This is a genomic window from Staphylococcus sp. MB377, assembly GCF_001922505.1.
In the GTDB taxonomy this organism is placed as follows: Bacteria; Bacillota; Bacilli; order Staphylococcales; family Staphylococcaceae; genus Staphylococcus; species Staphylococcus haemolyticus.
The window spans coordinates 115,343-230,685 of the sequence record NZ_MAON01000022.1; the positions used below are offsets into that span (position 1 = coordinate 115,343).

At 32.0% G+C, this 115,343-nt stretch carries 114 protein-coding genes and 1 pseudogene (2 of these 115 running past the window's edge); 76 read left to right on the top strand and 39 right to left on the bottom strand.

The window, feature by feature from the left end; genetic code table 11:
• The 3 genes from BB045_RS12410 to BB045_RS05725 all read left to right on the top strand — a co-directional run.
• Positions 1–51: the 3' end of a hypothetical protein gene (locus BB045_RS12410; RefSeq protein ID WP_256722963.1), read on the top strand. The gene continues 717 nt to the left of window position 1, outside the view; only the last 51 of its 768 coding nucleotides appear in the window; the start codon falls outside the window, past its left edge; the stop codon is at positions 49–51.
• A 32-nt stretch (positions 52–83) separates the two neighbouring features.
• Entirely contained in the window at positions 84–464 is a 381-nt protein-coding gene (locus tag BB045_RS05720; RefSeq protein ID WP_011274958.1) for a GtrA family protein, read from the top strand.
• Between the two features lie 216 nt (positions 465–680).
• Complete coding sequence (locus tag BB045_RS05725) at positions 681–1,547, top strand: cation diffusion facilitator family transporter (protein WP_016930748.1); 867 nt, start codon at positions 681–683, stop codon at positions 1,545–1,547.
• 627 nt (positions 1,548–2,174) lie between these two features.
• Here the strand turns inward: BB045_RS05725 and BB045_RS05730 are convergent.
• Complete coding sequence (locus BB045_RS05730; protein WP_049426564.1) at positions 2,175–2,753, bottom strand: aggregation-promoting factor C-terminal-like domain-containing protein; 579 nt, start codon at positions 2,751–2,753, stop codon at positions 2,175–2,177.
• A 430-nt stretch (positions 2,754–3,183) separates the two neighbouring features.
• On the opposite strand from BB045_RS05730, the gene BB045_RS05735 reads away from it, so the two are divergent.
• The gene (locus tag BB045_RS05735) at positions 3,184–3,870 is read left to right on the top strand and encodes a 2,3-diphosphoglycerate-dependent phosphoglycerate mutase (protein WP_011274961.1); all 687 of its coding nucleotides are present in this window, start codon (positions 3,184–3,186) and stop codon (positions 3,868–3,870) included.
• A 211-nt stretch (positions 3,871–4,081) separates the two neighbouring features.
• Here BB045_RS05735 and BB045_RS11995 read toward each other — a convergent pair whose 3' ends face one another.
• Positions 4,082–4,195, bottom strand: coding sequence for a putative metal homeostasis protein (locus tag BB045_RS11995; protein WP_107609856.1), 114 nt, complete (start codon positions 4,193–4,195; stop codon positions 4,082–4,084).
• Between the two features lie 167 nt (positions 4,196–4,362).
• On the opposite strand from BB045_RS11995, the gene BB045_RS05740 reads away from it, so the two are divergent.
• From BB045_RS05740 to BB045_RS05755, 4 genes are all read left to right on the top strand, one after another.
• A complete protein-coding gene (locus BB045_RS05740) occupies positions 4,363–5,814 on the top strand; it encodes an MDR family MFS transporter (protein WP_075140585.1) in 1,452 nt (483 codons plus the stop codon).
• Positions 5,815–6,065: 251 nt separating this feature from the next.
• Positions 6,066–6,866: a transporter substrate-binding domain-containing protein gene (locus BB045_RS05745; RefSeq protein WP_037550106.1), complete on the top strand. Its 801-nt coding sequence runs from the start codon at positions 6,066–6,068 to the stop codon at positions 6,864–6,866.
• Positions 6,847–7,566: an amino acid ABC transporter permease gene (locus BB045_RS05750; protein ID WP_037550342.1), complete on the top strand. Its 720-nt coding sequence runs from the start codon at positions 6,847–6,849 to the stop codon at positions 7,564–7,566. The genes BB045_RS05745 and BB045_RS05750 overlap by 20 nt, the downstream gene beginning before the upstream one ends.
• Positions 7,563–8,294 (top strand): amino acid ABC transporter ATP-binding protein, encoded by a 732-nt coding sequence (locus BB045_RS05755; protein ID WP_070581955.1) that lies wholly within the window; start codon positions 7,563–7,565, stop codon positions 8,292–8,294. Before BB045_RS05750 ends, BB045_RS05755 begins: the two co-directional genes overlap by 4 nt.
• 64 nt (positions 8,295–8,358) lie before the next feature.
• On the opposite strand, the gene BB045_RS05760 is transcribed toward BB045_RS05755, so the two are convergent.
• The gene (locus BB045_RS05760; protein WP_037550094.1) at positions 8,359–9,603 is read right to left on the bottom strand and encodes an aminoacyltransferase; all 1,245 of its coding nucleotides are present in this window, start codon (positions 9,601–9,603) and stop codon (positions 8,359–8,361) included.
• 254 nt (positions 9,604–9,857) lie between these two features.
• Between BB045_RS05760 and BB045_RS05765 the strand changes: the two genes are divergently transcribed.
• From BB045_RS05765 to BB045_RS05855, 19 genes are all read left to right on the top strand, one after another.
• Positions 9,858–10,217, top strand: coding sequence for a DUF4467 domain-containing protein (locus tag BB045_RS05765; protein ID WP_053025049.1), 360 nt, complete (start codon positions 9,858–9,860; stop codon positions 10,215–10,217).
• 23 nt (positions 10,218–10,240) lie between these two features.
• Positions 10,241–10,837 carry a DsbA family protein gene (locus BB045_RS05770; protein ID WP_075140586.1) on the top strand — a complete coding sequence of 199 codons (597 nt, stop codon included), beginning with the start codon at positions 10,241–10,243 and terminating at the stop codon, positions 10,835–10,837.
• A 291-nt stretch (positions 10,838–11,128) separates the two neighbouring features.
• Positions 11,129–12,679, top strand: a complete 1,551-nt coding sequence (adcA, locus tag BB045_RS05775; protein ID WP_070442586.1) for a zinc ABC transporter substrate-binding lipoprotein AdcA — start codon at positions 11,129–11,131, stop codon at positions 12,677–12,679.
• Positions 12,680–12,816: 137 nt separating this feature from the next.
• A complete protein-coding gene (locus tag BB045_RS05780; protein WP_053025047.1) occupies positions 12,817–13,332 on the top strand; it encodes a YceI family protein in 516 nt (171 codons plus the stop codon).
• A 151-nt stretch (positions 13,333–13,483) separates the two neighbouring features.
• On the top strand, positions 13,484–13,963 hold the full coding sequence (locus tag BB045_RS05785) for an SRPBCC family protein (protein WP_070442581.1): 480 nt from the start codon (positions 13,484–13,486) through the stop codon (positions 13,961–13,963).
• 59 nt (positions 13,964–14,022) lie between these two features.
• The gene (locus BB045_RS05790) at positions 14,023–14,205 is read left to right on the top strand and encodes a hypothetical protein (protein WP_011274973.1); all 183 of its coding nucleotides are present in this window, start codon (positions 14,023–14,025) and stop codon (positions 14,203–14,205) included.
• Between the two features lie 141 nt (positions 14,206–14,346).
• Positions 14,347–15,168 carry a formate/nitrite transporter family protein gene (locus BB045_RS05795; protein ID WP_075140587.1) on the top strand — a complete coding sequence of 274 codons (822 nt, stop codon included), beginning with the start codon at positions 14,347–14,349 and terminating at the stop codon, positions 15,166–15,168.
• A 192-nt stretch (positions 15,169–15,360) separates the two neighbouring features.
• Positions 15,361–16,077 (top strand): sirohydrochlorin chelatase, encoded by a 717-nt coding sequence (locus BB045_RS05800; RefSeq protein ID WP_053025044.1) that lies wholly within the window; start codon positions 15,361–15,363, stop codon positions 16,075–16,077.
• Between the two features lie 235 nt (positions 16,078–16,312).
• Positions 16,313–18,724, top strand: coding sequence for a nitrite reductase large subunit NirB (gene nirB / locus BB045_RS05805; protein ID WP_053020462.1), 2,412 nt, complete (start codon positions 16,313–16,315; stop codon positions 18,722–18,724).
• 3 nt (positions 18,725–18,727) lie between these two features.
• Positions 18,728–19,042 carry a nitrite reductase small subunit NirD gene (gene nirD, locus BB045_RS05810; protein WP_070442574.1) on the top strand — a complete coding sequence of 105 codons (315 nt, stop codon included), beginning with the start codon at positions 18,728–18,730 and terminating at the stop codon, positions 19,040–19,042.
• Positions 19,033–19,977, top strand: a complete 945-nt coding sequence (gene cobA, locus BB045_RS05815; RefSeq protein WP_075140588.1) for a uroporphyrinogen-III C-methyltransferase — start codon at positions 19,033–19,035, stop codon at positions 19,975–19,977. The genes nirD and cobA overlap by 10 nt, the downstream gene beginning before the upstream one ends.
• A gap of 206 nt (positions 19,978–20,183) precedes the next feature.
• Positions 20,184–23,867 carry a nitrate reductase subunit alpha gene (locus BB045_RS05820; RefSeq protein ID WP_075140589.1) on the top strand — a complete coding sequence of 1,228 codons (3,684 nt, stop codon included), beginning with the start codon at positions 20,184–20,186 and terminating at the stop codon, positions 23,865–23,867.
• Entirely contained in the window at positions 23,857–25,410 is a 1,554-nt protein-coding gene (gene narH / locus BB045_RS05825; protein WP_070442565.1) for a nitrate reductase subunit beta, read from the top strand. Before BB045_RS05820 ends, narH begins: the two co-directional genes overlap by 11 nt.
• A complete protein-coding gene (narJ, locus tag BB045_RS05830) occupies positions 25,403–25,978 on the top strand; it encodes a nitrate reductase molybdenum cofactor assembly chaperone (RefSeq protein WP_053025040.1) in 576 nt (191 codons plus the stop codon). Before narH ends, narJ begins: the two co-directional genes overlap by 8 nt.
• A complete protein-coding gene (gene narI / locus BB045_RS05835) occupies positions 25,971–26,654 on the top strand; it encodes a respiratory nitrate reductase subunit gamma (RefSeq protein WP_011274982.1) in 684 nt (227 codons plus the stop codon). The genes narJ and narI overlap by 8 nt, the downstream gene beginning before the upstream one ends.
• Positions 26,655–26,674: 20 nt before the next feature.
• Positions 26,675–27,124, top strand: coding sequence for a nitrate respiration regulation accessory nitrate sensor NreA (gene nreA, locus BB045_RS05840; protein ID WP_053025039.1), 450 nt, complete (start codon positions 26,675–26,677; stop codon positions 27,122–27,124).
• 9 nt (positions 27,125–27,133) lie between these two features.
• Entirely contained in the window at positions 27,134–28,168 is a 1,035-nt protein-coding gene (gene nreB / locus BB045_RS05845) for a nitrate respiration regulation sensor histidine kinase NreB (protein WP_037535780.1), read from the top strand.
• A gap of 21 nt (positions 28,169–28,189) precedes the next feature.
• A complete protein-coding gene (gene nreC / locus BB045_RS05850) occupies positions 28,190–28,843 on the top strand; it encodes a nitrate respiration regulation response regulator NreC (protein WP_011274985.1) in 654 nt (217 codons plus the stop codon).
• 229 nt (positions 28,844–29,072) lie between these two features.
• Positions 29,073–30,230 carry a nitrate/nitrite transporter gene (locus BB045_RS05855; protein WP_075140590.1) on the top strand — a complete coding sequence of 386 codons (1,158 nt, stop codon included), beginning with the start codon at positions 29,073–29,075 and terminating at the stop codon, positions 30,228–30,230.
• A 79-nt stretch (positions 30,231–30,309) separates the two neighbouring features.
• Here the strand turns inward: BB045_RS05855 and BB045_RS05860 are convergent, their stop codons facing one another.
• Together BB045_RS05860 and BB045_RS05865 are read right to left on the bottom strand one after the other, a co-directional pair.
• Positions 30,310–30,726, bottom strand: coding sequence for an Hsp20/alpha crystallin family protein (locus BB045_RS05860; protein WP_011274987.1), 417 nt, complete (start codon positions 30,724–30,726; stop codon positions 30,310–30,312).
• A 220-nt stretch (positions 30,727–30,946) separates the two neighbouring features.
• Complete coding sequence (locus BB045_RS05865) at positions 30,947–31,390, bottom strand: MarR family winged helix-turn-helix transcriptional regulator (RefSeq protein WP_037550047.1); 444 nt, start codon at positions 31,388–31,390, stop codon at positions 30,947–30,949.
• 280 nt (positions 31,391–31,670) lie between these two features.
• On the opposite strand from BB045_RS05865, the gene BB045_RS05870 reads away from it, so the two are divergent.
• Together BB045_RS05870 and BB045_RS05875 are read left to right on the top strand one after the other, a co-directional pair.
• Positions 31,671–32,030 carry a DUF3139 domain-containing protein gene (locus tag BB045_RS05870; RefSeq protein WP_070442556.1) on the top strand — a complete coding sequence of 120 codons (360 nt, stop codon included), beginning with the start codon at positions 31,671–31,673 and terminating at the stop codon, positions 32,028–32,030.
• Positions 32,031–32,237: 207 nt separating this feature from the next.
• Positions 32,238–33,515, top strand: coding sequence for a cation:dicarboxylate symporter family transporter (locus BB045_RS05875; protein ID WP_053022232.1), 1,278 nt, complete (start codon positions 32,238–32,240; stop codon positions 33,513–33,515).
• Between the two features lie 148 nt (positions 33,516–33,663).
• On the opposite strand, the gene BB045_RS05880 is transcribed toward BB045_RS05875, so the two are convergent.
• The 4 genes from BB045_RS05880 to BB045_RS05895 all read right to left on the bottom strand — a co-directional run bounded on the left by BB045_RS05880 (position 33,664) and on the right by BB045_RS05895 (position 38,186).
• Positions 33,664–34,014, bottom strand: a complete 351-nt coding sequence (locus BB045_RS05880) for a DUF4889 domain-containing protein (RefSeq protein WP_053025034.1) — start codon at positions 34,012–34,014, stop codon at positions 33,664–33,666.
• Positions 34,015–34,217: 203 nt separating this feature from the next.
• On the bottom strand, positions 34,218–34,640 hold the full coding sequence (locus BB045_RS05885) for a pyridoxamine 5'-phosphate oxidase family protein (protein ID WP_037535786.1): 423 nt from the start codon (positions 34,638–34,640) through the stop codon (positions 34,218–34,220).
• Between the two features lie 65 nt (positions 34,641–34,705).
• Positions 34,706–36,811: an AraC family transcriptional regulator Rsp gene (rsp, locus tag BB045_RS05890; RefSeq protein WP_070839539.1), complete on the bottom strand. Its 2,106-nt coding sequence runs from the start codon at positions 36,809–36,811 to the stop codon at positions 34,706–34,708.
• Between the two features lie 1,000 nt (positions 36,812–37,811).
• Positions 37,812–38,186 (bottom strand): YbgA family protein, encoded by a 375-nt coding sequence (locus BB045_RS05895; protein WP_037550035.1) that lies wholly within the window; start codon positions 38,184–38,186, stop codon positions 37,812–37,814.
• 180 nt (positions 38,187–38,366) lie between these two features.
• Between BB045_RS05895 and BB045_RS05900 the strand changes: the two genes are divergently transcribed.
• Positions 38,367–39,809, top strand: a complete 1,443-nt coding sequence (locus tag BB045_RS05900; RefSeq protein WP_053021456.1) for a sucrose-specific PTS transporter subunit IIBC — start codon at positions 38,367–38,369, stop codon at positions 39,807–39,809.
• A 420-nt stretch (positions 39,810–40,229) separates the two neighbouring features.
• On the opposite strand, the gene BB045_RS05905 is transcribed toward BB045_RS05900, so the two are convergent.
• Both BB045_RS05905 and BB045_RS05910 read right to left on the bottom strand, forming a co-directional pair.
• Complete coding sequence (locus BB045_RS05905) at positions 40,230–41,171, bottom strand: magnesium transporter CorA family protein (RefSeq protein ID WP_053021454.1); 942 nt, start codon at positions 41,169–41,171, stop codon at positions 40,230–40,232.
• Between the two features lie 31 nt (positions 41,172–41,202).
• Positions 41,203–41,817 carry a TetR/AcrR family transcriptional regulator gene (locus BB045_RS05910; RefSeq protein WP_070442547.1) on the bottom strand — a complete coding sequence of 205 codons (615 nt, stop codon included), beginning with the start codon at positions 41,815–41,817 and terminating at the stop codon, positions 41,203–41,205.
• 556 nt (positions 41,818–42,373) lie between these two features.
• On the opposite strand from BB045_RS05910, the pseudogene BB045_RS12000 reads away from it, so the two are divergent.
• The 6 genes and pseudogenes from BB045_RS12000 to BB045_RS05940 all read left to right on the top strand — a co-directional run.
• Positions 42,374–43,003: pseudogene (locus BB045_RS12000) on the top strand (MATE family efflux transporter); the annotation flags it as partial.
• 244 nt (positions 43,004–43,247) lie between these two features.
• Positions 43,248–44,495, top strand: a complete 1,248-nt coding sequence (locus tag BB045_RS05920; RefSeq protein ID WP_070581968.1) for a copper resistance CopC/CopD family protein — start codon at positions 43,248–43,250, stop codon at positions 44,493–44,495.
• Positions 44,496–44,508: 13 nt separating this feature from the next.
• Positions 44,509–45,120, top strand: coding sequence for a YcnI family protein (locus tag BB045_RS05925; RefSeq protein WP_070442541.1), 612 nt, complete (start codon positions 44,509–44,511; stop codon positions 45,118–45,120).
• Between the two features lie 204 nt (positions 45,121–45,324).
• On the top strand, positions 45,325–45,741 hold the full coding sequence (locus BB045_RS05930; protein WP_011275005.1) for a DUF2871 domain-containing protein: 417 nt from the start codon (positions 45,325–45,327) through the stop codon (positions 45,739–45,741).
• 196 nt (positions 45,742–45,937) lie between these two features.
• Positions 45,938–46,969, top strand: a complete 1,032-nt coding sequence (locus BB045_RS05935) for an NAD(P)/FAD-dependent oxidoreductase (RefSeq protein ID WP_070442538.1) — start codon at positions 45,938–45,940, stop codon at positions 46,967–46,969.
• Between the two features lie 25 nt (positions 46,970–46,994).
• Complete coding sequence (locus BB045_RS05940; protein WP_037549998.1) at positions 46,995–47,396, top strand: GNAT family N-acetyltransferase; 402 nt, start codon at positions 46,995–46,997, stop codon at positions 47,394–47,396.
• A 106-nt stretch (positions 47,397–47,502) separates the two neighbouring features.
• Here the strand turns inward: BB045_RS05940 and BB045_RS05945 are convergent, their stop codons facing one another.
• On the bottom strand, positions 47,503–48,498 hold the full coding sequence (locus tag BB045_RS05945; RefSeq protein ID WP_053021444.1) for an acrylyl-CoA reductase family protein: 996 nt from the start codon (positions 48,496–48,498) through the stop codon (positions 47,503–47,505).
• A gap of 346 nt (positions 48,499–48,844) precedes the next feature.
• On the opposite strand from BB045_RS05945, the gene efeO reads away from it, so the two are divergent.
• From efeO to BB045_RS05960, 3 genes are read left to right on the top strand one after another with little or no spacing between them, the layout of a single operon-like run.
• The gene (gene efeO, locus BB045_RS05950; RefSeq protein ID WP_070442535.1) at positions 48,845–49,708 is read left to right on the top strand and encodes an iron uptake system protein EfeO; all 864 of its coding nucleotides are present in this window, start codon (positions 48,845–48,847) and stop codon (positions 49,706–49,708) included.
• Entirely contained in the window at positions 49,705–50,931 is a 1,227-nt protein-coding gene (gene efeB, locus BB045_RS05955; protein ID WP_070839551.1) for an iron uptake transporter deferrochelatase/peroxidase subunit, read from the top strand. Before efeO ends, efeB begins: the two co-directional genes overlap by 4 nt.
• A complete protein-coding gene (locus BB045_RS05960) occupies positions 50,912–52,657 on the top strand; it encodes an FTR1 family protein (protein ID WP_070581976.1) in 1,746 nt (581 codons plus the stop codon). Before efeB ends, BB045_RS05960 begins: the two co-directional genes overlap by 20 nt.
• 68 nt (positions 52,658–52,725) lie before the next feature.
• Here BB045_RS05960 and tatC read toward each other — a convergent pair whose 3' ends face one another.
• Together tatC and BB045_RS05970 are read right to left on the bottom strand one after the other, a co-directional pair.
• Entirely contained in the window at positions 52,726–53,472 is a 747-nt protein-coding gene (tatC, locus tag BB045_RS05965; protein WP_053022222.1) for a twin-arginine translocase subunit TatC, read from the bottom strand.
• Complete coding sequence (locus BB045_RS05970) at positions 53,423–53,653, bottom strand: twin-arginine translocase TatA/TatE family subunit (RefSeq protein WP_370444502.1); 231 nt, start codon at positions 53,651–53,653, stop codon at positions 53,423–53,425. Before BB045_RS05970 ends, tatC begins: the two co-directional genes overlap by 50 nt.
• Before the next feature lie 166 nt (positions 53,654–53,819).
• On the opposite strand from BB045_RS05970, the gene BB045_RS05975 reads away from it, so the two are divergent.
• Positions 53,820–54,335: a GNAT family N-acetyltransferase gene (locus tag BB045_RS05975; RefSeq protein ID WP_070442526.1), complete on the top strand. Its 516-nt coding sequence runs from the start codon at positions 53,820–53,822 to the stop codon at positions 54,333–54,335.
• Between the two features lie 179 nt (positions 54,336–54,514).
• On the opposite strand, the gene BB045_RS05980 is transcribed toward BB045_RS05975, so the two are convergent.
• On the bottom strand, positions 54,515–56,203 hold the full coding sequence (locus BB045_RS05980) for a CDP-glycerol glycerophosphotransferase family protein (protein WP_070442643.1): 1,689 nt from the start codon (positions 56,201–56,203) through the stop codon (positions 54,515–54,517).
• Positions 56,204–56,580: 377 nt separating this feature from the next.
• Between BB045_RS05980 and BB045_RS05985 the strand changes: the two genes are divergently transcribed.
• The gene (locus BB045_RS05985; protein WP_053021429.1) at positions 56,581–58,182 is read left to right on the top strand and encodes an L-lactate permease; all 1,602 of its coding nucleotides are present in this window, start codon (positions 56,581–56,583) and stop codon (positions 58,180–58,182) included.
• Positions 58,183–58,311: 129 nt separating this feature from the next.
• On the opposite strand, the gene BB045_RS05990 is transcribed toward BB045_RS05985, so the two are convergent.
• Complete coding sequence (locus tag BB045_RS05990; RefSeq protein WP_053021425.1) at positions 58,312–59,463, bottom strand: glycosyltransferase family 4 protein; 1,152 nt, start codon at positions 59,461–59,463, stop codon at positions 58,312–58,314.
• Positions 59,464–59,775: 312 nt separating this feature from the next.
• On the opposite strand from BB045_RS05990, the gene mqo reads away from it, so the two are divergent.
• Positions 59,776–61,254, top strand: coding sequence for a malate dehydrogenase (quinone) (mqo, locus tag BB045_RS05995; RefSeq protein WP_037535826.1), 1,479 nt, complete (start codon positions 59,776–59,778; stop codon positions 61,252–61,254).
• Between the two features lie 87 nt (positions 61,255–61,341).
• Here mqo and BB045_RS06000 read toward each other — a convergent pair whose 3' ends face one another.
• The 4 genes from BB045_RS06000 to BB045_RS06015 form a co-directional block, all read right to left on the bottom strand.
• Positions 61,342–61,794, bottom strand: coding sequence for a DUF3021 domain-containing protein (locus tag BB045_RS06000; protein WP_053021421.1), 453 nt, complete (start codon positions 61,792–61,794; stop codon positions 61,342–61,344).
• Positions 61,791–62,231 carry a LytTR family DNA-binding domain-containing protein gene (locus BB045_RS06005; protein WP_070581978.1) on the bottom strand — a complete coding sequence of 147 codons (441 nt, stop codon included), beginning with the start codon at positions 62,229–62,231 and terminating at the stop codon, positions 61,791–61,793. Before BB045_RS06005 ends, BB045_RS06000 begins: the two co-directional genes overlap by 4 nt.
• A 123-nt stretch (positions 62,232–62,354) precedes the next feature.
• Positions 62,355–63,725: a sensor histidine kinase gene (locus BB045_RS06010; protein WP_070678694.1), complete on the bottom strand. Its 1,371-nt coding sequence runs from the start codon at positions 63,723–63,725 to the stop codon at positions 62,355–62,357.
• Entirely contained in the window at positions 63,718–64,392 is a 675-nt protein-coding gene (locus BB045_RS06015; RefSeq protein ID WP_070442520.1) for a response regulator transcription factor, read from the bottom strand. Before BB045_RS06015 ends, BB045_RS06010 begins: the two co-directional genes overlap by 8 nt.
• A gap of 135 nt (positions 64,393–64,527) precedes the next feature.
• Between BB045_RS06015 and BB045_RS06020 the strand changes: the two genes are divergently transcribed.
• A complete protein-coding gene (locus BB045_RS06020; RefSeq protein WP_070442517.1) occupies positions 64,528–65,583 on the top strand; it encodes an ABC transporter permease in 1,056 nt (351 codons plus the stop codon).
• Positions 65,583–66,248, top strand: a complete 666-nt coding sequence (locus BB045_RS06025; RefSeq protein WP_053023281.1) for an ABC transporter ATP-binding protein — start codon at positions 65,583–65,585, stop codon at positions 66,246–66,248. Before BB045_RS06020 ends, BB045_RS06025 begins: the two co-directional genes overlap by 1 nt.
• Before the next feature lie 119 nt (positions 66,249–66,367).
• On the opposite strand, the gene BB045_RS06030 is transcribed toward BB045_RS06025, so the two are convergent.
• Positions 66,368–67,324 carry a YdcF family protein gene (locus BB045_RS06030; protein ID WP_070581984.1) on the bottom strand — a complete coding sequence of 319 codons (957 nt, stop codon included), beginning with the start codon at positions 67,322–67,324 and terminating at the stop codon, positions 66,368–66,370.
• Positions 67,325–67,486: 162 nt separating this feature from the next.
• Between BB045_RS06030 and tcaR the strand changes: the two genes are divergently transcribed.
• From tcaR to tcaB, 3 genes are all read left to right on the top strand, one after another.
• On the top strand, positions 67,487–67,945 hold the full coding sequence (gene tcaR, locus BB045_RS06035; protein WP_053023283.1) for a MarR family transcriptional regulator TcaR: 459 nt from the start codon (positions 67,487–67,489) through the stop codon (positions 67,943–67,945).
• A 111-nt stretch (positions 67,946–68,056) separates the two neighbouring features.
• Positions 68,057–69,421 carry a membrane-associated protein TcaA gene (tcaA, locus tag BB045_RS06040; protein ID WP_053025207.1) on the top strand — a complete coding sequence of 455 codons (1,365 nt, stop codon included), beginning with the start codon at positions 68,057–68,059 and terminating at the stop codon, positions 69,419–69,421.
• Between the two features lie 259 nt (positions 69,422–69,680).
• A complete protein-coding gene (tcaB, locus tag BB045_RS06045) occupies positions 69,681–70,889 on the top strand; it encodes a putative multidrug effflux MFS transporter TcaB (protein ID WP_075140591.1) in 1,209 nt (402 codons plus the stop codon).
• Between the two features lie 113 nt (positions 70,890–71,002).
• Here the strand turns inward: tcaB and BB045_RS06050 are convergent, their stop codons facing one another.
• On the bottom strand, positions 71,003–71,554 hold the full coding sequence (locus BB045_RS06050; RefSeq protein WP_070581987.1) for a TetR/AcrR family transcriptional regulator: 552 nt from the start codon (positions 71,552–71,554) through the stop codon (positions 71,003–71,005).
• Between the two features lie 128 nt (positions 71,555–71,682).
• On the opposite strand from BB045_RS06050, the gene BB045_RS06055 reads away from it, so the two are divergent.
• Both BB045_RS06055 and BB045_RS06060 read left to right on the top strand, forming a co-directional pair.
• Entirely contained in the window at positions 71,683–72,330 is a 648-nt protein-coding gene (locus BB045_RS06055; protein WP_053025209.1) for an HlyD family secretion protein, read from the top strand.
• Positions 72,331–72,342: 12 nt separating this feature from the next.
• Positions 72,343–74,397, top strand: a complete 2,055-nt coding sequence (locus BB045_RS06060; RefSeq protein WP_070678689.1) for a DHA2 family efflux MFS transporter permease subunit — start codon at positions 72,343–72,345, stop codon at positions 74,395–74,397.
• 123 nt (positions 74,398–74,520) lie between these two features.
• Here the strand turns inward: BB045_RS06060 and BB045_RS06065 are convergent, their stop codons facing one another.
• Entirely contained in the window at positions 74,521–75,168 is a 648-nt protein-coding gene (locus BB045_RS06065) for a hypothetical protein (RefSeq protein WP_070485072.1), read from the bottom strand.
• Positions 75,169–75,363: 195 nt separating this feature from the next.
• On the opposite strand from BB045_RS06065, the gene BB045_RS06070 reads away from it, so the two are divergent.
• On the top strand, positions 75,364–76,263 hold the full coding sequence (locus BB045_RS06070) for an alpha/beta hydrolase fold domain-containing protein (RefSeq protein ID WP_075140592.1): 900 nt from the start codon (positions 75,364–75,366) through the stop codon (positions 76,261–76,263).
• A 184-nt stretch (positions 76,264–76,447) separates the two neighbouring features.
• On the opposite strand, the gene BB045_RS06075 is transcribed toward BB045_RS06070, so the two are convergent.
• Entirely contained in the window at positions 76,448–76,843 is a 396-nt protein-coding gene (locus BB045_RS06075; RefSeq protein ID WP_053025213.1) for a hypothetical protein, read from the bottom strand.
• A gap of 2 nt (positions 76,844–76,845) precedes the next feature.
• Positions 76,846–77,322, bottom strand: a complete 477-nt coding sequence (locus tag BB045_RS06080; RefSeq protein ID WP_053025214.1) for a thioesterase family protein — start codon at positions 77,320–77,322, stop codon at positions 76,846–76,848.
• Between the two features lie 120 nt (positions 77,323–77,442).
• Between BB045_RS06080 and corA the strand changes: the two genes are divergently transcribed.
• Together corA and fni are read left to right on the top strand one after the other, a co-directional pair.
• Positions 77,443–78,390, top strand: coding sequence for a magnesium/cobalt transporter CorA (gene corA / locus BB045_RS06085; RefSeq protein WP_070581997.1), 948 nt, complete (start codon positions 77,443–77,445; stop codon positions 78,388–78,390).
• Between the two features lie 44 nt (positions 78,391–78,434).
• Positions 78,435–79,484 (top strand): type 2 isopentenyl-diphosphate Delta-isomerase, encoded by a 1,050-nt coding sequence (gene fni / locus BB045_RS06090; RefSeq protein ID WP_037549931.1) that lies wholly within the window; start codon positions 78,435–78,437, stop codon positions 79,482–79,484.
• 108 nt (positions 79,485–79,592) lie between these two features.
• Here fni and gltS read toward each other — a convergent pair whose 3' ends face one another.
• Positions 79,593–80,804 carry a sodium/glutamate symporter gene (gene gltS / locus BB045_RS06095; RefSeq protein WP_075140593.1) on the bottom strand — a complete coding sequence of 404 codons (1,212 nt, stop codon included), beginning with the start codon at positions 80,802–80,804 and terminating at the stop codon, positions 79,593–79,595.
• A 287-nt stretch (positions 80,805–81,091) separates the two neighbouring features.
• A complete protein-coding gene (locus BB045_RS06100; RefSeq protein WP_053021407.1) occupies positions 81,092–81,700 on the bottom strand; it encodes a DNA-3-methyladenine glycosylase in 609 nt (202 codons plus the stop codon).
• A gap of 213 nt (positions 81,701–81,913) precedes the next feature.
• On the opposite strand from BB045_RS06100, the gene BB045_RS06105 reads away from it, so the two are divergent.
• From BB045_RS06105 to BB045_RS06120, 4 genes are all read left to right on the top strand, one after another.
• Positions 81,914–82,111 (top strand): helix-turn-helix transcriptional regulator, encoded by a 198-nt coding sequence (locus BB045_RS06105; protein WP_037535858.1) that lies wholly within the window; start codon positions 81,914–81,916, stop codon positions 82,109–82,111.
• Positions 82,104–82,853, top strand: a complete 750-nt coding sequence (locus BB045_RS06110) for a hypothetical protein (protein WP_053021406.1) — start codon at positions 82,104–82,106, stop codon at positions 82,851–82,853. The genes BB045_RS06105 and BB045_RS06110 overlap by 8 nt, the downstream gene beginning before the upstream one ends.
• Positions 82,854–83,055: 202 nt before the next feature.
• Complete coding sequence (locus BB045_RS06115; RefSeq protein ID WP_011275042.1) at positions 83,056–83,382, top strand: YnfA family protein; 327 nt, start codon at positions 83,056–83,058, stop codon at positions 83,380–83,382.
• Between the two features lie 30 nt (positions 83,383–83,412).
• Positions 83,413–84,423: an aldose epimerase family protein gene (locus BB045_RS06120; RefSeq protein WP_070442487.1), complete on the top strand. Its 1,011-nt coding sequence runs from the start codon at positions 83,413–83,415 to the stop codon at positions 84,421–84,423.
• A 70-nt stretch (positions 84,424–84,493) separates the two neighbouring features.
• Here the strand turns inward: BB045_RS06120 and BB045_RS06125 are convergent, their stop codons facing one another.
• Positions 84,494–85,147: an MOSC domain-containing protein gene (locus BB045_RS06125; RefSeq protein WP_053021404.1), complete on the bottom strand. Its 654-nt coding sequence runs from the start codon at positions 85,145–85,147 to the stop codon at positions 84,494–84,496.
• Between the two features lie 159 nt (positions 85,148–85,306).
• Between BB045_RS06125 and BB045_RS06130 the strand changes: the two genes are divergently transcribed.
• A complete protein-coding gene (locus BB045_RS06130; RefSeq protein ID WP_075140594.1) occupies positions 85,307–86,008 on the top strand; it encodes a ribose 5-phosphate isomerase A in 702 nt (233 codons plus the stop codon).
• Between the two features lie 88 nt (positions 86,009–86,096).
• Here the strand turns inward: BB045_RS06130 and sdpC are convergent, their stop codons facing one another.
• Positions 86,097–87,188: a peptidoglycan release complex CPBP-like subunit SdpC gene (sdpC, locus tag BB045_RS06135; RefSeq protein WP_070442484.1), complete on the bottom strand. Its 1,092-nt coding sequence runs from the start codon at positions 87,186–87,188 to the stop codon at positions 86,097–86,099.
• A gap of 255 nt (positions 87,189–87,443) precedes the next feature.
• Here sdpC and hutG point away from each other — a divergent pair, with 255 nt between their 5' ends.
• The 8 genes from hutG (at position 87,444) to BB045_RS06170 (ending at position 94,626) form a co-directional block, all read left to right on the top strand.
• Complete coding sequence (hutG, locus tag BB045_RS06140; RefSeq protein WP_075140595.1) at positions 87,444–88,379, top strand: formimidoylglutamase; 936 nt, start codon at positions 87,444–87,446, stop codon at positions 88,377–88,379.
• A gap of 195 nt (positions 88,380–88,574) precedes the next feature.
• The gene (locus tag BB045_RS12505) at positions 88,575–88,814 is read left to right on the top strand and encodes a SulP family inorganic anion transporter (protein ID WP_305954668.1); all 240 of its coding nucleotides are present in this window, start codon (positions 88,575–88,577) and stop codon (positions 88,812–88,814) included.
• A 56-nt stretch (positions 88,815–88,870) separates the two neighbouring features.
• On the top strand, positions 88,871–89,725 hold the full coding sequence (locus tag BB045_RS06145) for a SulP family inorganic anion transporter (RefSeq protein WP_305954622.1): 855 nt from the start codon (positions 88,871–88,873) through the stop codon (positions 89,723–89,725).
• Positions 89,722–90,858: an amidohydrolase gene (locus tag BB045_RS06150; RefSeq protein WP_075140596.1), complete on the top strand. Its 1,137-nt coding sequence runs from the start codon at positions 89,722–89,724 to the stop codon at positions 90,856–90,858. The genes BB045_RS06145 and BB045_RS06150 overlap by 4 nt, the downstream gene beginning before the upstream one ends.
• Before the next feature lie 119 nt (positions 90,859–90,977).
• Positions 90,978–91,859, top strand: a complete 882-nt coding sequence (locus tag BB045_RS06155) for an SDR family oxidoreductase (RefSeq protein WP_075140597.1) — start codon at positions 90,978–90,980, stop codon at positions 91,857–91,859.
• A 77-nt stretch (positions 91,860–91,936) separates the two neighbouring features.
• The gene (locus tag BB045_RS06160) at positions 91,937–92,548 is read left to right on the top strand and encodes a flavin reductase family protein (protein ID WP_053021398.1); all 612 of its coding nucleotides are present in this window, start codon (positions 91,937–91,939) and stop codon (positions 92,546–92,548) included.
• 119 nt (positions 92,549–92,667) lie between these two features.
• On the top strand, positions 92,668–93,963 hold the full coding sequence (locus BB045_RS06165) for a Na+/H+ antiporter NhaC family protein (RefSeq protein ID WP_053021397.1): 1,296 nt from the start codon (positions 92,668–92,670) through the stop codon (positions 93,961–93,963).
• Positions 93,964–94,107: 144 nt separating this feature from the next.
• A complete protein-coding gene (locus BB045_RS06170; RefSeq protein ID WP_053021518.1) occupies positions 94,108–94,626 on the top strand; it encodes an SRPBCC family protein in 519 nt (172 codons plus the stop codon).
• Between the two features lie 189 nt (positions 94,627–94,815).
• Here BB045_RS06170 and BB045_RS06175 read toward each other — a convergent pair whose 3' ends face one another.
• Positions 94,816–95,577, bottom strand: coding sequence for a MurR/RpiR family transcriptional regulator (locus tag BB045_RS06175; protein WP_070442478.1), 762 nt, complete (start codon positions 95,575–95,577; stop codon positions 94,816–94,818).
• A 189-nt stretch (positions 95,578–95,766) separates the two neighbouring features.
• On the opposite strand from BB045_RS06175, the gene BB045_RS06180 reads away from it, so the two are divergent.
• Positions 95,767–97,368: an alpha-glucoside-specific PTS transporter subunit IIBC gene (locus tag BB045_RS06180; RefSeq protein ID WP_053025227.1), complete on the top strand. Its 1,602-nt coding sequence runs from the start codon at positions 95,767–95,769 to the stop codon at positions 97,366–97,368.
• 458 nt (positions 97,369–97,826) lie between these two features.
• On the opposite strand, the gene BB045_RS06190 is transcribed toward BB045_RS06180, so the two are convergent.
• On the bottom strand, positions 97,827–98,357 hold the full coding sequence (locus BB045_RS06190) for a hypothetical protein (protein ID WP_037549894.1): 531 nt from the start codon (positions 98,355–98,357) through the stop codon (positions 97,827–97,829).
• 312 nt (positions 98,358–98,669) lie between these two features.
• On the opposite strand from BB045_RS06190, the gene BB045_RS06195 reads away from it, so the two are divergent.
• Positions 98,670–99,314 carry an HAD family hydrolase gene (locus tag BB045_RS06195; protein WP_053025228.1) on the top strand — a complete coding sequence of 215 codons (645 nt, stop codon included), beginning with the start codon at positions 98,670–98,672 and terminating at the stop codon, positions 99,312–99,314.
• Between the two features lie 4 nt (positions 99,315–99,318).
• On the top strand, positions 99,319–99,510 hold the full coding sequence (locus tag BB045_RS06200; RefSeq protein ID WP_037549892.1) for a membrane protein: 192 nt from the start codon (positions 99,319–99,321) through the stop codon (positions 99,508–99,510).
• A gap of 103 nt (positions 99,511–99,613) precedes the next feature.
• Here the strand turns inward: BB045_RS06200 and BB045_RS06205 are convergent, their stop codons facing one another.
• Positions 99,614–99,805, bottom strand: coding sequence for a hypothetical protein (locus BB045_RS06205; protein ID WP_011275061.1), 192 nt, complete (start codon positions 99,803–99,805; stop codon positions 99,614–99,616).
• Positions 99,805–100,155, bottom strand: coding sequence for a hypothetical protein (locus BB045_RS06210; RefSeq protein WP_053022200.1), 351 nt, complete (start codon positions 100,153–100,155; stop codon positions 99,805–99,807). The genes BB045_RS06205 and BB045_RS06210 overlap by 1 nt, the downstream gene beginning before the upstream one ends.
• Positions 100,156–100,577: 422 nt before the next feature.
• On the opposite strand from BB045_RS06210, the gene BB045_RS06215 reads away from it, so the two are divergent.
• A complete protein-coding gene (locus BB045_RS06215) occupies positions 100,578–101,966 on the top strand; it encodes an amino acid permease (protein ID WP_037549890.1) in 1,389 nt (462 codons plus the stop codon).
• A 234-nt stretch (positions 101,967–102,200) separates the two neighbouring features.
• Here BB045_RS06215 and BB045_RS06220 read toward each other — a convergent pair whose 3' ends face one another.
• The 6 genes from BB045_RS06220 to BB045_RS06245 all read right to left on the bottom strand — a co-directional run bounded on the left by BB045_RS06220 (position 102,201) and on the right by BB045_RS06245 (position 107,790).
• On the bottom strand, positions 102,201–103,073 hold the full coding sequence (locus BB045_RS06220) for a MurR/RpiR family transcriptional regulator (protein ID WP_037535899.1): 873 nt from the start codon (positions 103,071–103,073) through the stop codon (positions 102,201–102,203).
• Positions 103,074–104,507: a PTS transporter subunit EIIC gene (locus tag BB045_RS06225; RefSeq protein WP_070442475.1), complete on the bottom strand. Its 1,434-nt coding sequence runs from the start codon at positions 104,505–104,507 to the stop codon at positions 103,074–103,076.
• 12 nt (positions 104,508–104,519) lie between these two features.
• Positions 104,520–105,407: an N-acetylmuramic acid 6-phosphate etherase gene (murQ, locus tag BB045_RS06230; RefSeq protein WP_070442472.1), complete on the bottom strand. Its 888-nt coding sequence runs from the start codon at positions 105,405–105,407 to the stop codon at positions 104,520–104,522.
• Positions 105,407–106,459, bottom strand: coding sequence for a MupG family TIM beta-alpha barrel fold protein (locus BB045_RS06235; protein ID WP_075140598.1), 1,053 nt, complete (start codon positions 106,457–106,459; stop codon positions 105,407–105,409). Before BB045_RS06235 ends, murQ begins: the two co-directional genes overlap by 1 nt.
• A 212-nt stretch (positions 106,460–106,671) precedes the next feature.
• Positions 106,672–107,022 carry a hypothetical protein gene (locus BB045_RS06240; protein WP_037558633.1) on the bottom strand — a complete coding sequence of 117 codons (351 nt, stop codon included), beginning with the start codon at positions 107,020–107,022 and terminating at the stop codon, positions 106,672–106,674.
• A gap of 69 nt (positions 107,023–107,091) precedes the next feature.
• Positions 107,092–107,790 (bottom strand): helix-turn-helix transcriptional regulator, encoded by a 699-nt coding sequence (locus BB045_RS06245; protein ID WP_174165711.1) that lies wholly within the window; start codon positions 107,788–107,790, stop codon positions 107,092–107,094.
• 387 nt (positions 107,791–108,177) lie between these two features.
• Between BB045_RS06245 and BB045_RS06250 the strand changes: the two genes are divergently transcribed.
• From BB045_RS06250 to BB045_RS06280, 7 genes are all read left to right on the top strand, one after another.
• Positions 108,178–108,969: an inositol monophosphatase family protein gene (locus BB045_RS06250; protein WP_370591711.1), complete on the top strand. Its 792-nt coding sequence runs from the start codon at positions 108,178–108,180 to the stop codon at positions 108,967–108,969.
• A 110-nt stretch (positions 108,970–109,079) separates the two neighbouring features.
• Complete coding sequence (locus tag BB045_RS06255) at positions 109,080–110,027, top strand: LCP family glycopolymer transferase (RefSeq protein ID WP_037558626.1); 948 nt, start codon at positions 109,080–109,082, stop codon at positions 110,025–110,027.
• A gap of 327 nt (positions 110,028–110,354) precedes the next feature.
• Positions 110,355–113,309: a formate dehydrogenase subunit alpha gene (gene fdhF, locus BB045_RS06260; protein WP_070678560.1), complete on the top strand. Its 2,955-nt coding sequence runs from the start codon at positions 110,355–110,357 to the stop codon at positions 113,307–113,309.
• Positions 113,309–113,782: a helical membrane plugin domain-containing protein gene (locus BB045_RS06265; protein ID WP_037535920.1), complete on the top strand. Its 474-nt coding sequence runs from the start codon at positions 113,309–113,311 to the stop codon at positions 113,780–113,782. Before fdhF ends, BB045_RS06265 begins: the two co-directional genes overlap by 1 nt.
• A 280-nt stretch (positions 113,783–114,062) precedes the next feature.
• Positions 114,063–114,281, top strand: a complete 219-nt coding sequence (locus BB045_RS06270) for a hypothetical protein (protein WP_037549895.1) — start codon at positions 114,063–114,065, stop codon at positions 114,279–114,281.
• A gap of 25 nt (positions 114,282–114,306) precedes the next feature.
• On the top strand, positions 114,307–115,086 hold the full coding sequence (locus BB045_RS06275; RefSeq protein WP_070582015.1) for an N-acetylglucosaminidase: 780 nt from the start codon (positions 114,307–114,309) through the stop codon (positions 115,084–115,086).
• Positions 115,087–115,182: 96 nt separating this feature from the next.
• Positions 115,183–115,343, top strand: partial view of an FAD-dependent monooxygenase gene (locus BB045_RS06280; RefSeq protein WP_070582016.1) — the 5' portion only. 964 nt of this gene lie beyond the right edge of the window; 161 of the gene's 1,125 nt are visible here — the first part of the coding sequence; its start codon is at positions 115,183–115,185; its stop codon lies off the right edge, out of view.

Consider the following 115,343-nt stretch of genomic DNA (forward strand, 5'->3'; position numbering starts at 1 on the left):
CATCATATTTCAGAAAAATATTCGTTTAAACTACTGCCGTTTGAAAATTAAAAAAGAAAAAATGACGACAAAGGAGAAAGACGATGAAATTGAATCAAACCCACTTTGAGATTATTAAATTTATAATTGTGGGGGGGATTAATACCCTTAATTATTATATTGTGTATTTATTATTATTAAAATTATTTCACGTGAATTATATGATTAGTCATATTGCTGGTTTCTTAGTAAGTTTTGTTATTTCTTATTATTTAAATTGTTATTTCGTTTATAAAGTAAGACCAACGCTTAAGAAATTTTTAAGCTTTCCATTAACTCAAGTTATAAATATGGGTATGCAAACATTATTATTATATGTCTTTGTTAAGTGGTTTCAATTTCCATCTGAAATCGCACCATTTGCAGGTTTAATTATTACTATTCCAATTACATTTATTGTTTCAAAGTGGATTTTAAAGGATTAAATGACGTGCAACTTTAGGTGATTTATTTTTATAATACGAAACTTCAAATGACTTTAAAGAGTGACAATTTTATAGCTTTAGCTAAAGTGAAATTTAGGTTTTGCTAAAAATTTAATTAGATTAATTATACGGATTTTATAGAAATCAAAAAACGTTGTCATTCATATTTTGATAGTACATACTATTGATATTAAAGCATTTAAGGTGGTTAACAAAATGTCTCAAAGTGAAAATCTTAAATTGGCACAAAGAGGCGCTTATTTAAGTTTAGTAGTATACATTATTTTATCTGTTTCTAAATATATTACTGGATTTGTTTTTGATTCAGCAGCTGTTAGAGCAGATGCCTTGAATAATATGACAGATATTATTGTATCTATAGCTGTTATTGTTGGGTTGAAAATTTCAATAAAACCAGCAGATAAAAATCATCCTTATGGTCATTTGAAATCTGAAAATATTTCAACGTTGTTGGTTTCATTTATTATCATGTTCGTGGGTATTCAAGTTGTGATTGAAAATGCACCTAGAATATTTACAAATGAGCACAATACACCAAATGTAGTCACAATATTTGTAAGTTTAATAAGTGGGTTAATTATGATAGTTGTGTTTGCAATAAATCAGAGATTAGCTCAGAAAACGATGAGTAGTTCGTTAAAGTCCGCTGCAAAAGATAACTTATCAGATGGATTAGTTAGTATGGGTACGGCAATTGGTCTGGTATTTACTCAATTTGGTTTACCTATTGTCGATGTTATTTTAGCAACGATTCTAGGATTTTTAATTGTTTATACCGGATTTGGTATTTTTAGAGAGTCAATTTTTGCTCTTAGCGATGGATTCAATGAACAGGATCTTGAAGAATATCGTAATGTTGTATTGGAAGTGGATGATGTCAAAGATGTGAACAATCTTAAGGGACGCTACCATGGAAGTAGTATATTTTTAGATGTTACGATTGTTGTTGATGCACATTTGTCTCTTCAACAAGCACATGATATTTGTGATCGAGTGGAAAATCACTTGCATAGTAAAGGTATATCATCAGTATATGTACATCCAGAACCGGATACTTTGTAAAAGTAAGATGAATAGATTCTGAACAAAAGCATTGTTAATCTTAATGATTTTTTTCTGAAAATAGTGATTACGAATAAAGAAGCCAGTAAATGAGTCTTAAAAACTTCATTTACTAGCTTCTTTATTTATAATACTTCGTATTATTGGCTCAATTGCCTAGGGGACTGGGTTGGGTTGTAAAGAAATTCTTAGATGAATTTTTACTCATTATAGTTGCGACACTTTCTTGCAGGAAAGGCTCGTGCCTGTATTCCTCTAAAGGCGTTCGTTAGATAGATGATTACTCACATAAGCTGCTTCGCGTTCCTGGGATGCCGTCTCAGCCTGTAGTCTTCGACTGGCACTGCTACCCTAGGAGTCTTCGCAACTATGTTTTGTATTCTATCTTAAAACGCCTTATACAAGTGCAACAGCACTTGTGTTCAATAATTAAAACGCCAAGAGTCGCGCCAAAATACTTTGAATTCATATGGAATTCTACATTAAAATAAAAAAGACAATTCCTATATTATTTCAATAGAAATTGTCTGTTATACTTATCCAGAAAATTTATGTCCCGGACGCTTTTCGAGTTATTTAAACATAAATTCTAAGCGTTCTGCCTCAGAACTTAAGCTCTGTTAAATTTTACCACCAACCGTTAGATTCACGGAAACTAATTGCAGCTTCAATTGAACCATAACGTTCTTTAGCATATGAAATCATGCCTTTTGTTTGCGTTTCGACAGAGCCATAGCCCCAAGATTGATTTGTCTGTCCTAAACCATGATATTGTCCATTAGACGCATTAGGATCTCCACCTGATTCAGGTAAGACAATTTTCTCCCATAACTCTTCTGTTCCACCAGCTGCGATAAATTGTTTGTATACTGAAGATGTACTTTCACTTGATGAGCTTTCATTAGATGAATTGTCATCACTTGAAGTGTTACTAGATGAGCTATTATCGGCCGTAGATTCGGAGTTACTTGATGATGTATTAGTAGTAACATTAGTTGTATTAGCTTGTGTAGTTGCAGCTGATGTTACATTAGAATGTTGACTCTGATGAGATGGTTGATTGTGTTGTAATTGTGTATGTTGATTATATTGACAAGATTGATTTTGTTGACCATGTGTCATTTCACTTGCATGTGCTTGACCGGGTTCTAATCCTGCGGCACCTAAAGATACCATTGTCATTAATGCAAAAATTGATTTCTTCATAATAAATAATCTCCTTTAGAAATTGGTTTTTTGTAAGCAATCTAAAATTGCTATTAAATTAAGTAAAGTCATAATTACTTATCTTTTAATATCCTTTTAGATTATGCATCCCAATACGTCTTGCTGTTGATTACGGTAGAATCATTATAACACCTCATTTAATGACATAGGTTACTACAATATCAAAAGATAGTATCAAAAATGAACTGAAGATAACGAACATGACAAACTAACGTCATTTATGCCAAAAATGGCGTGAATTTAAGATATTATGAAATTTAACGAAATAGTTTTATAATAAATGTAATAGAAAAAGAGTAGGTTACTTGTTGCAAAGCATAGGGAAGTAAGTTTAGAGTTAGTGATTGGTTTTAAGTCATTTTAAACAAAATCATTCAATTAAAACTAACGTATAGGAAGGTGTTTTGATATGCCAAAATTAATATTATGTCGTCACGGTCAAAGTGAATGGAATGCTAAAAATTTATTTACAGGATGGGAAGATGTTCAACTATCTGAACAAGGACGAAATGAAGCAATTACTTCAGGACGTAAATTAAAAGAAAATGGTATTGAAATTGATGTGGCGTTTACTTCATTGTTAACGAGAGCATTAGAGACAACTCAATTTTTATTAGCTGAATCAGATCAAGAGTGGATTCCAGTGCATAAAAGTTGGCGTTTAAATGAGCGTCATTATGGTAAATTACAAGGTCTTAATAAAGATGAAGCGCGAAAAGAATTTGGTGAAGAACAAGTGCATCAATGGCGACGTTCATATGACGTTAAGCCACCAGCACAAACTGAAGAACAACGTGAATCATATTTAAAAGATCGTCGTTATAGACATTTAGATCATCGTATGATGCCTTATTCTGAAAGTTTAAAAACAACGTTAGAACGTGTGGTACCTATATGGACAGATAAGATTTCTCAACATCTATTAGATGGAGAAACAGTTCTAGTAGCTGCACACGGTAATTCAATCCGTGCATTAATTAAATATTTAGATAATGTATCTGATGAAGATATCATTGGTTATGAAATTAAAACTGGTGCACCACTTATTTACGAATTAGATGACAATTTAAATGTAATTGATCATTATTATTTATAATTATTAAATTAAAGTAGTGGGAGCGGGGCAGAAATTAAAATAAATTCGTGGTCCCATCCCGACAAGGATGAGTAAGTTTGAAAAAAACTTGATTTAAGCGCATTTTCAAATCAATCAACTACTGCCAATATGGTAAAAGAAGGCTGAGACATTTTATTTAGTCACAGCCTTTTTTCTTTGTAGGAGTTATTTATGGAAGAAATAGATAACATTAAGCTGATTTACGATTACGTTTGTATTGTTTAATTATTTTTAATGCACGTTTGCGAGTTTTGATATTAGGACTATTCAAATTTCGACGTGCTGTTTGTAAATCTTGTTTCATATTTGATTCCTCCTTTTTAAAAAGGATAAAGGAAAGTAAGCTAAAAGTAAATAGTAATTATTACGATTTACAAAATAACACAAAAAATTTATATGAAATTTAAAATTATATATGTATAATAGTCAAATGTATCTATTGAAAGCTTAGGTAGATAGGAGGGGAATAATATGTCACATAAACAAAAATTAGCAATGATATTTACGATGTTGTTAGGTGGCTTTTTCGGGTTGTTAAATGAAACGCTACTCACTACAGCGTTGCCGAGAATAATGAAAGATTTTAACATTGAATATTCACAAGTACAATGGCTAACAACTGCATTCTTACTAACTAATGGTGTAGTCATTCCATTATCTGCATTCATTATACAGCGATACTCAACAAGACAAATGTTCCTAACTGGAATTCTGATATTCTTTATCGGGACGATGTTAGGCGGTTTTAGTCCAAACTTCACAATCCTTTTAATCGCGCGTATTATTCAAGCATTAGGCTCAGGTATTATGATGCCACTGATGATGACAACAATTCTAGATGTCTTTAAACCACATGAACGTGGTAAATATATGGGAATGTTTGGATTGGTCATAGGTCTTGCACCAGCAATTGGTCCTACATTATCGGGTTATTTAGTTGAATATTTTGACTGGAGATCACTTTTCCATGTCGTAGCACCGATTTCAGCAATAACATTTCTTATAGCTTTAAAAATTATTAAAAACGTTGGAACAACAGTTAAAACTCCTATTGACCTCATTTCTATAATATTATCTATATTAGGATTTGGTGGATTATTATACGGTGTTAGTTCTATTTCAAGTGATGGATGGGATGATCCACTAGTATTAATAACGATAATAGGCGGTATACTATTAGTCGGAATATTTATTTGGCGTCAAGAGAGACTTGAAACGCCATTACTAAGTTTCAAAGTATTTAAGAATAAAGAGTTTGCAGTTGGTTTAGCGATTATGGCTGCAACAATGATTTCGATGATTGGTTCTGAAACAGTATTGCCTATGTTTGTACAAAATCTTTTAGGAAGAACGCCTATCGATTCAGGACTCATCTTACTACCTGGAGCAATTGTTATGGCTATCATGTCTGTGATTTCAGGTTGGTTATACGAAACATTTGGTGCTAAAGTGTTAGCAATAATTGGTATGTCTATTGTTCTTATAACTACTTCTTACTTTGTAGTCATGGATGAACATACATCTACGATAATGTTGGCAACTGTTTATGCTATTCGTATGATTGGAATTGCAATGGGCTTGATGCCAATAATGACGCATACAATGAATCAGCTAACACCAGAACTTAATGCTCATGGCTCATCCATGACAAATACCATTCAGCAAATTGCTGGTTCAATTGGAACAGCAGGTTTAATAACAATATTAAGTACAGCAAGTAAGAATTTCCAACCGACGATGAGTGATTATCAAGGTATGGATAAAAAAGAAATGGCAGGACAAATACAAATTGATGCCATGCTTCATGGTTATCATTCAGGATTTTTATTTGCCGTTATTATTACAGTCATCAGTTTATTGCTTACATTTTTAATTAAAAGTAAGAAAAAGGTTAAGGCAGAAGCTAAATTACAAAATAATTAAATGAACTTTATATAGTTAAAATAAGAGATCAAGACGAACGTTGAAAATGTTTAAGCATTTTTTCATAGAAGGGATACCATAGAGGGCTCCTTTAACAAAAACGTTCTATGTCTAGGTCTCTTTTTTATTTTATTAATATCCAAACATTCTGAACACTTAGGCAAATGTAAAATAATGTTGACTATTCCCACCCATGAGATTAGAATTAATTTATTCTGACTAATCTAATAGGAATATGGAGGACAAGGTAGATGAAAAGACTTTTATTTGTTGCTTTAGCACTTATCTTTGTGTTAGCTGCTTGTGGTAATGGAGGATCATCTGATAAAAATAGTGATTCTAAATCAAGTAGTAGTAACAGCGATAGTAAAACACTGAAAGTGGGTACTGAAGGTACATATGCACCATTCACGTTCCACAATAAACAAGACAAATTAACTGGTTACGATATTGATGTAATCAAAGCAGTTGCAAAAGAAAAAGGTTATAAACTTAAATTTAATGAAACATCATGGGATTCAATGTTTGCTGGTTTAGATGCGAAACGTTTTGACGTTATTGCTAACCAAGTTGGTGTAAACAAAGATAGAGAGAAAAAATATAAATTCTCTACACCTTACACTTATTCAAGCGCAGTTTTAGTAGTACGTGAAAATGAAAAGAACATTAAATCATTTAATGACGTCAAAGGTAAAAAAATGGCTCAAACATTCACGTCTAACTATGGTCAATTAGCTAAAGATAAAGGTTCAGATATTACTAAAGTTGATGGCTTTAACCAAGCGATGGACTTATTATTATCTAATCGTGTTGATGGTACATTCAACGATAGCTTATCTTACTTAGATTATAAAAAACAAAAACCAAACGCTAAAATTAAAGCAATCAAAGGAAATGCAGAGCAAAGTAAATCAGCATTCACATTTAACAAAGATGTTGATGATAAAGTTGTATCTGATTTCAACGATGGACTTAAAACATTAAAAGAAAATGGTAAATTAGCGGAAATTGGTAAGAAATGGTTCGGTGAAAATGTTTCTGAGCCTAAATAGTCAACAACAACATGCATTAGATGCGGCAGGGCAAGCATTTGGACCAATGTTGGAAGGTTTATTAAAATATTCTATTCCAATAACAATAGTTACATTTATCTTAGGTTTGATTATTGCTTTATTTACAGCGTTAATGCGTATTTCAACGAGTAAAGTTTTAAAAGGTATCGCAAGAGTATACGTTTCAATTATTCGTGGTACACCGATGATCGTACAGTTATTCATAATCTTTTATGGTATTCCTGAATTAGGACGCTTAGTAACTGGTAATGCTGATGAACAATGGACATTATCATCAGTTGTTTCAGCTATCATCGGTTTGTCACTTAATGTTGGTGCGTATGCATCAGAAATTATCCGTGGTGGTATTATTTCTATACCTAAAGGTCAAACAGAAGCGGCTTATTCTATAGGAATGAACTATAGACAAACGATTCAAAGAATTATTTTACCTCAAGCGATCCGTGTTTCAATACCAGCTTTAGGAAATACATTCTTAAGTTTAATTAAAGATACATCATTACTTGGCTTTATCTTAGTTGCAGAAATGTTCCGTAAAGCTCAAGAGGTAGCGTCTACAACATATGAATATTTCACAATTTATATTCTTGTAGCGGTTATGTATTGGGTAATTTGCTTCATTATCTCAGTTATCCAAAGCTTCTATGAATCATATATTGAAAGAGGGTATAACTCATGATTGAATTAAGTGGTATCCATAAATCATTCAATGATAAAGAAGTCATTAAAGGCATTGATTTAAACGTAGAAAAAGGGGAAGTCATAACACTTATTGGACGATCTGGTTCAGGTAAAACGACATTACTACGTATGATTAATGCTTTAGAAATTCCGACTGAAGGTAATGTTAGTGTTAATGGTGAAAGTTACACCGCTAATAATAAAAAGTCTCAAATGAGCGTACGCAAGCAATCGGGTATGGTATTTCAAAGTTATAATCTATTTCCTCATAAATCTGCATTAGAAAATGTAATGGAAGGATTAGTAACTGTAAAGAAAATGAGTAAAGCAGATGCGAAAGAAAGAGCAATGGGATTACTCGAAAAAGTTGGTTTAACAAGTGTTAAAGATCAACGTCCACATACACTTTCGGGTGGTCAACAACAACGTGTAGCAATTGCTAGAGCACTAGCTATGAATCCGCAAGTAATGTTGTTTGATGAACCTACTTCTGCATTAGATCCAGAATTAGTTAATGACGTATTAAGAGTAATTAAAGAATTAGCTGATGAAGGTATGACAATGGTGATTGTAACGCATGAAATGCGATTTGCACGCCAAGTCTCAAATAAAATCGTCTTTATACACGAAGGACGTATTGGTGAACAAGGTACACCAGACGAAATATTCGAACATCCTAAGACAGAAGAATTACGTCGTTTCTTAAATGTAATTAATGAAGATTAATAATGAAAAACACTTTTCTAAAGTTCATAAAGTTGAACTTAGAAAAGTGTTTTTTGCTTTATAGTTATTTACGTTCTAATAGTTGTTTAACTTTGTATGCAAGTGGGTGTATCGGTTTAATGAAATCTCCAATGTATTCGTAAACATTAGCATTGAAGCCTTTTTTAAATTGTTGCACACCATAATCTTCAGCATCTTCACTAAAGTCACCTGTAATACCGTAGAAATTATAACGATCTACATTATGTTCTTTTGCGAATTTAATCATATCCCATTGTAAACGATATGCGCCCATATACGCATTATATCTAGGATTTGAACCACTGGATAAATAATAAACTTCATGTTCATTATATAAGTATAAAGCCGCAGCTAGATTAAGTGTTTCGCCTTCTTCAGCAATTTTATCTTTCGTTTCATTTAATTTGCGTTCATTACTATCAACTTGTTGTTGTATTTGTGTGCGTTTATTTTTATTTTTCTTAGAGTTAGGGTTTTCCTCTAATACAGCATCGACTTCGGATAATTGTACTGTTAATGAATCGTGTTTTTGTTGGAGAGTAGATAAGTAATCCTTTAAATCAATATAGGCAAGTTTAAGCATTGCATGGTCTTTATACGTTTTTTGCATTTCATAAAAGTATGGTTTGTCTCTAAATTTGAAACCATGTTTTTCTTCGGCCATTTGGAATAATTCAAAGAACGTATCCGTTTCATCCATAGGTAGCGTTCTTACTTTTACGCCCATTTCATACGTTTTTTTAATGTTACGACGTGTTTGATAGTCCATTTCTTTTAATAATTGATCTTCTGACTTGTCTTTTAAATCTAAGACAGATAACCAACGTATTTGACTCATTGTGCTATAACCTACTGTCCATCCTTGATGTTTGTAACCTAAATCTTCCAACGTTTTGATGACTGCTCGGTTATCGTAACTTTCTAAAATTTCTCCATCAGCATTACGTAGGTTCTCCAAAATATAAGGATCAACTAATACATATAAGCAATTATGTTTTTTTAAATAACTTGTTAGTGATTTAAAGAAAAAGTGAACCAATTCAATATTACTGTAGTCCATGACAGGTCCACGATGTGTATAAAAGTATTTGAACACTTTTAAAGCACGTGCCTCAGTCATTAAAGTTGCAGCGATGACATTGTCGCTGTCATCTTTGACACCTACAACATGCACATCACCTTTTAATTCATTTCTGTTTTCAAAGTGAATTCGAGATTGTGTGTAATGAGAGAAATGACTGGATGTAAATTTCTCAAATTCCTCCGGTGATAAAGTTACGAATTTCATATTCATCTACTCCTCTGCGTTTTTAAGAATTATCCTTTATTTTAACAAATAACTACAACTATTACACAAGATAAGTTATTAAATCACACCGTACTTTAGTTGTGGGTTAAAATATATATTTAATTTATAATAATAAATATTTTTAGAAAACTAAATTTTTATGAACTAGCGCATATTTTAAAACCATTGTATGATAGTATTTGCAAAAGAAGTATTATGATAGATAGAGAGAACTGGGCAATAGGAGTGAATATATGAAACGTATATTAGTTATGTTAAGTGTCGGTATATTATTGCTAGCAGCGTGTGGTAACGATAAATATGTCGATAAAATAGATAAAGCTGTAAAAATCCAAGATCAAAAGCAAGAACAAATGTCTAAGAATGATACAGGAGATATGGTTAAACACTTTGATAAAAAAGATGCGAATATTTATGTTTATGAAGATGGAAAGTATGTTGTCTTAGCGTATAAACCTTTAAGTAATAATGAAGAAGTTCATTACTACACTTATCAATTTGATGGTAAAAAAGCGAAACGCATTGATAACTTTGATACAAAACAATATATCGAATCACATGATGCTGATTATAAGGAAGAAAATATGAATTAATATGTTATTACAAAGGAGCATCTATGAAAAAGAGAATTTTGTTAATAAGTATGATGATGGGTTTAATAATCATCATAAGTGCTTGTTCTAATGACAACAAGGAAAAGCAGCCACCTAAAACTGAGAATGGCAAAATTTTAATCGTTGAGTATGGAGACTTTAAATGTCCATACTGTAAAAAAGTGGAAAAGAATGTAATGCCAACAATTAAAAAAGACTATATTGATACGAATAAAGTAGAGTATCAATTTATTAATGCTGGATTTCTTGGTAAAGATTCAATCGTCGGCTCTAGAGCCGGAAACGCAGTGCAAAAAGTTGCACCTAATGAATACTTAACTTTTCAACGTAACGTATTCGCGAATCAAAAAGACGAGGATAAAAAGTGGTTAACAGAACAATTTCTTGATAAAGAAATTGATAAGTTAGATATTACGACGCAACAAAAATCTGACATTAAAAAGCAGTATAAGACTAAGAACAGTGAAGCTTGGAAAAAAGCAGAAAAACAAAAGGAACTAACAGAAGATAATAATATTGATACTGTTCCAACTGTTTTTATAAATGGAAAAAAAGTGAAAGATCCTTATAAAGTCGAAGAATGGAAGAAATACTTATAGTCACGATGTCATAGTGAGTAACGCTGACATTCATTTTGTGTTATATTGTAACCACTAAAGAGAAGTGGAATAAATTTAATAATGTTGATTCAAATAAGAATTGTAGTGTACTTCACTATGATTCTTCTTTTTTTAAAAATTTAGAAAGGTAGTAACTTAATCAATGATAGATATTTTTAATAAAAGATGATTTTTATTAAATTGAAAATAAAAAAATAAAAAACTATTGTAATTTTATACAAATAAAGTTATGCTTTTAAATCGTAAGTATTACTATTTAGGAGGTATAAAATGAAACGCTTTTTAAGTCTTACTGTTTTGATAACTATTATTGTATTTATATTAGTCGCTTGTGGAAAGGAAGATCGTTCTAATAAAGATTCTAAAGGTGATAACAAAATGAATGTGTCTACAACTGTATATCCTTTGCAATCCTTTATAGAGGAAATAGGTGGTAACCATGTCAATGTATCGTCTATTTATCCTGCTGGCACAGACCTACATGATTATGAACCAACTCAGAAAGACATGTTAAAGGTTAATCAATCTGATTTATTTGTATATACAGGTGATGATTTAGATCCAGTCGCTAAGAAAGTTGCAGCCACAATTAAAAATGATAAAAAGAAAGTTTCATTACAAGATAAACTAGATCAATCAACACTACTAACAGACCAACACGAACACGGTGATGAAGAACACGAGGATTCACATGGACACGAACACCATCATCATGGTGGGTATGATCCACATGTATGGTTAGATCCTGAGAAAAATAAGGTGTTTGCTAAAGAAATTAAAGATCAGCTAGTAACTAAAGATCCAGAACATAAAGATGAATACGAGAAAAATTTTAAAAAATTAGAAAAAGAGTTAAATGATATTGATAATAAAATGAACAACATTACTAAAGATAAACAAGGTAATGCTGTATTTATTTCTCATGAATCTCTAGGTTATCTCGCAGATCGCTATGGCTTTGTTCAAAAGGGAATTCAAAATATGAATGCTGAAGATCCTTCTCAAAAAAAACTTACAAACTTAGTAAAAGAGATTAATGAGAAAAATGTTAAATACATATTGTATGAGGATAATGTTGCGAATAAAGTAACTGAAACAATCAGAAAAGAAACAAATGCAAAACCGTTAAAATTCTATAATATGGAGTCACTTAATAAAGAACAATCTAAAGATGCATCGATAAATTATCAAACATTGATGAACAAAAATATTGAAGTATTAGATAAAGCATTGAGTTCCAATATAAAAGTACAAGACGAAAAAGCTGAACATAAATATGATAAAGCTATTTCAGATGGTTATTTCAAAGATGAACAAGTTAAAGATCGTGCATTATCAGATTATGAAGGTAAATGGCAATCAGTGTATCCCTATTTAAAAAATGGTGATTTAGATGATGTAATGAAACATAAATCTGAAGAAGATAGCACTATGACAGAAAAAGAGTATAAAAAATACTATGAGAAAGGTTACAAAACTGACGTTTCTAACATAAATATTAAAGGTGACAACATTACTTTTGAAAAAAATGGGAATAAGGTTACTGGAACGTATGAATATGTTGGTAAAAAAATCCTAGATTATAAGAAAGGTAATCGTGGAGTTAGATTTATTTTTAAATTGAAGCACTCTGACAAGCAAACATTACCTAAGTACGTTCAGTTTAGTGATCATAATATCGCACCTAAGAAAGCAGAACACTTCCACATTTTTATGGGTAACAACAATGAAACATTACTTGAAGAAATGGATCATTGGCCAACGTATTATCCTGCCTCATTAGATAAGGACGATATTAAAGAAGAGATGTTAGCACATTAATAAATTTAAAATTTGAGTCTTTTTACTTGTATTTCCATATAAGTTTCTTTATTATATTAAGTATAATAATTATACAAACTATAGTGCTGATTTTCAGTTACGTAGTTTCATAATTTAAATAATGGAGGTATGTACACATGGCTAATTTAAATTTAGATCCAGCACATTCAGGAGTTAACTTTTCTATTCAACATTTAGTTGTATCAAATGTTAAAGGACGTTTTAACGAATTTGACGCTAACATTTCAGGTGATTTCAATGATTTAAGTTCATTGCAAGGTACTTTTACTGTTCAAGCAAATTCAATTGATACTAAAGTAGCAGATCGTGATAATCATCTTAAAAGCGCAGATTTCTTAGACGCTGAAAACTACCCAGAAATTAAATTTGAAATTACTAAAGTAGATGATAAATCAGTTACTGGTAACTTAACTATGAAAGATCAAACACATGAAGAAACTTTTGATTTAGATTATAAAGGTACTAGTTTAAATCCATTAAACGGTAAAAACACTGCTGGTTTAGTAATTACTGGTAGCCTTAACCGTGAAAAATATGGCATTACGTTTAACCAACAACTTGAAACTGGTGGTTTCTTATTAGGAAAAGACTTAAATGTTGAATTTGATTTAGAATTTCCACTTGAAGACTAATCACTAGTTATACTACTTAATAAAAATACTCATATGGCTCCCTACAAAGTAGATATTAATGAATGTAAACTTTGAAGGGAGCTTTTTTGTAATTAAAATCAATAACTGGTAAATTCAGAGAGCATTTAACAAATAGATAGGGGGGATTTAAATGTCAATTCAACTAAAAGATAATAAAATTATATTTAATAGAACGTTTGAGGCGCCAATAAATGAAGTTTTCGAGGCATACACTACGGAGACGTTATTCGAACAATGGTTTCATCCTCAAGGAGGTAAAACAAAAGTTTTTCGTTTTAACCCAGTAGTCGGTGGTGATGCCTTCTTTGCGATAGAAATGCCAGAACAAACAAGTTACACATTGACTGAATATAAAAAGGTGGATAAACCTAATCATATTGAATACTTAGATTTCTTTGCTACATCTCAAGGTGAGAAAGATACATCATTACCTGGGATGCAAATTTTGATTGATTTCACTTCAGAATCAGCGCAAAGCACGCTTGTAACGTCAACTTCAATCTTTCCAACAAAAGATGCGGCGCAACAAGCACTTGATATGGGTGTAGAAGCGGGAATGAATTCTACATTGGATCAACTAGAATCACTCTTGGAACAAAAAAAGTCATAGGTATGTCAAAAAATTCAACTATATTTAAGTTATAATGTAGTTGAAATGAGGTTGATGATATGAAAGAAAGATATTTAAAAGTACTAGCTTTATTTTCAGTTAGTACATTAATACCAACAGTACTACTCAATTCAAAGGCAATTGATAATAGTGCAATTAAATATGTTTTAAGAACAGCGCTAGGCTATGGCATTTTTGCTACAGGTTTACGCTATTTATCAAGACTTAAAGCACATAAATAGTGAATTACTAAGTGAGGTAGAATCGTGTCTACATGATACGATTTTACCTCACTTTTTTACCTAAAAAATTTAAGCTATTCATGTTTTTTTATAAAATATATAATTGAAACATAACCTTAAAGGATGCAGGGGGGCATACATATGTTGAAGAACAATAAAACGGTTGAGGACACCCATGCAACGCGTGATATTGTAGAAGCTGCTGTTGGGCAGGTACAGACGAAAGAAATTATGTCTACAAAAACGCCTGGTAGATATGCATTGAAAACAATCATGTCAGGTTTTTTATTAGCAATCGTAACGGTATTTATGTTGGCAATTAAAACACAATTTGCAGCCACTAATGAAGGTTTAGTTAATTTGCTAGGTGCGATTGCATTTAGTTTAGCTTTAGTATTAATTGTGTTGACGAACTCAGAATTACTAACTAGTAATTTCATGTATTTAACGGTCGGCTGGTATTATAGAGCCATTACTATTAATAAGATGTTGTTCATTTTCTTATTCTGTTTTATAGGGAATATTATTGGCGGATTCATATTATTCTTCTTAATGAAAGGGACGCATATTATGACGCCAGAAATGATTGACAGCTTAAGTAAGACAGTACATATGAAAACGGTAGAATCAACTTGGTTAAATATTTTAGTTAAAGCGATCTTCTGTAATTTCTTTATTAATATTGGTATATACGTGTCTATGTTATTTAAAGAAGGACTGGCAAGAGCATTCTTTATTGCCGTAGGTGTTGTTGTGTTTGTATTCATGGGTTATGAACATGTTGTCTTCAATGCTGGTTTATACGCAGGTATGGTGTTCTATAATTTAGATGCACTATCATGGTTAGGTGTTATTAAAAATATTGTGTTTGCTTTAATTGGTAACTATATCGGTGGTGGTATATTTATTGGTTTAGTATATGCGTATTTAAATGGTTCACGTGATAGTATAAAAGCTAAGTAATCAATAATAGGGTTGTGTTATCACTAAGTTAAATGAGTAAATAGCACAACCTTTTTTATTGAATTAATTCAACCACATTATTGAAAAAAGTTGACTAAATTATGATTAAAACATATCATTTTAATCAACATTAAAGCATTTTATGACCAAATTTTAAAAGCACTAAAGTCTTATATAAAGGGGATGAAGCGATTGGTTGCGAATATATTAGTGGCACACGGCATGAGAAAAGGTGATCAAAATAAAGCATTGGGAGAATTCTTAGATCGTTTATTAAGTGATGAAACGTATGAATATGAATTAGCGTTTATTGAAAGTGAAGAAAAGAGTATTGAAAATACGATTGGTCGTTTAATAAAGCAAGGTGAAACTCAATTTAAAGTTGTACCTCTTTTGATCTTTTCGGCAATGCATTATATCGTCGATGTTCCTGAAATTTTATCAAATATCAAAAAAGATCATCCTGAAATAAGTTACGAAATTAGTGAACCGCTTGGTACGCATGACTATATGGTAGATTTAGTTGAAAAACGTATTCAAGATGTTGAAATTTCTACCTCCTCTAATTATGCGATTGTATTAATCGCACATGGTAGTTTCTCATATACGAAAGCACATGATGAGTTAAAGGAATTTAGTGAAAAAATGAATCAACCTGTACCTATCTTTTGTCGTACGCTATATGGTGACATTACTTTTAGAAATGACTTGGATCAACTTTCGAATGAGTATGATGAACTTATTGTAGTGCCAATGTTTTTATATGATGGGCGACTAGTAAACAAAGTAAAACGACTCATTTCAGAAATGGATATACAGGGTACGCTTCATATTACACCATCTATTAATTTCGATAATATATTGAAGGAAATTATTAGTGAACGTTTAAAGCAATTAACATTTAATTAGGATTTATAAGCTGAGGCACTATGTTGTCTCAGTTTTTTATTGTAATTGGACAAGTTATTAAACGTATTAGGGAATTCCCCGATTTTTAATTAATTTGTGAAAATCATCACATTTGAAGTAGGATCTGTTATAGAATAGCAGTGAAGAAACAAATGTTGAATATCAAACATTTTAAAAAACAAAAAATTGCAAATGGAAAATAAGTAAATTTAAAGTGATAAAAGGGGCATATTTTATGACTAAACAAAAATTAGTGATGATTGGAAACGGTATGGCGGGATTAAGAACGATAGAAGAAATTCTAGAGCGTTCAGATTCACAATTTGACATTACAATTATTGGGAAAGAACCTTATCCAAACTATAACAGAATAATGTTATCAAATATATTACAGAAGAAAATGACTGTAGAAGAAACAATAATGAATCCATATGAATGGTATGAAGAAAATAACATTCAGCTCATCGTCAACGACCCGGTAGAGACGGTTGATCGTTCAGCACAAACAGTAACAACATCAAAAGGTGTTGAAGTGAACTATGATATTTGTATATTTGCAACAGGCTCTAGTGCTTTCGTATTACCGATACCTGGATCAGATTTACCAAGTGTTATAGGTTGGAGAACAATAGAAGATACTGAACGCATGATTGAAATCGCTAAAACGAAAAAGAAAGCTGTCGTTATTGGTGGCGGATTATTAGGACTTGAATGTGCACGTGGTTTAATGGATCAAGGTATGGAAGTAACTGTATTACACTTAGCAGAATGGCTTATGGAAATGCAGTTAGACCGTAAAGCTGGCGGCATGCTTAAAGCGGATTTAGAACGTCAAGGTATGAATATCGAGTTACAAGCGAACTCTAAAGAAATTATTGGTAAAGATGATGTAGAAGCGATTAAATTGGCGGATGGAAGAATAATCGAAACAGATTTAGTGGTCATGGCAGTCGGTATCCGTCCATTTACTCAAGTAGCACGTGATGCAGGTCTAGAAGTAAATAGAGGTATCGTTGTTAATGATTATTTACAAACATCAGACCCTAATATTTATGCTGTTGGCGAATGTTCAGAGCATGACGGCAAAGTATATGGTTTAGTCGCACCGCTCTATGAACAAGGTAAAGTGTTAGCTGACTACCTAACTGGAAAAGAAACAGAAGGGTACAAAGGTTCTACAACTTTCACTTCATTAAAAGTGTCTGGTTGTGATTTATATAGTGCGGGACAAATTGTTGAAAATGAAAATGTCCATGGTATTGAAATTTTCAACAGTGTCGATAATATTTATAAAAAAGTCTATTTGAGTGATGGTCAAGTTGTCGGAGCAGTATTATATGGTGATACAGATGATGGCTCAAGATTCTATAATATGATGAAAAAACATGAATCTTTAGAAGACTATACATTAGTATCATTATTGTACAAAGGTGGAGAAGAAGCGGTAACTTCTATCGCTGATATGCCAGACGATGAAACTATTTGTGGCTGTAACGGTGTAGATAAAGGTACGATTGTTAATGCGATTACGACTAAAGGATTAACATCAGTGGAAGAAGTAACGAAAGCAACTAAAGCGGGTAATTCATGTGGTAAATGTAAAGGACAAATTGGCGAGTTATTACAATGCACATTAGGTGATGACTTTGTAGCAGCGAAACCTACCGGAATTTGTGCTTGTACTGATTTAACACGTGATCAAATTGTTACGCAAATAAGAGCTAAAGGTCTAAAAACATCTAAAGAAGTACGTCACGTACTAGACTTTAAAGATAAAAATGGCTGTCCAAAATGTCGTCCAGCAATAAACTACTATTTAAACATGGTATACCCACATGACCATCAAGATGAAAAAGAATCACGCTTCGCAAACGAACGTTATCATGCAAATATTCAAAATGATGGTACATTCTCTGTTATTCCACAAATGCGTGGAGGCGTAACAGATGCTGACCAATTAATAAGATTAGGTGAAGTTGCAAAAAAATACAATGTTCCATTAGTTAAAGTAACAGGTTCTCAACGTGTAGGTTTATATGGATTGAAGAAAGAAGAATTACCTAAAGTATGGGAAGATTTAGGTATGCGTTCAGCTTCAGCATATGGTAAGAAAACACGTTCAGTTAAAAGTTGTGTAGGTAAAGAATTCTGTCGATTCGGTACTCAATACACTACACGCTTAGGTATTCGTTTAGAAAAAACATTCGAATACATTGACACACCACATAAATTCAAAATGGGTGTGTCTGGTTGCCCACGTAGTTGCGTTGAATCAGGAGTTAAAGATTTCGGTGTTATCTCAGTAGAAAACGGTTATCAAATTTACATCGGTGGTAACGGAGGTACAGATGTTACAGTTGGTAAATTATTAACTACCGTTGAAACTGAAGATGAAGTTATTCAATTATGTGGTGCGTTAATGCAGTATTATCGTGAAACTGGCATATATGCAGAAAGAACTGCACCATGGTTAAATCGTTTAGGCTTTGAAAATGTTAAAGAAGTACTACTGGATCCTGAACGTCAAAAAGAATTATTCGATAGAATTATGGATGCTAAAAAAGCGATTGATGGACATGGCGAACCTTGGGAAGCAATCGTTGAAGATAAAGAAGCTCGAAAAATCTTTGAAGTTGAGAGGGTGTAACATATGAAATCTATGGAAAAAGTAAAAGTAACTACAATAGAAGAATTAACACCATTGATTGGGAAAAAAGTGATTGTTGATGGTAAGGAAATTGGCATTTTTTTAACTGAAAGTGGAGACATTCATGCGATTAATAACATTTGTCCTCACAAACAAGGGCCATTATCAGAAGGAACAGTAAGTGGCGACTACGTTTATTGTCCTCTACATGATCAAAAGGTTGATTTGAGAAGTGGTGAGGTACAAGAACCTGATACTGGATGTGTTGAAACATATCCAGTTGAAGTCATCGATGGAGACGTTTATGTATGTCTGTAGATGAAAAATCAAAGGTTTACTTGATAGGTGCTGGACCTGGTAATCCTAATCTTTTAACGAAAAAAGCAGAACGATGTATTAAGAAAGCTGAAGTTATTCTATATGATCGTTTAGTAAACCCACTCATACTTCAATATGCACCCGCTGGTGCGGAATTCATTGATGTAGGTAAAAAGCCTTACGCTAAACACATACAACAAGACGAAATTAATTTAAAAATCGTTGAAGCGGCTAAAAAGTATCAAACAGTCATTCGTCTCAAAGGTGGCGATCCAGCAATATTCGGTCGTGTTACTGAAGAAGTCAATACTTTAAAAGACTATGGAATCGAATATGAAATTGTTCCTGGTGTAACTTCGGCAAGTGCCGCTGTTGCAACAATGGATTTAGGATTAACAATGAGATCAGTAGCACCTAGTGTGACCTTTTCAACAGGTCATTTCAAAGATTCAATCAATCAAGAAACAGATATACGTAATTTGATTAATGGTGGGACATTAGCCATCTATATGGGGATAAAGCGATTGGGCCGTATCATTGAGCAAATCACAGCTTATACTTCAGAAAACTATTCGATAGCAATTGTATTTAATGCTACGTGTTATAACCAAAGCGTCATCATTGGTAAATTAAGCACCATTGAGCATCAATTACAACAACATGAACTTGAAGGTGAACCAGGAATTTGTATTTTAGGTGCTATTGTTGACCATATTGATAAAGATAAAGTGTTGAAACAAGAGCATGAAAGAAATTTAGATGATTTATTATATGTTATAAAAGGTTCGAAAGAAGATGCTTTATTAAAAGCTGAAGAATTATCTGAAACAGGATATCGTTGTTTAGTGCAAGTTGATGAAAGTTACCATCCATCACAACAACAATTATATACACAAATAATCAATAACAATAAAATTAAATATATTAATTTATAAGTCATCCTTGCAGGAGTGGTATAACGAATTCTTAGAACGTTATGTACCACTACCTGCTTTTTTGTTTTTTAGGGATTCCCCCATGCGAATTAGGACATTCCCTAATACCTAATGAATGTGAAAAATTGTACAATCATTATAAATTCAAAAGTAAAACGGCAAATCGGAATAAGTTAATACCTTTAACGGTAGGAGGATTCATATAGATGGGAAAATTTGGATTAAACTTTTTCAAACCAACTGAGACATTTAATGGTAATTGGTCAGTTCTTGAGAGCAAAAGTAGAGAATGGGAAAAAATGTACCGTGAAAGATGGAGTCACGATAAGGTAGTTAGAACAACACATGGTGTTAACTGTACAGGGTCATGTTCATGGAAAGTATTTGTTAAAAACGGCGTAATCACTTGGGAAAATCAACAAATCGATTATCCAAGTTGTGGGCCTGATATGCCAGAATTTGAACCTCGTGGATGTCCGCGTGGTGCGTCATTCTCTTGGTATGAATATAGTCCGCTTCGTGTGAAATATCCATACATTAGAGGGAAATTATTAGATTTATGGAATACAGCGTTAGAAGAAAATAATGGAAATCGTATTGCAGCGTGGGCATCTATTGTTGAAGACGAAGAGAAAGCAAAAGCGTATAAACAAGCACGTGGTAAAGGTGGACATGTTCGAGCTAACTGGAAAGATGTAACAGATATTATTGCTGCACAAATTCTTTATACAATTAAAAAGGATGGTCCAGATAGAATCGCAGGATTTACACCAATTCCTGCCATGTCAATGATAAGTTATGCTGCAGGGGCAAGATTTATCAACTTACTCGGTGGAGAAATGTTAAGTTTTTATGATTGGTATGCTGATTTACCGCCTGCGTCACCACAAATTTGGGGTGAACAAACTGACGTACCTGAATCAAGTGATTGGTACAATGCTTCATATATTATTATGTGGGGTTCAAACGTACCACTTACACGTACACCTGATGCTCACTTTATGACTGAAGTGAGATATAAAGGAACTAAAGTTGTTTCAGTAGCACCTGACTATGCAGAAAATGTTAAATTCGCGGATAACTGGTTAGCGCCTAATCCAGGTACTGATGCAGCGGTAGCACAAGCAATGACACATGTTATTTTACAGGAATACTATCAAGATAATCCTAGTGAAATGTTCATTAACTATTCAAAACAATATTCAGATATGCCTTTCGTGATTATGTTAGACGAAGATGACAATGGCTATAAAGCAGGACGATTCTTACGTGCAAGTGATTTAGGTATGGAAAGTGAAAATAGCGAATGGAAACCAGTCATTCACGATATGAATAGTCTTCAGTTTGTAGTACCTAATGGCACAATGGGTCAACGCTGGGAAGAAGGCAAGAAGTGGAACTTAAAATTAGAAAATGAAGATGGTTCTAAGATTGATCCAGCGATGTCAATGGCAGACGACACTTACGAACTAAAAACAATTCAATTCCCTTACTTTGATAGTCAAGGTGACGGTATTTTTGAAAGACCAATAGCAGCTAGAAAAGTAACATTAGCTGATGGAAAAGAAGTGTATGTAGCGACAGTATATGACTTAATGACAAGTCAATATGGCATTAAACGATTTAATCATGAATTAGAAGCAACTTCATACAATGATGCTGAATCAAAATATACACCTGCATGGCAACAACGAGTAACTGGTATTAAACCAGAATTAGTAACACAAGTAGCTAGAGAATTTGCGCAAAATGCCATCGATACAAAAGGACGCTCAATGATAATCATGGGTGCTGGTATTAACCACTGGTTCAATTCAGATACGATTTATCGAGCGATTTTAAATCTTGTTCTTTTATGTGGCTGTCAAGGTGTTAACGGTGGTGGATGGGCTCACTATGTTGGACAAGAAAAATGTAGACCAATAGAAGGTTGGAATACGGTAGCCTTTGCCAAAGACTGGCAAGGACCACCACGTCTGCAAAATGGTACAAGTTGGTTCTATTTTGCGACTGATCAATGGAAATATGAGGAATCTAATGTTGATAAATTAAAATCTCCATTAGCTAATAATATTAAACATCAACACCCAGCTGACTATAACGTCACAGCTGCTAGATTAGGTTGGTTGCCGTCATACCCTCAATTCAATAAGAATAGTTTGTTATTCGGAGAAGAGGCAAAAGATGCCGGCGATGACTCTAATGAAGCGATATTAAATAGAGCAATCGAATCAGTTAAAAATAGAGAAACTCAATTTGCGATAGAAGATCCTGATTTAAGAAAGAACCACCCGAAAACATTATTCGTATGGCGTTCAAATTTAATTTCAAGTTCTGCCAAAGGACAAGAGTACTTTATGAAACATTTATTAGGTACACGTTCAGGACTAATGGCTGAACCTAACGAAGAAGACAAACCAGAAGAAATTCAATGGCGTGAAGATACAGAAGGTAAATTAGACTTATTAGTGTCACTAGATTTCAGAATGACTGCGACACCATTGTACTCAGATATCGTATTACCAGCTGCAACATGGTATGAAAAACACGATCTGTCATCAACAGATATGCATCCATTCATTCATCCATTTAATCCAGCGATCGATCCGTTATGGGAATCACGTTCAGACTGGGATATTTATAAAACATTAAGTAAAGCTGTTTCAGAAATGGCGAAAGATTACTTGCCAGGAACATTTAAAGATGTTGTAACGACACCACTTGGCCATGATTCTAAACAGGAATTAGGTTCAGAATACGGTATTGTTAAAGATTGGTCTAAAGGAGAAGTTGAAGCCATTCCAGGTAAAACAATGCCAAACTTCGCAGTTGTAGATAGAGATTACACTAAAATTTACGATAAATATGTGACTTTAGGTCCATTACTTGAAAAAGGAAAAGTTGGTGCACATGGCGTAAGCTTCAGCGTGAAAGATGAATATGAAGAACTTAAAAGTATGATAGGTACTTGGAACGATGAGAACCCTGAATCAGTCAGAAATAATCGTCCACGTATCGATACTGCTAGAAAAGTAGCAGATGCAATCTTAAATGTATCATCAGCTACTAACGGCAAATTATCACAAAAATCATACGAAGATTTAGAAAATCAAACAGGTATGGAATTAAAAGACATTTCAAAAGAACGTGCATCTGAAAAGATTTCATTTTTAAACATTACTTCACAACCACGCGAAGTGATACCGACAGCTGTGTTCCCTGGTTCAAACAAAAATAGACGTAGATATTCTCCATTCACAACTAATGTAGAACGACTCGTACCATTTAGAACATTAACAGGTAGACAAAGTTATTACATCGATCACGAAGTATTCCAACAATTCGGCGAAAGTTTACCAGTATACAAACCAACATTACCACCAATGGTATTTGGTACTAGAGATAAACAAGTTAAAGGTGGACAAGATGCATTAGTATTACGTTATTTAACACCTCATGGTAAATGGAATATACACTCAACATATCAAGATAATGAACGTATGTTGACATTATTTAGAGGTGGTCCAGTCGTTTGGTTATCTAATGAGGATGCTGATGAGCATGGCATCAATGACAACGATTGGTTAGAAGTTTATAACAGAAATGGTGTTGTAACTGCAAGAGCAGTCACATCACACCGTATGCCAAGAGGAACAATGTTTATGTATCATGCACAAGATAAACACATTGAAACACCAGGATCAGAAATTACAGATACTCGTGGCGGTTCACATAATGCACCAACAAGAATTCATTTGAAACCTACCCAACTTGTAGGTGGTTACGCACAAATTAGTTATCACTTTAACTATTATGGACCAATAGGAAATCAACGAGACGTATATGTAGCAGTGAGAAAGATGAAGGAGGTAAATTGGCTTGAAGATTAAAGCGCAAATTGCAATGGTGTTAAATTTAGATAAATGCATAGGTTGCCACACTTGCAGCGTAACATGTAAGAACACTTGGACTAACCGTCCAGGTGCAGAATACATGTGGTTCAACAACGTAGAAACTAAACCAGGTGTAGGATATCCTAAACGATGGGAAGACCAAGAACATTATAAAGGTGGATGGGTCTTAAATAAAAAAGGAAAATTAGAACTTAAATCTGGTAGTCGTTGGACAAAAATGGCGTTAGGTAAAATCTTTTACAACCCAGATATGCCTCTTATTAAAGATTATTATGAACCATGGACATACAATTACGAACATTTAACTACTGCTAAAGAAGGTAAGCATTCTCCTGTTGCTAAAGCGCACTCACTTATCTCAGGTGAGAAACTTAATCTTGAGTGGGGGCCTAACTGGGAAGATGACTTAGCCGGTGCACATATTACTGGTCCAGAAGATCCAAATATTCAAAAAATTGAAGAAGACATTAAATTCCAATTTGATGAAACATTTATGATGTATTTACCTCGTCTATGTGAACATTGTTTAAATCCTAGTTGTGTAGCTTCATGTCCATCTGGTGCAATGTATAAACGTGATGAAGATGGTATTGTTTTAGTTGACCAAGATGCATGTCGTGGTTGGCGCTACTGTATGACTGGTTGCCCTTATAAAAAAGTTTACTTCAACTGGAAAACAAACAAAGCTGAGAAATGTACATTCTGTTTCCCAAGAATTGAAGCTGGATTACCAACTGTTTGTTCTGAAACATGTACAGGTAGAATGAGATATTTAGGTGTATTATTATATGATGCCGATAGAGTTCATGAAGCAGCTTCAGCTGAAAATGAAAAAGATTTATATGAAAAGCAATTAGATATTTTCTTAAATCCATTTGATGAAGAAGTGATTGAACAAGCTGAAAAAGATGGCATTAGCTATGAATGGATTGAAGCAGCTCAAAATTCACCAGTGTATAAACTGGCAATTGAATATAAATTAGCATTTCCTTTACATCCAGAATTTAGAACAATGCCTATGGTTTGGTACTGCCCACCATTAAGTCCTATCATGAGTTATTTTGAAGGTAAAAATGCAGGACAAAACCCAGATATGATTTTCCCAGCTATTGAAGAAATGCGTTTACCAATAGAATACTTAGCTAATTTATTTACTGCCGGTGATGTTCAACCTGTTAAGGAATCTTTACAAAAAATGGCTATGATGAGAAGTTACATGCGCTCACAAGTTACAGGTAAAGAGTTTGATACTTCTAAATTAGAAAGACTTGGATTATCAGAAATTCAAACTAAAGATATGTATCGTTTATTAGGGTTAGCAAAATATGAAGATCGCTTTGTTGTACCAACATCTCATAAAGAAACATATTTAGATACGTATCATGCGCAAGGTAGCCAAGGGTATGGTGGCGAATACTTTGGAGACAATTGTGAAGGCTGTGGTGTTCCAGTAGGTTCAGAAAAAACAGGACAAGAAATTTATAATGAGAATTTCTATGGAGGGATTTTCCGTGATTAATTTACAACAATTTCATAATTATCAAGAAAGTTTTGGTTATATCGCTCAGCAGCTTAATTTTCCGGAGAAATTAACGTTTCATCCAAAAACATTTGAAGAAACGATTGAGCCCTCTCATCCTGGTTATGATGATTTAGTAAAATACAGAGAGATTATGCATCAATTCACATTGTCAGAAATTAAAGCAATATATACAGATACCTTTGATTTTAATAAGAAATCACCGCTTTATATGACTTACAACAAATTTGACACTCAAAAAGAAAGAGGCCAAATGTTGGCTAAACTTAAAGTGTTATATGAAATGTTTGGGTTGAAAATGGTAGATAACGAGTTATCAGATTATCTACCATTGATGCTCCAATTCTTACACGTAGCATCATGGCAAAATGATTCACGAGCAGAAGGTAATATTGAACTAGTTATTATGATTATTGAAGACGGTACGTATGAAATGGCAAATCATTTAGCTCAAGATAACAATCCTTATGCTTATGTGATACGTGCTTTAAGAAATACATTAAAAGCTTGTCTAGAAATTCCAAATGAGGTGACATCTCATGCTTAATCAATTTTTATGGATTATATTTCCATATTTGTGTGTAGCCATTTTCATTGTTGGACACATCGCTCGTTATAAATATGATCAATTCTCATGGACTGCTAAATCGAGTGAATTTTTAGAGAAAAAACAATTAAAATGGGGTAGCTTATTATTCCATTTGGGCATCATCCCGGTGTTTTTTGGTCACGTCGTAGGTCTCGCTATACCAGCTAAATGGATTGATGGATTAGGTGTAAGCGAAGAAATGTATCATTTTGGTGCTGTATACATCGGTAGTATCTTTGGTATAATGACGTTTATTGGTATGTTACTATTAACAGCACGACGAATTACTATTAAAAATGTTAGAAAGCTAAGTTCAGCTTCTGATATATTTGTAAATTTCTTATTAATATTAATTATTTTCATGGGTTGTTATTCAACATTAGTTACGAATGCGATGGTAAGTGATTTTGATTATCGTCAAACGATATCTATATGGTTTAGACACTTATTTACATTTTCACCAGATGCGAGTCTGATGACGAGTGTTCCTTTATCTTTTAAAATTCACATCTTACTTGGGTTTACAATTTTAGCTTGTTGGCCATTCACTCGCTTAGTGCATGTTTGGAGTGTACCGCTATCGTATACTAATCGTAGATATATTGTTTATCGTAAACATAAAACACGTTCATGAGTATGAGAGGAGATTCAAATGTGATTACGAATCCAGTATTTGAAAAACAGGATTTCCAACAACAATTGAATAATCTAAGGGTCAGTGAAGGGTATGATTTTGCAGGGGTTGCACTTTATGAGCATCATATGACTTCAGCACCGATTAAATGGCATTATGTCTCAGGTAACTTGAATGATCGCTATAAAATGATTATCTTGCGTAAAGGGCGAGGTCTAGCCGGTATGGTTATGAAGACTGGAAAACGCATGATCATTGCCGACGTAGTAGCAAGTTTATCACCAGAAGATAAGATTAAATATCCAATCTTAATTGCCGAAAATCTAACTGCAATGGTAGCTATCCCATTGTGTTACAAAAATCAGGTGTATGGTGTATTACTCTTAGGTCAGAGAGATGGCAAGCCTCTTCCTGATTATGAAACTTTGGATATTAGTGGCAAGCTTTGGACATTTTCAGAAGAAATGTAGGTGTTTAAAATGTTGGATGTTGATAATCTTGATTTAGAGAACTTACTAAAAAAATATTACGAAAAGACGAATGAAAAAATCGTATTTGTAAATAATGATGGTAAGGTTATCGCGATGAATGACGCAGCACAAGAGATAATTTCAAAGGATAATAATTATAGTGCGATGACCAATGCGATATGTAATCGCTGTGAAGGTTACTCTAACGAATTTGCATTACAAAGTTGCATTAACTGTTATCTTGATACGACAAAGCCTAATGATATGAACTTCCAAGTATTCATGAAGACGGTAGATAATAAAATTCAACCATTTACTGCTTCGTATCAATGTATTGATGATGAGGCACAAATCTACGCTTTTACATTACAAGATATATCTCCACAAATAGAGCGACAAGAAAAGATGTATCAACGTCAGATGTTACGTAAAACTATTGCTGCACAAGAAAATGAAAGAAAACGTATATCTAGAGAATTACATGACAGTGTTGTTCAAGAGATGTTAAATGTAGATGTTGAATTGAGATTATTGAAATATCAACAAGATATGGCTCAACTCATAGAAAAATCTGAACACATCGAAATGTTAATGTCTAATTTAATTAATGATATTCGCAATCTATCAGTAGAATTAAGACCTTCATCACTTGATGATTTAGGATTAGAAGCGGCTTTTAAATCCTATTTCAAACAATTAGAGCATAATTATGGATTAAACGTTGTCTATCAATCTAATATTCAAAATATACGTTTCGATAGTGAAATTGAAACGGTTGTTTATCGCGTTGTTCAAGAAGCGATATTTAATGCATTAAAGTATGCAGGTGTTTATGAAGTGGAAGTGACGATTCAACAAACGGAAGCAGGCCTTATCGCTGAAATTATTGATCGAGGTAAAGGCTTTGATCCTAATTTAAAACCGCAAGGCACGGGATTAGGACTATATGGTATGAATGAAAGGGCAGAACTTGTTAAAGGTACAGTGAATATTGAAACACATATTGGTAAAGGTACAATTATTACATTGGATGTGCCAGTCTAAAATATGTTAGGGGAATATAAAGTGAAAATTGTAATTGCAGACGATCATGCAGTCGTTAGAACAGGATTTTCAATGATATTAAACTTTCAAGAGGATATGGAAGTGGTTGCAACTGCTGCTGATGGGGGAGAAGCTTATCAAAAGGTGATGGAGCATAAGCCAGACGTCTTAATTATGGATTTAAGTATGCCACCTGGTGAATCAGGCTTAATTGCAACTAGTAAAATATCAGAAAGTTTTCCAGAAACTAAAATATTAATACTTACGATGTATGATGATGAAGAATATCTATTCCACGTTCTTCGTAATGGTGCTAAAGGATATATATTAAAGAATGCACCTGATGAACAATTATTACTAGCCGTGCGAACAGTTTATAAAGGCGAAACATATGTAGATATGAAATTAACAACGTCATTAGTGAATGAATTTGTAAATCATAAACATTCTGATGATGTATCTACTAACGATCCATTTAAGATATTGTCTAAGCGTGAACTAGAAATACTACCTTTAATTGCAAAGGGGTATGGTAATAAAGATATTGCTGAAAAGTTATTCGTGTCGGTCAAAACGGTCGAAGCGCATAAAACACATATAATGACTAAACTCGATTTAAAATCTAAACCTGAGTTAGTTGAATATGCATTAAAAAAGAAATTATTAGATTTTTAAATGATGAAAATGATACTGAGACAATTCAGCAATGTCTCAGTTTTTTTGTGCATTTAACAATGAAAATATAGGGGGATTCCCAGGCAGTATAAGGGAATATCCTTATGTTCATTTTTTCACAATTACACTAAAATTTAATTGTAATCAGTAATGTGATTGTATTATAAATTTTTGACCTCTTTTATATAACAATTACTGATATAGAAAATTAAATGATGAAGGTGAAAAAATGTATAAGACAAAAGGTGGCTTTCAACTTACATTACAAACGTTAAGTCTTGTAGTAGGTTTCATGGCATGGAGTATTATTTCTCCGTTAATGCCATATATCTCTCAAGATATTAAAGTTAATCCTGGGCAGTTGTCAATTATACTGGCAATTCCAGTAATATTAGGTTCGATTTTACGTGTACCATTCGGTTATTTAACGAATGTTATTGGTGCGAAATGGGTATTCTTTTGTAGTTTTGTCGTTTTATTATTTCCTATCTTCTTTTTAGGACAAGCACAAAAGCCAGGAATGCTAATGTTATCAGGATTCTTTTTAGGTGTTGGAGGTGCGATATTCTCTGTAGGTGTTACATCGATACCTAAATATTTTTCAAAAGATAAAGTAGGGCTTGCGAATGGAATTTATGGTATGGGTAACATTGGTACGGCAGTATCATCATTCTTAGCACCACCAATTGCAGGTATTATAGGTTGGCAAACAACAGTAAGAAGTTACTTAATTATTATTGCTATTTTTGCAATTTTAATGTTTATTTTTGGCGATAAAAATGAACCGAAAGTGAAAGTTCCTTTAGCATCTCAGTTTAAAAAATTATCATCGAATTATAAGCTATATTACTTAAGTCTTTGGTATTTTATTACGTTTGGTGCATTTGTAGCATTTGGATTATTCTTACCTAACTACTTAGTAAATAACTTTGGAATTGATAAAGTCGATGCAGGTATTCGTTCAGGTGTATTCATTGCTTTAGCAACTTTCTTAAGACCAATTGGCGGTATACTTGGAGACAAATTTAATGCTGTGAAAGTACTAATGATCGATTTTATTATTATGATTATAGGTGCTGTTATTTTAGGAATTTCAAGTCATATTGCTTTATTTACTATCGGTTGTTTAACTATCAGTATCTGTGCTGGTTTAGGTAATGGTTTAATATTTAAACTTGTACCATCTTACTTCGCAAAAGAATCTGGTGCAGCTAATGGTATTGTTTCTATGATGGGTGGTTTAGGAGGATTCTTCCCACCTTTAGTAATTACTTATGTAACAGGATTAACAGGTTCAAGTCATTTAGCATTTATTCTTTTAGCAATATTTGGTACCTTAGCATTTATTACTATGGGACACTTATATAAAAAAGAATATGCAAAATAATTTTATACATTAAAAAAGAGCAATACAAAGCTAAAGAAAGTTTTGTATTGCTCTTTAACATTTTATTTTGTATATCTATTTATTCTACTGTAATTGTTGTTGATTGATCTTGTGCACTAACTTCTTTAGGTAAAATAACAACTAGAATCCCGTCTTCGTAGCTTGCTTTAATTTGTGACTTATCAATATCGTTAAATTCAAAATGTCTAACTAATTCACCACTTGCACGTTCACTTAATTGAACGCTACCTGTTTGTTCAGATACATGCTTTTGAACTTTAATTGTTAATGCCGCATGTTCAAATTTAAGTTCAATTTCAGACTTATTGACACCAGGTAGTTCAGCTTCTAATACGTATTGATTAGTTTGATTATAAATATTTGTCGGGAAACTTTTTGATGAAAATTGATTAAAAACTTGTTCACCTAAATCACGAAATACATCTTTTGGATTATTCTTGAAAATGGATTGTTCAAAAAACTCTCTATTATTCATACTAATGTCTCTCCTTTATTTAAGCGTGCATACCAAAATTGTAAAATGATACTTTTCAAGTACATTATAGTAATAGAGAGGATTAACGTAAAGCGAAAGGAATTATAAAAGAATAAGGCGCAGATAAAGTGCGGAATAGTAAATCCATGGCAAAAGTCTCAATATGTATAAAGCCTAGTAATTGTGAAATAAAGTATTTCGCTTTTGCCAGGATTAAATATTAGTGAGTAGTATAATCGAAGTTATTTGAAATAACATGTTTTAAGCTGTTAACAAGATTATCTTTTTCGTCTTGTGAAATATCAAAGTCCTCAAAAACTTGGTCAGAGATAGCTTCCAATGTAGGTTTAATATTAATACCGCTTTCAGTCAGTGTGATTTGAAGGTTTCTTTCATCTTCTTTTTCACGCATACGTTGTACGTAGCCTTTTTTCTCTAATTTCTTTAAGAGAGGTGTTAGTGTTCCAGAATCTAAAAATACGCGACGACCAAGTGATTTAATATTTATCTTTTCTTCATTTTCGATGGCCATGATGACCATAAAGCTTGTATATGTTAAATCATGCTTTTTTAAATAGTAAGTATATTTTTTTATGACTTCTTTAGAAGTAACATATAATAAAAAACATAATTGATTACTTAAATAACTATCTTTAATATACATACAATTCCCCCCTTAACTTATTTAAAGATATTATGAACTAAAAGTAATGTCAATGCTGTTGCCATAGTATTTCATGGACTTTTATAGGGTTTTGAACTATATTTGAAAGTACGTCTACATGTTTAATGTAAGTGTCGATTTATTTTGAATTAGAGATAAATTGTTAGGACATTTTGTTACAGAAATACTGAAATACTTTAAAATTTTCTAACTATCATTCATAATAATTTAGATAGTAACTAGAGATGATGAGACTAGGTTGTGTACAAAGGAGTTCAAAATGAGTAAAAAACAAAAATGGATTAGAGTTTGTATTATTTTGGCGATTTCATTAGTAGTGGCAATTGCTTTCTTTTTTGCTATGAAAACGTATCAAGGTCATAGAAATATTAAAATGGTAGATAGTTATATAGAGCAAAAACATTTAAGTGATGATATTAAATCTGAAAAAACACAATATAGTGCAAAAAAAGGGGTTTATTACAAAGAAGTCGTTTTTAAAGATGAACCTCATATGACGTATGTCATTCAACCTATAGGAACACGCAAAGGTATCTTTGCTGAAGGCTTTGATACTGAAACTAAAAAAAGTATTAAAGATGCAAAACATAATTATTTTAACCAAAATTTCAAACCTTAATTTCGCATTAAATGAGGATTAATATTTTACAAGTCATGAAAAATAAGGAGAATAGAATTCGTAATGATTTCTGTTCTCCTTTTTATAGTATTTTTAATTATTTTAGCTTGATTGAATAGTATATATATAGTTAGCTTTAAAAATATTATATCTCATTTCATAATTATCTGATATAATTAAACGATGTCAGATGAAGGGGGTTTCAACATGGCTCTGTTCAAGAGGAAAATTAGTTTACCGATGCAGGTTATCATCGCATTGGTGCTAGGTGTAGTTGTAGGTTTATTATTATTTGGACAAGATAACGTAGCAAATTATATAAAACCGTTCGGTGATGTTTTCTTAAATTTAATTAAAATGATCATCATACCAATTGTATTCTGTGCATTAGCATTATCTATATCTAACTTAGGGGACTCAAAGAAGATAGGTAGCTATGGATGGAAAGCAATTCTTTACTTTGAAATTATAACAACAATCGCCATTGGTTTAGGACTAATCATTGGTAACTTATTCAAACCAGGTGCTGGTTTAGATCCAGATAAATTACCAAAAGGCGATATTTCTAAATATCAATCATCTGCATCCGCAGCAGAACAATCTACATATGGCAATCACTTTATTGATACCATTGTAAATATTGTACCAACAAACATATTTGAAGCATTAACTAAAGGCGAATTATTACCAATCATCTTCTTCGCAGTATTCTTCGGTTTAGGATTGGCTGCAATAGGAGAAAAAGCAGATCCTGTGAAAGGCTTTTTAAATGGAACGCTTGAAGCAGTATTCTGGATGATTAATAAAATTTTAAAATTAGCACCAATAGGTGTATTTGCATTTATTTGTACAACAGTAATGACTTTTGGAGCATCTGCTTTAATTCCATTATTAAAATTAGTATTAGTAGTAGTGTTCGCGATGGTGTTCTTCATTATCGTTGTTCTAGGAATTGTAGCAAGAATCTGTGGTATTAGTATCTTCTCAATCATTAAAATTTTGAAAGATGAGTTATTACTAGCATTCTCTACTTCAAGTTCAGAAGCAGTATTACCAGTAATGATGAATAAAATGGAAAAATTCGGAGCGCCAAGAGATGTCACATCCTTTGTTATTCCAATAGGTTACTCATTCAACCTTGATGGATCAGCGCTATACCAATCAATTGCAGCATTATTTGTTGCACAAATGTATGGCATTCATTTATCTATATCGGAACAAATTATCTTAATGGTGACATTAATGGTTGCCTCTAAAGGTATGGCTGGAGTACCAGGCGTTTCAATCGTAGTATTATTAACAACATTAGGAGCTATGGGCTTACCAGCACAAGGACTTGCGTTAATTATCGGTGTAGACCGTTTATTAGATATGGTTCGTACATGTGTTAACGTAATAGGTAATGCACTATCAGCTGTTGTTATCTCTAAATGGGAAAAGGTTTATGACAAAGAACAAGGTAAAAAATACTTAGAATCAATTTAAAAAAGAAATCTGACATTTTTAGTATCGAGCGCATAGGCTCGATACTTTTTTATTGCTTAAAATTATAAAGATTAGTGTATAAATACTTTATGATATTTAAAAAACTGCCAACGAAGATTTCTCTTCATTGACAGTGATTTATTGTAATTTACATACCTTTCATATCATGCATTTCATGAATTTTCATCATTAAACCATGTGGTACGTCATCGTGATCTACTTTAGATACTCTTGAAAATTTATCTGATCCTTTTTCTTTGACTAAAAAAACGAAGTCGCCTTTCTTAACATTAGCATTGCTAGAAGGCAATTCAACATTTTTTTCAATTTTTTCAGTCTGTTCATTTACCATCTTATCAATTGTATGGTCGTTTTTCATATAGCCATAATACGTTTCTTTTTGACCACCTGTCATCATCATGACAACAAGAACGATGCATACAATTAACATGATAGCAATAAGTGCAATACCGATGCCTAAACCCTTTTTATTCTTCATTTTATAGACTCCTTTAAAAAGTTCTATCTCTTTTATACATAAAATACTATTAAATTGCAATAAAATAATAATCTGTATTAAATTGAATTATAATTTAATGACATAAACTACATCAAAGGTGTTAACCAATTAATCAAAAAAAGAGAGTTCAGAACTTGATTAACTCAGTCCTAAACCCTTTATTATAAACAGTTATTTAAATTCTATACAGTAATCGTTACAGGTGTATCGATGTCATCATCATTCATTAACTTGATGGTTTTAGGTACGACTTTGAGCACACATAGATTTGGATCTTCTTTTGAATTAAAGAATGTTTTATCTTGCGTTTCCCATAGCCAGTCAATTACTTTTTGATCTTCAACAATTTCTATATTTGCTTCAATTTCAACAAAGCTATTATTTGTTGTTTCATTGTAACCTAATAAAATATATGCATGAGGATTATTTTTAATTTCTTCAACTTTAGTGCTCTCATTACTTGTCTTCGTATATAAAGTTAATTCATCATTATAAAATACCATATAACGACTATTTGGTTGATTATTATATGCTGTTGATAAGACGCCGACTTTTGAAGTATCTAAGACTTTTTCAATTGATTGAATCACTTGTTGTTTATCCAAAGTTATCATCTCCTTACACTAATTTTAGCCTAAATAATGTTTTTTAAACTTACATCAAAGGTATACTAAGAAGGTTTAATACAAATATATTTCACTTCATCATGTTTTAGCGTTATTTGAAATGCGGCATAATCATTTTCTTGAATCAATAGTTCAGTCTTTGGATGATTACATCTATCTAATTGTTGAATGATATCTTTTTCAATGTAAACATCACGCTTATATTGTGGAATTAAATGTTGTATTGAGCCATGTTCATTATTTAATGTATTTACAATAAATAGGGTGTTTTCTTTAAAGTCATTTTCAAAGATATAGTGTTGTTGGCTATCAGATAAATAACGGTCATTGATTTTATTGAAAAGTATCACATGATAATTCCCATCTTTATAACACATTAAATAATTATTTGATATTTGAAATGACTCATTACTAAATGTAGAAACAAATCGATATAAATGCATGATAGGTAATAAACTACCATGATTATTAAAGAGTGAGATATACATTGGATCTGTTTCTATTAATTTATAGCACACGCCACCACCGTGTCTCATTAACTGATATAGATGACATACGAGATCTGACAATTGAAGTGATTGTGTACCATTATTAGTGTATTTGAAACATTTTAATGATAGGTTGCTATAAATAAACTGAGTTGAAGGTATATTAGATCCCTCTATAAAACGCAAATAATTTTCAAAGTGCGTCGATGAGTGAGTAAAGCCACGTTGTATATCAATAAGCACATTCTTGGTATCAATATTTTCAATATCAACAAAGTAAAAATCAAAGTTCATACGATGCATAATATCATATGTTTCTTGTAATGAACCCAGTTGTTTTAACAAACCATCAACCATTAAACTAAATTTGATAGCACGGTTTTTATTCTTGAGTTTAAGGTGTGCAAGGTGGATATCATGAATGGACATTGTTTCAGTATCAAATACAAGCATAAATTTCACTAATTTTTTATTCCATTTATAATCTCTATTATTTTGTAAGAATATCATGATTAGTTGGTATATCATTTTAAATTCTTGATTATTTTTAATAGTGACAGCTAATCTAATATTTTTTTCAAATAATTTCTCAAAGCAACGATTTAATAAATTTAAATTTGTGTGACGACCTACCATGTCACTCACATCATTAATTAAAATTGCTGGTCTAGGTAAATAGGATAAATCAATATCAAAATAATCATTAAACACAAATTGAAATAATTCATTTATGTTTTGAAAATCTATAAAAGCCGTTGAAAATTGCGTCTGATCTTTAGGATCGTAATTAGCAATATGAATTTGTGTGGTTTCCGTGGTCAAATGATTCGTAAACTCAAATTGTGAAATTAAATTTAAAAAAGATTGACTAACTGAACTTCTTATTAAAATAGAGGGCAGAGGTTCTAATTGATTTAGCATCGTACGAAATTGCTTAGGGCTCGCTTCCAAATGTTTTTTAAATTGATTAGTAAAATTGGTGTGACTACTAAAACCTGATAATTCGGAAATCGTTGTTATAGAGTGATTCGTTGTCATTAGTAATTGTACAGAGTGATTAACTTTTAGACTGGTATAATAATCTTTAAAATTTACATTTAATATGCGAGCAAACAAATTAGAACAATATGATTCTGAAATAAGTGCATGTTGTGCAATATCTAACAAAGATAGATTAGATGTAATGTTATTGTTAATAAACATGACAATATTAGACAGTAACTGATTATCAATAGACATAGTCGGTACATATAATGTTGTGTTTCTAACTACGGCTTCTTTATATAACGTTCTTATAATTTTAGATACTGTTTCACTATCTTGTTCTTCATTATTTGCAAAGTTAGAAAGACATTGCAAAATTTGAGATTTAATAAAATGATTCGACTGCAATAAATAACGGTCAAAGAAACAATTAAAGAAATCATTATCTTCTATATAGAAGTAAGCTATTGGAATTTTTAACTCAATTAAATCTTTAGCATGATTGATATTAAATAAATCACCTTGATTGACTATAGTAATATGGTTTTGAATATCATTCTTTTCACCATTAATAGTAATCGTTAATTCATTTGTTAAAGAGAAATATATAATAATATAATTTATATTACGCGATGGGGCAGTTGTTAAATGTTCATGTAATAGAATAGAATTACTCATGTATGTTGTTCTCCTAGCTTTTATATTTATTGGCTAAATATTACTGTTCAATTGAATTGTGAATAATAAAAGCTATTATAAAATAAAAGTAAGAAAAAATTAATAACTAAAAATAAAAAAAATTTTGCGATTATTTTGTGAAAGCGATAAAAATTTTCTCAAAGAAGCAACTTAAATGAAAAATTGAAAATATAGTGTGACTGATTTGGAAAATTTTAATAGCGTGGTACAACTTAATTTGATGCATAATAAATATAGATTTCGAAACAGAATTGATTAAACATCATTTTCATTAATTTAATTGATGATTCGAAATCTTACATTCATTAGTTCTGTATCAACATCATGAAAAAGCAACATAAAATATTTCCACAATAAGAAAAGCTATAATTAAATCATTGAGTTCAAATTCTGCCAACATATTAAAGTTAATGATACAAGTATCAACAACATATTAAAATGATTAAATTCTATATCAATGTTTAGACAAGACAACAAGAATTTTCCATCTTACACAAGTAAAGTAAATTATTTTGTGCGTGATATAGAAATTCAACTCATCTTCATCATGAATTAAACAACTAGAGAGTGAGAATTAATAAATTAAATAATAGTCAGACACCACACCTAAGATTTGCCATTCAACTTAGAATAAGAATATGTATGCGTATTATTAACAGTGGTATTAGCAGTAGCAAGCTAATGTATATTACTAAGGAACCTAACTCCCCCAATTACTAAATCACTGATGTATAAGTAACAGTTTTAATATCTACCATCCTTTAATATACTGATTTTATTATAGGGGTAACATCAAGAATAATATTTTACAGAAAAACAGAATTAATTTTAAAAAAGTTGGGACAACGCATACGTTGTCTCAACTTTTTTTAAAATTTAGCGAATAACAGTAGCATTTTTATTATTATAAGTACTTAATTCAAACATAGTAGGTGCTACTTATTTCCGTGCCAATAAAATTTTCATACTTTAAGTATTCTCATTGGAAATTAAGCAGGGTACTTTTTTGAAGGTAATATACTTCATATTTGTCGGCTAAGTATTTTATAAAAATCAGCAATTCTTTACTTTGAACTTTATCTTGTTTGAAATCAGTTTTTAATTGAGCTGATTTGTTTTTTTCAATTTCATTAGCTTTGTGTTTAAAGTATCCCCACATATGATCGTATGCATTGATTATTGAACCATTGGATGGAGTCGTTTGGAATGCTTCATTGATAGCGAGTTGAACTTCATTTAAAGTTGGAGATTGCTTAAGTAATTCACGAATATAATTATAATGCTGTTGACTATGGTACAAGACATTATACTTTTCTTCTCTCCATAACTTTTCAATATAGCCACGTTCTTTCATCAAATACCGCCTCGCTCACTTATTTTATAAGTTTTAATATGTTTTTCCCAGAAACTTAGATTACAAATCTAAAATATGAATAATTGGTGAAGATAAAAAAGGTTATTGCGTTATTTTTTGGAACCGGTTACAATAAAATTAATGAATAGAACCGGTTCCATTCAATAGGAGGGAAATTTAATGAACTATAAAAAGTCGGCTGAAGAAATTCTTGAAGCTATAGGTGGGGAAGATAATTTAGATGCGATGGCCCATTGCGCCACAAGATTGAGACTCGTACTTAATGATGAAAGTAAAGTAGATGAGGACACTTTATCGAAGATGGATGTTGTTAAAGGTACATTTTCAACTGGCGGTCAATATCAAATCATTATTGGTTCAGGTACAGTCAATAAAGTATTTAATGAACTTGAAAAAATAACAGGGAAAGAGGCTTCTACAACAGCGGATGTTAAAGATAAATCTGCTCGAAACATGAATCCATTACAACGATTCGTTAAAATGCTATCAGATATATTTGTTCCTATTATTCCAGCCATTGTTGCTGGTGGGTTATTAATGGGAATTAATAATATTCTAACTGCACCAGATCTCTTTTATGATAATAAGTCTTTAATAGATGTTCATAGTCAGTTTGCTGGATTAGCAGATATGATTAACATCTTTGCAAATGCACCATTTACGTTATTACCAATATTAATTGGATTTAGTGCTGCGAAACGATTTGGAGGTAATCCATTCTTAGGTGCAGCTTTAGGAATGATTTTAGTACATCCATCATTAATGAGCGCATACGATTTTCCTAAGGCTGTAGAAGCGGGTAAAGCAATTCCACATTGGGACTTATTTGGTTTACATATTAATCAAGTGGGTTATCAAGGACAGGTGTTACCAATGTTGGTGGCAGCATATATTTTAGCAACTATTGAAAAGTGGTTACGTAAGGTTATACCAACTGTATTAGATAATTTATTAACACCATTATTATCTATTTTAGTTACGGCATTTCTAACATTTTTATTTGTAGGACCATTAACAAGACAGCTTGGTTATTGGTTATCAGACGGATTAACATGGTTATATGAATTTGGTGGTGCAATTGGTGGGTTTATCTTCGGTTTATTCTATGCGCCAATTGTTATAACAGGTATGCACCATAGCTTTATCGCTGTTGAAACAACATTAATCGCTGATCAAGCAAAAACGGGAGGTTCATTTATCTTCCCAATTGCAACAATGTCTAACGTAGCACAAGGTGGTGCAGCATTAGCAGCATTTATCATTATTAAAAATAACAAAAAATTAAAAGGTGTTGCATCTGCAGCTGGTGTATCAGCGCTATTAGGTATTACAGAACCAGCAATGTTTGGTGTAAATCTTAAATTAAGATATCCATTTATAGGTGCAATCATTGGATCGGCTATTGGATCAGCTTATATCTCATTCTTTAAAGTTAAAGCCATCGCTTTAGGTACAGCTGGCCTACCAGGCTTTATTTCTATTAATCCAGTACATGCTGGGTGGTTGCATTACTTTATTGGCATGCTCATTGCTTTTATTGTCTCTGTAGCTATTACTTTAGTCTTATCTCGACGCAAAGCTTATCAAGCAGCAGCTGAATAAACAAAAATAAGGGGTGGAACAGAAATAATATTTTCCAAAATTCATTTCGTTTTATCCCCAGCTTGCTTAGCTTGTAGAATTTCTTAATGAAATTCTCTTTGCTGGGGCCCCGAACCCCAACTTGCTTAGCTTGTAGAATTTCTTTAGGAAATTCTCTTTGCTGGGGCCCCGAACCCCAGTTTGCTTAGCTTGTAGAATTTCTTAATGAAATTCTCTTTGCTGGGGCCCCGAACCCCAACTTGCTTAGCTTGTAGAATTTCTTTAGGAAATTCTCTTTGTTGGGGGTCCCGCCCCTCGGCAAGGTTGACTAAAATAAAAAAGTTTGTTAAAAGTGCATTTTTAAATCAGTCAACGACTGCCAATATATATTTTTAGCCTGAGTCATTGATTATGCCCCAGGCTTTTTTGTATCTATTATAATTATAATTTTTGTTTTCTCCATAAGAAGATACTTACTATAGTCACGAGAATGAGTGAAATTCCTACGATGAAGAGCCATGATGAATAACTTTTCTCATCGAGTGGAAGCGGAACGTTCATACCGAAGAAACTAAACACAAGTGTTGGTAATGTGAGTAATACTGTAAATAATGTAAGTGTCTTCATAATATTATTCATTTCATTAGATAACAATGAGGAATACGAAGTCGTAATACTCTCTAAAATGCCAGTATATAATTCTGTCGTTTCAATCGCTTGGTTATTTTCAATCACTAAATCTTCTAATAAATCTTCATCTTCTTCAAAGCGTTTTATGGCAGGTAAACGGAATAATTTTTTAATAATTGTATCATTCCCTTTTAAAGCAGCTAGAAAGTATACCAAACTTTTTTCAACTTCCATTAATTTGTATAGTTGTTTATTGGTAATATTATTTTTTAGTTCACGTTCAATGCGGATTCGTGATTTATTTAAAAGTCTTAAATTTCTGTTGTAGTGGTTTGAAATAGTTAATAAAATATCTAGCGCAAAGCGACTATGAAAATTTAAATTAACATCATCTTGTCGTGCATAATTCTCTAAGAATTCATTTTCAGCATCACAGATTGTCAAAATAAGTCCTTTTCCGATAACAATTCCTAATGGGATTGTAACGAAAGATAAGACGCGACGGTGCGTAGAACTTACAATAGGTAAGTCGATAATGATAAGGGAATAGCCTGTATCGTCATCATATTCAATACGTGCGCTTTCATCAGCATCTAATGGATCTCGAATAAAATCCTCGGGCAAATTATATGTTTCAATTAATTGTTCAATTTCTTCTCTTTCAGGTTCTACAACATTAATCCATGATGCAGAGTGATCTAGAGTTGTTTCAACGATGTCATTGTTAGTTGAATGTTTATATGCAGTTAGCATGGTTAATGATTCCTTTCATATTCATTTAGTCTCAGTTGGATTGGGTACGTTCATAATGATTTTGAATCATAATACGTAATTGACCGTTATAAATAATATTAAAAATATACTTTGTTAAATCATTTACAGAAATACGACTATCGTCTTGTACCCAATATTTGATGATTGAAATAGTAGCACCTGAAACATAACTATGAAAATACATTTCAGGTATACCATCTATCTCATGGTCAATACTAATATATTTTTGCATATTTTCTTTCATTAAGGAATGAATTTTTTCTTCAAGTCTACTTTTACGTTCTAATTGAAGAATCGTATGGTAAAAGTCCATATTATCGGAGATATGTTGTAATACTTTGGTCAAAATATTATTAATAAAATCATCAGCTGTATTTTCTGGTGTACTAGTGTCGAGTTGATTAAATTGAGTTGATGGCCAAATTTGTGAAATGCATTCATCTTCCATATCAGTTAATAACATGTATTTATCTTCATAATGTAAATAAAATGTACCACGATTAATATCTGCTTGATTTGAAATATCTTGAACAGTGATTTTGTCGAGGTCTTTCTTTTTTAAAAGGTCTGTAAATGCACGTTTAATAGCTGATTTTGTCTTTCTTATTCTCCTGTCTTCCTTCATTAAATATCGACCTCCTAATAGTAAATAGACAAAAATTTACAATCTGTTCAATAATGTAAGGTATTTGAATAATTGATTATTGTTTATTTTTGACTATCTCATTATAATTTACAAGGTATTAAATATTCAACACATTGTTCAATAAATTTTAGGAGGTTAGATTTCATGAATATTTTTAAAAGCAAACTATTATGGCTTGCACCTATTGCAGCGATATTATTATTAGTTATATTCTCTTTGGCTTTTTATCCAGCGTTTAATCCAAAACCAAAAAAATACCAATAGCCGTTGTAAACAATGATAAAGGTGTAGACATTCAAGGTAATAAAGTAAATATCGGGAAAAAATTGAAGATAAATTAATGGATAGTGATTCTGATACTGTTAAGTGGGTTAAAGTTGATAAAGAATCAGATATTAAAAAAGGTCTTAAAGATGAAAAATACTATGGGGTAGCTATTTTTAACAAAGACTTTTCAAAAAATGCAATGAGTAAAACGCAAAAAGTAGTAATGGATAGTAAAAAAGCAGAAATGAAGGAAAAAGTTGAATCTGGTGAAATTCCAGCCTTCTTGATGGTAGTTCTAATGGGAGTAACTGGTTTAGTCGTTAATTTATTCTTAGCAACATATGGTAACTATGCGATAGCAAGTTACGGCATCTCATTTAGACTTGTTCAATTCCCAGAACTAATCATAATGGGACTTTCAGAAGGTGTTGTACCTCTAATTGCATATAATTTCGTATCTAATAAAACAAAAATGAAAGATACCATTAAAGTGGTCATCGTGTCTATTGCTGTTATATTTACAGTTTGCATGACTGTCGTTCTTGTAGCCGGACATTCAATTGTTCAATTATTTAGTACTGATCCTCAAATTGTTATTCTAGCTACATTTATTTTAAAAGTGACTATGACATCATTACTTCTAAATGGCATTGGATTTTTATTTACTGGCATGCTGCAAGCTACTGGACAGGGTCGTGGGGCTATAATAATGGCAATCGCACAAGGAATAGTTATTATTCCAGTTTTATTTGTCTTAAATAGCTTATTTGTCTTAAGTGGTGTCATTTGGTCATTATTAATAGCTGAAACAGTATGTGAATTTTTAGCTATGTTTATTGTGTATTCATTAAGAAATCGATTAACAGTTGATAAAGCAACTTTAATTGAAGCGGAATAACATAGGATAGTGGCTTTAGCCCGAAAAACTACTGGCTAAATGAATTGAAACCGTCAATAGTACTAACAATAAGTTATTTATAATCTATAATTTTATAAATTGGGTAAGCGAGGGGATGAAATGATATCGATTTCAGTCTCGCTTTTATTTTTGGATAAAAAGTGGCAAATTAGAATAATTATTGTTAAATAGCACGCATTATTTTATCATAAGTAAATGAGCAAAATTTTATGGGAGGACGTCAATGGTGAATTTACAGCGAAGTTCTAAAGTAGCTTTGGCATTGATAATGATGTTTTTATTATTGTTAATTCCGATACTTCATAATGTCGCATCTGCGCATGCAACTTTGGAAAAAACTACACCACCACAAAATGGGGTTATATCGAAAGCGCCTGATACGATAGAGTTAACATTTAATGAACCCGTTAACGCTGAATACTCAGGCATCACAATATATAATGATAAAGGTAATAAAGTAGGGGATATAGATCCTACAACAACCGGACATTCTAAGACACTTACATTTCCTACTGATAAAGTTCAACAAGGGACACAGAAATTAGAATGGCATACAGTATCTGCTGACGGTCATGAGATTAGTGATCGTTTTGAGTTCTCAGTAGGTAAGAAGACAGCTAACGGAGTTGATACATCTCCAGCATTTTACGAAACACCTAATTTCTGGTTTGGATTATTCAGATACATAGCTGAAGGTGCAACGATTATTCTTGTAGGTCTATATTGGTTAAATGGTATTGCACGACGTAATAACCTATCTACATTCGATGTATTTCCTAGACATGTTGCAGTGTCTTTAATAATGATGATGGCATACTTGATGTCACTTGTACTTTATTTGATGACATTGTCTTCGGATGTATTAGATGCAATATTATCCCTTGAGCCTAGTGCAATAACACAATTCCCTTACATATTAAGTGCCATTGCTTTAATTGTTTTAAGTGGTTTATTCGTCTTAAGAAACATGGAGAAATCATGGTACTGGATTGTATCTATTGCAATGATTCTAGCTATAAGTATGTCAGGACATGCATGGTCACAAAGCGTACCATTATGGTCTATCATACTAAGAACACTACATTTAATAGGTATTAGTTTATGGTTAGGTGCATTAAGCTATTTATTGATTTCAGTATTTACACGTAAAAAAGATGCCGTAGATTTATTGCGAGAAATATTATTTAAAGTTAATGCTGCTGCGGTAGCAATAATCATTATTTCAGGTGTATTAATGTCTATTGATCAAACGAAGATTTTGTCAATTTGGACAAATATGCAAACTTGGACGGTATTCTTATTATTTAAAGTTTTTGGTACTTTAATAATGATGTTATTGGGATTATTGCAAACAACACGTGCACTCAATAAACGTAATAGAGTAAATAAATCTTCATTAATTATAGAAGTTTTAATTGGTATATTACTTATTTTAGTCGGAGTAATTATGAGCCAAATCAGTATTCCATAGAAGGAGAAAAAAGATGATAAAAAAATTATTAGCTACAAGTTTCATACTCTTTTTTACATTAGGTTTCTTTAAAGTAGCAGATGCGCATGTTACTTTAAACCCAAAAGCAGTTGACCCAGAATCTTATGAAAAAGTAGATGTTAGAGTTCCTGTAGAACAAAAAGATCATACTGAAAAAGTAGAATTAGAAGTTCCAAAAGAAGTTCAAGTTGTTAATATACAACCAGTAGAGGGCTATAAGTATAAATTAGATAAAGATAAAAAAGGTAACATTACTAAAATTATTTGGACTGCTAAAGGTAAAGGTATTGGGCCAGATGAATTTATGGATTTTCCAATTGTTGTAGCCAGCCCTAAAGATGAAGGCAAGTATGCATTTAAAGCAATTCAAACCTATGATAACGATGATAAAGTTAAATGGACTGGAAAAGAAAATAGTGAACACCCAGCGCCTACGTTAGAAGTTAAAAAGAATGCTAATGCAGTAGATGTAAAAGATGAAAAATCAAAAGATACTGCTAGTGAACAAACTTCTTCAAGCGGTTCAATTGCTTTATGGATCGTGTCAATCATCGCAATTATATTATCATTAGTCGCATTATTTAAACATTCAAGAAATAAATAATATTACGAGTGAGGCTAGGACCAAGTCTCTTTGTAAATAGGCATAACTTATTTAACTGAGTTGAATTGTATATTAAGTTTGACTCAGTTAAAGTACCTCACTCTCATAATTCTATTTATTAACAAGTGACTCAATATTACAAATATTGTCACTGTAAAGTTGATGATAATAAATTATAATAATAATGTGAGGGAGGCATTGTTTATGCGACGATTACTATATGCATTTTTGGTCTATATGATCTTGGGACTTTTCAGCGGATTCTATTATAGAGAATTGACAAAAGCACATCATTTTACGGGTGATACACAATTATCTATTGTACATACGCATACACTTATTTTAGGTATGTTTATGTTTTTAATACTGATACCATTAGAAAAAGTATTTAAATTAAGTAGTTACTATTTATTTAACTGGTTCTTCATCGTTTATAACATTAGTGTTATAGCAACCATTGGTATGATGGTAACGAAAGGAACGTTCCAAGTATTAGGAAAAAGTTTTTCTCCAGAAGCATTTGCTGGATTTGCAGGTATTGGTCATACAGGAATGCTAGCAGGATTATTATTGTTATTTTTCTTAATTCGACAAGCAGCACTCAAAGAACCAAGAGATTAATTGATTTGAAGTGAGACTTTTCATTTTTAATAGCACAATCGTGTTATTGATGAAAAGTCTTTTTTTAGCTAATAAAAGTAGAATTGCAATTAAAATATGATTTTCTTCAATAATATATGCACATATAGTATAATTAAGGCAAAACAATGATAATAATTATCATTCGAAACGGGACATAATCTTGGGAGGATTTACAATGCAAGATGTAACTATTATTGGTGGTGGACCTGCTGGATTATTTGCGAGTTTCTATGCTGGTTTACGAGGAATGTCTGTGCGAATCATTGACGTACAAGATAAATTAGGTGGAAAGATGCAAATCTATCCAGAAAAGATTATTTGGGATATTGGTGGTGTAGCGCCTAAACCTTGCAATGAAATCATTAAAGATATGATTAACCAAGGCTTACATTTTAACCCTAAAGTTAATTTGAACGAACGTGTAACAGATATACGCAAAATAGAAGAAAGACACTTTGAAGTAGAAACAGATAGCGGAAAAATTTATGACTCAAAAGCTGTAATATTTGCTGTCGGCGGAGGGATTATTAATCCTAAGCCTCTTCAAATTAAAGATGCAGAGCGTTATCGTTTAACAAATTTACATTATGTTGTGCAATCTTTCTCAAAATTTAAGGGAAAAGATATTCTAATTTCTGGTGGGGGTAACACTGCTTTAGATTGGGCAAGAGATTTAGCTAATATTGCAAATTCGATTACACTTGTTTATAGAAAATCAGACATTAAAGGCTATGAAGCAATGATAAGTGTACTTAAAGCGTTAAATGTGAACCTGTTGCCTAAAACACAAATTAAAGAGTTAATAGGTGACAATAAATGTAAATGTATTAAAGAAGTAAAACTTGAAAATATTGAGACTGGAGAAGTTACGACACAAGCGTTTGATGATGTTATTGTTAGTCATGGTTTTGATCATGAGAATCCACTACTTAAAGACTGTACATCTAAACTTGATTTATACGATGAATATCGTGTTAAAGGCTTTGGCAACACGTCAACAAATATTCCTGGCATCTTTGCTTGTGGGGATATCGTACATCATGATGCTAAAGTACACCTCATTGCTAGCGCGTTTAGTGATGCTGGAAATGCAGCAAACTTAGCTAAAACTTACATTGACCCTGATGCATACAAAGAAGGATATGTTTCAAGTCACAATGATGTATTCAAAGAATCAAATAAAAAAGTTATTAATCAATATTTATGAGATTATATTAAGGGGATAGAAAATAATGATTAGATATTCTAATGAGCCACCAGAGGCTCAAGCGTATTGTGACTTAAGAGTTAAAGCAGGAATGAGCCCTAAATCAGAAACTGCAGCTCGAAACGGTTTACCAAATGGCTGTTTCAATATTACGATTTATGAAAATCAACAATTGATTGGAATGGGCAGAGTTATAGGTGATGGTGGAACGACATTTCAAATTGTAGATATAGCCGTTGATCCAGATTATCAAGGACAAGGCTATGGTAGGCTTATTTTGAAAAAAATAATGGCATATATTAATTCCGTAGCTGAAAAGGGAACTTATGTTAGTTTGATAGCAGACTATCCAGCTGACAAACTATACGAAAAATTTGGATTCAAGACTACTGAGCCAAAATCAGGTGGCATGTATATCGTGTTTTAATTAAAAAAACCACTAGGACAAATCGAAATCATAGAAAAACATGTTTTTATATTGTTTCATTCTATGATATTGAGACTGGATTGTCCTAGTGTTTTTTTTGATTTAACTATGCATCAAAATCAATAATAATACGACCGAAATTATCGTGGTTTAAAACAGTTGAGATCGCATCTGGTAATTCTGAAAATGAAATGACTTTTTTAATATCATGAAGTTTGTCAGATTTTAAGTCAGTTGCTAAACGTCTCCAAACACGTTCACGTAATTTCATTGGTGTGAATACAGAATCTATACCAACTAGACTTACGCCTCTTAAAATAAATGGATAGACAGTTGTATCAAAAGAAACACCACCTGTTAAGCCAATTAGTGCGACACCACCATTATTATCTATACGATTAGTGACAAAAGGTGTTCCATTTCCTCCAATAGGGTCAATGGCAGCTTGCCAAGTTCTTGAACCTAATGGCTTTTCATCATTATCTGTAATACGATCAATAATTTCATTCGCCCCTAAAGCTTCTAGTTTGTCACCCGCATGTTTGTTTCCTGTACTAGCAACTACTTTATATCCTAAATTAGAAAGCATAAGCACTGCCAATGCGCCTACACCACCAGATGCGCCACGTACAAGTACTTTGCCGCCCTCCAGTGTCATGAAACCAGCTTTTTCCAATTTTTCAATAGCTAAACCGGCAGTATATCCTGCTGTACCATAAATCATAGCTTCTTCTAAAGTCATATTATCAGGCAATTTAACTACCCAATCGGAATTTACACGTGCGTATTCACTAAATCCTCCATAATGACTTACACCCATATCATAGCTTGTTACAATGACTTCTTCACCTTCATTAATTGTTGGATCTTCTGATTCAACAACGGTACCAGCTAAATCTATACCAGGAACCATAGGATAAGATTTAAGGATTTGATTATTATCCGTTGTAGCTAATGCGTCTTTATAATTAATACCTGAATAATGAACTTTGATTAAGACTTCACCTTCAGGTAAATCATCAGTTGTTAACTGAGTAAAGTCACTATTAACGCTTCCATCGTTGTTTTTATCCACTAAAAAAGCTTTAAATTGATTACTCATATTATGTGACTCCTTTATATATTGTATTAGTGCTTATTTTATACCCTTAATAAACCAATTGTATGCTTTAAAGCCTTATAAATATAAGGTAAATTAAAAGTCTCTTGGCTTCAAAAAATAAAAAAATTTTTATTTAAAAATGTATTTGAATTGTTATTGACACTTTATTGGGCTAAACCTATAATAAATTTGATAATGATTATCAATTGAAAAAATAAAAGTGTTTATATGAATATAAAAGACGACATAACAACGATATTAAGTTGGTGTTAAATATGATGTATACATAATTACACGATTCATCTTCAAATGATAATCTTCTAAACTATATTGAGGTGAATACATAATGAAAAAATTACCAACTATTTTATTAGCATCTTCTTTATTTTTAGCGGCTTGTGGCAACAATAGTCATAGTGACGATAATAGTAATAAAGATAAGCAATCGCAGAGTAGTAAAGGGGATAACAAAGTAGCTTTACAAAAAGCAACTAAAGAATATGAGAAGTATACAGATGGTCAACTTGATAAATTTTTGGATGGAACTGAAAAATTTGTTGCAGCTATAAAAGCAGATGATATGGATAAAGCGAAAGAATTATATCCTAAAGTACGTATGTATTATGAAAGATCAGAACCTGTTGCGGAAGCTTTTGGTGATTTAGATCCTAAGATTGATGCTCGTTTAGCAGATATGAAAGAAGAGAAAAAAGAAGATCAATGGACAGGTTATCATAAGATTGAGAAATCACTTTATCAAGATAATAAAATAGATGAAACAACTAAAAAAGATGCTGATCAATTATTAAAAGATGCTAAAGAATTAGATGCGAAAGCAGATACTTTAGATATTACTCCTAAATTAATGTTACAAGGATCAGTTGATTTATTAAATGAAGTTTCAACTTCAAAAATTACAGGTGAAGAAGAGATTTACTCACATACAGACTTATACGATTTTAAAGCTAATATCGAAGGTGCACAAAAAATCTACGAATTGTTTAAACCTGAGTTAAATAAAAAAGATAAAAAATTAAGTGCTGATATTCAAAAGAACTTTGATAAAGTTAACCAACTATTAGACAAGTATAAAGACGGTGACGGCTTCAAAGATTATAGTGCAGTTACTAAAGAAGATAGAAAAGCTCTATCAGATGCTGTAAATTCACTTGGTGAACCACTAAGTAAAATGGCTGTGGTTACAGAATGAGTAAAGTAGATCATAATCAAAGTGACCAAGTATCTCGTCGCTCTTTTCTAAAAATGTTAGGAATAGGTGGCGCTGGTGTGGTTATCGGTGCTAGTGGCGCAGGCAGTATTTTTTCATTTAAATCGATGTTCGATACACCTGAGAATGAAGATAAAGATGCATTTGAATTTTATGGACGTGTACAAGCAGGTATTACAACACCGACACAAAAAAATTGTAACTTCGTTGCATTAGAGTTAAAGACTAAAGATAAACAAGCGATTAAAGACATGTTTAAGAAGTGGACGCAAATGTCAGTCAATATGACTGATGGTGCACCTGCTGAAAAAGATAGTCAAAATGTATTATTACCCCCTGTTGATACTGGAGAATCAATTGGATTAGGTGCTAGTAAATTAACATTGACATACGGTATTAGTAAATCATTTTTGAAAAAGATTGGTATGTCATCAAAAATCCCATCTGGATTTAAAGATTTACCACATTTTCCTAATGACCAATTAGATGATGAATACAGTGATGGAGATATCATGATTCAAGCGTGTTCAAATGATCCACAAGTAACATTCCATGCGATTCACAACTTAATTCGATCATTTAGAGATGTTGTTAAAATGAAATGGTCACAAAATGGTTTTGTCTCTGGCAAACTAGAAGAAACGCCTAGAAATTTAATGGCATTTAAAGATGGTACAGTTAATCCTCGCAAAAATAACGAGCTTAAAAAGTATGTCTTCATTGACGACGGTTGGGCTAAAAATGGAACGTATTGCATTATTCGACGCATTCAAATTCATATAGAAACATGGGACCGTACATCATTAGAAGAGCAAGAAGCTACTTTCGGACGTAAACGAGCATCCGGAGCACCATTAACCGGTAAAAAAGAATTCGACAATATAGATTTAGACGCTAAAGATAGTAGTGGTCAATATGTTATCGATCCAAATGCGCATGCGCGTCTAGCACGTGAAGTGAAAACATCAATCAAACGACGTGCATATAATTATAATGATGGAACAAATGCCAAAACGGGGGCGTTGGAAACAGGATTAATGTTTATTTGTTTCCAAAAATCAACTCAACAATTTATCGATATTCAAAACAATTTAGGACACAGTGATAAGTTAAATGAATATATTACGCATCGAGGTTCTGCATCCTTCCTTGTGTTACCAGGTGTAAAAAAGGGAGGCTATATCGGTGAAACCTTATTTAACTAAATTAGTCGTTGCGCTAGTCCTTATTCTCACGGTTATTAGAATTGTCTCAGCACATCAAGTAAATGCTGCAGATGATAGCAAAATAAGTGATGTGTATGTAGCGATAACTGATGCAAAATCAACTATAGAAGATAAAGATAAAAGTAATAAAGAAAAACAAAGTGCACTTGCTGATATTAAAGAAAAAGTAAAATCTTTAAACATTAAAGATAACAAAGAAGGTAAAGACGTAAAGTCAAAACTTGAAGCGGTAGATAAAGCCTCTTCAATGAATGCTAAAGCTGATAAATTATCACAATTAACTAAATCATTAATCGCTTATGAAGATGCAGTTTCTACCAAAGATATCAGTGGTGAAATTAAAACATTGAAGCAACAAGTTGCTGCAAAAGATGATCCTATTAAAAAAGCAATCAAAAGTAAAAATGAGTCAGAGCTACAATCTATTAACAATAGTTTAAATCAAATTTGGACGACTCATGAAACAGCCATAAGAAATTATGATGAAGGTAAATATGGACAAATTGAAGTGAACTTAATGCAACTACGTGTTGCTATCCAAAAAGAACCTTTAGATACTAAGAAAGTTGACAATGCCTGGACAACCTTCAAATCAAGTATTGATACGGTCGATCAAAAACAATCCAGCTCGGATAATGATAAATATAAAGTAACGCAACTAAATGATGAGTTAAATAAAGCGATTAAAGGGATAGAAGATAATAATTTAGATCAAACTGATGCGGCATTATCTAAATTTGTTCAAATTTGGCCATATGTTGAAGGGAAAATTCAAACAAAAAACGGTTCATTATATACTACAATTGAAGATAAAATACCGTATTATCAAAGTATTCTAGACCAGAGTAACAAAGATCGCGTTAAAGACGGATTAAAAGACATTAACAATGATATCAAAGACACTGTTGGTCAAGACGGTTATACATTTGTAGATGTTATGATTATCTTTTTACGTGAAGGTTTAGAGGTATTGTTGGTCATTATGACATTAACTACAATGACACGTAATGTTAAAGATAATAAAGGTACAGCTAGTGTTATCGGTGGTTCAATATTAGGCTTAATACTAAGTATTACGTTAGCAGTTGTATTCATACAAACGCTAGGCAATAATGGATTACTACGAGAGGGAATGGAAGCAACACTAGGAATAATTGCAGTGGTTCTAATGTATATCGTTGGTATTTGGATGCATAGACGATCAAGTGCAAAACGTTGGAATGATATGATTCAAAATATGTATCAAAACGCTATTAGTAACGGTAATCTAGTATTGTTAGGTACAATTGGATTGATTTCTGTTTTACGTGAAGGTGTAGAAGTGATTATTTTCTACATGGGTATGATAGGCAGTATTACAACAATGGACTTCGTCATTGGTATTGCTTTAGCGATTGTAATTTTAATTATCTTCGCATTATTATTTAGATTTATAGTGAAACTTATTCCAATTTATTACATCTTTAGAGTACTTTCAATTTTAATTTTTATTATGGCATTCAAAATGCTTGGTGTAAGTGTTCAAAAACTACAATTGTTAGGCACACTTCCACAACATGGTATTGAAGGTTTACCTACAATTGGTTTTATAGGATTTTATCCTAATATTGAGTCAATAGTAGCTCAATTAATATATATAGTGTTCATTGTGTTCTTCATTTTAAAAAATCGCCAAAACAAACAAAAGAATACTAATCCAAACTAATTATCATGAATAGTAAAATAAAACCTCGAGACTTGTGAGGATAAAAAGTACTCGAGGTTTATTAGTTATTATGATCGTTGTGAAATTCTTGCGATAAACATACTGAATTCAAATAAAATAATCAAAGGCAATGTTAATAATAAATTCAAAGTAATATCTGGTGGGGCAATAATACTCGCCACTACAAAACAACCAAAATAAATATACTTACGATAGTGTTTTAGTTCATTAACATTGATTAAGTCAAATTTAGCTAGACCCATAAATAATGTTGGGAGTTGAAAAAGAACACCAAAAATTAGCAACCATCGTATTAACTCATGCAAATAGGCTTTAAAACCAATAACAGGCTCAATACTTAAAACTTCAGATAATGTTAAAGAGAAATTTATAATTAATGGAAATCCTATAAAAAACGCAAATGCTACTCCAATTATAAATAACAGTGCACACCATAAGCTATATTTAATAATAAATCCCCGTTCATTAACATGGAGGCCAGGTGCAATAAAAGCCCATAATTGGTAAAACATAATAGGTATAATTAAACACAACGCTACAAAGAAGATAATCATAATGTAAATCTGAATCATTTCAGTAAATGAAAATGCATGTAGTGTTACATGTGCACGTTTAATATAGTGTATAAATGGTTTCATCCACCAATGTGATGATACATATACGATTATCGTTGCAACAATAAAAGCGATGAACACTTTGACGAGACGCGATCGTAGTTCATCAAAGTGTCCTAGAAGTGTATTACTATTTAATGTGTTCTCGTTGTTGTTTTGACTCTTTACTGGGAGTATCATGACTTTCATCTGTATCTATATTTTCTGCTGCAGATTTAAATTCTTTCAAAGTACTACCAATTGCTCGACCAAATTGTGGTAATTTTTTAGGTCCAAAAATAATTAATGCAATTATGCTAATAACGACTAAACTTGTCGGTCCTGTAATTCCTAATACAAACATATTGATAACCTCACTCATTATTGTTAATAATATCATCTATACTTTATACTTATTGATAAATATTATCAATAGAAATTTGCTCTGTTCATAAATAAAACGAATTTAATGCATAGAGGCATGTAAATAGGGAATAAGTTACAAAATAAAAAATGGATAATGAGCGGTATTTTAGGAGGTAGGAATGATGAGTGAATATATAACAATGATTGAAAATATGGATGTGAGTGATTTACGACAAATTTCTGAGACAACGTTTTATGACACGTTTGAAGGAGAATATTCAGATGATGATTTTAATCAATTTTTCAAAGAAACCTATAATGAAAAAGTGTTGTTAAATGAATTAAATAATCCTAATTCATTTCATTATTTTTACAAGGTGAATGATCAAATTGCAGGGTATTTAAAACTTAATGTCGGTAATGCTCAAACTGAGCCTAAAGGTGAAGATTATTTGGAGATTCAAAGAATTTATTTCTACAAGACTTATCAAGGTGGAGGAAGAGGACAAAAGTTTATTCAATTGGCTCTTGATAAAGCGAAAGAACTAAATAAAAATAAAGTTTGGTTAGGTGTATGGGAACATAATCAACAAGCATTATCATTCTATAGGAAACACGGCTTTGAAGTCACTGGACAGCATGAATTTATAACAGGTGAAGTAGTCGATATAGATTTAATAATGGAAAGAGAAGTTTAGCTATAGAACGAATAAAGCTTGGTCTAATAAAATAGGGGAGTTGGGGTTCGGGGCCCCATCCCTTGGTAAGGTTGACTAGAATTAAAAAAGCTTGTTACAAGTGCGCTTTTAATTTAGTCAACTACTGCCAATATATATGTAGCCTGAGGCATTGAATTATGTCCCAGGCTATATATTGTTCATTTATTATTGATAATATCTCGCATAAGTTGAGTTAGTCTTTTTAGTGAGGTGTTATTACGGTTCACGAGTTGATGATTTGAAATATCAGTTAATGTATGATGGATTAAGTTATTGTGTAATAAATCTTCATCTGTATACCAAACTTTAGATAAACTTTCCATAACATCATCATAAACACCACGCTCTTGCTGATATGATGAATGATTTGGTGTATAGAGACATATTTTTTTGCCAATAGTTAAAGCATCAAAGATAATTGAAGAATAATCAGTAATTACGACATCAGATATTAATAATAAATCTTGGGTTTCAATATGATTTGGTGCTTCAATTGCACCTTCTGGAAGTGTCATGTCATCCTCTATGTGACCTTTAAAAATGACGTGATATTCTTCTAATAATTCTGGTGAAATCGACATCAATTCAGTTGAATCTTTTGTCGCATGCCATGTTGGTGCATACAATAAAATTGGCTTTGTTCGATCAACATTTAATGCATCTTTAATTTTCTTCTGATGATTTTTATCATTCTGATAATGTAGTAAATAGCTAATTCTTGGATAACCATAAGGTATCATTTGAGTATGTTGAGTAGGGAAGGCTGTTTCAAATAATCCCTCAGCTGATTCAGAATCTGTTAAAAGATAATCTTGTTTGAGCCATTTATTATACTTTCGTGCTTTGTAATTATAAATATTTTTATTTTGATCTGGTTCTTTACTATCTAAGAATAATTTTTTAATTGGGGTTCCATGCCACAATTGAATAACAGTACCATTTGGTTTGAATTCATCAGGAATATAACTTTCAATGACTACAATTTTTGCTGTTTCAATAAGTTCTTTATTATTCTCAGCATCAGTAGGTAAAAAGTATGGTCCACGTCTATCGTTAGTAATGAAATAAGCTTCCGTGGTAGGATTTCTCTTCACAAAATAATTAAATAAATACTTAGAATTGCCTCTATAACCATAATCAAAACCTAAAAAAACAACATGGTTTTTTACTTTTGAAGAATCTTTATCATATACATAGCTTAGATTACGATGTTTTTTTAATGCATGATTTTGCATTTTGTTATATAGCCATTTTGGTAATTTAAACTTAGTTGTAACAAGCCAACTATCCACAAATCGCATTTCTTCTTCTTTACCAGGATATTTGAATTTACTGTAAGGTATAGAGTGACCATGAATGTATGCCAATTTGTTCAAATCAAAATGATTTATTTTTTTAATATCAAAAGTATCTAATGATGCCCAGAAAGCATGGCTAGTTCGACATTCATTGATGAAATTAAAAACGACGTGATTGTCTATATCAATTTCGTCTTTTAAAACAGAAATGACGGCTAAATCCATAATAGATTTAATGTTATACTTAGATAAATGTAATAAAGCACGTTCAATATTGAAAATAATATTAGGATAGTGGTTAATATTTTTCATCCATGATAAAAATGTTAATGTATCTTCACCAAAATAACGACAGTCATTTAAATATAAACCATTTAAAGTATAATCTACTGCTATTGAATTATGTGTTAAGTCTATAGCTTCCAACATATCATGATTGATTTTAATATCATTTGAATAAGGAATGAAATGTGAAAAACCAGCTGATTTGGCTTTGTTTAATTGTAATGCAAGATGGCGCATGTTAGAAATATTTATTTGTTTAATCATCATACATTGTCCTTTAACTCTTAAATTTCTTAAATATATTTTACCATGTGACTAAAAAAAATTCATATTTACAAAAATTACATCATTATATAATTGAAATGTTTGGAAATTTTCGTTGAAAAATAGTGGGATTTTATTTTGTTGAAAATTTAACAAAAATTTTATAAAAAGTACTATATAGTATTGTCATTTAAGTAGAAAGATGGTATATTTTTATTGTGAAAAAGTTCACAAGATATAAATTTGTGAAATCTAGCATTATTAACTTGTCGACAAACTAATAAACAATATAACAATTAGAAGTATAGTCAAACTTCAATTGTCAATATCGCTAGAGTGATCATTAATACAAACTAAAGGAAAGAAGAGTCAGAATTATGTTAGTTCAAACATTTAATCCATTTGATAATTTGGTATTATCTAGTTTAATAGCCGCAGTACCTATTATTCTATTCTTATTATGCTTAACCGTTTTTAAAATGAAAGGTATCTATGCAGCTATCACAACGTTAGTTGTTACATTACTTATTGCTATCCCGTTCTTCAAATTACCACTTGGCATTGCAACAGGTGGTGTTGTAGAAGGATTCTATCAAGGTATTATTCCGATTGGTTATATTGTCATGATGGCAGTATTACTTTATAAAATCACTCAAGAATCTGGTCAATTTAATACGATTCAAGACAGTATTACAAGTATTTCACAAGACCAACGTATACAATTATTACTCATTGGTTTCTCATTTAATGCATTTTTAGAAGGTGCAGCTGGTTTTGGTGTACCGATTGCAATTTGTGCGTTATTACTTGCTCAATTAGGTTTTAGACCTTTACAAGCTGCAATGTTATGTTTAGTAGCAAATGCTGCTTCAGGTGCTTTTGGTGCTATAGGAATTCCAGTAGGTGTTGTAGATACACTACACTTACCAGGTGCCGTTCACGCAATGGGTGTATCTCAAACATCTACATTAACATTAGCAATTATTAACTTCTTTATACCATTTTTACTTATCTTTATCATTGATGGTTTAAAAGGTGTAAAAGAAACATTACCTGCTATCTTAGTTGTATCTGTTACGTATACAGTATTACAAGGTTTACTAACAGTATTTAACGGACCTGAATTAGCTGATATTATCCCACCATTAGTAACTATGGGAGCTTTAGCTTTATTCTCTAGAAAATTCCAACCAAAACATATTTTCAGAGTACAAAAAGATGTGGAACCTGAACCGGTGAAACATCACAATGCAAAAGAAATTATCTATGCATGGAGTCCATTTGTTATATTAACAGTTGTAGTTATGATTTGGAGCGCACCATTCTTTAAGAACTTATTCTTACCAAATGGTAAATTATCTTCATTAGTGCTTAACTTTAATTTACCAGGTACTTTCAGTGAAGTCGCTCATAAACCAATTATGTTAAGTTTCAATTTTATTGGTCAAACTGGTACTGCGATTTTAATTACAATTATTATTACAATATTAATGGCTAAGAAAGTAAGTTTCGGAGATGCAGGACGTTTATTCGGTGTAACTTTTAAAGAACTATGGTTACCAGTTTTAACAATTTGTTTCATCTTAGCAATCTCAAAAATCACTACATATGGTGGTTTAAGTGCAGCAATGGGTCAAGGTATTGCTAAAGCTGGAAACGTGTTCCCAGTGTTATCACCAATCTTAGGTTGGATAGGCGTATTTATGACAGGATCAGTTGTTAATAACAACTCATTATTCGCACCAATTCAAGCTTCAGTTGCACAACAAATTGGAACAAGTGGTTCATTACTAGTAGCTTCAAATACAGTGGGTGGTGTAGCAGCGAAATTAATTTCACCTCAATCAATAGCAATTGCGACTGCTGCTGTTAAAGAAGTAGGTAAAGAATCAGAATTACTTAAAATGACATTACGTTACAGTGTTGGATTACTAATCTTCATCTGTATTTGGACATTTATCTTATCTCTAATTCTGTAATTAATATACAATATTATTCTAAGACATAATTATTTCAAAAATTGCCCGTAAATGAATTGTAAAAATTCGTTTACGGGCTTTTTCAATATTCATAGCAGTCCCCATAAATAAACATAATTATAAGTAGAATTAAACGTTATTAATTGCGGTCATAAATTTTTCATAAACCGTGTTAGGCGTATATTGTTTCAAAGTAACATGTCCTTCATTGATCATCTGACTAGCTTCATCGACGTGATTCATAGCGATGTCTATATATTTTGCTAATGAACCTGCATCACCATAATTGGCTAAATAGCCATTGGAATTATGATTAATAATGCTAGCAGGTCCAAGTATATTTTTAAAGCTGATAACAATATTATCTTGAGCCATAGCTTCTAATAAAACCATACCAAAGCCTTCATTTCTCGACGGAACCACAGTAATTTTACTGTTAGATAATTTGGTATTAAGTTGTTGAGTTGCAGGATAGATAGTAATTAAATCATTTAATTGATGCTGATCAATCAATTGTTGCAAATGTCCACGCTCTTGACCATCACCGTATATTTCTACTTTAAAATTCAATCGCTTAAGGTCATTTTGAATACGGCGAACACTTTCTATTAAAATATCAAACCCTTTTTCAAATTCTAATCTACCCGCACTAATAATGATATTTTCTTTCTTAGTAGCATATTTTACTGGATTGATGATATTTGGAATTGTATAAACAGGTGTGTCGATTTGTTGCTCGTAATTCAATTGATCTTGTTGAGTTAGCGTTGTGACTAAATCTATGTTGCGATAGGCAGTGAGTATATCTTGTTGATAATTTTCCGGATGAGCATGTAGGTTCATATGTTCCATTCCCACAGTTATGACATCGTTTGAATGATACTTTGAAATTAAAATATTAAAGCTCGCTCTAGTACCTACGAGTACATCTGTATCTACTTTTTTAATTGCTTTAATCATTTTATGTTCTACATATTTGGAAAATTGATTTAACCCGGGTTCAAACTGATTTATTTCTTTTGGTTTCAATAGTGAAGTATATTTATTTAAACGATTCATCATTATTGCTTTAGTGTTCTGAGGTTTTAAACGGTAGTCTACTAATGTCTTTATTTTTATTTTGTCATTTATTTCAAAGTAAGGCTCGTCTTGAGCTCGAAACACAGAAATAATTTCTATGTGATGTCCTTTGTCGGCAAGTGTATTAGCTAATTCAGAAACTGCTTTAACTGTTCCACCTAATGCATAAATATTATGCATGAAAAATGTGAATGATTTCATAGTTACACCTCAAATAATTCATAATAGAAAATTATAGCATTTCTGAGATGTGTCTAATAGTAATAGCCAATGCTAACTAAGATATTAGGTGTCTATCCTTTATTCTAGATAAAAGATGAAAACTTTATGTTAACACTTTTTTCATAGAACGATTATGTATATAATTAAACTAGTTATTAAAAAAGTCGATTTACGTTCTGCGTAAAGTTAATATTAAAAATTTTAATAAATAAAGAAAGCGTTTTAATTTATTAAGCCAAGATCAATTTCCTATCGACTAAAGATGTGAAAAAAAAGGGGGACTGTATTGTTATGAGTTCAGAACATAGCAAAACAGATGTCATCTTAATAGGTGGCGGTATAATGAGCGCAACACTCGGTACGTTATTAAAAGAATTATCTCCAGACAAAGAAATTAAAATATTTGAAAAATTAGAACAATCTGGTGAAGAAAGTTCAAATGTTTGGAATAATGCTGGCACAGGTCATTCTGCACTTTGTGAATTGAATTATACTAAAGAAGGAAAAGAAGGCTCTGTTGATATTACAAAAGCAATTAAAATCAATGAACAATTCCAAGTATCTAAGCAATTTTGGGCACATTTAGTAAGAACTGGACAATTAGAAAATCCATCTAACTTCATTCAATCAGTGCCACATATGAGTTTCGTAAAAGGTATCTTCAATGTAAAATTCCTTAAAAACAGAGTAGCAGCATTAAAAGAAAATATACTATTTGAAAAAATGGATATTACTGAAGATCGTGAAAAAATTAAAGAATGGGTACCTTTAATGGTTGAAGGAAGAACATCACATGTTCCAATTGCATTATCTCGTGATGAAAGTGGGACAGATGTAAACTTTGGTGCATTAACAAAAAAACTCATCTCTAATTTAAAAGAAAGAAATGTAGAAGTCTCTTATAAACAAGAAGTTGAAAATATTGAGAAACTGGATAATGGAAACTGGAAAGTGACTGTTAAAGATCTTAATTCTGGACAAAGTCATACGTATGAATCAGAATTTGTATTTATTGGGGCCGGCGGTGCAAGTTTACCGTTACTCCAAAAAACAGGTATCAAGCAATCAAAACATATCGGTGGTTTCCCAGTAAGTGGTCTGTTCTTACGTTGTACTAATAAAGACGTTATCGAAAAACATCATGCTAAAGTTTACGGTAAGGCAAGTGTAGGTGCACCACCAATGTCGGTACCTCATTTAGATACACGGTTTGTAAATGGGGAACGTGCTTTATTATTCGGTCCATTTGCAGGCTTTTCACCTAAATTCTTAAAAACAGGTTCAAATTTAGACTTAATACGTTCAGTTAAACCTAATAATTTATTAACAATGCTATCAGCAGGTGTTAAAGAAATAGATTTAACTAAATATCTCGTATCACAACTTATGTTAAAACATGAAGATCGTATGAATGATTTACGTGTATTTGTGCCTAATGCAAAAGACGAAGATTGGGAAGTTATTGTTGCAGGTCAACGTGTACAAGTGATTAAAGATACTGAAGATAGTAAAGGTAACTTACAGTTTGGTACTGAGGTAATTACATCTGATGATGGTTCTCTTGCAGCATTATTGGGTGCTTCACCTGGTGCATCAACTGCAGTAGATATTATGTTAGATTTATTACAACGTTGTTATGGTAATGAATTTAAAAATTGGATTCCAAAAATTAAAGAAATGGTACCTTCTTTCGGACTTAAATTAACAGAGCATGAGGACGTCTATCGCGCTGTTAATAAAGAAATTCAAAAATATTTAAATGTAAAATAAGTATCATTTCAATATAAAATAACATTAAGCTCCTTATAAAGTTTGCACTTTAAGTGTTTACTTTATAAGGAGCTTTTCCATTAGTAATTATTTTTTATTTAATTGGTTATTGATTTCAGAAACATATTTTCTACTTTTTAAAAACTCTATAATCCAAATAGTGATGTAGATAATGATGAAATAGAATGTAAAAATAAATATATTTGAAACACTTATCGAAAACCATCCGGATAAAATACCAATTGGTAATAATCCAATATAACTCAATATAAAATGCATTAATGTGCTACGTGTGATACTCCAATCTGTGTGCGTAAAGAAAAAGTTTGCTAAGTAAAATAATGCACCAATTAAAAGCCACAAACAAATGGCGATGAGCATTACTAATGGTTCAGACAAGTGTGAATAATATAACTTACCTAGTGTTGTAACTGGTGAAATTGGATAATATTCACCTCCAGCATTGATATAACTAAAAATGATAGAAAGTGCTAAACCTATCACTAAAGAAATACTAACAAATTGATATAATTTTCTCATAATGAAAGTCTCTCCTTTATGGATTTTAAATATCTTCTAGAGGAGTAGGTATAATCAATATGTTGCAAATAAATTCTAATCAAACCATTAGGTTCTAATTGCAATTTTTTAATCTTATTAATATTTACAATTTCAGATTTAGAAATTCGAATAAATGAAGTAGGAAGTTTTTCTTCAAGTTCATATAATCGTTCTTTCAATTTAAATTGTTCGCCGTCTCTAATTGCAATGACTTGATTTTTATGTGTACGAAAACTAGTGATGGTTTGAATTTCTATAATATGGATCATGTCATCTTGTTTGCCATAGAGTTGCTTTAAACTATTCAAATCTTCAATATTTGTAATAACTTGTTGTACTTCATCATCAAATTCAGGTGCGTGAATCGTGATATACTTCTCATCTTCTTCGGGTGATATATGTAACCGTAGTTTCATTTGACTAATGCCTCCTCAACGTCATTTAACCACAAATGTATAGAAAATTTTTAGAACAATATTAAATGGTAGATATATTGAAGTAAGTGGTTAGCTTTGTAAAATAATATCTAACTAAATTGATTAGTTAGTTTCAGGCAATGTCACTGTAAACGTCGTTCCGTCACGTTCATTACTAGTTACTGATATTTGTCCACGATGTAAATGAATGATAGATTGAGTAATTGCTAATCCTAATCCATTGCTATTATCCTCAGCATTACGTTTATAAAAACGATCGAATAGATGAGGTTGCACTGATTCTGGAATGGTATGCCCTTCATTTTTAACGGTAAAATAAATAATTCCTTCGTTAATAAATAATTTCACATCAATCATGCTATTGGGATTAGAATACTTAATTGCATTTTGAATGAGATTAGAACATGCTTGATGTAATAAACGATTATTTCCTCGGAAATGAATCGTATCTATATCAGACATCAACATTAATTGTTTGTTATCTATCCCATATTGTTCATGACGAATGATGTCAGTTATTAATTCTTTAAAGTGAACATTATCTTCAAATTTTAGATGAGTAGCGTTATCTAGTTCGGATAATAATAATAATTCTTTTGTCAAATTACTTAAATGCGTAACCTCTTCATGAATTTCATGAATAATCTGATCACGCTCTCCTTGATTTACATTGCTTTGTAACGTACTAAGTAGACGATGAATGTGTGTTAATGGCGTCTTGATTTCATGTGAAACATTTTGAACAAAGTGTTGTCGCATATCATCTACTTGTTTTAAAGATTGTCGCATCGCTTCAAATCGATATTGTAACGTACCAATTTCGTCATGACGACTTTGATAGATTGGTGAATTAAAATCACCATGCATTAAACGTTCAGTTGCTTGCTTCAATATTTTTATAGGTTTAATAATTGAATATGTAGATGCAATAACGAGCGTGATAGATATACTTAATAAGCATATTAAAAGAACAGCAAGAAAAGTGCGAAACTCACTAAATGTTTCACCTATATCAGGACGCATGAATACGGCAAGCTTTTGATTATTTTGATTAAAAGGGATACCCACAGTATTATCCGTTTCATTATCAAAAAAGCCAGTTATAAATAGTTCGAAAGGTTTATTTTTAATACCATGGTAGGCTTTACCTTTTAGTACTTGGTTAATAGCTGAATCTGAAATAGTGTCTTTTCGGAATGGTTCACCAAAAAATGTTTTATGATGTGAGTGATCTACAATCATAATTTGATAGTTCATATCTCCTAAATGTTTAAAATATGATTGAGTGTCAGATTGATTTGAAGATGTATGAAATGCTCTTGCCTCTTCTAAAGTACGCATAATTTTTGCGTCATTATGTGCTTTTAAATTGAAATGATAGTACACGTTTGCAAAAAGAAAACTGACTAAAGCACTAAAAAGAATGACTGTAATCGTGTAAATCGCAATACGTGTATAAAGCGTCTTAAACATGTGTAATCACCCTGTATCCTTGTCCACGAACTGTTTGTATCTCAATTGTGGCTTTTAATTGATTTAATCGATGACGTAATCGCTTAATGTGAACGTCTATAGTTCTTTCATCTCCCTCATAATCGAATCCCCAAATTCGCTCAATTAGTGTGTCTCTTGTGAAAATATGTTTTGGTTTACCACACAATAAAAATAATAATTGAAACTCTTTTGTAGGCAAATTGACATTTTTAGAGTCGACAGATAATTCCATATACTCTTGAATTAAAGTAACATTTCCTAACTTTATAATGTCTTGAGAATTAATTTGGTAACGTCTTAACACAGCTTGTATTCTAAATAACAATTCTTTTACTTCAAAAGGCTTGGTAACGTAATCGTCTGTCCCACTTACAAATGCACGTTCTTTATCACTCAGAGCATCTCTTGCCGTCAACATTATGACAGGTAAATCATAATCATTTTTAAGCAATTGACATAATTCAAATCCATCCATGCCAGTCATCATAATATCAACAACTGCAATGTCGACTTTATTATTTGCAAGGTATGCGATGGCACTTTCACCACTTGCGTGAGTGACGGTTTGAATTTGAGCTGCTTCGAGATGTTGAGATACATAATGTAATATCTTATAGTCGTCATCTACTATTAAACACTTCACCATCAGTTTTACTCCTTTATTATTCATAAAATGATTATATGAATAACTATATCAGAAAACAATTCTTCTTAAAGTTCATATTCAGTTCACAATGTGTCATTAAACTATGTATTGAAATAGCAGTGGGAGGTACTAAATATGAATTTAGCATGGAAAGAAATAAAATTTTACAGATTTCGTTATACATTAATCATGTTAATTATATTTCTATTAGGAAGCATGGTGTTATTTATTAGTGGATTAGCTCAAGGCTTAGCACGAGAAAATATATCATATTTAAATAATATGCCAGCTGAACATTATATAGTCGAAGATAATAAGGAACCGAAGTTAGAAAGTTCCCAGTTGAACCAATCACAACAAAACAAAATAGAGAATATCATTCATGAAAATGCAACTCAAATGGGGACGCAAACACTTAAAATAAACCAACAAGATCAAGATGTCATCACGCTAAATACGCCTAAACATCTTACGCCAAAACTTGTAAGTGGTAATTTTCCAAAAAAACAGAATGAAATAGCTATTAGTGAGAAACTGACTGGAAATGACTTGAAAGTTGGAGATACTGTAACTTTTAAAGGACATAATCAAGACTATAAAATTAGCGGCATAATGAATGAGTCAATGTACGCACATAGTTCAATGATATTAATGAATAAAGAAGCGTTTAAGTCATTAAATAAACAAGTATCAACATTTTATCCGGTTGATAAAATCAACAAAGATGAAAAACAATCACTTAAACAAATTAAAGGCATCAAGGTTGTAAATGAAAAGACATTAACTGATAACATTGCTAGTTATCAAGCAGAACAAATGCCACTTAATTTAATGATTATTAGTCTATTCGTGATTACAGCAATCGTTTTAAGTGCGTTCTTCTATGTAATGACGATTCAAAAAATACCTCAAATAGGCATTCTTAAAGCCATAGGTATTAAAACGAAACATTTATTAACTGCACTTTTACTACAAATTATTTTAACGACAATGTTAGGTGTTATTTTAGCATTTTCTCTCATACTTATATTAAATGCCTTTATGCCTGTAACTATGCCATTTTATTTAAGTTATAGTCAGGTGTTATTAATGATAGTCGTATTTCTAATTGTAGGGTTAATCGGTGCATTATTATCCTTTATAAAAGTTCTAAAAGTAGATCCTATAGAAGCAATTGGAGGTATGGAATAATGGCATTACAACTCAAACACATTACTAAGACATTTGGCAATGGAGATGCACAAACAGAAGTATTAAAGAATATTAATTTTAATGTGAATCAAGGTGAATTCATCATACTAAGTGGCGCATCTGGATCAGGTAAATCTACACTTCTTAATATTTTAGGTGGATTACTAAGTCCGTCGAGTGGAGATGTTTTGTATAATGGTGAGCATTTATTGTCAAATGAAGTAGATAAAACAAGTCTAAGACTAAATGATATAGGTTTTATTTTTCAATCATCTCATTTAGTTCCTTATCTAACAGTTAGAGAACAATTAATGATTGTAGCTAAAGAAGCGGGTATAAAGCGTAAAGAGGCTAAAGATAAAGCACAAAGACTATTAAATGAGATAGGTCTGAGTCATCGTTTAGATGTTTATCCTCATTTGTTATCCGGAGGAGAGAAACAACGCGTCGCTATAATGAGAGCTTTTATGAATGAACCTAAAATCATATTAGCAGATGAGCCAACTGCCAGTTTAGATGCAGATAGAGCGACATCTGTTGTGCAAATGATTAAAGCACATGTTCAAACTAAAAATATGATTGGTATTATGATTACGCATGATAAAAGATTATTTGAATATGCGGATAGAGTGATTGAAATTGAAGATGGTAAAATCGAGTTATAAAAAATAAGCTTAGAAAGTTTAATTAGTTGTGTCATTTAAATCACACAATAATCAAACTTCTCTCAGCTATAATCATTTTGCGGGAGTGGAACAAAACATACTGTTCCACTCCCGATTTTTTAAAATAGAATGAAAAGAGAAGCAAAAAATAAAACTGCAAAGTAAATGGTCAATAGTAATTTATATTGATACATTAGTGCTAAGAAATCTCTCACTAATGCGACATCAAAAAAATGATAAGGAGTGTGACTTCCTATACCATCAACTTTCATTCGGTTCGTATGCGCCAATTTCATTCCTCGTAAGATATGAAATTGGCTCGTAACACAAAGTATATTGGGGCTATTTGAGTATAGATTGTGTATGCCTTTTTTTGAATAATAGAAGTTTTCAAACGTATTTGTAGATTGAGATTCCATAATAATACTAGATTGGCGAACCCCATGTTGTATTAAATAACGCTGCATCGCTAATGCTTCAGATATGGGTTCATCTGGCCCCTGACCACCACTAACAATTATTTTACATTTGTCAGTTTGATGTTGATATACACTAAGTGCACGATTTAATCTTTCGGCTAACATTGGTGTAACTTTTTCTGTGAAAATTCCAGCTCCTAATACCATAATTAAGTCGTACTGCTTATGAGTTGAGATACGACCTAAAGCTGATGACCAAGACATGTAAAGCAATAATGCATAACAAGTACTTATCGCAATCATAGTTAGCCACAAGAAAACACCATTAATTATAGGAATAGGCATAGTGCTAAGATATGCAAGAATCGATGTAAAGAGTACTCCTAGTATGAGAAGTTTCGTCATTTTATTTATAAAAGTTTGACCTTTTTGTAAGGAGAAAAGATGGTTGTGCTTCACTAGTAAACCACCCATAGTAATCATCATGATTATTATTAGTGTAGTAGGGAGTGTCATTGTTAATAGATTCAAAACAGTAATTAACATACATAATATAATAGTTGTAATAAACATTCTTAAATTCAGAAGCCATTTCACGTTGAATAATACACCTAGTACAATCAATAACACAACGAGAGCTAAGATAATTGCAATCATAAGGAATACCTCTAATTTCTTTATATATATAAATGTAATCGAACAACTTACCAATTAGCAACTATTAATAAAGTAATGAGGTTTTCAAGAGAATTGTTTATTGATATTATTTAACAGAGTATGTAAAACGCTATTGATTACTATTTAACAAGGAGTAAAGTAATGAGCATAATTTCAAGAAACCACATCGAATTTATGAAGCAATTCATTGATGATACTAATACTTTAACTGCAAAGTTATTAAAAGATCAGCAAAGCAAGTATGGTATTTCAATGGAGCAATCCAATGTTCTAAGATTGCTAAGCCATCATCAAGTATTATCAATTACTGAAATAATTGAAAAACAAGGTGTTAATAAAGCAGCAGTAAGTCGACGTATCAAGAAACTAATCGATAGTGGCTTCGTAGCATTACAAAAGCCAAATAACAATATTGATCAACGACTAAAATATGTTGCTCTAACGGAAAAAGGTAGAAAATATACTGAAGAAAACAATAAAATAGTTAGCGATATGGTTAGTGATATGGTAGCTGATTTATCAAGTAAAGATATTGAGAAAGCTTTAAGTGTATTATATATAATAGATGAGAGAGTAAAAAAATTTAATTCAAAAGTTTAAATTAGTATGAAGGTCTAGAATGATTATTATATAATAGAAATCATATTCTTAATTTGAAATTAAAATATCAATCGATAAATATATTCTAGTAGAGGGGAAGTTGGTGACTAAATGAGTACATGTCCGAAATGTGGACAGAAAATTGATAGTAACTTAAACAAATGTCCTAATTGTGGAAATAAATTAGACAATAAAGACAATCAAATAAACTCCCCTCAAATCAACACATCTAATATTAGGATAAGAAAGTTTATTCCTTGGGCTATCGTTGCGTTTATCATTGTTTTACTAATTATTGTGTTTGTATTGGTTAGAAATTACAATTCACCTAATGCGCAAACAAAGATTTTAGTTAATGCAATTGATAATAATGATTCACAAAAAGTAGCGACGCTATTAAGCTCTAAAAATTCTCATATAGATTCTGATGAGGCAAGTGTATATATAGACTATATTAGAAGTGAAGTTGGAATGAAGAAGTTTGCGCGCGATATTAAATCTACAGTAGAAACACTCAATAAAAGTGATTCAAAAGAGGCAATTAATTTAAAAACGCGTGCAGGTAATAACTACTTACGTGTAAGTAAAAATGGTACACGATTATTAATATTCGATAATATGAGTTACACTGCTCCTACAAAGAAGGCAATTGTGAAACCTAAATTGGATACGAAATATGAATTTAAAGATGGTGGAAAAAAGAAAACAGTTATTGCTGATGCGAATAAGACGACTTCACTAGGTACTTATATCCCAGGTATATATTCTGTTGATGCTAAAAAAGAAACAGAATATGGTGAGTTTAGTGGTCAACTTAAATTTGACTTTAGATATGGAAAGAGTAACACAGTTGAAGTAAATGAAAATTTCAACGAAGCGTTATTAACAGTCAAATTAAAAGGAAAAAGTGATTTAGACAAAGGCTCATTAAAAGTTGAAATAAATGATAAACAAATGAAATATAGCAGTTCTAGAGAATATGGACCTTATCCTCAAACGAAAGATGTTACAGTTTCTGCACTAGGTAAGGCAAAAGGGAAAACATTCCATGCAGAGACAAAAACAATCAAAGCAAGAGATTTAGGTAATATTAATAGTGCTACATTAGAGTTTGATGATGAAGAGATTAGTGATTATATCGAGGAAAAAGAAGCGGAAGAAAATAGTTTGAAAACAAAGCTAAGTAATTTCTTTAGTAATTATTCTTTCACTTTGAATTCAGCTATTTCACAAAGTGATTTCAATTTAGTGAGTACATTTTTAAAAGATAAATCGAGTATCTATAAGTCTATAAAAAACAATTTAAACCAATCAGTTGCTTTTATTAATCCACAAGTTGTAAGTGCTAGTCAAAAAGGCAACACGATTAATACTAAAGTGCAACATTTAAATAGCAATGGGCAGTATGAAACCACTAATTATGAATTAAGAGAAGATAGTGATACGGGTAATATTCAATTAGTTGATTCAAAATAAATGAATGAGTAGCGATCGAAATTGTATCTTTAACATTCATTTTAAATAAGTATTTGTAGACTGAACTGAGAAGGTGATTAAATCAAGCTTTTCTCAGTTCTAGTCATTTATAAGAGAATGAACGAAACACAAACTTAAAATTTCAGTAAGTGGTTTAAAAATTCGAAAGCTAGAGTAATATTGAAGCATGTTTTATTCCAACTTATTAAATTTTAATCAATACATAAAAATATGAAACCTAAAAAGGTGGGATAATATAATGGATATAGAGCAAAAGCAAAAGAAAAATTCACCGTTATTTATTATTATATTGGGTGCTTTAACTGCTATAGGTGCTTTATCTATAGATATGTTTTTGCCAGGGCTACCAGAATTAAAAAATGATTTTAATACGACTACTGCTAATGCACAACTAACTTTATCTTTATTTATGATAGGTTTAGGGTTAGGTAATCTGATTGTAGGTCCAATATCCGATAGTATTGGGCGAAAGAAACCACTAGTTATATCAATGATTATATTTGCTTTAGCAAGTTTAGGTATTGTCTTCGTTGAAAATATTTGGATTATGGTATTTCTTAGATTTATTCAAGGGTTTACTGGAGGCGCTGGAGCTGTTATATCAAGAGCGATTGCTAGTGACATGTATCGTGGAAATGAACTGACTAAATTTTTAGCACTGCTCATGCTAGTTAATGGAGTAGCACCTGTGATTGCGCCAGCTTTAGGGGGCTTAATTTTGAGTTTTGCTGTTTGGCGAATGGTTTTTGTCATTTTAACGCTATTTGGTGTATTAATGGTGTTAGGTTCATTGTTTAAAGTTCCTGAATCTTTATCGGTAGAAAATCGTGATAGCAGTGGAGTGAATGTGATTTTTAGTAACTTTAAAAGTCTACTCACAACACCACGATTTGTCTTACCAATGCTCATTCAAGGCGTTACATTCATCATGTTATTTAGTTACATTTCTGCATCACCATTTTTAGTTCAAAAAATATATGGTGTTTCGCCATTACACTTTAGTTGGATGTTTGCAGGAGTGGGAATCACACTTATTATTGCGAGTCAGATTGCTGGAAAATTAGTAGACTATTTTCACCCACAAGTGCTACTACGTGCATTTACAATTATCCAAATCTTTGGCGTTGTGATTGTGTCATTAACATTAATAAATCATTGGCATTTTGCGTTATTAGTTATAGGTTTTATCGTTTTAGTGGTGCCAGTTACAGGCGTCGCGACATTAGGATTTTCAATTGCAATGGAAGAACGTACAACCGGAAGCGGAAGCGCATCAAGTTTATTGGGATTATTACAATCTTTATTAGGCGGCCTTGTGACACCACTTGTTAATCTAAAAGGTGAATATAACAGTATGCCTTATATCATTATTATTAGTCTCACAGCAATTTTACTTATCATTTTACAATTATTAAATATTAAAGTATTTAAACATGACAAATTATAAAAGAAATTAAATTAATTACTATGCTACGATGAAACAATTAAATACAGTATCAAAGTGAAGAAGCCATTAATCGAGTTAACTCAATTAATGGCTTCTTCATTGGCTAAATACAACTATCTTTGAACTTTTAAAGTATTAGCTAGTAATGCACTTGCTACTTCATCCGGGCGTTCTTGACACCCTAATCTTAACCAATTTAAAATGACACCTATTTGACCACTCATTGTATAAGTTATAAAAAAAGGCACGTTTTGAATGGTTGTATTATTTTCTCCTAAAATTCTCGTGTAATACTGTTTCGTAATATCAATATATTCCATAACTAATTCTTTATTTGGATGGGAAATAAAAATAGCGTGGTAAAACGCTTTTTTTCTATAGATATATTTTAGAATAATATGGAAGAATTTATAAACTTTTTCAGGATTTTTTTTAATATTATCAAAATTAAAAGAGAATGTGTTGAGTAAGTGTTCGTATTTATTCAAATGATAATTTTGGATTTTTGATAGCAAGTCAAATTTATCTTGAAAGTGATCATAGAAAGTTGACCGATTGACATTAATATTTGCACAAATCATCTTTATAGATATATTTTCGAAGGGATAAATTTCTAATAAATCAATTAAACTTTTTATAATTTTATATTTAGCGTTTTGCTTCATCTTGTCACCTGATTTATCTTGTACTTCATTTAGCCGACAATTTACTAATAATTGTTGGTGTTAATTTTATTTATATGTCTTTATAATATTAAAAGTGATTTTGAAAAGCAAATAGGAGGAAATGTTCAATGAAGAAAATGGTGTTAATTAATATCATCACAATCGTTGTTCTAGTTGTAGTTGGTATTGTAGGTTTCTACTTATATCATAATGCTACAAGCTTTGTAACAACTGATAATGCCAAAGTTGATGGAGAACAAATTCAAATCTCTAGCCCAACTTCAGGTCAAATTAAATCTCTTGATGTAAAACAAGGGGACAAAGTTAAAAAAGGTGACAAAGTAGCAGAAGTGAGTGGTCAAAGCCAAAGCGGTGAGTCACAAACAATGGATATCAAAATGCCAAAAAACGGAACTATCGTTAAAACAAGTGGTATGGAAGGTTCAGTTGCACAAGCAGGTTCACCAATTGCTTATGCTTACAATTTAGATGATTTATATATTACAGCAAATATTGACGAAAAAGATGTTAGCAGTGTAGAAAAAGGCGACAAAGTTGACGTAACAATCGACGGTGAAGATTCTGACGTTGACGGTAAAGTTGAAGAAGTAGGCCAAGCAACTGCAGCTAGCTTCTCATTAATGCCATCATCTAACACTGACGGTAACTACACTAAAGTATCTCAAGTAGTACCAGTTAAAATTTCTTTAGATTCTGCACCATCTAAAAATGTTGTTCCTGGAATGAACGCTGAAGTAAAAATTCATAAAGACTAAGGAGGTCATAGAATGACAACGACCTTCATTGTTGGATATATTGTTTTAGCGGTCATTTTAGTTGGTTTAGTTAACGTTCTTGTGTTGAAATCACGTAAGAAACGTAAGAACCAAGCTAAGGGACAACACATAAATGAAGAATCTAAAAGTCAAAGTAATCCATCTAAATTTAAAATCAGTGACTTAGACCGAGATAAAGCGTCGAATCGCACGCAAGATTCTCAAAGAGACGATGATAAACAGCGTCACACGAACTCTGAAGATAGACACATTGAAAATGATAAACGAAAAAATCATTTCGAGAATGAACAAGATCAGCAAGATCATGCATCAGAGCAAATACATCCTGAGCAAAAGCAAGCATCACATTCCTTACATTATGCTGATGATGCTACTGAGGATGACAAAAAAGATGATGATGTAAACAATCAACATCTACCTAAGGATTCAATTTATGAACCGATTAATCCTGATTCTCAAGAAGGACGTGTAAACGAACGTATTAAGAAACAAAAAGAAGATTTTGTTTTTGGAAAAGGGATTACAAGAAATAAAATTTTAGCAGCAATGTTGTTTGGTATGTTTATAGCCATCTTAAACCAAACGTTATTAAACGTTGCATTGCCTAAGATTAATACAGAATTCAATATTTCTGCGTCAACTGGACAATGGTTGATGACAGGATTCATGTTAGTAAATGGTATTTTAATTCCAATAAGTGCATTCTTATTTAATAAATACTCTTATCGTAAGTTGTTTATTATTGCACTTTTATTATTCACTATTGGTTCACTAGTCTGTGCACTTTCTAATAACTTCCCTATGATGATGGGTGGACGTGTACTACAAGCCATTGGTGCTGGTGTGTTAATGCCATTAGGTTCTAACGTAATCGTTACAATCTTCCCACCAGAAAAACGTGGCGTTGCAATGGGAACAATGGGTATAGCAATGATATTGGCGCCAGCTATTGGACCAACTTTATCAGGTTACATCGTTCAAAATTATCATTGGAACGTTATGTTCTATGGTATGTTCTTCCTAGGAATTGCTGCAATGATATTCGGTTATTTCTGGTTCAGATTATATCAAAGAACAACAAATCCAAGAGCCGACTATCAAGGTATCGTCTACAGTACGATTGGATTTGGTGCACTATTATACGGATTCAGTGAAGCCGGTAATAAAGGTTGGGGTTCAGCTGAAATCGTAACGATGTTCATAATTGGTGCGATATTCATTGCTGCATTCGTCATTCGTGAATTAAAAATGAGAGCGCCAATGTTAAATCTTGAAGTGTTGAAATCATCAACATTTACACTAACAACTATCATTAACATGGTTGTTATGATGAGTTTATTCGGTGGTATGATTTTATTACCAATCTACTTACAAAATTTACGTGGCTTCTCAGCACTTGATTCAGGACTGTTATTACTTCCTGGTTCATTAGTTATGGGTATATTAGGACCAATTACTGGTAAGCTACTTGATACAATTGGTTTAAAACCTTTAGCATTGTTTGGTATAGCTGTAATGGCTTACGGAACATGGGAACTTACTAAATTAAATATGGATACATCATATCTTCATATAATGAGTATTTATGTGATTCGATCATTCGGTATGGCATTTGTAATGATGCCACTTATGACAGCGGCCATTAACGCACTGCCACCAAGACTTATTTCTCATGGTAATGCATTCCTAAACACGATGAGACAATTAGCTGGTTCAATTGGTACTGCGATTCTTGTTACTGTTATGACGACGCAAACAACAAATCATGTTGGTGCGTTTACAGATGAATTAGATAAAACAAATCCTGTGATCCAAGACCACGTCCGTCAAATGGCGGCACAATATGGTGGTCAATCTGAAGCAGTACAAGCTATCTTAAAATACGTAAATCAGCTTGCATATATCGAAGGCATTAACGATGCATTCTGGATTGCGACTGGATTAGCAGTCTTAGCATTTATTTTAAGTTTATTCTTAAAAGGTAAAAAAGGCGCTGATGCAGAACATGAAAGAATGATGAATGCAGAAAGTAATAAATTTAAATAAAATGATGTTGGGGGACATTATTTTTAAAGTATCGGTACACTTCTTTAAGTGTGATCGATACTTTTTTTATTAGAAAAAAGCCATTGTGACTAAATGATTACGTCTACAATGGCAAAAAATATATTACTTGATTTTAGGATGGTTCATTTTTCGATTTCTGAAAAAGAAACTAACAATTAATAAAGCTAGACTACATACTAATAAAATAAGCGCATTATGAATAGCATCCGCTTCACTAATAATTTGATTAGCAGAAACATTTAACGAGAAACTTTGTAGTTTATCAGCAATTCGTTGACCAATTACTTGTATTGCATATCCGAAATACAGTGACATGATCAATAATATTGAAATCACAATAAAATTTAAAATCTTTAATAAAGTTCGATTGAAGATAATAGTCAAAATAGTGATAACTAAACTTACAATTGTTAAAATGAAAAATATATTAAAAACAAATACGAGACGATTGGCCACATCTTCAAGATTAGCTAATTGGCTTAAATTAATATTAAGTGTACCTATTTGTGTAACCGTATACTGAAAATCTTTAATCTGACCGTAACTAATGGGTTGATTAGCAAATGCTAAATTAAAGATAGGTTGTTTGTACATACTATAACCCGTAATAGCTACTAATATGAAAATTATGATTTGGATAATTAAACTCACCCAAGATCTTCTTTTTCGGTTGTTACGATTAGAACGAAGATAGTTGTGATTATCAATAGGAGATTTATTATCATATTGTGTTGTTTTTCTTTCTGACACTTTTCTAACTCCTTTTCTATAATTCATTTGTTTTCTAAGATTGACTAATTTATACTGAATTTAATATGCAATTAACAATATTATATTAAATATTTAATCATGATTTTTTTGAACATAGTTTTCATTATATCGCTTTTTGTGCTAAATGTAATGACGTTTAAGTAATTTATTATTAATTAAGGTAGGTAGAATTTTATGAGATCACATATGGTTAATCGAATCATCAATCGATACTTACTGCACAATCGTTCAATAATGTTTGATAATGATTCAGATTTCGATAAGTTCATGGATAAAAGAAAAGATATTAATCAAGCGAAGCATAAGCAACCTTCAAGTTTAAATGTTAAATCTAATTTAGATAAGTTGTCACACGATGATATGCAAGTATTTAGATTTAATTTTCGTCATGAAACAAAAAAGAAAATTCTCTATATTCATGGTGGTTATAATACGTTGCAACCCTCACCATTTCATTGGAGGTTTATGGATAAACTTGCACTTAGTACGCTTTATGAAGTTGTGTTGCCAATTTATCCTAAAGCACCAGAACACCACTTTCAAGACACATTTAAAGCAATCGATGGGATATATCAATCTTTATTAGAAGAAGTGGATGCCAAGCATATCGTTATTATGGGGGATGGTACTGGGGGCGCATTAGCACTAAGTTACGTTCAACAACTTGTGGCTAATAATCAACCATTACCTAATAAAGTTTATCTACTTTCACCAATGTTGGATGCAACATTGACTAATCCTGAAATAACTAAGGATTTAAGCAATAAAGACCGTTTCGTCAATAGGGATGGTTTACAACGTATATTCAATATATGGACGCAAGGAGAAGCACTAGCTAATCCATTAATATCACCAATTTATGGACAACTACACGATTTACCACCTATCGTTTTATTCGGTGGTGGCAGAGAAATTTATCATCCAGATATGAAGCGTTTTGTATATAATTTGGAGGATAAGGGACAACCAGTTCAATTCTTTGAGTATCCGAAAATGTTCCACGATTTCCCTTTATTCCCTATACGTGAGTCACACAAAGTAATTAAACAAATTACTAAGACGATTGATGCTTAATTAACATCAAACAAAACATAGTTTGATATAAAAAAGTACTCTAAGTCTACTTAGCAGATATGACGTAGGTAATTGAACTGAGAAGGGCATTTAATTGTTCCTTCTCAGTTCTTTTTGTTGAAGATGAGTTCTCGTCTTCTGTCACTTCAAATCATGAAATATGAATAACTTCATTGTTCAAAATTTAAATTAAATTTTGAACTTTAGTTATAACCGTTTGTTGACCTAAGTTATGATAATAATTGTCTATGCCTTGTGCCAAATCTATTTGAGATACATCTTGTTGATTTAACAAATTCACTAAATTAGATGATAAGTTCGCAAATTGACTTGCATAGTCATTTAATAAATGTTTCAAAATTTCCTCATTTTCCTCTGATGCAACGATATTTTGTAATGCTTCAATAGCTTGTTTCTGTCCTTGATAATAACTAATATTAAATGCTCTTTTAAGCAATTCCTGACTGGGACCATTCATAAATAATTGTTTAGTAATATTGAGTTCTATTAAGTCTACTTTAAGCTCATCATTTAAATCATATAATAATTCTAAAAGTTGATTGCGGAATTGTGATACCATTTTTAGTTCTCCTTTTTAGGTATTCCTATTTGATGACCTAATTGTTTAGGCCATTCAATAGTACCTTGTTGACTATAATAATTAGCAATGTTTTGATGATAATCACTTGGAAAAGGAGCAGACTTATGTTTGTTACTGTCAATTCCCATCATGATAACTTCGTTAGTTGCAGCTAGTTCATCTTCATCTGTATAAAGCATTAAAAAGAAATGTACACGTTTATAATCATAATCATAAATATAAACTTCGATTCGGTAAGCTGAATTGAGTGATAACTCTGCTAGGTACGTCGTATGTTCTTCTAAAGTGAACATTGTGTATTGAAGTACCTCACGTTCCTTTAAAGAAAGTCCATGCGTGTAGTTAAATTCATTTACAGCTTCACTAAACACTTTATTATATTCTGAGTCATGCATGTGGTTGTTATAATCAATTTGATTTGTTTCTACCACTTTATTAATAATTACAGGATTACTCATTACTAAAGACCTCGCTCATATATTGATAGTTCTATTTTACTAAATAAAAATAACACATACACATGATTTAATTCATGGTAGAATGAAAGACGTATGGTTATGTAGGAGGTAAAGGTAACAATGACTATGACAATTCGATATCAAACTAAAAATCAATCGCTCACTCAAGTTGATAGTGTGAAGGAGATTCCTGAAACAGCAACAATTGTATGGTTTGATTTTGAAAATGCAACACAAGCAGAGAATGATTATTTAATAAGTCAATTTGAATTTAACTATTTAGAGTTAGAAGACGCCATTACAGGTGTGCCACGTGTAAAATATAAATCCTATGAATCATATCAATATTTAGTATTTCACAGTATGTACAAAGATGATTTTTCTCCAATTTCTTTAAATGTATTTTTAAGTGAGAAAGTACTTGTTACATATCACCACAAACATTTTGAATCGTTAAATGAAGTGGCTAAAATGAATGCACAACATCATGATTCAGACTTGGATTGTGCAGATATAGTGATACATATTTTAGATATGATGGTTGATAAATATTTTGAATTCGTATATACAATTGAGGATAAAACATATAACTTTGAAGATGCACATGTAGATGATACTCAAAGTAAAAAAATAATGGATAATGTTTTTCAAATTAAATCTGATTTAATCAAAATTAAAAGGGTATTATTCCCTATGCAAGAATTAGTTAATACAATTAAAACTGAAGGTAAATTGATTGTAGATAGTAAGCATTCGATGTATATTCAACATATCGATGACCATCTTATAAAGCAAAATAATATCATAAGAACATCACAGGAGATGGCTAATGAAATAAGAGAGAACTTCGAATCTTATTCATCATTTCGAATGAATAGTATCATGCAAGTATTAACATTGGTTTCAGTCATTTTCTCACCTTTGACATTTATTGCAGGTGTCTATGGCATGAATTTCGAATATATGCCAGAACTTAAATGGCAATATAGCTATCCAATTTGTATGATCGTCATGTTAATTATAGCTATTGCATTGATTATCTTTTTCAAAAGAAAAAAATGGTTCTAATATATTATGAAACTTTATTAATTTAAGCAAAGGTAGGTACAAAGATGAGTGACTTTCAAAGAGAACAGAGGAAAAATGAACATGTTGAAATAGCAATGGCTCAAAGTGATGCACCTCAATCAGACTTTGATCGAGTGAGATTCGTGCATCATTCAATCCCTAGCATAAATGTAGATGAAGTAGACTTAACAAGTCAAATAACAGATTTTGATATGACATACCCTATTTATATCAATGCGATGACAGGCGGCAGTGAATGGACAAAACAAATTAATGAGAAACTTGCAGTTGTCGCTAGAGAAACTGGATTAGCAATGGCTGTAGGCTCTACACATGCCGCTTTGAGAAATCCTAAAATGGCGGAATCATTCAGTATTGCACGTCAAACCAATCCAGAAGGTATAATTTTTAGTAATGTTGGTGCCGATGTTCCTGTAGATAAAGCCGTAGAAGCGGTTAGTTTATTAGATGCACAGGCTTTACAAATTCATGTGAATGCACCACAAGAACTTGTGATGCCTGAAGGAAATCGTGAATTCTCGACTTGGTTAGATAATGTAGCAGCTATTGTTCAACGTGTTGATGTTCCAGTTATTATTAAAGAAGTTGGCTTCGGCATGAGCAAAGAACTATATAAAGATTTAATTGATGTTGGTGTTACATACGTTGATGTAAGTGGTAAAGGTGGAACAAACTTTGTCACAATTGAAAATGAGCGTCGTTCAAATAAAGATATGGACTATCTTGCAAATTGGGGACAGTCAACTGTAGAGTCATTGCTTGAAAGTTCAGCTTATCAAGATTCACTTAATGTCTTTGCTAGTGGTGGTGTACGTACGCCTCTAGATGTTGTTAAGAGTCTAGCATTAGGGGCTAAAGCTGTAGGTATGTCTCGACCATTCTTAAATCAAGTTGAAAATGGGGGCATCACGACAACGATTGAGTATGTTGAGTCATTTATTGAACATACGAAATCAATTATGACAATGTTAAATGCAAGAGATATTAGTGAATTAAAACAAAGTAAGTTCGTTTTCGATCATAAGTTAATGTCATGGATTGAACAACGCGGTTTAGACATTCATAGAGGGTAATATTGAATAGGTCATTCAACCATAATTCGCATTAATAAATTATACAAAGAAAGCAAGTTGAGAGTTTGGACTCCCAACTTGCTTTTTTATAATGCATAATATAAAACTTTAGTTTCCAAAAATATTAATAAAGCCCATAACGATAGGTACACCTGCTAAGTCAATTAAGAAAGCTCCAACTATAGGAACGACAAGATATGATTTTGGTGAACTACCATATTTTTTAGTAATTACATCTAAATTTGCCATCGCATTTGGTGTAGCCCCTAAACCATGACCTATAAATCCACCAGCCATAACAGCAGCATCATAGTCTTTACCAAGCACTCTAAATAGTATAAAGAATGCAAATAGTGATATAAATAAGACTTGAACTAAAACGATAGCGATAAGAGGTAATGCAAGTGAATATACTTGAGTAAGTTGAATACTCATCAGTGCTAGTGATAAGAATAAGCCTAGAGCTACATCACCAATTTGATCAATCAGTTTTAAATCGATGAGTTGTATGTTCGCATATTCCGATACATTTCGAATTGCAACTGCTACAAACATTGAGCCTACATACATAGGTAAACTTTGACCAGTTAAATTAGAAAATTGATCACCTATCCATGTACCTAATGACATGCACAGTGCAATAATTGTTAATTGTAGAAAAAATACTTGTGTAGGTTGATATTTACGATGCAGCACTTCATTAGATTCTACTTTACTATAATCTTTAAACGAATCATCGCTGTTTTCAGGTTTTAGGTTATAGCGTTTAATGAGTGCCTTTACTAATGGTCCACCAATTAATCCACCAAATACTAAGCCTAAAGTTGCTGCTGCAAGTGCAGCAGTAATAGCTGAATCAATATTAAAACTTTCTTCAAGCGTTTTACCATAAGCCGCTGCATTCCCATGTCCACCTTCCATTGACATTGAACCAGCTGTTAAACCTAACAATGGTTTAATATGTAATACTTTAGCTAATGAGATCCCAATGAAATTTTGACATATTGCCAGAAATGCACAGCATACAAAGTAAAGTATTAAAACTTTCCCACCAATTTTAAATAATTTAAAAGATGCACCTAATCCAATAGTAGTGAAGAATACCATCATGAAGAAATCTTGAATAAAGCTAGCATCTAATTTAATTTGAATAATATTTAAGGTATCTAAGACTGCAACTAGAATTGCAAATAGTAATCCTCCTATAACGGGAGGTGGTATACAAATTCTTTGTAAAAATGAAACGTGATTGACGATGAATTCACCTAGTAAAAATAAAAGACAGGCAAGACATAGTGTTGTGATCGCATCTATTTCCATTTATATAGCCCCCTTTATAAACGAGTTAAAAAATTTTAAATAGCACTTCTTGTAAGCGCTATAAATCCCCATGTATAACATTATACATATAAGAAATATAGATTTCTAGGATAGGTATTATGGTTTTTATATAATACGAAATTTTAATAAGTTTATAAAAAGATAAAAAACTAATTGGAATATTAATTTGTAATATCTATGAAAATAGATTTGTTGATATTAAACAATTTAGAAATAGTCATAAAGGCCCATTCTAAGGATTAAAATTTCTAGAATGTCTTTTTTCTTTATTTCCAAGTTTCATCTGGGTTTAGGCAGTCTGATTTACGTATATGTGAAACAAATGGATTACCTTTAACTGTGTATCGTAGCGGTTTATTAGTCCAGTCGCCTTTATTCGGTATTCCAATTCTAGCACTTTCAACAATATCCCTAGGGTATTTACGGTGTTTAGTATCAATGGATAAGCGACAATCATTTAATGTGGCACCATCAATTGCTCTAGGTATATTAAACGCTTTTGTCCATTTTCCGGGTCCATTTGTTAATTCATATCCTGACTTATTACGATTATGTTTCATCATTTCTATGCCATCTAAAGGTTCAATAGCTCGAATCAGTACTCCTTCAGGGACACCTTCGTTTTGAGTTACGAAATTCACTAATAGATGTGTGTGCATCACATGTCCGTAAATGGTGCCGCCTCTTTTATAAAGTGAAGTCACTTTAGGCGTTTGCTTACCTCCAAATCCATGAGCTGCTCGATCTGTAAAACCTAAATAAGCTTCTGTTTCAACAATATAGCCACTATACGTTTGAAATTCGTCTTCATACATGACTTTGACACCTAATAACGCTTTAGCGGTTTCAGTCGTTGGTCTTGATACAAAATCCACATGAACACCTTCTTCCTCTTGAAAATTTAATAACTGATAATTAAAGCTGAAGCTTAGACTGGTATAACACAATTAAAATATACTATGATTGCAATTATAATTGAAATTAACCAAGAATTTAAAGACTTAAATATAAGTGTCATATATATTTGACGATATTGGCATTATATCGTTATGATGAATAATATGGGATGTTGAAAGAAGTGTGGAGATATGAATAAAGTCAAAGTTTATCGTGGTGCAAAGAAGATTTCGCAATTAGAACTTGCACGATCAGTTGGAGTATCACGTCAAACCATTAACATGATAGAGAATGATAAGTATAATCCGTCATTAAAATTATGTATTAATATAGCTAAGACGCTAGGTGTTACTTTGAATGATTTATTCTGGGAGGTAGAGAATGACTAAAAATGATGAAGCTTTGCAAGTAGAAAAAATTACATTGCAAGCTAAACTTGGCATTTTAAGTTTAAATTTCTTATGTGCTATCATTGCTTTTGCAATGTTTAACGACTTGCAACGGCAATTTCTTTCACCATTTTTTATCGGTAGTTTATTACTTTTAATTGTTATTGTTTGTAAATTAACAATTCATTCAGAAACAGTTGATGATATTCATATTTATGTACATGACTTTAGCGATAAATCAAAACTAAATCGTCATTCTAAATTAAAAAGAATTGTTTATCTTATTCTGTGGATAGTTTATTTGGTTCTCATCGCTAACATAGTAACACCGAACATTAATCATACAAGTAACTATGAATGGGTGTTTGAACCGAGTTGGCTTATTTTAGGAGTAGGTGTAGTTGTTGCATTATGTATGTTTGATGATAAGCGAATTAAATATACAGAAATGGATACACCTACCATAGAGAATTGTGGTGCGTCACCTAAAGGTGTAATAAATTTAATCCCAAATTATAGATATGCAGATGAACAACAGAAATTAGTCATATTAAAAGTACATGCGACTAATTTTATTTGGATAACAATCGGATTAACTATTATGTGTATCATTGATATATTCATCGAATTAATCATGCAACAAATGCCATTGGTTGCTTTTATTACAACCATATTCATTGTCGTTGAATTATTGATTCTCAAACTTAAAAACAAACAAATTCGCAGCACACTTCATGAATAAAAGTGTTACGCAAACGCTGTCTATTAAAAATTTTAATAGATAGCGTTTTCATTTTTTAATTTATATAAAATCTATGGAATATTAATAAAAAAAGTGTAACAATATGTATGTGAAAAAGTCAGTGCTTAAAATTTAAATAGATAAAGGTATCATTGCATTGATACAATGAGGATAACTTTATTACAAGTTGGAGGTCATTTCAATGCTCTATTCAATCTTTATCTTTTTATTAGCAGGTCTCTGTGAAATTGGTGGTGGCTATCTAATTTGGTTGTGGTTAAGGGAAGGACAATCAAGTTGGTTGGGATTTATAGGTGGCGTTATATTAATGATGTATGGTGTCATTGCAACGTTCCAGTCGTTTCCAACTTTCGGTCGTGTTTATGCTGCTTATGGTGGCGTGTTTATTGTAATGAGTTTAATTTGGGCATATATTGTCGATAAACAAGCACCTGATAAGTACGATTTAATTGGAGCATGCATCTGTATTATTGGTGTATGCGTTATGATATTACCGAGCAGAACCTGATTAAGCGTGTTTAAGAGGGAGACGTAAGTAATGATAGTTGAAGTAGAAAAGCAAAGACATGGTATTGACTTAATTAAAATTGACAACGATGAAACCAATATTGTGTTCACAAATTTCGGTGCACGCATCGTATCATGGAAGTACCATGATAACAACGTTGTATTAGGAAATAGAGTTGAAGCGGATGAGTTTTATCCATCAAATCCGTATCATTTTGGTGCTACTATCGGTCGTTATGCTGGACGTATTGGAAATGCCAAATTTCATTTGAACGATGAGGAATATCAATTAGAAGCTAATAATAATGTACATCACCTTCATGGTGGTAGTAATGGTTTAGATAAAAGACTTTTTAATTACGACATTCAAGATAATATCACGAATATTAAGGTTACTTTTACAGTTCAACTAAAGTCAATGGAAGATGGGTATCCAGGGGATATGACTATTAAAGTGATACATACTTATGACGTCGAACACCGTTGGACAGTAGAATATGAAGCACAGACAAATCAAGATACATTATTTAATCCAACTAATCATGTTTATTTTAATTTGAATAGAGACAATAATGTTATATATAATCATAAAATTAAGAGTGAGCAATTAAATATGTATCCAATTGATCGAAACAACCTTATTGAGAATACTAATTCAATTGATTTGTTAGCTATCTTTAAAACAAATAGTATATCTTTTAGTGATATTTTTAATTCTGATAATGAACTACTTAAAGAGCAAATTGGTTCTAGAAATGGATTAGATCACCCTTTTGATGTTGGAAATCAACAATTCTTCATTGAAAATGATGAGTTTCAATTAGATGTTACATCATCTATGCCGAACGTTGTCATTTATACATTTAATGATACGAAAGATTGGGATAGTGATTTTAATATTTATAAAGCACACTCAGGTATATCTCTAGAAACACAATTTTTACCTAATGATATTAATTTGTATGGTAATAAAGCAAACTCTATTTTAAAACCTAACGAGCATTTTTATTCTAAAACAACTTATCATATATCAGAAAAATAAAATTAAAAAAGCATCAAAGCGGGTACATCGTCATTATGATTTACCCGCTTTATCCTATGCTAAATAGAATTTATTTCATTGCATTATCATATAACTTTTGTAATTTAGCTAAACGCATTTCAGATAAATATGGATTTTGTAGCGCATACTTCAGTCGAGATAAATTTTTACGATCATTATAGTAAATATCATTAAGCTCTTGTACAGAAAGTCGAGTTGCTTCATCTGCCAACTGAATTAATTCTAAATCATCATCTTGAGCTACATATCCTTCTTGTAACACTCGAAAATAGAAACCTGTTTTTCCACTAGTAGACATTCTTTTAACTAAGTCTTTTATACCGTACTTTGTTTGAATTTTCCAACAAGGTTCTCTTATTTCAGATACCTCTAAAATTGCTTCACCTAAACGATATTGATTTCCAAAGAACACGTCTGATTCATCTAAATTTTCCAAAGTTAAATTTTCACCAAACATTGCGTAATCAGGAAGCGTATTTAAATCATTTCTATACATTTGATAATGAGATTTGCTAAAACAGCATACTGCTTTATGTGGACCACCATGGTCTTTATATGCCTGTTCATCTTCAACAAATCCAGTTCTTGATAACCACATTGTTTCAGAAATAGGAGATTTATTCAAAGCAGACAACATTTCTCTCTTTTGACCGTAATCTAATTGTTTAATTTGTCCTACTGAAATTGCACATACTGAAATCATATTTATGCCCCCTTAGTTAAGGTGTTAAGAAAAATTATATTATATTAATAATTAAAACATAAGACAAATGATAAAATAATTTCCAATATTGAACTAGGTATTTGTATGATCGTCATGTAAAATAATGAGTGAGTATATTTGAAAAGGGGTCACAGTTAAATGAAAGATTCTAAAGAACTTAAAATCATGACAGTAGATGATGCTGTAGCTCAAATTGAAGATGATATGGTGCTAGGAATTGGAACGGGTAGTACCATTGAATTGCTTATTCCAAAGCTCGCTGAAAGAATTCACAAAGAACAATTAAATATTACTGGCGTGTGTACTTCTAATAAAAGTGCATTTATTGCAAAAAAACTAGATATTAATGTTGTTGATATCAATGATGTTGGTCATGTTGATTTAGCAATTGATGGTGCTGATGAAGTGGATGCTAATCTCAATTTAATTAAAGGCGGTGGTGGAGCGCTATTTCGCGAAAAAGTAATAGATGAAATGGCTCATCGTTTTGTAGTTTTAGTAGATGAAAGCAAGCTCGTAAATTACTTAGGTGAAAGTTTCAAACTGCCAGTAGAGGTAGATAAGTTCAATTGGTTCCATATCGCTAAAAAAATTGAAGCTTATGATGATGTTATTACCGAACGTCGAATGAGTGATGATGTTCCATTTATAACGGATAATGGCAATTACATTTTAGATTGTCAGTTAAATAAACAGATTGCCCCATATCAATTTCATGAGTATTTAATTCATCTAACAGGTGTCATAGAAACTGGATATTTTTTAAATATAACTGATCAAGTTATAGTAGGTACACAAAATGGCGTTAAATTCATAAAAAAATCTAACTTAAATAAATAAAAATAAGCCAGAAAATGAACTTAGAAAAATTCATTTTCTGGCTATTTGTATGTGCACTTAGCCTTCAAAAGAAGGCGTAATATAAGCTTTACTTCTCAGTTTTATGACTAGATGTATCACTCATTTGATCTATTTCATCCTTAGCATCATCAACTACAGATGAACGTCTATCTTCTTTATAAGATGTGTTGTCTTTAAGTTTTTCATTTGAAGAATCAGTTTGATTCTCAGACTGTGATTTATGTTCAACATGATCTTCATTAAGTTGACTCTCAGTGAAGCTGTCTTTTTTATCGTTAAGTTCATGATCTTCAGACTTTGTTTTATTTGAAGTAGATGTATCGTCATCATTCATATGGTCTAAATAATTATTAGGTTCAACATCATCAAGTGAACGATTAGTTGTTTTATAAACAATAAATCTAATAATTAAACTTAAAATGATAAAGACAATGCCCACTAACGTCGTACTTAATGCGATAACTTTCATTGAGAATAGGTCGCCAGTTTCTTCACTAAATAAAAATACTTGTGCAAATGACATTGTTGCATGGAATACGAGAGCGATATATATCGTACGTCCTTTAGTTGCACGTATGAGTTCACCAATAATAATTGAGAACATGAAAGTATAAAGGAAATGGTATCCCGCATATTCCATTCCATATGTCGTATTAGCAGCCCATATAGAATAAATTAAACCGACAATGATTGAAGCGAAAAATGTATTAACTTTATTTTCTACAATATTTTGTAAATAAGAACGGAATCCAAACTCCGCAAAAAATGCCATTAAAATATGACCAATAATAATTGTAGGAACTGATACAGATAAATCAGTTGCTTGTAATAAAATAAAACTATCGGCAAATGTGTTAAAACTAAACATGCCAATCATGAAAATAACTAGCGGTAAAATCAATGCTAGTAATATACGTTCAATGACTCTAATATCAACTGAAAATTTTAATCCAGCTAATTGAGTACGTTTATCTTTAAATGCAATAATACAAACAATTGCTGCGATAAACGGTGCAAGATCAGTAATATCAAATACAAAACGTTTAATACCTACTGATGCTTGAAAATCTCGTAGGATTAATGATAGCGCCATCGTGACAACGAAGAATACGAAGATAGTTAACGCCCATTGAAATCCTGATATACGATTCGTCTTCATTTATGTAACCTCCATTAGGGTAACCGTAAAAACTTTTTCTTTAATATTATACATATTACAAGGCCATAAATAAATTGTCCATTTTAAATATCATTAAAATGTAATAGTCTTGAATTATTTTTATATGATTGAAAACAATTTTTAATGTCTTAAATTAATTTGAAAAGGGTAATCATAAATATAAACAAATGGTAATGATAAATCTCGTTATGATGTAAGATAATGCTATAGAGTAAATAAATAGGGGGCAATATAATGTATACACAGGGTAATCCAAAACTATGGACTGGTCGTTTGGATAGTGAAACAGATCCTAAACAGTTTAGACATTTTCAAACAGTAAAGTTCGCTAATTTGGAAAATATGGAAAACGTAAGTGATAAGACAGGTGTTGGTCTCTTAGGATATGCCGTTGATAAAGGTGTTGAAAATAATAAAGGTAGAATCGGATCAAGAAAGGGACCAGATATCATAAAACATGAATTCGCGAAACTTCCAGATTTAAGTGAGTGCGAAATGTTGATTGATTACGGTAATGTTGAACATACAAGTAATCATCTTAGAGAAACGCAACAAGAGATGGCACAATTGTCTGCTAAAGTTATTAAGCAACATAAACAGGCTTTTTTAATTGGAGGTGGTCATGATATTACATATGCACAATATTTGGCTACTAGAGAAGTCTATTCAGATGCTTCAATTGGAATTATCAATATTGATGCTCATTTTGACACACGTCCTGATGAGCCACCTACATCCGGCACTATGTTCCGAGAAATTTTAGATAATGATGAAAATGTCGATTATCTAGTTTTAGGCTTGGCTCAAGGTGGTAATACACGTGCGTTATATGATTATGCAAAAGATAATAATATTATTTATGTGTATGCGGACGAACTTTTACATCAAGTGTCACCGACCATTAAAGATAAAATAGAAAGATTTATTCATGACCATGATACGATTATGTTTACCATATGTATGGATGTTATTGATAGTGCGTTTGCGCCTGGTGTAAGTTCACCTAGTGTATTAGGATTATATCCTCATTCCGTATTTGAAATAAGTAAGCGTGTAATATTAAGCGATAAGGTATCATCAATTAGTATTGCAGAAACTAACCCAGACTATGATGTTGATAATCGTACGTCAAAGTTAGCGGCGAATTTAATTCACCATTTCCTAGTTTAAAAAGTAGAATTAAATTGTCGTATATGACTCTGAAATTAGAAGATAACGATAACCTTTAAAATTAAATTCAAACATGAATGAGTAGAACGTTGAATTCGCGTTGAATTCTGTTCTACTTTTTTAATTACTTTTAATTGATAGAAAAGTTTGACAATTATGTTACGATATAAATAATTAGGGAGGTAATGGATGGTGATGAAGCGGTTAAGTTATAAGCAGCAATGGCTTGGAGATATTTCGCAAAATATAATGGCAGGTATCTTAATGGGTTTAGCACTACTCCCTGTAGCTATAGCCTTCTCGTTTATTGTTCATATCAGTACTACGATAGGGTTAATGAGTTGTGGATTAATGATGTTATTCATTAGCTTTCTTGGAGAACGAATAAGTATGGTGTCTGGACCAAGTAGTGGTATTTCGATAGTAGGTGCGTAGGTGCACCACTAGTAGAACAATACAATATTCATTACTTAATTATAGCCACGTTTATAATGGGCATCATTCTAATTATTTTTGACATGTGTCACATAGATAAGATCCTTAATCATATTCCAGATACTGTTGTTATTGGATTTATGAATGTATTGGGCATTCTATTACTTACAACGCAAATAAAATATATTTTTGGTATAACTACTGCGACTTATTTATCTTCAACATTTATTCGATTTATGCCAGCTCCGCTTATAGCTATAAGCGTCGTGACTTTAGCAAGTTATTTTCTTAAACCGAATGTTCAATTAGTCCACGATTTAGCAGAAATTCGACTTACCTTTCCTAAAATTTCTGTTTATACAGAACTTTTAAACATACATGCATTAAGTATTATTACTTTATATGCATTAACCATGTCTATTATTTGCGTAGTACAAACAAATCTTACAAATGAAATGATGGATGTAATTACACAAAGTCACTCCAATAAAGACCGAGAAGTTATTGGTCAAGGGTTAGCTAATTTGTTTGTCGGGTTATTAGGTGGATATGGTTTAAGCGCCTTAGTAGGTCAATCAAAATTTAATTTTAAAATGGGTGCTACTACGCGATTAGCCACATTCGTTACAGGATTATTTCTTCTCTCATGCGTCGTTATTTTAGGTACGATTGTAGGTTTTATTCCTATGGCAGTATTGGCTTCGGTATTAATTACAATATCAATGAATACATTTGATAGACGTATGTTTAAACATTTAAAAGAAGCACCTATAAAGCATAGTATCGTAATGTTCATAACGATTATTTTAATATTAATGTCACACAATTTAGTTATAGGTGTCGTTATAGGCACACTTATTTATTATGTCGTTCACTTTATTTTTACAAAGAAAGGAAGACCATCGCTATGACAACTTACAATGATTTTGTTAAATGGAGACGAACATTTCACAAATTTCCTGAAGTATCTCAGAAAGAATATGAAACAACTAAGCGATTAAAACGTATATTACAAACTTATGATATAAAAATAATAGATTATCCTTTAGAAACAGGGCTTATAGCTGAAATAGGACATGGTGAACCTTGTATTGCTGTTCGTACAGACATAGATGCTTTACCAATTACAGAGCAAGTTGAACATGAATTCACCTCAACAAATGAAGGTGTGATGCATGCGTGTGGTCATGATATTCATATGGCAAGTATTCTAGCTATTGCTACAAATTTAAAAGAACAAGAAGATAAACTTAAAGGTCGCGTGAAATTTATATTTCAACCTGCAGAAGAAACGGGATATGGTGCCAAAGCGATTGCAGAGACAGATGTATTAGACGATGTTAAAGCGATATTAGGTTTCCATAATTATCCAACTTTAAATATTGGAGAATTTGCAATTAAATCTGGACCAATTACTTCGGCAGTAGACCGTTTTGAATTTAAAATTCACGGTAAAGGTGCACATGCTGCTAAGCCAGAACAAGGTAATGATCCAGTCATGGTACTTGGTCAATTAATAACAAGTTTACAAACGATTGTAAGTCGAAATATATCAGCTTTTGATAGTGCTGTAGTAACTATTGGAGAAGTATCGTCTGGGAATACATGGAATGTGATTGCTGACCAAGCATATGTCCAAGGTACAGTGCGATCATTTAAGCAAGAGGTTCAAAATTATATAGAACAACGATTTAAAGAAATTGCTAAAGGATTAGAGACATTGTTCAATGTCGATATAGAAGTTATATATACTAAGCTGCCAGGAACAGTTTTTAATGATGAATACTTAACTGACCAAGCTAAGAAAGCTGCTCAAAAAGTAGGTTATCAAATCATAGAATTAGAGACACCCTATACTATTGGCGAAGATTTTTCTGGTTTACTAGCTAACCATCCAGGGGTATTTGCGTTTATTGGTTCTAATAGTAAATACGATTTACATCATCCAAAGTTTGATCCAGATGAGCGTATACTTGAGAAAGTTCCTGAGTACTTTATAACGTTGATTTATCAATTGCTTGACGACACAGCATTTAATGAATAATCAATGTTTCATTTAAGAGTTTGATTTGTGTAGCTATATTACAATTTTTGAAATGTGATTTAAAAAGCATGATGAACGGGTAAACAGACACTAAACATGTTTTAGGAGATGAGTAAATAATGGGTGCACAAGATCCAAGAACAAAATTTAAAACATCTGATTATGAAAAACAAGAACAAGAACTACCTGGACTTCAACCTGAACTAACACCACAACCTGACTGTGGTGAAACATCGTATGAAGGTCATAACCGATTGTTAGATTATAAAATGCTTGTAACAGGGGGAGACTCAGCAATAGGACGTGCAGCAGCGATTGCATATGCCAAAGAAGGGGCAGACGTTGCAATTAACTATCTTCCAAGTGAAGAACAAGATGCTCAAGAAGTTAAAGCTGTCATTGAAAAAGCAGGACGTAAAGCTATATTAATACCTGGAGATATTCGTGATGAACAATTTAACTATGATTTAGTTGAACAAGCGTATAAAGAATTAGGTGGTTTAGACAATGTGACATTAGTAGCAGGCCATCAACAGTATCACGATAAATTAGAAGAGTTCGATACACAATCTTTTAAAGAAACGTTTGAAACAAACGTATATCCAGTATTCTGGACAGTTCAAAAAGCATTGGATTATTTACAACCTGGTGCGTCAATCACTACAACATCATCCGTTCAAGGTTATAATCCAAATCCATTGATTCATGATTATGCAGCATCAAAAGCAGCGATTATTTCATTAACAAAAAGTTTCTCTGAGCAATTAGGGGAGCAGGGTATTCGCGTTAATTGTGTAGCACCTGGTCCATTTTGGTCTCCACTTCAAATAACAGGTGGTCAACCACAATCAGCGATTCCTCAATTTGGTCAAGATACGCCATTAGGTAGAGCCGGTCAACCTGTAGAGCTTTCAGGCACATATGTATTACTTGCTTCAGAGGATTCAAGTTATACGACTGGTCAAGTTTTTGGCGTCACAGGTGGCATCCAAATCAATTAAATATCTCAAAGTATAAATCCAACGCAAGGGTTTCAATAAAGACTCTTGCGTTTTTGTATTGAAAGGAGTGGATTACAGTGAAACACATTGATCCTAATCAACTATCAGATATCCAAAATTATAAACTATTAAGTGGTTCAATCATACCAAGGCCAATAGCATTTGTTACATCTTCTGATATCGAAGGACATGTAAATGCTGCGCCATTTAGTTTTTTTAATATAGTTAATAATGCGCCACCTATGATTGCTATTTCGGCACAGAGAGCAGGAGGAAAGCGTAAAGATACGGCAATTAATATAGAAAACGTCCAATCATTTGTTGTGCATGTTACAGATGAAGATAATGTTGAGGAAATTAATAAGACCGCTGCATCTATCAATCCTAAAGATAATGAACTTGATTTAACAGAACTCAATACCATCTCATCTGATGTGATTGATATTCCAGCTATAAAAGAAGCTAAAATTAGATTTGAATGTCAACTTGAACAAATGATTTTATTAGGCTCTGAAGATGATGGTGCTGATTTAATTATTGGAAAAATTGTTAAGTACCACATACAAGATGATGTGTATTTTGGTGATAGTAAAATTGATGCGAAACAATTAAAACCAGTAGCCCGTTTAGCAGGTAATGATTACGCTAAATTAGGTGAGCAATTTACAATTGAGCGTCCAACTAATTGATGATTAAGACATTATCTATAGCTTTAATATGTAATTTTCATAAAACTTTATTGACGTTATGACAGTAATCTTGTAACTTTAATAATAAAATTATTTTTAAAAAGGAAAGTAGGTTTAGTATGGAGGAACAAAGAAAGGGCAATGCATGGGCGTTACTTCCATTAGTATTATTTATTGCATTGTTTTTAGGTGTAGGGACCATTACAGGTGATTTCACTAATATGCCTTTAAATGTAGCTATCATGATTACTGTTATTGTTGCTTTAATAATGAATAGGAAAGAAACATTTGCTAACAAAGTTGAAGTGTTTACAAAAGGAGCAGGTCATTCCAATATCATTTTAATGGTATTTATATTTATATTGGCTGGTGCTTTCTCAACTACCACTGAAAAAATGGGTGGTGTTGAATCAACAGTAAATTTAGGTTTATCATTGATACCTCAAAATTTAATCATCGTTGGATTATTTGTAATTTGTATGTTTGTGTCAATTTCAATGGGTACCTCTGTAGGTACAGTTGCTGCATTAGCACCTGTTGGATTTGGATTTGCACAGGCAACTGATATTCCAGCAGCGTTAGCAATGGGTACTGTTGTAGGTGGTGCTATGTTTGGCGATAATTTATCGATGATTTCAGATACTACCATAGCTGCTGTTCGAACTCAAAAAACAAGAATGAAAGATAAATTTAAAGTGAATTTTTGGATTGTACTACCTGGAGCAATATTAACAATTATTGTCTTATTCTTCCTTACTAACGGTATCTCAATAGATCACTCTAAAAGCTATGACTATAATTTAATTAAGGTAATCCCTTATGTACTAGTATTAGTATTAGCACTCGTAGGGGTAAATGTAATCATTGTGTTAATCGGTGGTACGTTATTATCTGGTACTATTGGCTTATTTGATGGTTCTTTTGGTTGGAAAGGATTACTAAATGCAGTATCACAGGGTATTATAGGTATGGAAGATATTGCAATCATAGCAGTGTTAATTGGTGGTTTAGTTGGAATTATTCAGCATAATGGTGGAATTGAATGGTTATTAAATTTTGTTCGTTCTAAAGTTACAACTAAACGTGGTGCTGAATTTGGTATTGCTGGTTTAGTGAGCGCAGCTGACATTGCAACAGCTAATAATACAATTTCAATTATTATGTCAGGTCCATTAGCAAAAAATATTGCAGATGAATATGGTGTTGATCCACGTAAATCTGCAAGTTTATTAGATATATTTGCAGGGTGCTTTCAAGGCTTTTTACCTTATAGCCCACAAGTGATAGCTGCAGCTGGCGTTGCAAGTATATCACCATTTAGTGTAATGCCTTACTGCATTTATTCATTTTTATTAGGGATATGCGGTATTATAGCTATTATATTAAGATACCCTCGTGTTAAAGCTAAATCTTAAAGTAAAGACAAATAACAATAATAGACTTATAATTAGCATGTTTAATAAGAAAAATTAAAATAATAAAACATTTTAATAGTTCAAAGTTTGGAACTGTATTGAAATGCGTTAAAATAGATATAAGAGTGAAAGTAGGTGAAACAAGTGGCAAAGTATAATGTTGAGAATGAACATGTTGAAATTCATATCGAACGTTTATTAAAATACTCACCAGAATTAGTATATCAAGCTTGGACGGATGCTGACTTATTAAAACAGTGGTTTATGACATCTCAACGTACGAATAAGTCAATTGATGTAGATATGACTGAAGGTGGCTCATATCGCATAGTTGATTCACGTAATGGACGACAAAATATTATTCAAGGTACGTATCAAGAACTCGTTGACAATGAGTATATAAAAATGACAATTGGTATGCCTGAATTAAGTAATCAAGAGGATGTCATTGAAGTTGAATTTGAAGAGCGTGAAAACGGTGGCACACAAATGTTTTTCTTTTATCAGTCATTAGTTGAACGTGAACGACGCTTAACAACATTAGAATATAAACAAAAGAAAAAGGAATATCACGATTCTACTGTTCACGGTTTAGAATTGATGTTTGATAAAATGCATCAAATACTTGAACAATATGTAGAAGACAATAATCTATTAAAATAAAAACTTAGGACTTTGCGTGAATTCACGTAGCAGTCTAAACTGAGAAAATTTGATATCAATATTACCAAATATCTAGTCATTCTTACTAGGGTGGATACCCCAACAAGGACAGTTTACAAAGACAATCTCCTTGTTGGGGTTTTGATGTGTTAATAATTAATCAGTACCGCTATTTAGTTGTGATAAAGATTAACTGAGTTCACCTTTCTCTTTACGTTCATTATATTTTCTGATTAATGTTTCAAAGAAGATATGATAACTAATAAAACTTGAATAGTCTGTATCATCGTATAAATAGAAAGTATTACTTGATACATAAACATTATAGCTCGCTTTTTGGGCTAATGAATTATCTTTCATTGTTGTAACTGAAATAAAATATTTTTGGCGTAATTGAAGTAGATTTGTAACGTCTGTGAGTTGGTGACTCTCACCAGATAGAGAAATAATAAAGAATAAATCTTCATCAATAGAACGATTCAGTACCATTTTCAACTCATGAACGTCATGTAACACGATAATATTTTTATGCATCGTTAATAATATTCGCTGAGCTTCGTCCGCAACATTTTTCTGTGCACGACCAGTACCATATAAGTAGACGGTAGACGCCTGGTTAAGTTTATCGGTAATCAAATTATAATCAATACGAGCTAAATAGCTAAATGTTGTCTCTATTTCTTGTTTAAAAGCATCCATTGAATCTTTAGGTAGTTGACTTAAATGTTCACTTTCAAATTTTAAATAGGATTTAAAGTCACTATAACCATCAAATCCTAACTTTCGTGTAAATCTATGAATGGTAGCGTTAGATGCATGAGTGTATTGTGAAAGTTCGTGTATCTTCAAAGTTTTACATTGATTTACGTGCGTGTTTACAAAGTGTGCAATTTGTAGGTCATTATCATTTAACTTGTCAAAATTGGCATTTACTTTTTCATCTAGTAGCACAAAGACACCTCTTATTCTTCCTGAAAATATTTTCATGTATAGAAAACATAAACTGATTATACAAAATTATTTCAAAATCGGTCAATGTCATTGTATAAGTGTAAGCGTTTACTATAATAGATATTAAGAAAACGCTTTTATATGTACGATATATTTAAGTACTACATAGAAAGATTTGGGGGTTAAATTATGAACGCTATTAAACGTTTTGGGAGTGCAATGATTGTTCCTGTATTAATGTTTGCATTCTTTGGGATAGTATTAGGTTTTGCAACATTATTTAAAAATCCTACCATCATGGGTGGATTAGCAAATGATCATACATTTTGGTTTAAATTTTGGTCTGTAATTGAATCAGGTGGTTGGGTTATCTTCAATCATATGGAAATCGTATTTGTGGTTGGATTGCCTTTATCTCTAGCTAAGAAGGCCCCTGGTCATGCGGCTTTAGCTGCATTAATGGGCTATTTAATGTTTAATACCTTTATCAACGCTATTTTAACGCAATGGCCACATACATTTGGTGCTAATTTAGAAAAAGGTGTAGAAAATGTAACTGGATTAAAAGCGATTGCTGGTATTGAAACTTTAGATACTAATATTTTAGGTGGTATCATTATTTCTGCCATTGTGACATGGATACATAATCGTTTCTATAGTAAAAAATTACCAGAGATGTTAGGTGTATTCCAAGGTCTAACATTTGTTGTAACCATTTCATTCTTCGTTATGTTGCCAATAGCTGCAATTACTTGTGTTGTTTGGCCAACAATACAAAATGGTATTGAATCAATGCAACATTTCATTATCGCATCAGGCTACATCGGTGTTTGGTTGTATCATTTCTTAGAACGTGTGTTAATACCGACTGGTTTACATCACTTCATCTATGCACCAATTGAAGTAGGTCCGGTTGTTGCAAAAGACGGACTTAAAGCAGAGTGGTTTAGACATTTAAATGAATTTGCTGAAAGCAGTAAACCGTTAAAAGAACAATTCCATTACGGTTTCATGTTACAAGGTAACGGTAAAGTGTTTGGTGCTATCGGTATCGCATTAGCAATGTATTCTACAACACCTAAAGCCAATCGTAAAAAAGTTGCTGCGTTATTAGTACCAGCTACATTAACTGCGGTAGTTGTTGGTATTACTGAACCTTTAGAATTTACATTCTTATTTATCGCACCTTACTTATTTGTTATACATGCATTATTAGCAGCGACAATGGATACAATTATGTATGGTTTCGGTGTTGTTGGTAACATGGGCGGTGGATTACTTGATTTCATCGCGACGAACTGGATTCCTTTAGGACAAAATCATTGGCTAACTTATGTAGCTCAAGTTGTTATAGGATTGATATTCTCAGGTATCTATTTCGTTGTATTCAGATACTTAATCTTGAAATTTGATATTCCATTACCAGGACGTCGAGCTGAAGAAGAAGTTAAATTATTCTCTAAAAAAGATTATAAAGAGAAAAAAAGCGATGGAAGTACTGACAATTCTGGATTCCAACCTAGCAATGAATATGAAGCGAAAGCACATTATTATTTAGAAGGTTTAGGCGGAAAAGAAAATATTAAAGACGTTACTAATTGTACAACACGTTTACGTTTAACAGTTAATGATGAAACAAAAGTTGAAGATAGTGGATATTTCACTCATGAACAAATGTCGCACGGATTAGTTAAAAGCGGTAAAAATGTACAAGTCGTTGTTGGAATGACTGTACCCCAAGTACGTGAAGCATTTGAACATTTAGTTTATGATGATAATGATAAAAAATAATTAATCAATATAGCCAGTAAGTGAATTAGTATTTATTCACCTACTGGCTTTTTCATATACAATGCTTAATATACTTAGTAATTTGTCCAACTTAGCTTTATACTGATCACAAAACCAGAAACTTTTGTTGAGTGTGATATTGCTTGAACAGAATTAAAAAACAAAGAGGCTGGGACAAAATAAAATGTCTCAGCCTACTTTATCATTTTGTCAGTAGCTGACTGATTTGAAAATTCGCTTGAATCAAGCTTTTTTCAAACCTAGTCATCCTTGCCTGGTAGGCGGGGCCCCAGCAAAGAGAATTTCCTAAAGAAATTCTACAAGCTAAGCAAGCTGGGGATACAACGAAATAAATTTTGAGAAAATATTATTTCTGTCCTATTCCCTCTGTTCTGTAAACTAGTGTAAATTAACTATATAACTTAAAATATTTTTTAATAAAAATCTCACGAATTTTACTAAGATATATTTGCTTTATGCATCGCACGTGTTTTATAAGATGCTGAAAGAATATCAATATTTCTACATGCAATAGTTTGTAGTAATTTACTAAACGTTTCAGGTGCACAACATACGCTTGCACAGTTGTTATTTAAAGTATATTTAATTTCATAATTATTTGAGAAATAAGTCATAATATCAATGACTTTATCTTTTATGAATGCATCTTGGAGGCCATCAATTGCTAAGTCGAAACGTTTAGAAGCTTGATATGTTTGTTCAGTATCTAATAGCGTATTTAATCGTTTAGGAGATAAAATCTGATAAATTGAAAATTGGTAAAAACTTAAAAAACTAATGAAATATGGAAGTTGTTGCTTCGGTAAGCTAACTTCTAAAACTGGTATATCGTCGTGTTTGATTATTGAATATTGAAATGAATCGCAAAATTTAACGTCTTTACAGACTTTGATTAAATGTTTTCGAATTGATCTAGATTTTAAACCTACAATGTTGATAATGTAAGTTTCAAATTTGTCTAACAACATGCAATGACCTCCTATATTTATTTAACGTATGTAAAAAGCATTTAGCTTTAAAGTTCTCTAATAAAGCACACCGTTCTTTTATACACACTGATTGTATCACTCTTTTTTGATATTATCACTAGGACTTTTGAATGAACTTCGGTTTAATTATTTTTGTAATATAAACGTAACGATAATTAACATGAAATAAATATGAAAATGTTGATTGTTTATTAGTTAAAATGTGTTTGGTAATTTCATTAGTGAAGTGTGAAAATCAAATATTCATATGATAAAATTAGCAGTGATTGTAGTTATTAAAGGAGCAAACTTATGTATAAAGCTGTAGTATTTGATTTCGACGGTACAATTATAGATACAGAAAAACACCTATACGACATTATTAACAAACATCTTGCCTTTCATGGTGTGAAGCCTGTTTCCCTGGAGTTTTATCGAAGCCATATAGGAGGACACGCTCAAGGGTTACATGACTATATTGAGCAACAGATTGGTTTAGAAAAGAAACAAAAAATATATGATGAGCATTATGATACGAGCCATGAACTCGACATTATTGATACAGTTTCTTCATTAATGAAATATTTGAAACAACGACACATACCTATGGCGATTGCAACAAGTAGTTATAGAGAAGAAATTATGCCTACAATAAATGCGTTGGGTATCAATGAGTATGTCGATGTTATTGTTGGTAGAGAAGATGTTGGAGCGGTTAAACCTGATCCAGAACTTTATCTAACAGCTGTTCAACGTTTAAATTATTCACCAGCCCATTGCTTAGCCATAGAGGATTCAGCTAATGGAGCAACAGGTGCTATGAATGCTGGATTGGATGTAATAATTAATACTAACGAGATGACAGAAGAACAAGATTTTTCGACTATAAATTTTGTAGGTAAAGATTTAAGCTTTGAGGAAATTAAAAATCATTTCTTTGAGCTAAAGAAGGAGTAAACATATGTCGTGGCAAGTTATCCTATTCTTTTTAGCAGGTCCTATTATAATCGGCATAGGAAATTTAGTATTAGGTCCAATATTTAGTAAAAATATACCATTTAAAGTTCAAATGCGTTCTTTCTTAGTTGGAACAATGATTTATTTACTTTTAGCTACAATCGGTTACTACTTATTATTACAAGGAAGAATATAGATTACGCAATATAGTTAAAAAAAGAGATAGAAATGGGTAGAAACATCATTTAAAGTTCCTACCCATTTCCATCTCTTTTTTAATGCCTGAAAATCATATGAGTTTAGTTAATAAATAATTTTAGTATGATTGTAACAACTAATAATACGATGAGGATTAAATCAATACCTACCATAATTGTAAAACGGGTTGATTTCTGTCCTTGCGATTTAGCTTGTTGCATCGCTTTGTAATTTGGCACTAAACTAAGAATAAGTAAGACAATTATTAATATAATTCCTATTGTGACAGACATTAATTTGTACCTCCATTTCGTTTGTCAATCCATTCCCAAATAAAACCGGCTGCTAGGCCAATGATAAGCCCTGCAATAATTCCAATTTCAAGTGTAAAAAAGATTCCACCTATAATTAAGCAAACAATTAAAGAGATGGGTAACGTAATGCCAAATTTAAGTTTGCGTTCATCTGAATTGAAAATTGTAAATATAGCTAAATATAATAAGAAAAATGTTAGAGTTGCGATAATCGTTCTTATTATTAGTGGATTAACTGTATCATGCTTGGCACTGAAATAATTTAATAGGAAGAAGACAATGCCAAATATTATAGAAATTTTAACGCTCTTTTTTAATAATGACTGCATTCATTAATTCTCCTTTTACCTAACAGTAAAAATCTATCAAAAGTATATCACACTCTAAATCGATTTTTTACGAAATATTAAGCAATACATTTCTATCGAACTGATTATATGCAATAGTATAAAATGATTTCTATTTGCAAAAGTGAAATGTTTCAATAAAAAACATTGTAAAAAGTAACTCGTTTTTATTAATGAAAACGTTGTAAAATCAATGTTTTTTAAAATTTGAAAAGAGTAATTATAACAGTAATGGAAGCGATTTCAAAAAATTGTAAGATTTATGTTTTAATTTTGTCAAATTATAGTATAATGACTTCATTAAGGTAAAGAAACTTTTAAGGGAAAAGAAGGAAAGCAAAAGAGGGTTTTCTGAAAGACAAAAGTATTCGAACCTTAGATTTAATAGAGATGGGGTTATTTTAATGGATAACAATGAATTACATAGGGGGCTAAGTGCACGTCAGATTAGAATGATCGCACTTGGCGGTACTATCGGTGTTGGTTTATTTATGGGAGCAACTAGTACAATTAAATGGACTGGTCCATCAGTTATTTTTGCGTACTTAATTGCAGGTATCTTTTTATTCTTAATCATGAGAGCAATGGGAGAAATGATTTATTTAAATCCAACTACTGGATCTTTCGCAACATTTGCAAGTGATTACATTCACCCTGCTGCAGGTTATATGACAGCATGGAGTAATATATTCCAATGGATTGTAGTAGGTATGAGTGAAGTTATTGCAGTCGGTGAATATATGAACTATTGGTTCCCGAACTTACCTCAATGGATTCCTGGTGTGGTTGCAGTACTATTATTACTAGCAGCTAACTTGACTTCAGTAAAAGCATTCGGTGAATTTGAATTCTGGTTTGCAATGATTAAGGTTGTAACGATTGTATTAATGATCATTGCAGGTTTTGGTTTAATATTCTTCGGTATTGGTAATGGTGGCCATGCGATTGGTATCTCTAATTTATGGTCTCATGGTGGATTTATGCCAAATGGATTTGTAGGTTTCTTCTTTGCATTATCAATTGTTATTGGTTCTTACCAAGGTGTAGAATTAATTGGTATTACTGCTGGTGAAACTAAAGATCCACAGAAAAATATCAAAAGTGCGGTAAATGGTGTTATCTGGCGTATTTTGATTTTCTACATTGGAGCGATTTTCGTAATTGTTTCTATCTATCCTTGGAACCAATTAGGTGAAATAGGAAGCCCATTCGTAGCTACATTTGCAAAAATTGGTATCACATTTGCAGCAGGATTAATTAACTTCGTTGTATTAACAGCAGCATTATCTGGATGTAACTCAGGTATCTTTAGTGCAAGTCGTATGATTTTTACATTAGCACAAAAAGGTCAAATGCCTAAAATCTTTACAAGAGTAATGAAAAATGGTGTACCATTCTACCCAGTATTAGCCATTGCTTTAGGTATCTTAGTTGGTGCATTATTAAACGTTATTCTTCCTTTATTCATTAAGGGTGCAGATAGTATTTTCGTATATGTTTATAGTGCATCTATTTTACCGGGTATGATTCCTTGGTTTATGATTTTAATTAGTCATATTCGATTCAGAAAATTACATCCTGAAAAAGTTGAAGGACATCCATTTAAGATGCCTGGCGGTACATTTGCAAGTGCAATTACGATTTTATTCTTATTAGTCGTATTAGTAGGAATGTTATTTAACAAAGAAACAGTTATTTCTGTAGTGATTGGTATTATCTTCTTAGCTGCGGTAACTGTATACTACTTCGTTCGCGGACATCATAAAAATGATGGATTCCGAAAAGTTAAATAGAATACTAAATAAATCATATTATAAATCATCAACACATTATTCAAACTAAACTAAGGCACAAAGTACTTTGATTCATGTTTAAAAGAGGTTGAGACAATAACGTTGTCTCTACCTCTTTTTGTGATAGTTATTACTTAATAACAGATTAACTGTGAATAACTTAGGTTAAAAGAAGAATAATAAACCTTGTTCATATTCATTACCTTCTATATGTCTTGATTTTTAATAGGAATCTTAATGTTTAAATTCTACATTAGATAGGTATTTTCGATAATTATCAAGAGCCATTTTAGATTGTGTGATGAAGTCTAATGACGATTCATAGTTCAGTGCGATATAACGATAGAAAAGAACATCAATGGTAAACATTTGAGCAAATAAAGAAGTTGTCGCACCCATACGTAATTCATTTTCGTCTGAATGTCCATATGTCAGAACAATGTCAGAATGCTGAGCTACGTGATTATGCTCTGAACTTGAAATTGTAATAATTGGGATATTATAATCCGACACAACTTTCACCATTGCACGAAGTTCACTTTGATCGCCATTATTAGTTATAAATACAACGCAATCTTCTTTATCATGCGTAGACAACATGGTTGTGAATAAATGAGTTTCTTGAACGAGTTGGACATTGAGCCCAATTCGAGATAATTTTTGATATAAATCTGTCGCACAGACATATGACGCACCATAACCAAAGATAAAGATGTTATTTGCACGTTTAAAATGTTGGCATATGTTATCAATCGTTGTGTTATCTGCAAACGTAGAACTTTTTTGAAGTGCTTCTTCTGCACGATGATAAAGTTTCTTTTTTAAAGTATCTACCGATTCATTGTTAAGCAATTCTATCTTATAAGGTGTTTGTTGTTTTGGAAATAACATCGCAAGTTGTGATCTAACTTCATGAAAACTTTGATTGATCAATTTTTGGCTATATCGATTTAACGTTGAAACACTCATTTCAAGTTCTTTAGCAATCTCTTGATTCGACATGCTAATAACTTTATGTGGTGAGTTTAATATAAATCGTGATAATTTCTTTTCATTTTTAGAAAATGAAGCATAATTTTCGTCGATTAAATATAAAATGTTTGTCATCTAATCACCTAGTTTGTTTAAGTTTCTCATTTCTTTAGTCGTACCGAAGAAGTATGTGAAAATAAAGCCAGCTAGGTACGCAGATAATAATCCTATGATGTAACCTAAATATTTTTGATGGGCAATTAACGGTAATAATGAAATGCCACTAGGTCCGATAGCAGTGGCACCTATATGACCAATGCCACCTATAACTGCACCACCGATGCCACCACCAATACATGCTGTGATGAATGGACGACCTAACGGTAAGGTAACACCGTAAATAAGCGGTTCTCCAATTCCTAAGAATCCGACTGGTAACGCACCTTTAATTGCATTTCTTAAAGTAGTATTGTTTTTACATCTTACCCAAAGTGCTAATGCAGCCCCAACTTGGCCAGCACCAGCCATAGCAGCAATAGGTAACAAATATGTTGCACCTGACTGATTTATTAATTCAATGTGTATTGGGGTAAAAATATGATGCAATCCTAACATAACCAGTGGTAAGAAAAATGCACCTATAATAAATCCGCTAAATATGCCACCTACACCAATAACCCAATTCACTACGCCTACTAATCCATCAGAAATAAATCCAGCTATAGGCATAAAGAAGAATATGGTTAGTAATCCTATGATAAGTAATGAAATTGTTGGTGTCACTATAATATCTATAGCATTGGGAACTATTTTATGTATTTTTTTCTCAATTATACTTAATAACCATACCGCTAAGATCACTCCTATAATGCCACCTTGTCCAGCTATTAAGGGTTCACCAGTAAATACATTTTTAATTGGATTATCTTCAGTAATACCTGTTAATAAAGTCGTACCCCCAATAACACCACCTAAACCTGGTGTTGCACCGAATACTTTTGCTGCATTAAAACCAGTGAAAATAGCTAAATAGGCTAACATGCCATCTTTGATGACATTTAATACGGCCACAAGTTGTTTTACCCAATCAGCTGAAATGGTACCAGCAGTTATAAAGTTATTCAATACAGCTGCAATACCACCAATAAGTCCTGCTCCTATAAATGCGGGTATGAGAGGTATGAAAATATTAGCAATTGACTTTAAAATTGTATTCATTTTACTTTGTTTACGTTTTTGTTGGAATTCACGTTTATATTGTTTTGCTTGATTTTTAATATTTGACGTGTTGCTACGATGGGGGATATCTTCACCTAATTGAACACCACTTAGCTTTACCATTTCTGCGGATACTTTATTTACCGTTCCAGGTCCGACTACAATTTGAAGTCGCTCATCTTGTACGACTCCGAGCACGCCTTCTATGTTTTTAAGTTTAGGATAATCAACTTGTGTCTCATCGTTAATTTTGAGGCGCACACGTGTCATACAATGGATAATGTTGTCCACATTATCAATGCCACCAACCGCATCTAAGATGTGATGGGCCAATTGTTGTTCCTTATTCATATCATTGCCTCCTTAAGATTGAATTGCTTTTTTTACAATGCCATTATTATTTACGAGTCTTGATTGAGCATCGCTTTTAGTTGTGTTACATAAATTCATAACGATTGCAATTTTAATATCATTGTCGGCTTTTATATAGAGTTCTTGAGCTTCTTTAAAAGTTAAGCCACAAATCTCTTCGATAATATGTATGGAACGTTGTTCAAGTTTGTAATTTGTCGCTTTTAAATCGACCATCAAGTTATCATAAACTTTACCAACACCAATCATAGTCATTGTTGATATCATATTAAGCACAAGCTTTTGAGCGGTACCTGACTTTAAGCGTGTAGACCCTGCTAATACTTCTGGACCAACATTGACTTCAAGTGCATGGGAAGCGACAGTACTAATGTCACTATTCGTATTGCAAGAGAGGGCAACAGTCAGTGCACTTATTTCATTCGCATATGTTAATGCTCCTTTAACATAAGGTGTGCGACCACTTGCCGAAATACCAATAACGACATCTTTTTCATTTAAATGGATTGTTTTCAAATCAGTTATTCCCATTTCGTAGTTATCTTCAGCACCTTCAATCGCTTCAGTCATAGCTTGCTGCCCTCCAGCAATTAAGCCAATTACTTCATTAGGATGCGTATTGAAAGTTGGAACACATTCAGCTGCATCTAATACACCTAAACGACCACTTGTACCAGCTCCTATATATATTAGACGTCCACCATCTCGAAAACGCGTAATTGTTTGTTCGATTACTCTGTTTAACTGGGGTAAAATAGGTTCAATTGCTTTAGCTACTAGTTGATCTTCTTTATTCATTGTTTTTAAAGCATCTAAAATCGACATTTCATCTAAATGCATTGTTTGTGTGTTTCTGCTTTCAGTAGTTAAATGTTCCATTAGCGTTTCTCCTTTTCAGTAATAAATTCAAATGTGTCACCAGGTTGTATTAAATCAATAACGACTTTATCTTCATCACATATCGTTGCTACATGATTAATCGCCTTATGATTAGACAATTCTGTTTTAATCACTTGTAGCTCACCTTCGTAACGTTGATTAAGTGAATTATCAACCGTGACGTCTCCCTTATAGCGATAATGATTGAAGTTATTGGTTGGAGGAATATTTACTTTAGTTAATCTAGAATACTTGGAGCGTATTACATTCTCAGGTGCATCCAAACGAGATGTATGTTGTTTGAAAATGAGTTGTTCATATGATTTGTCAAAATAAGATAGACGAAGTTTGAAATGACGGTGATAAATCATCTGCTGTAATGCAACTGCTTCTGCATAGTTGATTGCAGTATCACCAATAAGAATATAATCCAAGTTATATTTTAATAGTGAATGTGAAGATTGAAGTAATGTCATGTGTCTATGTTGTTCAATGGTAGGAAGTCCTTTATACAATGGACCTCTCAATGTAGTTCCAGGAATAAAAGCCATAATTGAGGCATGCTCATCATATTTTCTAATGAGGTTATTTCGTTCTTCAAAAAGGTTTAAAGCTAAACCTGTATCAGGTCTGGGATAATAGTTATGACAAAAATAGACTTTAGGTAATGATTTTTGATTATAAAGTGTATCCAAAATTTCAGTAGTGATAGTACTGGCATTTAGACAACACTGTAAATTATGATGAAACAAATCTGCAATTAAATCATAATTAAAATGATCATCAATTCTAATAACAAAGTTTCCATTAGAAAATTGATCGAAAAAACGATAAACATTCTGATTCAGTAATGATGGATTTATATCAATAATGTAGGTTACCGATTCATCTTTTAGCAATTGGCATAATTCTCCCAAATATGTCAATTTAGTTTGATCGTTTTCCTCAGGTATTTGTAGTGATGTGAAAATAACGTCGTAACCGAGAACAACCATATTTAATATGTATGATTTGTTTAATGGTTGACCTAAATAGACTGAGAAACCTAGCATATGAATCCTCCTAATTACTGTAATCACTTACAATTATAGCGTTTCACGTTTTCTATTACAATTTACATATATATTATATAATTTTTATAATTAATTGCTTAAGCGACTTGGGTAATTAGTTGAATTGAAGGAGATAGTTGAAGCGTTTATTATGCTATTAAAAAAATTAAGGATTAGATATTGAAATTGCAAATGTGATATACGAGGTTCACTTACTTATATTCATTTAACAAATAAACTAATGTTTGATGCAATTGGTCTTGACGTTGTTGTAAATCAACTAATATCGTCCCTTGATGGAATTCGTGTAGTGGTTTTAATGATAGATCATTTAATAATTTATAATAGAATTGATCTGATTGCATCGAGAATTTAGACTTGGAGTCATTAGTACTGTTTTGAAGGGTTAACGGTAAACTGTCAGTAAAATTTTTAATGGATGTGTTATACGCTTCTATTTCTCTATTTAAAAATCGATTGTCCATTAAATAGTAATACCTTATTTTTTCAACGTGAGTGAGTAAAATTATGAGTTGTTGACGCATTATTGTGGATTGAAGCATATTCAATGCAACTCCTTGAAGATATTAAATTGTAGAAGAGGTATGAATGAGGAGAACCAATCGAGAAAATTATTCAGTCGTCTCGATTGGATTTAAAAATTGGGTATAATTATCGATAGATATGTCATAAGTTTTAATGGTCTTTTCAAAGGAATAAGAAATGTCATAAATATCAAGTACTGGTAATTCTCTTGTTCTTCCTAAACCGATTTCATAAATAATTGATAGCCACTCGCCATTACGACATAGTAAACCAATGAATATGACATTCTCGGCAATAGTGTCTTGATTATCAATAAAATCAATCAACATAACATTTCGTTCAGAACTATAAATTAAAATGTCTGCAAATAGATGGGGTAATGTTATTTGTTCTGTATCTTCAAACTTAATTAAGTTAGTCATTTGGTTTAGTGATTTACGAACACGAGTATTAGGAATATTGATAATCTGATTAATGATAGATTGAATCTCATTGGTGTATGGTAATGTTGAATAGGATTGGCTTTCTATTAAGGTAAGATATAGAGATAATAGCTGCTGTTCAGTAAAATTTAATTTTATTTTATCTTCAGATTTTTGAATCTGATATCCACCATTTTTGCCTTTATGAGCATATATTTGGACACCTTGATTTTCTAAATCGACAATGTCACGACTAATTGTACGAACAGAAACATTTAAGTGTTGCGCCAATTCAGATGCATTCATTGTATGACCTTGTTGTATTAATGAAATAATTTGATTCTGGCGATCTAATTTCTTCAACATAAACACCACCTATAACCATTACATATTACATTAATTATAACATAACACTGCGTATGAAGACATTTTCAGTACTTTAGTAGATTATGCGTGTAAAAGTAAACATTTTTTATTGGGAAAACGCTTACAAAATTAAATGTTTTATGCTATTATAATATTTGTAACAGGGGAGAACGAATTCAAACAAAGGGGTAGAAGCTATATAACAGATAGCTTGTTGTGAATCGTTCAAGTTACATCGAAACATCTTCAATATTTATTACTTACTTTCCTTTCTATTTGTCGGCTAGCAGATGACTAGCCGATTTTTTGTGTCTTCATTTAAAAATTCCTATGACAAATATGAGCAGTAAGATACAATAAAGTGAAATAGATAGTTGAGGTGAAATCATGCAAAACAAACTTCATAATATAGATGCGCATATCATGGATTGGTTAAAACATCTCGATGATGTTATTCCCAATTTGATAACAGATATGATTACTGACACTAAAATAAATCGATTTGATTTAGTTACAAATGTAGATAAACAACTTCAAAATAAATTTGAAGCGTATTTAGCTGAACACTTTCCAAGTCACCAATTATTAGGTGAAGAAAAAGATAATAGCATGATTCGGCCATATGAAGGGCATTTATGGATTATGGATCCAATTGACGGTACAGCTAATTTAGTAAAACAGCAAGAAGACTATTGTATTATCATCGCATATTTTGTTGATGGCGAACCTAAACTTTCTTATATATATGATTATCCTCACGATAAATTATATAAAGCAATAGCGGGTGAAGGTGCATTTGTTAATGGGCAACAATTGGTGGCACCTAATGACTTAAAATTGCAAGACGCTATTATCTCTTTTGGGACTCAATATATAAATGATGATACAAGCAAAGCATTATACGATGCTTCGTTCAGTGTGAGAAATATTGGTTCATGTGGTTTAGATTCAGTAAGAGTGATTAAAGGACAATTTGGTGCTCACATTAATACAAACCCAAAGCCATGGGACATTGCAGCGCAATTTTTATTTGCGAAAGAATTAAATTTGAAAATGACTCAATTAAATGGCGAACCGTTAGACTTTGCTAAGAGTGGCCCATTCATTATTAGTAATCACGGATGTTACAAAGATATACTAGCTATTATTAATCGAAATGGCGGGTATCATATTTAATAATATTGATAGCTGTTTTATGAAAAGTTACTTCTTAAGTCGTATAGAAAGTTAATCATTTTAATATATAATAATTATATTAATTCATAAAACAGAATAGGAGTGGTAGGATGCGTAGAACGCATAGACGAATGAGCCTGCCCGTTAAAATAATTACATGGTTTATAGGAATATTAGTTGTTTTAGCAATAGTTGCGTCAATTTTTGTAGTAGCTAGTATTTTTATTACAAGTGGTAAGATTCATAATCCTTTAAACAGACAATATTCAGAATTGAGATCGAAAAATGTAAGTTTGTCAAATGGTGATCCATTTACTATTGCATTATTTGGTGTAGACTCAAATGCTCAACGTAAAAGTGAGAATGACGGTGAAAGAAGTGACACAATTATGCTTCTTTCTATTAACCCTAAGAAACAAAATACAGAAATTGTAAGTGTACCTCGTGATACACAAGCTGAAATTGTAGGTAAAGGCACGACTGAGAAGATTAATCATGCATATGCTTATGGTGGACCAACGATGGCTGTTAAATCATTAGAAAAATTAATGAATGTTCCTATTGATCATTATGGGACAGTTGATATGGATGGGTTACATGATATGATTGATGCTTTGGGCGGTGTGAATGTTACTAGTAATGATACTTTCACCACTAAAGGAACTAAATTTGTAAAAGGTCAATCAACTCATGTGGATGGAGATACTGCAATGGCCTTCATACGTAGTCGTAAAGAGGAAGGTGCTGGAGGAGATTTTGGCCGTCAAGAACGACAACAACTTATCCTTCAAGCAATGGCTAATAAGATGACAAGTACTTCGGCGCTCACGCATTTTCCATCATTAATTAATCAGATCCAGAAAAATGTTAAAACCGATTTAACATTGAGTGACATGAATGATATTAGAATGAATTATAAAAATGCTAATACAACTGTAAACCGACATCAATTAGAAGGTCAGGGTGGTATTCAAGACGATGGATTGTGGTATTTCATACCTAATGACGATTCAAAGCAAAGTGCCACAGAAATATTGAATAATAATTTACAAAATTAAATTTTTAATGCAATAGACGTTTTTACTTTAGCTGTTATTACTAGGATTTTTATAGAGGTAGGACAATGAGAGAGAAATCATTTCAGTCCTATCTCTATTTTTATTTTTTTAAATTGTATCTGAATTTAAGTTAGTTTTTTTACATTTGAAAAACAATGTATATTTAATTCTTTTAAAATTGCAAAAATTCATGAAACGCTTAACATTTAATGAAATAAGTAATACAATTAATGTAATTCTATGTTCAATATATGTGGGGTATTGAAATGGAATAGTTAAGTAGCCAAAGTCATTTTACGGAAAATTTATATAGATGGGGTGGAAAGTATGCAAGAACATTTAATCGTCACGCTTGATGGCACTGATTATCTTGTAGAACCTGGAACAAGTTTACTCGAGTTTATAAAATCTCGTGATACTTTCGTACCTTCAATTTGTTATAACGAATCAATGGGACCAATTCAAACATGTGATACATGTATGGTTGAAATTGATGGCAAAATTGAACGTGCGTGTAGTACTGTTGTAGATCGACCCATGACAGTTAATACTCAGAATAATGATGTTAAAGCTAGCCAAAAGGAAGCTTTAGATCGCATTTTAGAAAAACATATGCTGTATTGTACAGTATGTGATTACAATAACGGTGATTGTGAAATACATAACGCTATGGACGCATGGGGATTAGAAGAACAATCATACGAATACAAAACGAAACCATATGAAAAAGACTATGGTCCATTCTATCGATATGACCCAGACCAATGTATTCTGTGTGGTCGTTGTGTAGAAGCGTGTCAGGATATCGAAGTAAATGAAACAATTTCAATTGATTGGAATCGTGAGCATCCTAGAGTTATCTGGGATAATGATGTTCCTATTAATGAATCATCATGTGTATCGTGTGGACAATGTGCAACTGTATGTCCTTGTAATGCCATGATGGAAGTGAATATGGAAGGTAATGCTGGTTACATGACAGATACTGAACCAGGTTCACTTGCTGCAATGATTGATTTAACTAAAAAGGCTGAACCAGGTGATGGATTACTATTTGCAGTTTCTGATTCAGAAGCGGAAATGCGTAAAGAACGCATTAAGAAAACGAAAACAGTTTGTACATATTGTGGTGTAGGTTGTTCATTTGATGTATGGACTAAAGACAGAGAAGTGCTAAAAGTTCAACCATCACATGATTCTCCAGCAAACAAAATTGCTACATGTGTTAAAGGTAAATTCTCTTGGGGTCACATTAACTCAGACCAACGTTTAAAGAAACCTCTAGTTAGAAAAGATGGAGAATTCCATGAAGTTGAATGGGATGAAGCTTTAGATGTTATTGAAACTAACTTTAAGCGAATCAAAAATGAATATGGTGGCGATCATTTAGCATTTATCGCATCTTCTAAAGGTACTAATGAAGAATCATATTTAATGCAAAAACTTTCACGACAAGTCTTTGGATCTAACAACGTTGATAACTGTTCAAGATATTGCCAAGCACCAGCAACGAAAGGTCTATTTAGAACTGTTGGTCACGGTGGTGACTCTGGTTCAATTGAAGACCTTGAGAGAGCTGCTATGACTGTTCTAATCGGTACAAATACAGCTGAAGCGCATCCAGTTATTGCATCTAGAATGAAACGTGCACAAAAGTTATTCGGACAAAAGATGCATGTATTCGATATTAGAAAACATGAAATGGCTGAGCGTGCAGATGCATTCTATCAACCTAAGCCAGGAACTGATTTAGTTTGGTTAGGTGCAGCTACTAAATATATCATTGACAACGATTTACACGATAAAGCTTTCTTGAATGATTGGGTTGATAATTATGAAGATTACTATAAATCATTAGAATTGTTCACTATGGATTTTGCAGAAGAAACAACAGGTATTCCTAAAGAACAAATCATTAGCTTTGCAGAAGAAGCTGCAAAAGCTGAATCAATGTCAATTTGTTGGGCAATGGGTGTTACACAACAAGACATCGGTAGTGATACAAGTACAGCTATCTCAAACTTATTGCTCGTGACAGGTAACTATAGAAAACCAGGTTCAGGTGCTTATCCATTACGTGGTCACAATAATGTACAAGGCGCAAGTGATATGGGAAGTATGCCAGATCAATTCCCAGGTTATCAAAAAGTAGCTGATGATGAAGTGAGAGCAAAATTTGAAAAAGAATATGGTGTAGAATTAAATCCAACACCTGGACGCGATAATCACCAAATGATGGAAGGTATCCATAATGGAGATATTCAGTCATTATACTTATACGGTGAAGATACAGGTATTGTTGATTCTAATATTAATTTTGTTCAATCTGCATTAGAAAAAGTAGACTTCTTAGTTGTTCAAGATGAGTTCCTAACTTTCACAGCAACATATGCAGATGTCGTCTTACCAGCTAGTCCATCATTAGAAAAAGATGGTACATTCACGAATACAGAACGCCGAATTCAACGTATTAATAAAGCATTACAACCGCTAGGCGATTCTAAACCAGACTGGGAAATCTTCCAATTAATCGCACAACGCATGGGCGCAGATTGGAATTACAAACATCCAAGTGAAATCATGGATGAAATTGCACGATTAACACCATCATATTCAGGTGTAAATTATGAACGATTACAAGGTTTCAATAGTCTTCAATGGCCTGTAGCACCAGATGGTACAGACCAGCCAACATTATATATGGATGGCTTTAACTTTGAAAATGGTCGTGCTAAGTTATTCCCATTAACATTTGACAATTTCTTTAAAGAAGATGAAGTTTATGACCTGCATGTAAATAATGGTCGTTTACTAGAGCATTTCCATGAAGGTAATATGACTTATCAAACTGAAATGATTAAGTATAAAGTGCCAAATGCATTTGTAGAAATTTCTCCAGAGCTAGCTAAAGATCGTGATATTCATGAAGGCGCAGAATTACGATTGATTTCAGAAACGGGTGAAGCAACATTAATTGCAACTGTAACTGATCGAGTTAAAGGCAGAGAAATTTATATTCCTTTAAATAATGATGCTATGTCAAATGGTGATTTAGGTGCTATCAATAAATTAACTAATAGTGATGTAGATAAATATACAGATACACCATCTTATAAACGAACTAGTTGTCGCATGGAAGTATTGACTCGTAAAGGTAAATCACCATTAAATCCAACAAACTTCCGTGTCGATAAAAAACGTAACCCGCAATATAGTGTCCAAGTACAGAAAAAATGGGAACGTCCCGACTATGTTTTCCCAGGAAATGTGGTGGATAAATAATGGCTGAAAGAATAACTAAAATTAAACGTTTAGAGAAATCAGAAGAACAAATTAAAATCGAGAGTATCAATGAAGTAACAGATGCTATTGCAGAAAATAAAGATAGTATTTTAAAAGCAATACGTTTAGTAAAAGCATTAGATGAAGCTAAAATTCTTGATTTAATGAACGGTGGCATTAGAGGACGTCAAGTCATAATCAATAAATTTATGACAGAACTTAACAAAGATTTATATGCGGGTCTAATTACAAATTTAGCACCAATGGTCTTTATGTTAGGTGAGCTTAATGTTCAAGAGTTAAGCCAATTCTTAAATAAATTAAATAAAGGATTGCACGTTGCAAATCAAGCAAATCCTAATGCTAAAACAAGTATTCGTAGTCTAATGGGCGTACTCAAAGACGATGATATGAATCGTAGCTTAACTTATATGCTCAATTTACTTAAAGGGATGTCTAGAGAAGATAAATAATACATTAATGTATAAAAAGATTGGTACAAATTAAATAATCAAAGGCTACAAAGTAAATATGCAGTAGATGACTGAATTGAGAAGGCACTTATACTAAACTTACTTAGTTCAAGTCATCCTTAGGGGTGGGATAATGAATTCAAATCGAATTCTGTCTCGCTCCTTTCTTTCATTATTTAATAAGATTTATAAGTACTTTCTACATAAATTATGGTAAGGTGTAGTATATATTATTACTAAAGAAGGGGTGAGAACAATTCATCCAAACGCGATTAAAATTATGACAGTTATTTCTAATGTCTTTATTGTTTTAGGAATTATTTTTTTAATTATGATGCAAATGGTGTTAGCGATTTCAATGTTCGCTGTGTCATTAGCAATTAGTTTAGTTATATTTAACGTGCTTTTTCGAGATCGAACTGGCATGAAGATAGTCATCAACATATCATTTGCTATAGTCTTAATTGTTATTATAAGTACTTATTTTTATTTATCTTAAATAGCTATAAAGGATTGTCATCTACATGAAGCAATTAAACCATTTGCGTTTACCATTCATACTGTTGCTTATTATTATCATTGTCTTCATAGTATTATTAATAATTAAGCACTCAGAACTGTTGGACAATGATCGCAACTATAGCTTTCAAGAAGCAATTCAGAAGCAAACAGATTCGAGTGTATTGAATACAGTAGACAGTGATGGTGAGTTTGTAAATGCAAATAGCCGAGAAATAGAGAGGGCAATGCGCATTACTCGAGACGATAATAAGTTAAAATACATGGATATTTCACAACAAGTTCCTATGTCAAAACAAGAAGTCAAAAAGATGTTAAAAGGAAATGGTATTCTTGAAAATCAAGCTGATGCTTTTATAGAGGCTCAAGACAAATATCAAGTCAATATTATTTATTTAATAAGCCATGCACGTGTGGAGACTGCTAATGGTAACTCTAAACTTGCCAGTGGTATTAAAGAAGGTAACAATCGTTATTACAACTTTTTTGGAGTCGGTGCTTTCGATGAAAATGCTATTCATACAGGTAAGAGTTACGCTAAGGAAGCATCATGGACTTCACCACGAAAAGCGATACTTGGTGGAGCTAAATTTATTAGAACGAATTATTTTGATAATGATCAAATTACGCTGTATCAAATGAGGTGGAATCCTAAAAGTCCAGGCCAACATCAGTATGCAAGCGATATTTTATGGGCAGATAAAATCGCAAAGTATATGCAAGCATATTATGACCAATTTGGTATAAAAAAAGATGATGTACGTAAGAACTTCTATGCCTTCTAAACTGATTGGATAATAGAGTGATATACAATATAAGTTGCAACTGCAACATACTGTTAAGATAAAATTTAGGTGAATTTAATATTGAGGTGTAAATAAATGAAAATTGCAATAATAGGTGCAGGTATAGGTGGTTTAACCGCTGGCGCACTTCTTTCAGAAAAAGGACATGACGTTTCTATATTTGAAAGACAATCAAATATAAGTGAAGTTGGTGCAGGTATAGGAATTGGTGATAATGTTATCAAGAAATTAGGTAA

Bases quoted from the DNA above. Each gene is read 5' to 3' on its own strand.
- BB045_RS05720 (WP_011274958.1), top strand. From the start codon at position 84: ATGAAATTGAATCAAACCCACTTTGAGATTATTAAATTTATAATTGTG.
- BB045_RS05725 (WP_016930748.1), top strand. From the start codon at position 681: ATGTCTCAAAGTGAAAATCTTAAATTGGCACAAAGAGGCGCTTATTTA.
- BB045_RS05730 (WP_049426564.1), bottom strand. From the start codon at position 2,753: ATGAAGAAATCAATTTTTGCATTAATGACAATGGTATCTTTAGGTGCC.
- BB045_RS05735 (WP_011274961.1), top strand. From the start codon at position 3,184: ATGCCAAAATTAATATTATGTCGTCACGGTCAAAGTGAATGGAATGCT.
- BB045_RS11995 (WP_107609856.1), bottom strand. From the start codon at position 4,195: ATGAAACAAGATTTACAAACAGCACGTCGAAATTTGAATAGTCCTAAT.
- BB045_RS05740 (WP_075140585.1), top strand. From the start codon at position 4,363: ATGTCACATAAACAAAAATTAGCAATGATATTTACGATGTTGTTAGGT.
- BB045_RS05745 (WP_037550106.1), top strand. From the start codon at position 6,066: ATGAAAAGACTTTTATTTGTTGCTTTAGCACTTATCTTTGTGTTAGCT.
- BB045_RS05750 (WP_037550342.1), top strand. From the start codon at position 6,847: ATGTTTCTGAGCCTAAATAGTCAACAACAACATGCATTAGATGCGGCA.
- BB045_RS05755 (WP_070581955.1), top strand. From the start codon at position 7,563: ATGATTGAATTAAGTGGTATCCATAAATCATTCAATGATAAAGAAGTC.
- BB045_RS05760 (WP_037550094.1), bottom strand. From the start codon at position 9,603: ATGAAATTCGTAACTTTATCACCGGAGGAATTTGAGAAATTTACATCC.
- BB045_RS05765 (WP_053025049.1), top strand. From the start codon at position 9,858: ATGAAACGTATATTAGTTATGTTAAGTGTCGGTATATTATTGCTAGCA.
- BB045_RS05770 (WP_075140586.1), top strand. From the start codon at position 10,241: ATGAAAAAGAGAATTTTGTTAATAAGTATGATGATGGGTTTAATAATC.
- adcA (WP_070442586.1), top strand. From the start codon at position 11,129: ATGAAACGCTTTTTAAGTCTTACTGTTTTGATAACTATTATTGTATTT.
- BB045_RS05780 (WP_053025047.1), top strand. From the start codon at position 12,817: ATGGCTAATTTAAATTTAGATCCAGCACATTCAGGAGTTAACTTTTCT.
- BB045_RS05785 (WP_070442581.1), top strand. From the start codon at position 13,484: ATGTCAATTCAACTAAAAGATAATAAAATTATATTTAATAGAACGTTT.
- BB045_RS05790 (WP_011274973.1), top strand. From the start codon at position 14,023: ATGAAAGAAAGATATTTAAAAGTACTAGCTTTATTTTCAGTTAGTACA.
- BB045_RS05795 (WP_075140587.1), top strand. From the start codon at position 14,347: ATGTTGAAGAACAATAAAACGGTTGAGGACACCCATGCAACGCGTGAT.
- nirB (WP_053020462.1), top strand. From the start codon at position 16,313: ATGACTAAACAAAAATTAGTGATGATTGGAAACGGTATGGCGGGATTA.
- nirD (WP_070442574.1), top strand. From the start codon at position 18,728: ATGAAATCTATGGAAAAAGTAAAAGTAACTACAATAGAAGAATTAACA.
- cobA (WP_075140588.1), top strand. From the start codon at position 19,033: ATGTCTGTAGATGAAAAATCAAAGGTTTACTTGATAGGTGCTGGACCT.
- BB045_RS05820 (WP_075140589.1), top strand. From the start codon at position 20,184: ATGGGAAAATTTGGATTAAACTTTTTCAAACCAACTGAGACATTTAAT.
- narI (WP_011274982.1), top strand. From the start codon at position 25,971: ATGCTTAATCAATTTTTATGGATTATATTTCCATATTTGTGTGTAGCC.
- nreB (WP_037535780.1), top strand. From the start codon at position 27,134: ATGTTGGATGTTGATAATCTTGATTTAGAGAACTTACTAAAAAAATAT.
- BB045_RS05855 (WP_075140590.1), top strand. From the start codon at position 29,073: ATGTATAAGACAAAAGGTGGCTTTCAACTTACATTACAAACGTTAAGT.
- BB045_RS05860 (WP_011274987.1), bottom strand. From the start codon at position 30,726: ATGAATAATAGAGAGTTTTTTGAACAATCCATTTTCAAGAATAATCCA.
- BB045_RS05865 (WP_037550047.1), bottom strand. From the start codon at position 31,390: ATGTATATTAAAGATAGTTATTTAAGTAATCAATTATGTTTTTTATTA.
- BB045_RS05870 (WP_070442556.1), top strand. From the start codon at position 31,671: ATGAGTAAAAAACAAAAATGGATTAGAGTTTGTATTATTTTGGCGATT.
- BB045_RS05875 (WP_053022232.1), top strand. From the start codon at position 32,238: ATGGCTCTGTTCAAGAGGAAAATTAGTTTACCGATGCAGGTTATCATC.
- BB045_RS05880 (WP_053025034.1), bottom strand. From the start codon at position 34,014: ATGAAGAATAAAAAGGGTTTAGGCATCGGTATTGCACTTATTGCTATC.
- rsp (WP_070839539.1), bottom strand. From the start codon at position 36,811: ATGAGTAATTCTATTCTATTACATGAACATTTAACAACTGCCCCATCG.
- BB045_RS05895 (WP_037550035.1), bottom strand. From the start codon at position 38,186: ATGAAAGAACGTGGCTATATTGAAAAGTTATGGAGAGAAGAAAAGTAT.
- BB045_RS05900 (WP_053021456.1), top strand. From the start codon at position 38,367: ATGAACTATAAAAAGTCGGCTGAAGAAATTCTTGAAGCTATAGGTGGG.
- BB045_RS05905 (WP_053021454.1), bottom strand. From the start codon at position 41,171: ATGCTAACTGCATATAAACATTCAACTAACAATGACATCGTTGAAACA.
- BB045_RS05910 (WP_070442547.1), bottom strand. From the start codon at position 41,817: ATGAAGGAAGACAGGAGAATAAGAAAGACAAAATCAGCTATTAAACGT.
- BB045_RS05920 (WP_070581968.1), top strand. From the start codon at position 43,248: ATGGTGAATTTACAGCGAAGTTCTAAAGTAGCTTTGGCATTGATAATG.
- BB045_RS05925 (WP_070442541.1), top strand. From the start codon at position 44,509: ATGATAAAAAAATTATTAGCTACAAGTTTCATACTCTTTTTTACATTA.
- BB045_RS05930 (WP_011275005.1), top strand. From the start codon at position 45,325: ATGCGACGATTACTATATGCATTTTTGGTCTATATGATCTTGGGACTT.
- BB045_RS05935 (WP_070442538.1), top strand. From the start codon at position 45,938: ATGCAAGATGTAACTATTATTGGTGGTGGACCTGCTGGATTATTTGCG.
- BB045_RS05940 (WP_037549998.1), top strand. From the start codon at position 46,995: ATGATTAGATATTCTAATGAGCCACCAGAGGCTCAAGCGTATTGTGAC.
- BB045_RS05945 (WP_053021444.1), bottom strand. From the start codon at position 48,498: ATGAGTAATCAATTTAAAGCTTTTTTAGTGGATAAAAACAACGATGGA.
- efeO (WP_070442535.1), top strand. From the start codon at position 48,845: ATGAAAAAATTACCAACTATTTTATTAGCATCTTCTTTATTTTTAGCG.
- efeB (WP_070839551.1), top strand. From the start codon at position 49,705: ATGAGTAAAGTAGATCATAATCAAAGTGACCAAGTATCTCGTCGCTCT.
- tatC (WP_053022222.1), bottom strand. From the start codon at position 53,472: ATGATACTCCCAGTAAAGAGTCAAAACAACAACGAGAACACATTAAAT.
- BB045_RS05970 (WP_370444502.1), bottom strand. From the start codon at position 53,653: ATGAGTGAGGTTATCAATATGTTTGTATTAGGAATTACAGGACCGACA.
- BB045_RS05975 (WP_070442526.1), top strand. From the start codon at position 53,820: ATGAGTGAATATATAACAATGATTGAAAATATGGATGTGAGTGATTTA.
- BB045_RS05980 (WP_070442643.1), bottom strand. From the start codon at position 56,203: ATGATTAAACAAATAAATATTTCTAACATGCGCCATCTTGCATTACAA.
- BB045_RS05985 (WP_053021429.1), top strand. From the start codon at position 56,581: ATGTTAGTTCAAACATTTAATCCATTTGATAATTTGGTATTATCTAGT.
- BB045_RS05990 (WP_053021425.1), bottom strand. From the start codon at position 59,463: ATGAAATCATTCACATTTTTCATGCATAATATTTATGCATTAGGTGGA.
- mqo (WP_037535826.1), top strand. From the start codon at position 59,776: ATGAGTTCAGAACATAGCAAAACAGATGTCATCTTAATAGGTGGCGGT.
- BB045_RS06000 (WP_053021421.1), bottom strand. From the start codon at position 61,794: ATGAGAAAATTATATCAATTTGTTAGTATTTCTTTAGTGATAGGTTTA.
- BB045_RS06005 (WP_070581978.1), bottom strand. From the start codon at position 62,231: ATGAAACTACGGTTACATATATCACCCGAAGAAGATGAGAAGTATATC.
- BB045_RS06010 (WP_070678694.1), bottom strand. From the start codon at position 63,725: ATGTTTAAGACGCTTTATACACGTATTGCGATTTACACGATTACAGTC.
- BB045_RS06015 (WP_070442520.1), bottom strand. From the start codon at position 64,392: ATGGTGAAGTGTTTAATAGTAGATGACGACTATAAGATATTACATTAT.
- BB045_RS06020 (WP_070442517.1), top strand. From the start codon at position 64,528: ATGAATTTAGCATGGAAAGAAATAAAATTTTACAGATTTCGTTATACA.
- BB045_RS06025 (WP_053023281.1), top strand. From the start codon at position 65,583: ATGGCATTACAACTCAAACACATTACTAAGACATTTGGCAATGGAGAT.
- BB045_RS06030 (WP_070581984.1), bottom strand. From the start codon at position 67,324: ATGATTGCAATTATCTTAGCTCTCGTTGTGTTATTGATTGTACTAGGT.
- tcaR (WP_053023283.1), top strand. From the start codon at position 67,487: ATGAGCATAATTTCAAGAAACCACATCGAATTTATGAAGCAATTCATT.
- tcaA (WP_053025207.1), top strand. From the start codon at position 68,057: ATGAGTACATGTCCGAAATGTGGACAGAAAATTGATAGTAACTTAAAC.
- tcaB (WP_075140591.1), top strand. From the start codon at position 69,681: ATGGATATAGAGCAAAAGCAAAAGAAAAATTCACCGTTATTTATTATT.
- BB045_RS06050 (WP_070581987.1), bottom strand. From the start codon at position 71,554: ATGAAGCAAAACGCTAAATATAAAATTATAAAAAGTTTAATTGATTTA.
- BB045_RS06055 (WP_053025209.1), top strand. From the start codon at position 71,683: ATGAAGAAAATGGTGTTAATTAATATCATCACAATCGTTGTTCTAGTT.
- BB045_RS06060 (WP_070678689.1), top strand. From the start codon at position 72,343: ATGACAACGACCTTCATTGTTGGATATATTGTTTTAGCGGTCATTTTA.
- BB045_RS06070 (WP_075140592.1), top strand. From the start codon at position 75,364: ATGAGATCACATATGGTTAATCGAATCATCAATCGATACTTACTGCAC.
- BB045_RS06075 (WP_053025213.1), bottom strand. From the start codon at position 76,843: ATGGTATCACAATTCCGCAATCAACTTTTAGAATTATTATATGATTTA.
- BB045_RS06080 (WP_053025214.1), bottom strand. From the start codon at position 77,322: ATGAGTAATCCTGTAATTATTAATAAAGTGGTAGAAACAAATCAAATT.
- corA (WP_070581997.1), top strand. From the start codon at position 77,443: ATGACTATGACAATTCGATATCAAACTAAAAATCAATCGCTCACTCAA.
- fni (WP_037549931.1), top strand. From the start codon at position 78,435: ATGAGTGACTTTCAAAGAGAACAGAGGAAAAATGAACATGTTGAAATA.
- gltS (WP_075140593.1), bottom strand. From the start codon at position 80,804: ATGGAAATAGATGCGATCACAACACTATGTCTTGCCTGTCTTTTATTT.
- BB045_RS06105 (WP_037535858.1), top strand. From the start codon at position 81,914: ATGAATAAAGTCAAAGTTTATCGTGGTGCAAAGAAGATTTCGCAATTA.
- BB045_RS06110 (WP_053021406.1), top strand. From the start codon at position 82,104: ATGACTAAAAATGATGAAGCTTTGCAAGTAGAAAAAATTACATTGCAA.
- BB045_RS06115 (WP_011275042.1), top strand. From the start codon at position 83,056: ATGCTCTATTCAATCTTTATCTTTTTATTAGCAGGTCTCTGTGAAATT.
- BB045_RS06120 (WP_070442487.1), top strand. From the start codon at position 83,413: ATGATAGTTGAAGTAGAAAAGCAAAGACATGGTATTGACTTAATTAAA.
- BB045_RS06125 (WP_053021404.1), bottom strand. From the start codon at position 85,147: ATGATTTCAGTATGTGCAATTTCAGTAGGACAAATTAAACAATTAGAT.
- BB045_RS06130 (WP_075140594.1), top strand. From the start codon at position 85,307: ATGAAAGATTCTAAAGAACTTAAAATCATGACAGTAGATGATGCTGTA.
- sdpC (WP_070442484.1), bottom strand. From the start codon at position 87,188: ATGAAGACGAATCGTATATCAGGATTTCAATGGGCGTTAACTATCTTC.
- hutG (WP_075140595.1), top strand. From the start codon at position 87,444: ATGTATACACAGGGTAATCCAAAACTATGGACTGGTCGTTTGGATAGT.
- BB045_RS12505 (WP_305954668.1), top strand. From the start codon at position 88,575: ATGAAGCGGTTAAGTTATAAGCAGCAATGGCTTGGAGATATTTCGCAA.
- BB045_RS06145 (WP_305954622.1), top strand. From the start codon at position 88,871: ATGGGCATCATTCTAATTATTTTTGACATGTGTCACATAGATAAGATC.
- BB045_RS06150 (WP_075140596.1), top strand. From the start codon at position 89,722: ATGACAACTTACAATGATTTTGTTAAATGGAGACGAACATTTCACAAA.
- BB045_RS06155 (WP_075140597.1), top strand. From the start codon at position 90,978: ATGGGTGCACAAGATCCAAGAACAAAATTTAAAACATCTGATTATGAA.
- BB045_RS06165 (WP_053021397.1), top strand. From the start codon at position 92,668: ATGGAGGAACAAAGAAAGGGCAATGCATGGGCGTTACTTCCATTAGTA.
- BB045_RS06180 (WP_053025227.1), top strand. From the start codon at position 95,767: ATGAACGCTATTAAACGTTTTGGGAGTGCAATGATTGTTCCTGTATTA.
- BB045_RS06190 (WP_037549894.1), bottom strand. From the start codon at position 98,357: ATGTTGTTAGACAAATTTGAAACTTACATTATCAACATTGTAGGTTTA.
- BB045_RS06195 (WP_053025228.1), top strand. From the start codon at position 98,670: ATGTATAAAGCTGTAGTATTTGATTTCGACGGTACAATTATAGATACA.
- BB045_RS06200 (WP_037549892.1), top strand. From the start codon at position 99,319: ATGTCGTGGCAAGTTATCCTATTCTTTTTAGCAGGTCCTATTATAATC.
- BB045_RS06205 (WP_011275061.1), bottom strand. From the start codon at position 99,805: ATGTCTGTCACAATAGGAATTATATTAATAATTGTCTTACTTATTCTT.
- BB045_RS06210 (WP_053022200.1), bottom strand. From the start codon at position 100,155: ATGCAGTCATTATTAAAAAAGAGCGTTAAAATTTCTATAATATTTGGC.
- BB045_RS06215 (WP_037549890.1), top strand. From the start codon at position 100,578: ATGGATAACAATGAATTACATAGGGGGCTAAGTGCACGTCAGATTAGA.
- BB045_RS06220 (WP_037535899.1), bottom strand. From the start codon at position 103,073: ATGACAAACATTTTATATTTAATCGACGAAAATTATGCTTCATTTTCT.
- BB045_RS06225 (WP_070442475.1), bottom strand. From the start codon at position 104,507: ATGAATAAGGAACAACAATTGGCCCATCACATCTTAGATGCGGTTGGT.
- murQ (WP_070442472.1), bottom strand. From the start codon at position 105,407: ATGGAACATTTAACTACTGAAAGCAGAAACACACAAACAATGCATTTA.
- BB045_RS06235 (WP_075140598.1), bottom strand. From the start codon at position 106,459: ATGCTAGGTTTCTCAGTCTATTTAGGTCAACCATTAAACAAATCATAC.
- BB045_RS06240 (WP_037558633.1), bottom strand. From the start codon at position 107,022: ATGCTTCAATCCACAATAATGCGTCAACAACTCATAATTTTACTCACT.
- BB045_RS06255 (WP_037558626.1), top strand. From the start codon at position 109,080: ATGCGTAGAACGCATAGACGAATGAGCCTGCCCGTTAAAATAATTACA.
- fdhF (WP_070678560.1), top strand. From the start codon at position 110,355: ATGCAAGAACATTTAATCGTCACGCTTGATGGCACTGATTATCTTGTA.
- BB045_RS06265 (WP_037535920.1), top strand. From the start codon at position 113,309: ATGGCTGAAAGAATAACTAAAATTAAACGTTTAGAGAAATCAGAAGAA.
- BB045_RS06270 (WP_037549895.1), top strand. From the start codon at position 114,063: ATGACAGTTATTTCTAATGTCTTTATTGTTTTAGGAATTATTTTTTTA.
- BB045_RS06275 (WP_070582015.1), top strand. From the start codon at position 114,307: ATGAAGCAATTAAACCATTTGCGTTTACCATTCATACTGTTGCTTATT.